104 protein-coding genes (2 of these 104 cut by a window edge) are annotated in these 114319 nt (G+C 64.2%); 59 read left to right on the plus strand and 45 right to left on the minus strand.

Features of this window, described 5'->3' with window-relative positions:
* The 3 genes in view from gyrB to EGD98_RS04900 are tightly spaced (at most 4 nt apart) and all read left to right on the plus strand, a layout consistent with a single transcriptional unit that may run on beyond the window.
* On the plus strand, positions 1-1611 hold the 3' portion of the coding sequence (gene gyrB / locus EGD98_RS04890) for a DNA topoisomerase (ATP-hydrolyzing) subunit B (RefSeq protein ID WP_220587227.1). 318 nt of this gene lie to the left of the window's left edge; only the last 1611 of its 1929 coding nucleotides appear in the window; its start codon lies beyond the left edge, outside the window; the stop codon is at positions 1609-1611.
* Positions 1608-4094, plus strand: a complete 2487-nt coding sequence (gene gyrA, locus EGD98_RS04895) for a DNA gyrase subunit A (RefSeq protein ID WP_220587228.1) — start codon at positions 1608-1610, stop codon at positions 4092-4094. Before gyrB ends, gyrA begins: the two co-directional genes overlap by 4 nt.
* 4 nt (positions 4095-4098) lie before the next feature.
* Positions 4099-4881 carry a glycerophosphodiester phosphodiesterase gene (locus EGD98_RS04900; RefSeq protein WP_328762047.1) on the plus strand — a complete coding sequence of 261 codons (783 nt, stop codon included), beginning with the start codon at positions 4099-4101 and terminating at the stop codon, positions 4879-4881.
* Here EGD98_RS04900 and rocF read toward each other — a convergent pair.
* Together rocF and EGD98_RS04910 are read right to left on the minus strand one after the other, a co-directional pair.
* Entirely contained in the window at positions 4878-5786 is a 909-nt protein-coding gene (gene rocF, locus EGD98_RS04905) for an arginase (protein WP_220587229.1), read from the minus strand. The two genes, EGD98_RS04900 and rocF, sit on opposite strands and share 4 nt — an antisense overlap.
* 39 nt (positions 5787-5825) lie before the next feature.
* Entirely contained in the window at positions 5826-6746 is a 921-nt protein-coding gene (locus tag EGD98_RS04910) for an NAD-dependent epimerase/dehydratase family protein (RefSeq protein ID WP_220587230.1), read from the minus strand.
* Positions 6747-6871: 125 nt separating this feature from the next.
* Here EGD98_RS04910 and EGD98_RS04915 point away from each other — a divergent pair, with 125 nt between their 5' ends.
* The 3 genes from EGD98_RS04915 to EGD98_RS04925 all read left to right on the plus strand — a co-directional run bounded on the left by EGD98_RS04915 (position 6872) and on the right by EGD98_RS04925 (position 9576).
* A complete protein-coding gene (locus EGD98_RS04915; RefSeq protein ID WP_220587231.1) occupies positions 6872-7405 on the plus strand; it encodes an HTH domain-containing protein in 534 nt (177 codons plus the stop codon).
* A 107-nt stretch (positions 7406-7512) separates the two neighbouring features.
* Complete coding sequence (locus EGD98_RS04920) at positions 7513-8676, plus strand: NAD(P)/FAD-dependent oxidoreductase (RefSeq protein ID WP_220587232.1); 1164 nt, start codon at positions 7513-7515, stop codon at positions 8674-8676.
* A 375-nt stretch (positions 8677-9051) separates the two neighbouring features.
* Complete coding sequence (locus EGD98_RS04925; protein ID WP_220587233.1) at positions 9052-9576, plus strand: GNAT family N-acetyltransferase; 525 nt, start codon at positions 9052-9054, stop codon at positions 9574-9576.
* Between the two features lie 22 nt (positions 9577-9598).
* On the opposite strand, the gene EGD98_RS04930 is transcribed toward EGD98_RS04925, so the two are convergent.
* The 5 genes from EGD98_RS04930 to EGD98_RS04950 form a co-directional block, all read right to left on the minus strand.
* Positions 9599-10423 carry a nucleoside phosphorylase gene (locus EGD98_RS04930; protein WP_220587234.1) on the minus strand — a complete coding sequence of 275 codons (825 nt, stop codon included), beginning with the start codon at positions 10421-10423 and terminating at the stop codon, positions 9599-9601.
* On the minus strand, positions 10420-10815 hold the full coding sequence (cdd, locus tag EGD98_RS04935; protein ID WP_220587235.1) for a cytidine deaminase: 396 nt from the start codon (positions 10813-10815) through the stop codon (positions 10420-10422). The genes EGD98_RS04930 and cdd overlap by 4 nt, the downstream gene beginning before the upstream one ends.
* Before the next feature lie 59 nt (positions 10816-10874).
* Complete coding sequence (locus EGD98_RS04940) at positions 10875-12233, minus strand: phosphohexomutase domain-containing protein (protein WP_220587236.1); 1359 nt, start codon at positions 12231-12233, stop codon at positions 10875-10877.
* A gap of 361 nt (positions 12234-12594) precedes the next feature.
* Positions 12595-13311: an archaeal proteasome endopeptidase complex subunit beta gene (gene psmB, locus EGD98_RS04945; RefSeq protein ID WP_220587237.1), complete on the minus strand. Its 717-nt coding sequence runs from the start codon at positions 13309-13311 to the stop codon at positions 12595-12597.
* Between the two features lie 132 nt (positions 13312-13443).
* Positions 13444-13614: a hypothetical protein gene (locus EGD98_RS04950; RefSeq protein WP_220587238.1), complete on the minus strand. Its 171-nt coding sequence runs from the start codon at positions 13612-13614 to the stop codon at positions 13444-13446.
* 275 nt (positions 13615-13889) lie between these two features.
* On the opposite strand from EGD98_RS04950, the gene EGD98_RS04955 reads away from it, so the two are divergent.
* Complete coding sequence (locus tag EGD98_RS04955) at positions 13890-14258, plus strand: DUF555 domain-containing protein (protein ID WP_220587239.1); 369 nt, start codon at positions 13890-13892, stop codon at positions 14256-14258.
* 125 nt (positions 14259-14383) lie between these two features.
* A complete protein-coding gene (locus EGD98_RS04960) occupies positions 14384-14926 on the plus strand; it encodes a CBS domain-containing protein (RefSeq protein WP_220587240.1) in 543 nt (180 codons plus the stop codon).
* 320 nt (positions 14927-15246) lie between these two features.
* Here EGD98_RS04960 and purM read toward each other — a convergent pair whose 3' ends face one another.
* Genes purM through EGD98_RS04975 form a run of 3 tightly spaced genes read right to left on the minus strand, consistent with a single transcriptional unit; the run spans position 15247 to position 18476 of the window.
* The gene (gene purM, locus EGD98_RS04965; RefSeq protein WP_220587241.1) at positions 15247-16257 is read right to left on the minus strand and encodes a phosphoribosylformylglycinamidine cyclo-ligase; all 1011 of its coding nucleotides are present in this window, start codon (positions 16255-16257) and stop codon (positions 15247-15249) included.
* A 57-nt stretch (positions 16258-16314) separates the two neighbouring features.
* Positions 16315-16953 (minus strand): zinc metalloprotease, encoded by a 639-nt coding sequence (locus tag EGD98_RS04970; protein WP_220587242.1) that lies wholly within the window; start codon positions 16951-16953, stop codon positions 16315-16317.
* Positions 16953-18476, minus strand: coding sequence for a TraB/GumN family protein (locus EGD98_RS04975; RefSeq protein ID WP_220587243.1), 1524 nt, complete (start codon positions 18474-18476; stop codon positions 16953-16955). Before EGD98_RS04975 ends, EGD98_RS04970 begins: the two co-directional genes overlap by 1 nt.
* Positions 18477-18723: 247 nt before the next feature.
* Here EGD98_RS04975 and EGD98_RS04980 point away from each other — a divergent pair, with 247 nt between their 5' ends.
* The 3 genes from EGD98_RS04980 (at position 18724) to EGD98_RS04990 (ending at position 19799) form a co-directional block, all read left to right on the plus strand.
* The gene (locus tag EGD98_RS04980) at positions 18724-18999 is read left to right on the plus strand and encodes a PadR family transcriptional regulator (RefSeq protein WP_220587244.1); all 276 of its coding nucleotides are present in this window, start codon (positions 18724-18726) and stop codon (positions 18997-18999) included.
* 85 nt (positions 19000-19084) lie between these two features.
* Positions 19085-19540, plus strand: coding sequence for a DUF7992 family protein (locus EGD98_RS04985; RefSeq protein ID WP_220587245.1), 456 nt, complete (start codon positions 19085-19087; stop codon positions 19538-19540).
* 79 nt (positions 19541-19619) lie between these two features.
* A complete protein-coding gene (locus tag EGD98_RS04990; protein WP_220587246.1) occupies positions 19620-19799 on the plus strand; it encodes an HEWD family protein in 180 nt (59 codons plus the stop codon).
* A gap of 86 nt (positions 19800-19885) precedes the next feature.
* On the opposite strand, the gene EGD98_RS04995 is transcribed toward EGD98_RS04990, so the two are convergent.
* The gene (locus tag EGD98_RS04995; protein WP_220587247.1) at positions 19886-22948 is read right to left on the minus strand and encodes an oligosaccharyl transferase, archaeosortase A system-associated; all 3063 of its coding nucleotides are present in this window, start codon (positions 22946-22948) and stop codon (positions 19886-19888) included.
* A 107-nt stretch (positions 22949-23055) separates the two neighbouring features.
* Between EGD98_RS04995 and aglG the strand changes: the two genes are divergently transcribed.
* From aglG to EGD98_RS05015, 4 genes are all read left to right on the plus strand, one after another.
* Positions 23056-23991, plus strand: a complete 936-nt coding sequence (gene aglG, locus EGD98_RS05000) for a glucosyl-dolichyl phosphate glucuronosyltransferase (protein WP_220587248.1) — start codon at positions 23056-23058, stop codon at positions 23989-23991.
* 303 nt (positions 23992-24294) lie between these two features.
* Positions 24295-25413, plus strand: coding sequence for a glycosyltransferase family 4 protein (locus tag EGD98_RS05005; protein WP_220587249.1), 1119 nt, complete (start codon positions 24295-24297; stop codon positions 25411-25413).
* On the plus strand, positions 25410-26942 hold the full coding sequence (locus EGD98_RS05010) for a flippase (protein ID WP_220587250.1): 1533 nt from the start codon (positions 25410-25412) through the stop codon (positions 26940-26942). Before EGD98_RS05005 ends, EGD98_RS05010 begins: the two co-directional genes overlap by 4 nt.
* Before the next feature lie 47 nt (positions 26943-26989).
* A complete protein-coding gene (locus EGD98_RS05015) occupies positions 26990-27844 on the plus strand; it encodes an alkaline phosphatase family protein (protein WP_220587251.1) in 855 nt (284 codons plus the stop codon).
* Here EGD98_RS05015 and EGD98_RS05020 read toward each other — a convergent pair.
* On the minus strand, positions 27822-28562 hold the full coding sequence (locus tag EGD98_RS05020; RefSeq protein WP_220587252.1) for a class I SAM-dependent methyltransferase: 741 nt from the start codon (positions 28560-28562) through the stop codon (positions 27822-27824). The two genes, EGD98_RS05015 and EGD98_RS05020, sit on opposite strands and share 23 nt — an antisense overlap.
* A 57-nt stretch (positions 28563-28619) precedes the next feature.
* On the opposite strand from EGD98_RS05020, the gene EGD98_RS05025 reads away from it, so the two are divergent.
* Positions 28620-29486, plus strand: coding sequence for a hypothetical protein (locus EGD98_RS05025; RefSeq protein ID WP_220587253.1), 867 nt, complete (start codon positions 28620-28622; stop codon positions 29484-29486).
* A gap of 3 nt (positions 29487-29489) precedes the next feature.
* On the opposite strand, the gene EGD98_RS05030 is transcribed toward EGD98_RS05025, so the two are convergent.
* Entirely contained in the window at positions 29490-30875 is a 1386-nt protein-coding gene (locus tag EGD98_RS05030; protein ID WP_220587254.1) for a sulfatase family protein, read from the minus strand.
* Positions 30876-30975: 100 nt separating this feature from the next.
* Here EGD98_RS05030 and EGD98_RS05035 point away from each other — a divergent pair, with 100 nt between their 5' ends.
* Positions 30976-32439, plus strand: coding sequence for a sulfatase family protein (locus tag EGD98_RS05035; RefSeq protein ID WP_220587255.1), 1464 nt, complete (start codon positions 30976-30978; stop codon positions 32437-32439).
* Here the strand turns inward: EGD98_RS05035 and EGD98_RS05040 are convergent, their stop codons facing one another.
* The 10 genes from EGD98_RS05040 to EGD98_RS05085 form a co-directional block, all read right to left on the minus strand.
* Positions 32440-33174, minus strand: a complete 735-nt coding sequence (locus EGD98_RS05040; RefSeq protein ID WP_220587256.1) for an NTP transferase domain-containing protein — start codon at positions 33172-33174, stop codon at positions 32440-32442.
* Positions 33171-34838, minus strand: coding sequence for an aminoglycoside phosphotransferase family protein (locus tag EGD98_RS05045; RefSeq protein WP_220587257.1), 1668 nt, complete (start codon positions 34836-34838; stop codon positions 33171-33173). Before EGD98_RS05045 ends, EGD98_RS05040 begins: the two co-directional genes overlap by 4 nt.
* A complete protein-coding gene (locus tag EGD98_RS05050) occupies positions 34825-36012 on the minus strand; it encodes a hypothetical protein (protein WP_220587258.1) in 1188 nt (395 codons plus the stop codon). The genes EGD98_RS05045 and EGD98_RS05050 overlap by 14 nt, the downstream gene beginning before the upstream one ends.
* Positions 36009-36413 (minus strand): HAD family hydrolase, encoded by a 405-nt coding sequence (locus tag EGD98_RS05055; RefSeq protein ID WP_220587259.1) that lies wholly within the window; start codon positions 36411-36413, stop codon positions 36009-36011. The genes EGD98_RS05050 and EGD98_RS05055 overlap by 4 nt, the downstream gene beginning before the upstream one ends.
* 148 nt (positions 36414-36561) lie before the next feature.
* Positions 36562-37353: a polysaccharide deacetylase family protein gene (locus EGD98_RS05060; protein ID WP_220587260.1), complete on the minus strand. Its 792-nt coding sequence runs from the start codon at positions 37351-37353 to the stop codon at positions 36562-36564.
* Between the two features lie 52 nt (positions 37354-37405).
* Entirely contained in the window at positions 37406-38494 is a 1089-nt protein-coding gene (locus tag EGD98_RS05065) for a glycosyltransferase family 4 protein (protein ID WP_220587261.1), read from the minus strand.
* Positions 38487-39299: a polysaccharide deacetylase family protein gene (locus EGD98_RS05070; protein ID WP_220587262.1), complete on the minus strand. Its 813-nt coding sequence runs from the start codon at positions 39297-39299 to the stop codon at positions 38487-38489. The genes EGD98_RS05065 and EGD98_RS05070 overlap by 8 nt, the downstream gene beginning before the upstream one ends.
* Positions 39296-40810: an alkaline phosphatase family protein gene (locus tag EGD98_RS05075; RefSeq protein WP_220587263.1), complete on the minus strand. Its 1515-nt coding sequence runs from the start codon at positions 40808-40810 to the stop codon at positions 39296-39298. Before EGD98_RS05075 ends, EGD98_RS05070 begins: the two co-directional genes overlap by 4 nt.
* Entirely contained in the window at positions 40807-42000 is a 1194-nt protein-coding gene (locus EGD98_RS05080) for a glycosyltransferase (RefSeq protein ID WP_220587264.1), read from the minus strand. Before EGD98_RS05080 ends, EGD98_RS05075 begins: the two co-directional genes overlap by 4 nt.
* A gap of 239 nt (positions 42001-42239) precedes the next feature.
* Positions 42240-43085, minus strand: a complete 846-nt coding sequence (locus tag EGD98_RS05085) for a TrmB family transcriptional regulator (RefSeq protein ID WP_220587265.1) — start codon at positions 43083-43085, stop codon at positions 42240-42242.
* Positions 43086-44028: 943 nt separating this feature from the next.
* Between EGD98_RS05085 and aglJ the strand changes: the two genes are divergently transcribed.
* The gene (aglJ, locus tag EGD98_RS05090) at positions 44029-45033 is read left to right on the plus strand and encodes an S-layer glycoprotein N-glycosyltransferase AglJ (protein WP_220587266.1); all 1005 of its coding nucleotides are present in this window, start codon (positions 44029-44031) and stop codon (positions 45031-45033) included.
* 43 nt (positions 45034-45076) lie between these two features.
* Here aglJ and EGD98_RS05095 read toward each other — a convergent pair whose 3' ends face one another.
* The gene (locus EGD98_RS05095) at positions 45077-45403 is read right to left on the minus strand and encodes a DUF5789 family protein (RefSeq protein ID WP_220587267.1); all 327 of its coding nucleotides are present in this window, start codon (positions 45401-45403) and stop codon (positions 45077-45079) included.
* A 79-nt stretch (positions 45404-45482) separates the two neighbouring features.
* Positions 45483-45857: a winged helix-turn-helix transcriptional regulator gene (locus tag EGD98_RS05100; protein WP_220587268.1), complete on the minus strand. Its 375-nt coding sequence runs from the start codon at positions 45855-45857 to the stop codon at positions 45483-45485.
* A gap of 136 nt (positions 45858-45993) precedes the next feature.
* Here EGD98_RS05100 and EGD98_RS05105 point away from each other — a divergent pair, with 136 nt between their 5' ends.
* Together EGD98_RS05105 and EGD98_RS05110 are read left to right on the plus strand one after the other, a co-directional pair.
* On the plus strand, positions 45994-46413 hold the full coding sequence (locus EGD98_RS05105) for a DoxX family protein (protein WP_220587269.1): 420 nt from the start codon (positions 45994-45996) through the stop codon (positions 46411-46413).
* Between the two features lie 47 nt (positions 46414-46460).
* Complete coding sequence (locus EGD98_RS05110; protein WP_220587270.1) at positions 46461-48095, plus strand: rhomboid family intramembrane serine protease; 1635 nt, start codon at positions 46461-46463, stop codon at positions 48093-48095.
* Between the two features lie 7 nt (positions 48096-48102).
* Here the strand turns inward: EGD98_RS05110 and EGD98_RS05115 are convergent, their stop codons facing one another.
* The 3 genes from EGD98_RS05115 to dph2 all read right to left on the minus strand — a co-directional run bounded on the left by EGD98_RS05115 (position 48103) and on the right by dph2 (position 51841).
* The gene (locus tag EGD98_RS05115; RefSeq protein ID WP_220587271.1) at positions 48103-48729 is read right to left on the minus strand and encodes an METTL5 family protein; all 627 of its coding nucleotides are present in this window, start codon (positions 48727-48729) and stop codon (positions 48103-48105) included.
* Positions 48730-48783: 54 nt separating this feature from the next.
* The gene (locus tag EGD98_RS05120) at positions 48784-50718 is read right to left on the minus strand and encodes a PAS domain-containing sensor histidine kinase (RefSeq protein ID WP_220587272.1); all 1935 of its coding nucleotides are present in this window, start codon (positions 50716-50718) and stop codon (positions 48784-48786) included.
* A 76-nt stretch (positions 50719-50794) separates the two neighbouring features.
* Complete coding sequence (gene dph2, locus EGD98_RS05125; protein WP_220587273.1) at positions 50795-51841, minus strand: diphthamide biosynthesis enzyme Dph2; 1047 nt, start codon at positions 51839-51841, stop codon at positions 50795-50797.
* Positions 51842-51947: 106 nt separating this feature from the next.
* Here dph2 and EGD98_RS05130 point away from each other — a divergent pair, with 106 nt between their 5' ends.
* Entirely contained in the window at positions 51948-52346 is a 399-nt protein-coding gene (locus EGD98_RS05130) for a YlbF/YmcA family competence regulator (protein WP_220587274.1), read from the plus strand.
* A 213-nt stretch (positions 52347-52559) separates the two neighbouring features.
* The gene (locus EGD98_RS05135) at positions 52560-52979 is read left to right on the plus strand and encodes a hypothetical protein (protein WP_220587275.1); all 420 of its coding nucleotides are present in this window, start codon (positions 52560-52562) and stop codon (positions 52977-52979) included.
* 199 nt (positions 52980-53178) lie between these two features.
* On the opposite strand, the gene EGD98_RS05140 is transcribed toward EGD98_RS05135, so the two are convergent.
* Positions 53179-53481: a hypothetical protein gene (locus EGD98_RS05140; RefSeq protein WP_220587276.1), complete on the minus strand. Its 303-nt coding sequence runs from the start codon at positions 53479-53481 to the stop codon at positions 53179-53181.
* A gap of 170 nt (positions 53482-53651) precedes the next feature.
* Here EGD98_RS05140 and EGD98_RS05145 point away from each other — a divergent pair, with 170 nt between their 5' ends.
* The 6 genes from EGD98_RS05145 (at position 53652) to EGD98_RS05170 (ending at position 58849) form a co-directional block, all read left to right on the plus strand.
* Positions 53652-54482 carry an MBL fold metallo-hydrolase gene (locus tag EGD98_RS05145; RefSeq protein ID WP_220587277.1) on the plus strand — a complete coding sequence of 277 codons (831 nt, stop codon included), beginning with the start codon at positions 53652-53654 and terminating at the stop codon, positions 54480-54482.
* Positions 54483-54563: 81 nt separating this feature from the next.
* Positions 54564-55730: a coiled-coil domain-containing protein gene (locus EGD98_RS05150; protein ID WP_220587278.1), complete on the plus strand. Its 1167-nt coding sequence runs from the start codon at positions 54564-54566 to the stop codon at positions 55728-55730.
* A gap of 112 nt (positions 55731-55842) precedes the next feature.
* Complete coding sequence (locus tag EGD98_RS05155; RefSeq protein ID WP_220587279.1) at positions 55843-56739, plus strand: phosphoribosyltransferase HisG-related protein; 897 nt, start codon at positions 55843-55845, stop codon at positions 56737-56739.
* 278 nt (positions 56740-57017) lie between these two features.
* On the plus strand, positions 57018-57542 hold the full coding sequence (locus EGD98_RS05160; RefSeq protein WP_220587280.1) for a DUF7344 domain-containing protein: 525 nt from the start codon (positions 57018-57020) through the stop codon (positions 57540-57542).
* Positions 57543-58047: 505 nt separating this feature from the next.
* Positions 58048-58386 carry a HalOD1 output domain-containing protein gene (locus EGD98_RS05165; protein WP_220587281.1) on the plus strand — a complete coding sequence of 113 codons (339 nt, stop codon included), beginning with the start codon at positions 58048-58050 and terminating at the stop codon, positions 58384-58386.
* 106 nt (positions 58387-58492) lie between these two features.
* Entirely contained in the window at positions 58493-58849 is a 357-nt protein-coding gene (locus EGD98_RS05170; protein ID WP_220587282.1) for a DUF5658 family protein, read from the plus strand.
* Between the two features lie 64 nt (positions 58850-58913).
* Here the strand turns inward: EGD98_RS05170 and EGD98_RS05175 are convergent, their stop codons facing one another.
* The gene (locus tag EGD98_RS05175) at positions 58914-59444 is read right to left on the minus strand and encodes an HTH domain-containing protein (RefSeq protein WP_220587283.1); all 531 of its coding nucleotides are present in this window, start codon (positions 59442-59444) and stop codon (positions 58914-58916) included.
* A 386-nt stretch (positions 59445-59830) separates the two neighbouring features.
* On the opposite strand from EGD98_RS05175, the gene EGD98_RS05180 reads away from it, so the two are divergent.
* Entirely contained in the window at positions 59831-60175 is a 345-nt protein-coding gene (locus tag EGD98_RS05180; RefSeq protein ID WP_220587284.1) for a DUF7344 domain-containing protein, read from the plus strand.
* A gap of 70 nt (positions 60176-60245) precedes the next feature.
* Here the strand turns inward: EGD98_RS05180 and EGD98_RS05185 are convergent, their stop codons facing one another.
* Positions 60246-61247, minus strand: coding sequence for a GNAT family N-acetyltransferase (locus EGD98_RS05185; protein WP_220587285.1), 1002 nt, complete (start codon positions 61245-61247; stop codon positions 60246-60248).
* 238 nt (positions 61248-61485) lie between these two features.
* Here EGD98_RS05185 and EGD98_RS05190 point away from each other — a divergent pair, with 238 nt between their 5' ends.
* Entirely contained in the window at positions 61486-62535 is a 1050-nt protein-coding gene (locus EGD98_RS05190; protein ID WP_220587286.1) for a DUF1616 domain-containing protein, read from the plus strand.
* A 148-nt stretch (positions 62536-62683) separates the two neighbouring features.
* On the opposite strand, the gene EGD98_RS05195 is transcribed toward EGD98_RS05190, so the two are convergent.
* Positions 62684-63793, minus strand: coding sequence for a Gfo/Idh/MocA family protein (locus EGD98_RS05195; protein ID WP_220587287.1), 1110 nt, complete (start codon positions 63791-63793; stop codon positions 62684-62686).
* Positions 63794-64085: 292 nt separating this feature from the next.
* On the opposite strand from EGD98_RS05195, the gene EGD98_RS05200 reads away from it, so the two are divergent.
* Both EGD98_RS05200 and EGD98_RS05205 read left to right on the plus strand, forming a co-directional pair.
* Positions 64086-65114 (plus strand): glycosyltransferase family 2 protein, encoded by a 1029-nt coding sequence (locus EGD98_RS05200; protein WP_413229574.1) that lies wholly within the window; start codon positions 64086-64088, stop codon positions 65112-65114.
* A gap of 108 nt (positions 65115-65222) precedes the next feature.
* Positions 65223-66611, plus strand: coding sequence for a hypothetical protein (locus tag EGD98_RS05205; protein ID WP_220587289.1), 1389 nt, complete (start codon positions 65223-65225; stop codon positions 66609-66611).
* On the opposite strand, the gene EGD98_RS05210 is transcribed toward EGD98_RS05205, so the two are convergent.
* Positions 66608-68218: an alkaline phosphatase family protein gene (locus tag EGD98_RS05210; protein WP_220587290.1), complete on the minus strand. Its 1611-nt coding sequence runs from the start codon at positions 68216-68218 to the stop codon at positions 66608-66610. The two genes, EGD98_RS05205 and EGD98_RS05210, sit on opposite strands and share 4 nt — an antisense overlap.
* Before the next feature lie 264 nt (positions 68219-68482).
* Between EGD98_RS05210 and EGD98_RS05215 the strand changes: the two genes are divergently transcribed.
* From EGD98_RS05215 to aglF, 4 genes are all read left to right on the plus strand, one after another.
* Complete coding sequence (locus EGD98_RS05215; protein WP_220587291.1) at positions 68483-70231, plus strand: hypothetical protein; 1749 nt, start codon at positions 68483-68485, stop codon at positions 70229-70231.
* Positions 70232-70233: 2 nt separating this feature from the next.
* Positions 70234-70434, plus strand: coding sequence for a hypothetical protein (locus EGD98_RS05220; protein ID WP_220587292.1), 201 nt, complete (start codon positions 70234-70236; stop codon positions 70432-70434).
* Positions 70435-70500: 66 nt separating this feature from the next.
* On the plus strand, positions 70501-71373 hold the full coding sequence (locus EGD98_RS05225; RefSeq protein WP_220587293.1) for a 3-keto-5-aminohexanoate cleavage protein: 873 nt from the start codon (positions 70501-70503) through the stop codon (positions 71371-71373).
* 92 nt (positions 71374-71465) lie between these two features.
* The gene (gene aglF, locus EGD98_RS05230; protein WP_220587294.1) at positions 71466-72257 is read left to right on the plus strand and encodes a UTP--glucose-1-phosphate uridylyltransferase AglF; all 792 of its coding nucleotides are present in this window, start codon (positions 71466-71468) and stop codon (positions 72255-72257) included.
* A gap of 55 nt (positions 72258-72312) precedes the next feature.
* On the opposite strand, the gene EGD98_RS05235 is transcribed toward aglF, so the two are convergent.
* Positions 72313-73254, minus strand: a complete 942-nt coding sequence (locus EGD98_RS05235) for a polysaccharide deacetylase family protein (protein WP_220587295.1) — start codon at positions 73252-73254, stop codon at positions 72313-72315.
* A gap of 225 nt (positions 73255-73479) precedes the next feature.
* On the opposite strand from EGD98_RS05235, the gene EGD98_RS05240 reads away from it, so the two are divergent.
* The 8 genes from EGD98_RS05240 to EGD98_RS05275 all read left to right on the plus strand — a co-directional run bounded on the left by EGD98_RS05240 (position 73480) and on the right by EGD98_RS05275 (position 82413).
* Positions 73480-74061 (plus strand): acyltransferase, encoded by a 582-nt coding sequence (locus EGD98_RS05240; protein ID WP_220587296.1) that lies wholly within the window; start codon positions 73480-73482, stop codon positions 74059-74061.
* Between the two features lie 55 nt (positions 74062-74116).
* Complete coding sequence (locus tag EGD98_RS05245) at positions 74117-75154, plus strand: DUF354 domain-containing protein (protein WP_220587297.1); 1038 nt, start codon at positions 74117-74119, stop codon at positions 75152-75154.
* A complete protein-coding gene (locus EGD98_RS05250; RefSeq protein WP_220587298.1) occupies positions 75151-76044 on the plus strand; it encodes a polysaccharide deacetylase family protein in 894 nt (297 codons plus the stop codon). Before EGD98_RS05245 ends, EGD98_RS05250 begins: the two co-directional genes overlap by 4 nt.
* 76 nt (positions 76045-76120) lie before the next feature.
* Entirely contained in the window at positions 76121-77122 is a 1002-nt protein-coding gene (locus EGD98_RS05255; RefSeq protein WP_220587299.1) for a GNAT family N-acetyltransferase, read from the plus strand.
* A gap of 5 nt (positions 77123-77127) precedes the next feature.
* The gene (locus EGD98_RS05260) at positions 77128-78072 is read left to right on the plus strand and encodes a glycosyltransferase (RefSeq protein ID WP_425433348.1); all 945 of its coding nucleotides are present in this window, start codon (positions 77128-77130) and stop codon (positions 78070-78072) included.
* Positions 78073-78177: 105 nt separating this feature from the next.
* Complete coding sequence (locus EGD98_RS05265) at positions 78178-80016, plus strand: hypothetical protein (protein WP_220587301.1); 1839 nt, start codon at positions 78178-78180, stop codon at positions 80014-80016.
* A complete protein-coding gene (locus EGD98_RS05270; RefSeq protein WP_220587302.1) occupies positions 80013-81482 on the plus strand; it encodes a flippase in 1470 nt (489 codons plus the stop codon). Before EGD98_RS05265 ends, EGD98_RS05270 begins: the two co-directional genes overlap by 4 nt.
* 79 nt (positions 81483-81561) lie before the next feature.
* Positions 81562-82413 carry a methionyl-tRNA formyltransferase gene (locus EGD98_RS05275; protein ID WP_220587303.1) on the plus strand — a complete coding sequence of 284 codons (852 nt, stop codon included), beginning with the start codon at positions 81562-81564 and terminating at the stop codon, positions 82411-82413.
* Here EGD98_RS05275 and EGD98_RS05280 read toward each other — a convergent pair.
* Both EGD98_RS05280 and EGD98_RS05285 read right to left on the minus strand, forming a co-directional pair.
* The gene (locus EGD98_RS05280) at positions 82410-83414 is read right to left on the minus strand and encodes a Gfo/Idh/MocA family protein (RefSeq protein WP_220587304.1); all 1005 of its coding nucleotides are present in this window, start codon (positions 83412-83414) and stop codon (positions 82410-82412) included. The genes EGD98_RS05275 and EGD98_RS05280 overlap by 4 nt on opposite strands.
* Complete coding sequence (locus tag EGD98_RS05285; protein ID WP_220587305.1) at positions 83411-84511, minus strand: DegT/DnrJ/EryC1/StrS family aminotransferase; 1101 nt, start codon at positions 84509-84511, stop codon at positions 83411-83413. The genes EGD98_RS05280 and EGD98_RS05285 overlap by 4 nt, the downstream gene beginning before the upstream one ends.
* Positions 84512-84813: 302 nt before the next feature.
* Between EGD98_RS05285 and EGD98_RS05290 the strand changes: the two genes are divergently transcribed.
* Together EGD98_RS05290 and EGD98_RS20995 are read left to right on the plus strand one after the other, a co-directional pair.
* Positions 84814-86007: a carboxylate--amine ligase gene (locus EGD98_RS05290; RefSeq protein ID WP_220587306.1), complete on the plus strand. Its 1194-nt coding sequence runs from the start codon at positions 84814-84816 to the stop codon at positions 86005-86007.
* A 104-nt stretch (positions 86008-86111) separates the two neighbouring features.
* On the plus strand, positions 86112-86243 hold the full coding sequence (locus tag EGD98_RS20995; RefSeq protein WP_268899129.1) for a hypothetical protein: 132 nt from the start codon (positions 86112-86114) through the stop codon (positions 86241-86243).
* On the opposite strand, the gene EGD98_RS05295 is transcribed toward EGD98_RS20995, so the two are convergent.
* Positions 86244-86525, minus strand: coding sequence for an ArsR/SmtB family transcription factor (locus EGD98_RS05295; protein ID WP_220587307.1), 282 nt, complete (start codon positions 86523-86525; stop codon positions 86244-86246).
* A 795-nt stretch (positions 86526-87320) separates the two neighbouring features.
* Between EGD98_RS05295 and EGD98_RS05300 the strand changes: the two genes are divergently transcribed.
* The 5 genes from EGD98_RS05300 to EGD98_RS05320 all read left to right on the plus strand — a co-directional run bounded on the left by EGD98_RS05300 (position 87321) and on the right by EGD98_RS05320 (position 92988).
* Positions 87321-88421: a DegT/DnrJ/EryC1/StrS family aminotransferase gene (locus tag EGD98_RS05300; RefSeq protein WP_328762102.1), complete on the plus strand. Its 1101-nt coding sequence runs from the start codon at positions 87321-87323 to the stop codon at positions 88419-88421.
* Positions 88418-89413 carry a Gfo/Idh/MocA family protein gene (locus EGD98_RS05305; RefSeq protein WP_220587308.1) on the plus strand — a complete coding sequence of 332 codons (996 nt, stop codon included), beginning with the start codon at positions 88418-88420 and terminating at the stop codon, positions 89411-89413. Before EGD98_RS05300 ends, EGD98_RS05305 begins: the two co-directional genes overlap by 4 nt.
* Positions 89394-90761 (plus strand): nucleotide sugar dehydrogenase, encoded by a 1368-nt coding sequence (locus EGD98_RS05310; RefSeq protein ID WP_328762105.1) that lies wholly within the window; start codon positions 89394-89396, stop codon positions 90759-90761. The genes EGD98_RS05305 and EGD98_RS05310 overlap by 20 nt, the downstream gene beginning before the upstream one ends.
* Positions 90762-90986: 225 nt before the next feature.
* Positions 90987-91619 (plus strand): DUF7344 domain-containing protein, encoded by a 633-nt coding sequence (locus EGD98_RS05315; RefSeq protein WP_220587309.1) that lies wholly within the window; start codon positions 90987-90989, stop codon positions 91617-91619.
* Between the two features lie 847 nt (positions 91620-92466).
* On the plus strand, positions 92467-92988 hold the full coding sequence (locus tag EGD98_RS05320) for a phosphopantetheine adenylyltransferase (protein WP_220587310.1): 522 nt from the start codon (positions 92467-92469) through the stop codon (positions 92986-92988).
* A 5-nt stretch (positions 92989-92993) separates the two neighbouring features.
* Here EGD98_RS05320 and EGD98_RS05325 read toward each other — a convergent pair whose 3' ends face one another.
* The 3 genes from EGD98_RS05325 to EGD98_RS05335 all read right to left on the minus strand — a co-directional run bounded on the left by EGD98_RS05325 (position 92994) and on the right by EGD98_RS05335 (position 95075).
* Positions 92994-93224, minus strand: coding sequence for a hypothetical protein (locus EGD98_RS05325; protein ID WP_220587311.1), 231 nt, complete (start codon positions 93222-93224; stop codon positions 92994-92996).
* Positions 93225-93627: 403 nt separating this feature from the next.
* Positions 93628-94665 (minus strand): tyrosine-type recombinase/integrase, encoded by a 1038-nt coding sequence (locus tag EGD98_RS05330; protein ID WP_220587312.1) that lies wholly within the window; start codon positions 94663-94665, stop codon positions 93628-93630.
* Positions 94662-95075: a DUF5805 domain-containing protein gene (locus tag EGD98_RS05335; RefSeq protein WP_220587313.1), complete on the minus strand. Its 414-nt coding sequence runs from the start codon at positions 95073-95075 to the stop codon at positions 94662-94664. Before EGD98_RS05335 ends, EGD98_RS05330 begins: the two co-directional genes overlap by 4 nt.
* Positions 95076-96426: 1351 nt before the next feature.
* Between EGD98_RS05335 and kdgK1 the strand changes: the two genes are divergently transcribed.
* The 3 genes from kdgK1 to EGD98_RS05350 all read left to right on the plus strand — a co-directional run bounded on the left by kdgK1 (position 96427) and on the right by EGD98_RS05350 (position 100289).
* Positions 96427-97386, plus strand: coding sequence for a bifunctional 2-dehydro-3-deoxygluconokinase/2-dehydro-3-deoxygalactonokinase (gene kdgK1, locus EGD98_RS05340; protein ID WP_220587314.1), 960 nt, complete (start codon positions 96427-96429; stop codon positions 97384-97386).
* Between the two features lie 121 nt (positions 97387-97507).
* Positions 97508-99265: a pyruvate kinase gene (gene pyk, locus EGD98_RS05345; protein WP_220587315.1), complete on the plus strand. Its 1758-nt coding sequence runs from the start codon at positions 97508-97510 to the stop codon at positions 99263-99265.
* A gap of 52 nt (positions 99266-99317) precedes the next feature.
* Positions 99318-100289: an ROK family protein gene (locus EGD98_RS05350; RefSeq protein ID WP_220587316.1), complete on the plus strand. Its 972-nt coding sequence runs from the start codon at positions 99318-99320 to the stop codon at positions 100287-100289.
* Here EGD98_RS05350 and EGD98_RS05355 read toward each other — a convergent pair.
* From EGD98_RS05355 to glpK, 3 genes are all read right to left on the minus strand, one after another.
* Positions 100286-101458 carry a Cdc6/Cdc18 family protein gene (locus EGD98_RS05355; protein WP_220587317.1) on the minus strand — a complete coding sequence of 391 codons (1173 nt, stop codon included), beginning with the start codon at positions 101456-101458 and terminating at the stop codon, positions 100286-100288. The genes EGD98_RS05350 and EGD98_RS05355 overlap by 4 nt on opposite strands.
* A gap of 66 nt (positions 101459-101524) precedes the next feature.
* Positions 101525-102616 carry a DUF7973 family transport facilitator gene (locus tag EGD98_RS05360; protein ID WP_220587318.1) on the minus strand — a complete coding sequence of 364 codons (1092 nt, stop codon included), beginning with the start codon at positions 102614-102616 and terminating at the stop codon, positions 101525-101527.
* Between the two features lie 3 nt (positions 102617-102619).
* The gene (glpK, locus tag EGD98_RS05365; RefSeq protein ID WP_220587319.1) at positions 102620-104152 is read right to left on the minus strand and encodes a glycerol kinase GlpK; all 1533 of its coding nucleotides are present in this window, start codon (positions 104150-104152) and stop codon (positions 102620-102622) included.
* A gap of 1088 nt (positions 104153-105240) precedes the next feature.
* On the opposite strand from glpK, the gene glpA reads away from it, so the two are divergent.
* From glpA to EGD98_RS05380, 3 genes are read left to right on the plus strand one after another with little or no spacing between them, the layout of a single operon-like run.
* Positions 105241-106971 carry an anaerobic glycerol-3-phosphate dehydrogenase subunit GlpA gene (glpA, locus tag EGD98_RS05370; protein ID WP_220587320.1) on the plus strand — a complete coding sequence of 577 codons (1731 nt, stop codon included), beginning with the start codon at positions 105241-105243 and terminating at the stop codon, positions 106969-106971.
* Entirely contained in the window at positions 106961-108235 is a 1275-nt protein-coding gene (glpB, locus tag EGD98_RS05375) for a glycerol-3-phosphate dehydrogenase subunit GlpB (RefSeq protein ID WP_220587321.1), read from the plus strand. The genes glpA and glpB overlap by 11 nt, the downstream gene beginning before the upstream one ends.
* Positions 108232-109602 carry an anaerobic glycerol-3-phosphate dehydrogenase subunit C gene (locus EGD98_RS05380; RefSeq protein WP_220587322.1) on the plus strand — a complete coding sequence of 457 codons (1371 nt, stop codon included), beginning with the start codon at positions 108232-108234 and terminating at the stop codon, positions 109600-109602. The genes glpB and EGD98_RS05380 overlap by 4 nt, the downstream gene beginning before the upstream one ends.
* Positions 109603-109791: 189 nt before the next feature.
* Here the strand turns inward: EGD98_RS05380 and EGD98_RS05385 are convergent, their stop codons facing one another.
* Both EGD98_RS05385 and ppc read right to left on the minus strand, forming a co-directional pair.
* Positions 109792-110244, minus strand: coding sequence for a universal stress protein (locus tag EGD98_RS05385; protein ID WP_220587323.1), 453 nt, complete (start codon positions 110242-110244; stop codon positions 109792-109794).
* A gap of 74 nt (positions 110245-110318) precedes the next feature.
* Positions 110319-113015, minus strand: a complete 2697-nt coding sequence (ppc, locus tag EGD98_RS05390; RefSeq protein WP_220587324.1) for a phosphoenolpyruvate carboxylase — start codon at positions 113013-113015, stop codon at positions 110319-110321.
* 211 nt (positions 113016-113226) lie between these two features.
* Here ppc and EGD98_RS05395 point away from each other — a divergent pair, with 211 nt between their 5' ends.
* Positions 113227-114027 carry an alpha/beta fold hydrolase gene (locus EGD98_RS05395; protein WP_220587325.1) on the plus strand — a complete coding sequence of 267 codons (801 nt, stop codon included), beginning with the start codon at positions 113227-113229 and terminating at the stop codon, positions 114025-114027.
* Positions 114020-114319 carry the 5' portion of an AMP-binding protein gene (locus tag EGD98_RS05400; protein WP_220587326.1) on the plus strand. The gene runs 1254 nt beyond the window's last position, so the window shows 300 of its 1554 coding nt (coding positions 1-300); the start codon lies at positions 114020-114022; its stop codon lies beyond the right edge, outside the window. The genes EGD98_RS05395 and EGD98_RS05400 overlap by 8 nt, the downstream gene beginning before the upstream one ends.

Consider the following 114319-nt stretch of genomic DNA (forward strand, 5'->3'; position numbering starts at 1 on the left):
GACAACAAGTCCTACCAGGTCTCGGGCGGGCTGCACGGCGTCGGGGTCAGCGTCGTCAACGCCCTCTCGAAGTGGCTCGAAGTCGAGGTCAAACGCGACGGCGCGCTGTGGAAGATGCGCTTCGACCACGGCGAGCCCGAGTACGACCTCAAGAAGGTTCGTGACCTCGAACCGGACGAGGAGACCGGGACGACAGTGCGGTTCTGGCCCGACGACGAGATATTCGAGACCGGCGATTTCACGTTCTCGACGCTCGAATCGCGACTGCGTGAACTCGCCTTCCTCAACTCCGGGGTCGCAATCGGCATCGAGGACGAACGCGACGGCAATAGCGAGCGATTCGAGTACGAGGGTGGTATCAGGGAGTTCGTCGAGTATCTCAACGAGACGAAAGAGCCGCTCCACCGCGACGTCATCTACTTCGAGGACGAGGCAGAGATTCCGGAGGGGGTCGTCCAGGTCGAAATCGCCATGCAGGGAACCGACGACCTGCAGGGCTCCATCCACGCCTTCGCCAACAACATCAACACACGCGAGGGTGGGGACCACCTCACCGGGTTCAAGACCTCGCTTACACGCGTGGTCAACGACTACGCGACCGACAACGGACTGCTGAAAGACTTAGACGACACCCTCAAGGGCGACGACATCCGCGAGGGGTTGACCGCAGTTATCTCCGTGAAACACCCCGACCCACAGTTCGAGGGCCAGACCAAGACCAAGCTGGGCAACAGCGAGGTCCGGGGCATCGTCGAGTCCGCGATGCACGATGGACTCTCGACGTTCTTCGAGGAGAACCCCGACACCGCCGAAGCAATCGTCGGCAAGGCCGTCGAGGCCGCCAAAGCCCGCAAGGCCGCGAAGAAAGCCGAGGAGCTCACCCGTCGGAAGTCGGCACTCGACTCGACGGCGCTGCCCGGCAAACTGGCCGACTGCCAGACACGCGACCCCGAAGACGCCGAGCTGTTCGTCGTGGAGGGCGACTCCGCGGGCGGGAGCGCCAAACAGGGCCGTAACCCCGAGTTCCAGGCTATCCTCCCCATCAAGGGGAAGATTCTGAACGTCGAGAAACACCGACTGGACCGGATTCTGGAGAACAACGAGATTCGCAATCTGATTACGGCCCTCGGTACTGGAATCGGCGACGAGTTCGACATCGAGGACCTGCGCTACGAGAAGATAATCATGATGACGGACGCCGACGTCGACGGCGCCCACATCCGCACGCTGTTGCTTACGCTGCTCTACCGCCACATGAAACCGCTCATCGAAGCGGGCTACGTCTACGCCTCCCAGCCCCCGCTCTACCGCGTTCGCTATCGGGGCAACACCTACGACGCGATGACCGAGGAAGAACGGGACCGAATCGTCGCCGAAAAATGTGACGGCAATCCGACCCAGGTCCAGCGGTTCAAAGGGCTCGGGGAGATGAACCCCGAACAGCTCTGGGAGACCACGATGGACCCGGACAACCGGATTCTCAAACAGATTACCATCGAGGACGCCGCCGCCGCGGACAAGATGTTCAACGTCCTGATGGGCGACGCCGTCGAGCCCCGCAAGGAGTTCATCAAGGAACATTCGCCGGAAGCTGAGTGGGTGGATATATGAGCTCGGACGTACCGGACCCCGACGCACCCGCAGACCGGGTCAAGCACGTCCGTATCGAGGACGAGATGGAGCAGTCCTACATCGACTACGCGATGTCGGTCATCGCGGGTCGGGCCCTGCCCGACGTGCGGGACGGGCTGAAACCCGTCCACCGGCGCATCCTCTATGCGATGCACGAGATGGGCGTCTCCTCGAACACCGCTCACCGGAAGTCCTCCTCCATCGTCGGCGAGACGATGGGTGACTACCACCCCCACGGGGACAGCGCCATCTACGACACGCTCGTCCGGATGGCCCAGGACTTCTCGATGCGCTATCCGCTGGTCGACGGCCAGGGGAACTTCGGCTCGATGGACGGCGACCCGGCTGCCGCCATGCGGTATACGGAGGCCCGGATGGCCCCCATCGCCGAGGAGCTACTCGCGGACATCGAGAAGGATACCGTCAACTTCTCCAGTAACTACGACGACCGCCTGCAAGAGCCCGACGTCCTCCCGGCGAAGGTTCCGAGTCTGCTGCTGAACGGCTCGTCGGGTATCGCCGTCGGGATGTCGACGAACATCCCACCACACAACCTCGGCGAACTCGTCGACGCGACGACCCATCTCATCCAGAATCCCGACGCGACCGTCGAGGACCTGATGGAACACGTCAAGGGCCCGGACTTCCCGACCGGCGGGAACATCGTCGGCCGCGACGCCATCTATTCGGCCTACGCGACGGGCCGTGGCCGCCTCAGAGTCCGCGCCGAGTACGAGGTCGACCGCGAGGAAGGCCGTATCGTCATCTCCGAGCTGCCCTACCAGGAGAACAAGGCCCGCGTCGTAGAGCGCATCGCCGACGACGTCAACGAGGGCAAGATAGAGGGCATCTCGGACCTGCGCGACGAGTCCGACCGCAACGGTGTCCGTGTCGTCGTCGAACTCAAGCGCGGCGCCAACGTCGACGTGGTCGAGAACCGGCTGCTGGACCACCACTTAGAGTCCACCTTCGGCGTCATCAACCTCTCGCTGGTCGACGGCCAGCCGAAGGTGCTCTCGCTGAAGGAGACGCTACAACACTACGTCGACCACCGCCGCGAGGTCGTCCGTCGGCGCTCCGAGCACGACCTTCAGGAGGCCGAGGACCGCGCACACATCCTCGAAGGCCGGCTGAAAGCCCTCGAAAACGTCGAGGACGTGGTCGAACTCATCCGCAACAGCGAGGACCGCGACGCCGCCCGCGCTGGACTGCACGACCACTTTGACTTCTCTGAGGAGCAGGCGGCCCACATCGTCCGGATGCAGCTGGGCTCGCTCACCTCGATGGAAGCGGCCGAAATCGAGGAGGAGTACGAGGACGTCCAGGACACCATCGACTACCTCGAATCCGTCCTCGCCAGCGCCGAGAAACTCGACTCGGTCATCGTCGACGAACTCCAGGAGATGAAAGACGAGTACGACGACGACCGCCGGACCTCCATCATCGAGGACGAGGGCCAGGTCACTCACGAGGACCTCATCCCCGAAGAAGACTGTGTCGTCGTCATCACCGAGGACGACTACATAAAGCGGATGACCGTCGGTGACTTCGAGCCCCAGAACCGCGGCGGGAAGGGCATCATCGGCGCCGACCCCAAGGAGGGCGACCGCGTCTCGAAGGTCTTCCGCGCGAACAGCCACGACTACCTGCTCTGTTTCACCAACCAGGGCCAGGTCTACCGGCTGAAGACCTACGAAATCCCCGAGATGTCCCGGACCGCCCGCGGGAAGTCCGCTATCAACCTCATCGACCTGGACGCCGAGGAGGAACTTACCGCCGTCGTCTCGACGGACGACTTCGACGACGACGAGTGTATCACGATGGTCACCCACCAGGGCTACGTCAAGCGGACCTGCTGTGACCAGTTCGAGAACATCCTCTCGACCGGCATCCGAGCCGCGAAACTCGAGGACGGCGACGAACTCGTCGACGTGGACGTCACCGACGGCACCGGCGACCTCGTCATCGCGACCGAACAGGGGATGACCATCCGCTTCGACGAGAGCGAGGTCAGCGAGATGGGCCGCTCCGCGCGCGGCGTCCACGGCATCAAACTCCAGGACGACGACCGCGTGGCCGCGATGGTCGCGACAACCGATGCGGACCCGCGGTCGCTGCTGACGGTCACGAAGAACGGCTACGGAAAGCGAACCCGGCTCTCGGAGTACCGCCCACAGTCCCGCTACGGCCAGGGGCTCATCGACATCAAGACCGACGAGCGCAACGGCCGCGCCTGCACGGCCAAGGCCGTCACCGAGGACGACGACCTCGTCATCATGTCCGAACGCGGCCAGATTATGCGCATCCGGTCGGGCGATATCTCACAGGTCGGTCGGAACACGATGGGCGTCACCATCATGGAACTGGAGGATGGCGACGCGGTGGCGAGTGTGACGGTGGTACCGGCCGACGGCGGCGACGCCGCGGAGGCCACCGACGCTGCTGACACCGACGAACAGTAACACCGTGACCATCCCGACGGTTTTCGCGCATCGCGGCTTTGCCGGAAAATATCCCGAGAACACCGTCCCAGCCATGCGCGGTGCGGTCGCCGACGGTGCCGACGCCGTCGAGATAGACGTCCAGCCGACCGCTGACGGCGACGTCGTCGTCTTCCACGACCGGCGGCTGGACGGGAGCGACGGCGACTCGGCCCGCGGACTCACCGACGCCGCTGGCGTGGTCTGGGAACAGCCGACCGAGAAAGTGACCGCGGCGCGGGTACTCGGCACCGGAGATCCCATCCCGCTGCTCTCCGACGTGCTGTCGGCGGTTCCCGAGACCGTCACTGTCAACGTCGAACTGAAGAATCCGGGGAGCGACGACGTTCGGCCCGGAGAGGCCCTCGGCGGTGCCCCGAGACGCCAGGCCCGCCGTCGCTGGGAGCCGTTCGTCGAGTCCGTGCTTTCCGTCACCGACCGCTTCGACCACGACGTGCTGTTCTCGTCGTTCTGCGAAGGGGCGCTGGCCGCGCTCGACGACTCGGCGTCGACCGACCGGGCCGCTGTTCTGGTCGCGCCGAACTGCGCCGAGGCAGGCGAGACCCTCGCCCGGCGCTACGACGTAGACGCGATTCACCCGCCGGTCGAGATGCTCCAGGGCGACCCCGGGCTGGCTGCCACCGCTGACGATCTCGGCACAGCCTGTAACGCCTGGACGGTCCGGACGTGGCTGGACGCCAGAGACGCGATAGAGGCCGGCGCCGACGGCATCATCGCCGACTACCCCGGCCTGCTCGAGGAACTCTAGAGCACCCGCTTCCCGAAGGCGCTGGCGGCTAGCTCGCAGGCGAGTTCGGCGGTCTGGTTGTGGTCGTCGAGGATTGGGTTCACCTCGACGAGGTCGAGCGAACAGAGCCGGTCGCGATGGTCGGCGACGGCTTCCATCGCGCTGTGGGCCTCCCGGTAGGAGACGCCGCCCCGGACGGGCGTGCCGACGCCCGGTGCCTCCGTGGGGTCGAGCCAGTCGAGGTCGAGCGAGACGTGCAGCCCGTCGGTCCCCTCGGTCGCTCGCCCCAGCGCCTCCTCTGTGACCGCCGGCACGCCGCGGGCGTCGATATCCGACATGGTGTAGACGGCGACGTCGCTCTCCCGAAGCAACTCTCGTTCCTTGTCGTCGACGTCCCGCAGACCCACCAGCGCGACGTTCTCTTCGCGGACGGCCGGTACGTGACCCCACCCCTCGCCACCGAAGGCGGCGTGGCCGAGGACGGCCGAGAGCGCCATTCCATGGATGTTCCCGCTCGGTGTCGTCGCCGGCGTGTTGAAATCGCCGTGGGCGTCGAACCAGACGACGCCGAGTGACTCCTCTGACGCCGCTGCGCCCGCGACGGAGCCGATGGCGATGGAGTGGTCGCCGCCCAGCACCAGCGGTGTCTCGCCGCTGTCGACGGCCCGACTGACAGCATCTCTAACGTCGGTACAGACCTCTCTCGTCTCACGGTGAAACTTCGCGCGACCGCCGTCGAACCCGGCGGCGTCCGGGTCGCGTTCTTCGGGTCTAGGCACCGAGATATCACCGCCGTCGGTACAGCTGGTCCCGATAGCTTCCAGCTGGTCCGCGAGGCCAGCGTATCTGATGGCCGACGGTCCCATATCGACACCGCGGCGGTCCGCTCCCAAATCCATCGGTACGCCGAGCACGCGGACGTCCATACTCCTACCTACGCACCGAACCGATAAAATCCTCCCCCGCTACTCGTACTGCGAACAGACCATCTCGACGCCGTCGTCGAAGGATATCTCGGGCGCCCAGCCGGTCGCTTCGCGAATCTTCGTCGAGTCGGCCATCGTGTCGTGGACGTAGACGTCTTCGGGGATAGGGTTGTCTTCATAGACCGGCTCGACGTCCGTTCCGAGGGCCTCGTTGATGCGGTCGACGAGCGTGTTGAGGCTATACTGCTCGCCGGTCCCCAGATTGTAGATGCCGGTCAGTTCGTGGTCGGCGGCCAGTTCGAGGCCGCGGACGATATCGTCGACGTGTGTGAAATCACGTGTCTGGGTCCCGTCGCCCCATATCTCCGGGCGGCGACCGTTGGCGACGTCGTCGGCGAACTGGGCGATGAGGTTCGCGTAGTCGCCCTTGTGTGACTCGGCGCCCTCTTCCATACCCTGATACACCGAGAAGAATCGCATCCCGGCCATCGAGAGTCCGTAGTGGTTGTGGAAGTACTCGGCGTAGCGCTCACGGGCGAGCTTCGAGGCCTCGTAGCCGGTGTTGACCGACACCGGCATATCCTCGGGCGACGGCTCAGTTCGGTCACCGTAGATAGACGACGTGGAGGCGTAGACGACGGTGTCACAGCCGTCCTCACGGGCCTGTTCGACCACGTTGACGAACCCTTCGACGTTGACCCGGGCCCCTTTGGTCGGGTTCTCCTCGTGCATCGCGTAGGAAGACAGCGCTGCCAGGTGAAAGACGACGTCCACGTCCGTCGGCAGGTCATCGTCCAGGACACTCCCCTCGACATACTCCACGTCCGCGTTTACGTTCTCCGGCGTCCCGAGATAGCCGTCGTCCAGCGCGATAACGTCGTTATCGGCAGCGAGATGGTTCGCCAGGTTGGACCCGATGAACCCGCCGCCACCGGTGACTAGCACGCGTGCTCCATTCATACTGGTGGACTCTCGGGGGGCCAGTGAAAATGATGTCGTTCTCTATCTGGCCATCGCTGAGGACCAGTCGTTCCCCGGTTGGGACCACCGTCGCTTTTAAGGGCGGCTGTACCGAACGAAGGATTATGTCTTCAATCGAGCTGACACCCAGCCAAAAAAACATTCTGCAGGAGCTGGTAAACCTGTACCGCGAGAGCGAGAGCGCCGTCAAAGGCGAGGATATCGCCGAGAAAGTAGACCGCAACCCAGGAACCATCCGAAACCAGATGCAGAGCCTGAAAGCGCTCCAGCTGGTCGAGGGCGTCCCCGGCCCGAAGGGCGGCTACAAGCCGACCGCGACTGCCTACGACACGCTCCAGATTCAGGAGATGGACCAGGCTGCCGAGGTCCCGCTGCGCCACAACGGTGAACTGGTCGAACACGCCAACGTCGAGGAGATAGACCTGACCAGTGTCCACCACCCCGAGCAGTGCCGCGCCGAGATCCAGCTGCAGGGTTCTATCACGGGCTTTCACGAGGGTGACGACGTCACTGTCGGGCCGACACCCCTCTCGAAACTCCAGATTATCGGGACGCTGCAGGGCAAAGACGACACGAGCAACAAGCTCATTCTCAAGATAGACGATATGCGAGCGCCGGCCGGCGAGCCCGAACACTAGTCTCCGCTCTCGAGGCCGACTCACTGTCGCTCCCATCTTCCACGATTTTTCACCGCTCTAACGGCGAATCCGTAGCCTTTGTATCATCCCCGTCCGGACGTCCCCCTATGACCGACAAGGTCGTCGTACTCGGCGCTGGGTATGCCGGTGCAGGCGCCATCAAGAGCCTCGAAGACGAACTGAACGGTGACGCCGACGTCACCTGGATTGCCGACGTGGATTATCACCTCGTCCTCCACGAGTCCCACCGCTGTATTCGGGACCCGTCCATCCAGGACAAGGTTTCCATTCCTGTCCACGAGATCAAACAGCCGACGACCGAGTTCATCCAGGACACCGTCACCGGCATCGACACCGACGACCGCGTCGTCGAACTCGACAACCGCGACGGCGTCGACTACGACTACCTGCTCGTCGGTCTGGGCTCGAAGACCGCCTTCTTCGGCATCGAAGGCCTCAAAGAGTACGCCCACACGCTCAAGAGTCTCGACGACGCGCTGGGCATCCACGACGCCGTTCAGGAGGCTGCCCGCGAGGCCTCCCAGAGCGACCCCGCGCAGGTCGTCGTCGGCGGTGCCGGCCTCTCCGGTATCCAGACCTGCGGTGAGATTGCCGAGTTCCGCGACGACCACCGCGCGCCCATCGATATCCACCTCGTGGAGGGACTCGACGAGATATTCCCCGGCAACGACCCCGAACTCCAGGGCGCGCTGCGCAAGCGCCTCGAGGAGCGTGATGTCAACATCGAGACGGGCGAGTTCATCGGTGAGGTCGACGAAGAGACCGTCTACATCGGCGACGAGGACGAACTCGACTACGACGTCCTCATCTGGACCGGCGGTATCACCGGCCGTGATTGTGTTCGAGACGTCGACCTCGAGAAAGACGAGCGCAACCACCGCATCCACTCCGAGGGCGACTTCCAGACGACGAACGAGCGCGTCTTCGCCATCGGTGACTGCGCGCTCATCGACCAGCCCGGCGAGAACCCGGCCCCGCCCACGGCCCAGGCCGCCTGGCAGGCCGCCGAGGTCGCCGGCGAGAACCTCGCCCGCGCGGTCCGTGACCAGCCCCTGAAGACCTGGACCCACAAGGACAAGGGGACGGTCATCTCCGTCGGCGAGAAAGCGGTCGCTCACGACGTGATGGGGATGCCCATCGACACCTTCGGCGGCCTCCCGGCGAAGGTGCTCAAGAAGGGCATCGCCACGCGCTGGATCAACGACGTCACCGGTCTCGGTCGCGCCGTGAAGGCGTGGCCGGATATGTAGGACCCCACTTTTTGCACCGTCGCGAGCGTCGCGTTGCGACGCTCGCTCGGGCAAAAACTTGGGGAAAAACGCGGCGTGCTCCTGTCGTGCGCCTTCGGGGAACGGTAGTTCGCGCGCCGCGGTAGGACCGGCGCCGAAGCGCCGGTTTCGAACTGCCTTTCAGATATCTCAATTCGGTAGCGGACAGCCTGCCCTTCCCCGTCTTCGTGAGCAACGAGGTCGCACAGCGACCTCGAAGCGAACGAAGGCTCGACAGAGCTTGCTCTGTCGGTTGGTCGTGGCACGGAGGCCACTCCCGGCCGACAGCGTTACGTTGGGGCCCAATACCAGCTCGGCACCGCCACAATTTTTCCATTGGCAGCAGTCGCCGAAGACATGACGAACGAGCGACAGCAAGCGTTCGATATCCGTCGCTTCCAGCCCGGTGACGGCGAGCGAGTTCGGGAGGTCCACGACCGGGCGATGAGAGGAACGCCCGAGTACCTGCCCGACCTCCCTGACGAGGACCTCGAGGCTATCGAAGACCACTATCTCGATGCGGCCGGGGAGTTTCTTGTCGGTCACGACGGGGAGACCATCGTCGCGATGGGGGCGTACACGACGCCAGACGAGTGGAAGGATGCGTATCTCGACATCGACGGGACCACTGCAGAACTCACGCGGATGCGTGTCGACCCCGACTGGCAGGGCCGTGGCTACGGCACTGCGATGTATCGTACGCTCGTGGAACGGGCCCGCGACGACGGGTACCGGCGCTTCGTCTTGGACACGGGGGCTGAGAACGACCGTGCCCGTGGGTTCTACGAGCGGCTCGGGTTCGAGTGTCAGTCGCGGATATCCGTCGGAAGCGAGGAGGAGACACTGGAGATGGTGCTGTATCAGCAGTCTATCGAACGCTAACACTGGCGACCGCGATGGCTCATTACCGCTCGATGCTCAGCCCGGCGTGCCAGTGGTCGCTATTAGACGCTTCCACCGCCTCGTCCATCTTTTCCAGATAGGTGACCGCGAGGCTGGCACATTTGGCGGCTTTCGATTCTCCCTCCGTCCGAAATTCGCCCGTCTCGCGGTTGGCATAGACCGTACAGACCGCCCCGGCTCGCAGCCCGTAGATGCCCGCGAGCGTGAGGATGCTGGCGGCCTCCATCTCGAAGTTGACGACGCCGGCCTCGCGGAGTTCGTCGATGTTCGCCTCGCTGTCCCGGGCTTCGAAGCCGTCGAAGCCCGGGCGGGACTGGCCGGCATAGAAGCTGTCGGTCGAGCAGGTGGTGCCCAGATGGTAGTCGTAGCCCAGTTCCTCGGCGGCGGCGACCAGCGCAGAGACCACTCTGTGGTCCGCGCTCGCCGGGTAGTCCTCACGGACGTACTCCTTGCTGGTGCCCTCCTGTCGCACCGCGCCCGTGGTGATGACGAGGTCGCCGACGGCGGCCTCGGGAACGATGCTCCCACAGGAGCCCACCCGGAGGAGGGTGTCAGCGCCGACGCGGGCCAACTCCTCGACGGCGATAGCGGCTGAGGGAGAGCCGATACCCGTCGACGTGACCGAGATTGGCGTCCCCTCGTGGCTTCCGGTCGCGGTGCGGTACTCCCGATGGTCGCCCCGAATCTCGTGGGCTTCCCAGTCGTCGACGATGGTCTCGACCCGCTCGGGGTCACCGGGGAGCAAGACGCTGGGTGCCACGTCCCCGGGCCCGACCTCGAGGTGGTACTGCACCTCGTCGTTGGGGTCCTCGCTGTCGCCGGTCATGGGTCGACGTGTTCCTTCGTGATGGTGGTTGGCAACAGTTCGCCCAGCGTGTATTCGGTCGGTTCCTCGCCTCCGTCACCCTCGGTGAGGATGCGAAAGTCTTCGTCGCAAAACTCCGAGAGCGTCTGTCGACACATCCCACAGGGCGTGACACCGTCCCGTTTCGCCGAGCTCACCGCCAGCCGGGCGAACGAGTGGTGGCCCTCGCTGACCGCAGTCCCGACGGCGACCTCCTCGGCGTGGAGGCTGTTCGAGTAGTTCGCGTTCTCGACGTTACAGCCCGTGTAGACGGTTCCGTCGGCAGTCTCGATAGCGGCGCCGACGCGATACTCGGAGTAGGGCGCGTAGGCCGCCTCGGCGGCATCGCGGGCCGCCTCCAGCAGGTCGTCCATACCCCGGCCTCGCGCGGCGGGGGGAAATACCCACCGCCGTCGGACTATCGGGCCGACTGCTACGACCCCGCGGACTCGACCGCCGATTCGACGACCGCTCGCACGTCCGTGACGAGCGTCTCGACCTCGTCGCTCTCGGCGTAGATGCGAACGTAGGGCTCGGTGCCGCTCGGTCGGACGAGCGCCCACGAATCGTCGGGATAGGTGAGGCGCACGCCGTGGTCGGTGGCGACGTCGCTCTCCGGAAACGCGCCGGGGAGTTCGGTCTCTAGGGCCGCCATCACCGCGGGCTTGCGGGCGTCGGGACAGTCGACACTCACCTTCCGGTAGGGCCGTTCCGTTATCGCGGCGCGGCGCGTTGCCAGCCCCTCGGCTGCGATCAGCCGCGTGAGGACGGCCGCGCTCGCGACGCCGTCTATCCACCCGCCGAACGCGGGGTGGATGTGCTTCCAGGGCTCGGCAGCGAAGACGACCTCGGTGCCGCTCATCGCCGCCGCTCGCACCCGAGCGATGCCCTCGTGCAACGCGCCCAGGCGGACCCGCTCGATGCGCCCACCAGCGGCTTCGACGCGCTCGTCGATGCGGCCGGAGGCGTTTGGCGTCGTCACGACCACGGGGTCGTCGACGGTCGTCGCGGCGGTGTACTGTTCGGCCAGCATCGCCAGTACGGTGTCCTCGTGGACGATAGCGCCGTCACTGTCGAGAACGACGATGCGGTCGGCGTCGCCGTCGTGTGCGAACCCCAGGTCGGCGGTCGTGTCGGCCACGAACCCGCTGAACTGCTCCAGCGTCTCCGGCGTGGGTTTGCTCTCTCTGGCCGGGAAGTGACCGTCGACGTTGGCCTCGGTCGAGACGACGTCCGCGCCGAGGGCTCGCAGGACTCGTGGCGTCCCGACACTGGCCATCCCGTTGCCACAGTCCACAGCGACGGTCAGGCGGTCGGGGTCGGCCCCGAACCCGCGGGCGTACTCGACAACAGCACCCCGGTACGCCGGCAGCACAGCTTCGGTGAGGGAGTCGCCCCACGCGTCCCACGGCGACGGTGCGACTCCGTCCTCGACCCGACGTTCGATAGCCGCCTCGGCCTCGTCGTCGTACTCCTGGCCGTCGACGAACAGTTTCAGCCCGTTGTCCGTCGGCGGATTGTGACTCGCGGTCACCATCACGCCCCGGCGGCCCCGCGAGGCGTACGCCAGCGCGGGCGTCGGGACCTGCCCGACCCGGCTCACTTGCACACCGGTACTTTCCAGTCCCGAGGCCACGGCGTCGGCGAGCGCCGGCGACGTGACCCGCCCGTCGTAGCCCACGACGAACTCCTCGCCGTCCTGCCCCGCCGCTCGTCCGACCGACAGCGCCAGTTCGGGTGTGACCCGCTCGTCGACCCCGCCGCGAATTCCGGCCGTTCCGAACAGTTCCATACCTCTATTGCGATTTCTCGCTGTTTAGTTCTCCCGGCTCAGGTAGCCCGGCGCGCGCTGTCGCGCCCCCGTGGCGCGACGATACTGTGCGAGGGATGAGTAGCGCAGGCGAGTATTACGAGCCGAGCAACGGAGTCGGCTGGGGAGGGTGTGGCTGTCTGCTGTGGTGAGCATACGGCGCGAGCGATAGCGAGCGCCGTTTCACCGGACTCGCGTAGCGAGTCCGGCGGTTTTTCCCCAAGTTTTTGCGAGGAGCGGGTTGCGGGCCTGTGGCCCGCAACCGTATGACGTGGCGGCGAAGCCGCCACGCTGTTCCCGCAGGGCCGGAGGCCCGAGGAAACCCGACGAAGTAAAAAGTGGTCTAGATGAGCTCGTCGAAGTCGTAGCCGTTGATATCCACGCCCTCGCTCGTCACGTCGGCCAGGTAGATACCGTTGCCCGAGCCGGTGTCACGTTCGGCGGCGGCGTTGATGGCGGCGGCGGCGACTTCTTTGGCTTCCTCGTTGGTCATGTCGTCCTCGTAGCGGTCCTCCAGGGTCCCGTAGGCGACGGTGAGGCCCGAGCCCGTCACCGTGTAATCGTCCTGCATGACGCCGCCGGCGGGATCGATGGAGTAGACGTGGTGGCCGTCCTCGTCGACACCGCCGAGGATTGGGTTGATAGCGAAGAAGGGACCACCGCGGGCGAAGTTCCCGGCCAGCGTCGAGAGGGCCTGCATGCTCATGTCCTCGCCGCGACGGGCCTCGTAGAGGTTGACCTCGGCGCGCAGCGAGCGGATAAAGGACTGGGCGCCGCCGACGCTACCGACGAGAGTCAGCGCGGCGTTCGGGTGGATCTGCTCTACCTTCTGGACGTTCTTGTTGGAGACGAACCGACCGCCCAGCGAGGCTCGCATATCGGTAGCGATGACGACGCCCTCGCTGGTCGTGATGCCGATGGTGGTCGTCCCGGTCTTGTTAACTTTCTCGGTCTCCTGGCCTGAGCGGTCGGGCAAGGACCCGACCTCCGGCTCGTAGGGGTCCGTCTGGAACCGGTCGGCTGTCGGTGGCTGGGAGAGCGGTGAGTTCGGCTCGTTCATTACCGCCCGGTAGCAGTCGGGCGCTGATAAAACTGTGGTGACGTGGCTGCATATACGGATTGTTGTAGCTGTGTCACGGTGATTGGCCGACCGTGGGTCGGCAATACCGGGACGAGACTACAACAATCTGTATCACTTCCGGGACTGGTCGTAGGCCTGGTTGAGCCCGTCGACGGCGCGGTCGATGGGGAGGCGAAGGCCGAGTCGCTCGGTGACCATCGCCACCGGCAGCAGGACGATGCCGGCGAGCAGGGTGAGCTGGTACAGTGCGAATATCGTTGCGGTGTGCAGTCGGGCAGCCATTATCGCTTCACTCCTCCCTGGGCCAACCCAGTATATAACTATTCGGGCCCATACTGGCGTGTGTCCGATAGTTCGTGAGGGATGAAGGCGCCGCAGTCTTGCGATTCAGTCTGAGTTGTAGCTGGGGCAACTGAAACAGGCCTTCGTCGGGGTCGGGGCGTAACTCGGCGACAAGGTTGGTCCCTACTTCTCATAAGTTATAGATATAGTAACCGTGACGTGCGCGGCGTCCGCGAACCGCAACTAACGAGTAGCCAGCCTTCCTGAACTGAACTATGAACTATCTCGTGGCGATGGAAGCCGCCTGGTTGGTCCGTGACGTAGAGGATATCGACGATGCTATCGGCGTCGCCGTCAGCGAAGCGGGCAAGCGCCTCAACGAGTCCGACATGGACTACGTCGAGGTCGAAGTCGGCGCGACGGGCTGTCCGGCCTGTGGTGAGCCGTTCGACTCGGCGTTTATCGCTGCTGACACCGCCCTCGTAGGCCTGGTCCTGGAGATAGATATCTTCAACGCTGAATCCGTCGAGCACGCCCAGCGCATCGCGAAAAGCGAGGTCGGTGGCGCTCTGCGAGACGTCCCACTGAAAGTCATCGAAGTGTTCGAGACCGAGGAAGACGACGACGCCGAAGCCGAAGCCTGAGACGGATTGGCGTAGTGGTTACCGAGACGCCGACCCGGCGGGCAGCCTATCCGAGATGGCTTTCCACCAGTTCGGCTGACTGTGGTTACCCGGGGTTTTTTAATTACCCAGAGTTATGGCGTACTATGGACTTGCCGACGCCCGAGGACCTGCGGGAGCGCCGAAACGAACTGGAGCTCACTCAGAGCGAGCTGGCCGAACACGCCGACGTCTCACAGCCGCTCATCGCCCGCATAGAAGGCGGTGACGTGGACCCGCGCCTCTCGACTCTGCGCCGCATCGTCAACGCACTGGAGGAAGCCGAGGGCGGCATCATCCGTGCCCGTGACGTGATGAACTCTCCTGTAGTGAGCGTGGCGCCTGACGATTCGGTCCATCAGAGCAAGGAACTGATGGACGAGAAAGGGTACTCTCAGGTGCCCGTCATCCGCGACGGCTCACCGCAAGGGCTCATCGGCAACTCCGACATCCGCCAGCGCCCGGAGGAGAACGTCGGCGAACTCCCCGTCGCCGAGGTGATGCACGAATCCATCGCCACCGTCGAACCCGACGCCACCATCGACGAGGTCGACGCCTATCTCAACCATAACGCGGCGGTGATGGTCGTCGAGGACGGCCGGACCGTCGGCGTCATCACCGAGGCCGATATCGCTCGAACCGTCAGTTGAGCGAACCACCCGGCGTATGGGTGTGGTTCTCTCATTCGGACAGTAGGCGGCTACTCCCCCGAAAACCCGTGTCGCAACTATAATACGGGGATACGCGAATGATATTATCTGTGACTATATCAGAGAGTCCACTGGATACTCATCTGAAGGCCGCTCTCCGGGAGGCGGAGGACGACACTGCGCGGTACCATATCCGTGAGGCCCTCCAGCTGCGAATCGTCGAAGAGACGGCCCCTGACGGCTGCTGAGGTCGACCGACGTCCACTGAACGACGCCGTCACCACGTCCGCCCCCTCCGCGAGTCCCCACTGAGATGCTGGTCAGTCCCGCAGCGTCAGCCCACGAATCGAGACCGCTTCTTCGCCGTCCTCGACGTGTCCGATAACACGAGCGTCCTCGCTCGCCTCGACGACCGCCTCGGCGTCCGCTTCCGGAAGCGCCGCGACGAACCCGGTCCCCATGTTGAACGTTCGGTGCATCTCCTCGTCGGAGACGGTGCCCTCCTCCTGGACGAACTCGAAGACGGGCTGGGGGTCGAACGCGTCCGTAATCTCGTAGTGGTACGCGCCCATCCGCGTGAGGTTCGTCCACCCGCCGCCGGTGACGTGGGCGGCGGCGTGGGTCTCGGCGTCACGCAGCGGCACCAGCACCTCGCTGTAGATACGCGTCGGCGTCAGCAGCGTATCGGCGATGGACTGCTCGGGTTCGGGCGGGAACGGGTCGGTGTAGTCGTGGTTTCTGGTCACGGCCTCGCGGGCCAGCGTCAGCCCGTTCGAGTGGATGCCCGAAGATGGCCAGCCGACGATGGCGTCGCCGGGCTCGGCCTCGCCCGGGAAGACGGCGTCTTTGGGCGCCAGTCCGGCACAGGTACCGGCGATGTCCAGCCCCTTGATGACGTCGGGCATCACGGCCGTCTCCCCGCCGACGAGTGCGACGCCCGCGCGCTTGGCGCCCTCGCGCAGACCCGCACCGATCTCTTCGCTCGTTTCCTCGTCCGGTGTCTCGACGGCGAGATAGTCGACGAACGCGACGGGTTCGACACCAGCGGCCAGCAGGTCGTTGGCGTTCATCGCCATGCAGTCGATGCCGATGGTGGAGTAGTCGTCGATGGCCTCCGCCACCAGGAGTTTGGTCCCGACGCCGTCGGTGGCCAGCGCCAGATACTGGTCGCCGATGTCCACGAGGCCGGCGTAGTCGCCCTCGAACTCGCCTGCGGCGCCGATGAGCGCCTTCGTCGCCGCCTCGCTCGCGTCGATGTCGACACCCGTCTCGGCGTAGGTCAGCCCCTCCGCCTCGTCCGCTTCGTCCTCGCTCACGTTGTCCTCGGTCATACCGAAGACGGTGCGTGGGGCGGGCAAAAGAGCATCGTTCCCCGCTGTAGCACTTAGTCAGAGCACGAACAGCGCACCCACCGCGAGGACGAGCGACGGAATCGCGACGACGGCCCAGACGAGCGTGCTCCAGGCGCGAATCTTGCGACCGTCCAGCGGGCCAAAGGGAAGCATGTTGAACCCCGCCAACAGGAGGTTTATCTGGAGGCCGCGAGTTGTCAGATCAGCCAGGAAGCCACTCGTCCCAGTGGTCAGAACGAGGAAAAACGGGACCAGGAAGACGACCGAGAGCAAGAGGTTCGTCACTGGTCCCGCGAGCGCGATAAGGCCGTTCTGTTTCGCGGTGAGGCGGCCCCGGTGGACGACGGCCCCCGGCGCCGCAAAGAGGAAGCCGACCATCGCACCGACGATGGCGACGCCGAGCATCCGGTAGTCGGCACGGAACGCCGCGACCTGACCGAACCGGACCGCGACGACCTTGTGGGCGAGTTCGTGCAAGAGGAACCCGACGCCGACTGTCAGCAGGCTTATGACGAGGGTCTCGGCGACGACGACGGCGCTCAGCCCCGCGATGGCGCCGCCGGAGTCGAGTGCGGCGATGAGTTCGCGCTCCAGGAGGAGCGTGAACGCGACTCCGAGTGCGAGCCACGCGACGGCGAGGTCCCGTAGCTCCCGCTGACTGAACTGGAGTTCCATCACAACACCCCGACGAGTATCTGTGCTCCCTGCTCGATGCCGGCCCAGAGAAGGCGCGTCACACCGTCGATACCGCCGATGTCGGCCGCCAGATAGGGCAACAGGAGCGGAAAGACCACGTAGGAGGCGACGGCGCTGCCGACGTTGGCCAGCGCGACGATGAGGATGAGCCGGAAGAGCGGGACGGCCCGCATCCGCGCCATCAGGTCGGCGATGGGGGCCTCCTCGTCGCTCAGTATCTCGTTGAGTTTCCCGATGTCACCGACGTTGACGGAGATGTACCGCAGTTCGACGTAGCCGGCGAACCAGCCGGCCGCAAGCAGCGGGAAGAGGCTCGTCAGCCAGCCAAAGAGGCCCGCCGCGGCGGCGGAAGACCAGTGTGCGCCCGCCAGCTTCGCTAACCCGCCCGCACAGACGGCGTTGACGACGACGAGCGCGACGAACAGCTCCAGAAGGACGGCCTGGCTCGCACCACCGAGGATGAGCAGGCCAAAGAAGACGAGGAAGGCCAGTCCAATGGCGTAGCCCACGAGTTTGTACAGTGAAAATCGGCCGCCGCTCTCGGTGCCGACCAGCGATTCCATCGGCGGGAGTTCCTCGGGGTGGTCGAGGTAGCGCTCGATGCCCTCCCGGTGGCCCGCTCCGACGATGGCGACGACGTGATAGCCCGCCTCGCGGAGTTCGACCAGCCGGTGGGCGATGAAGGCGTCGCGCTCGTCGATGAGCGCCTCGGCGCCGCCGGGGGAGAACTGCCGGAACTCCTCCATCATCGCGCTCACGACGTCGGTGTCGGTCATCTGCTCGATGTCGAACGCCTCGACGCTATCCGGGTCGCCCCGCAGGCGTCCCAGCAGATAGGCAAGGGGGAGTCCCACGAGGAGACTCGCAGTGACGATGACGAGCAGTGTATCGAGCAATCCGACGAGCGCGCCCGGTATCGTTCCGCCGAAGCCGCCCGCCGGAAGCAGGACGGTCCCGAGGAAGGCGCTGGCCACCACGGCGAACCCACCGCCGAAGACGGCACCGACGGTCAGCCCGACGGTGAGTGGTGGGCCCAGCTCGCCCAGCAGGCTCCCCAGCAACGTCAGCTTCTCACGGGCCGTCAATCGGGCCCAGAACCGCTGGACGGTGGTCTGGATGTCCCGGTCGACCAGGGCGAGGCCCAGTCCGAGTTCCTCGGCGGTGTCGATGGCGGCTTTCATGTCGGCGCCCGGCTCGACATCGAAGCGGTCGCCGAGGCGAGCCTGGACGTAGGATAGCATCCAGTAGGCCAGGAACTGAAAGACCGTGTTCCCCCGGAGGAGGTCGCTCGCTTCGAGGTCCTCGGGCGTCTCCCCCTGCATCTGACGGTACCGGCCCTCGTCGAGCTCGACGGCCACGATGTCGGGCCGGCGCTCCTCGAGTGTCGATTCCACTTCCTCGACGCTCTGCTCGGAAACGTGGGCGGTCCCCACGACTTCGACGGACCCCTCGCCTCTCGGCTCGGGAAACTCGTCGTCCGCCGATGCCGCGTGTTCGGTCATCACGCCCGGCTACACAGTCACTTCCTTTACCGTTGTCGGGTCTGCCCACGCAGTTCGGTCGGCCCAGACAATGACAAACTGTAAAGAGGTGTCAGGTAACCACGTCTCGTTGCCAGAAAATTACTACTAAATTACAGGAGAGTCTAGAAGTAAACACCATACAGCGGTAGATAACCAGTTAGTAAGTGCCTTACCACTGTTTTAGCAACTATGATATGTGTGGACACCAACTGATAAACTGAGACACATGCACGACCTGACTGGGTTTCAGCGTGACCTGTTGTACGTAATCGCCGGACTGGACGAACCGCACGGACTCGCAATCAAGGAGGAGCTGGAAGGGTACTACGAGAGCGAGGTCAACCACGGACGGCTCTACCCCAACCTCGACACACTCGTCGAGAAAGGGCTCGTCGAGAAGGGCCAGCGGGACCGGCGGACCAACTTCTACACGCTGACCCGACGCGGTGAGCGCGAGCTCGACGCGAGACAGGACTGGGAGTCACAGTACGTCGCGGCCTGACGCCAGCGAGCTGGTCACCCGCCGGGCCGGCCAGCGTATGGCGCGGTCGATGACGTTTATCTTTCTCGCTGTCGAAGGGGGGCCTATGACACTTGATGTCGCTGTCCCCGACCGACCGACGCTCTCGGCTGCTGTCGAGGCGACGGAGTACGACGACGTGGACGTACAGGGCGACGAGTACCGACGCGAAGAGCTCGCCGAGGCCCTGGCCGACGGCGCCTGGTCGGACGCATTCAGCGAGTGGGCCACCGACACCGGCCTCGACGAGGAGACCTGGGCAATCGTCACCGACCTCGATCTGATTGCCGAGTTCGATTTCTTCTGGGACTCCTTTGCGGGGCGGGTCGGCTACCACGCTCCCGGCTTGCCGGAGAACTGGCGTGAGCGGGAGATTCACCCCGACATCGAGTCCTGGGAGACCGTCTCGTCGATAAACGCCGGGCTGACCGAACTCGGCCAGGTCGTCTGTGACGTGCTGGCCGACGACTACCTCGACTGGGAGGCCCAGGAGGTCGACGCCGGCGACCTCCCCGACTTCTAGAGCGACCTCCGGCTCCATCTATGGATAAAACGCTGCGTGGACCGGCACGCTGATAACTGTTCACGGGCATGGCTCAAATATGACAGCGATTACCTCACCACGCGAACGGGAGTGCGAGCGCTGTGGGCGACGTGACGTGTGGGACGACGAGGAAATCACCTGGCGAATCGCCGTCGTCGACGACGAGAAACAGTCCGGCAATCCACATTGTCTCCACGAGTGGGATATCAACGGGACGTTCAAACCGGTCGACTCCTGACGAGTTGCGGTACCGTCGGTCCTCGCGGGTAGTTCTGCGTCTCTGTTCTTTCGAGGGGGAGCGCAGCGAAAACGAGTCGGCAGTGCCTACGGCGCCGGCTCGGCTGCCGGTCGCGCGAGGCTACCTGCGGTATCGTTCGTGGTGGTCTCGTTCGTGGACGTATCGTCGGTCGACGAGCCGTCGGTCGAGCCGTCCGTTGTCGTGTTCGTGCTGGTGTCGTTGGTCTCGACCGTCTGGTTGCCTTCCGGGACTGTCAGTTCGACCGTCGTAGCCGACTCGTTCTCGCCGATGACCTGGCCTTCGGTGACCGTAGCGGTTCCGTTGAGCGGGTACGACGCCGTCGGTCCGACGGGGATACTGAACTCGTAGGGGCCCTGGGCTCGGACGCCCACGTCCGTGTACCCCTCGTCGGTGCCCCAGGCCTCGTAGCCGGTCGTCGAGTACGGGACGGTCATCTCGAAGCGGCCGTCCGCACCGACATCAACCCGCTGGGTGTAGGTGAAGCTCTCCCCGGTGACGTTGTTGCGCATCGGGACAGACGCCTCGACGGTGGTGTTTGCCGGGGCAGTGCCCTCGATGGTCCCTCCCTCCACGCGTTCGAATATCTTGGTCCACGCGGGGTTGGTGTGGTCCATGATGCCGGCGGCCTGGTCGGGCTGGCAGTACGTCTGGTTGCCGATGGGCATGGTGGTCTGGTTCGCCGTACAGTCACCGGTCGTGGACCGCTGGTTCGGAAGCTGCCCGAAGGCGGACTCGATGAGCTGGAACTGGTTGTGCGCCCCGGAGCTGTAGGCGCTTCGCTCGCTGGAGCCGACGTAGCGGTAGTGTTCCAGGGCCGAAACCCGCTCACCGGGCTGGGCACCGAACCCACCGATCTGTGAGGTCGCGTCCGACTCGGTGTAGTTCCGGGCCGCCTCCATCGTCCTGAACCGCTTTACAGCGGGGCTCCCATCGGCGGGTGTCGCACGGACGGTCTGTCCGCTCCGGGTGGCCGCGGTGTCCCAGTCGACGACGTAGACGAACGGCTGGCTCGCGCTCTGTGGCTCCTTTGCGCTCCCGTGGTACTCGTAGAGCCGGACGACCATACTCTCGTAGTAGTCCTGCGTCCGATAGTTGAAGTACTGCTGACTCTGTCGGCTCCGAATCGTCCCGAAATAGTCGCTCCTGGAGACGTTCGATTTGTCGTAGAACCGGGGCGGTGCGAAGAACTTCCCCTGGCCGGGCCCGCCGTAGGTGTTTGCCATCTTCCAGTCGACGGCCACGTACCTGGTCTTCGCGTCGTCCTCGTCGGTCTCGTTGAGCACCGAGTTGGCCTCTGTCTCGGTGGGCGAGAGCAGGAAGTTCGCGGCCGTGGTCGCTCCCTGCTGGAACGGGTTCGCGTTCGGAATCCGCTCGCCCTGAACCGTAATGATGTGGCCGTAGTCCCACCACGACATCACGCCGTACTCGCCTTCGCCGTAGTCGTAGTCGCTGCGGTCGGCATAGGTGCCGTAGTACTCAAGCGTCCCGTTGCCACCGGTCCCGTAGGCACCTTCCTGTGGCGAGTTCGCCTGGAGCCAGTCCATGCTCTCTGTCCAGGCGGCCGGTTCCTGACCGGGACCCGCCTGCTCGCCGACTTCCACCGCCGTCGGCGAGAAGAAGTACGCCGCACCCGGCGCGAACAGGAGCGGCCCGGTCAGAATCAACACGAGCGCGACGATAGTGATAACCTCGTAGGCCGCGACACCGTCGTCGAACGAGAAGTCGGTCCAGCGGACCACGTAATCGACGGCGACTGCGGAAAGTGCGGCCACGGGGAAGACGAGATAGACACCGAATCGGATCTGCGTGAACGATGCGGCCAGGATGAACGCGAACCAGACGACCATGAGGAACCGATCTGCGCTCGCGTCCCGGTCGAATATCTGGTTGAACAACACGAGCAGAGCGCCGATAATAGCAGCGAACAGCGCGAGTCCATGGTACTGGTAGAGGCGATCCGGATCATCGAGTGGCGTCGCCTCACCGACAGATGTCACGGTGGCAGCCGGGCTTTCGGTGAAGCCGATGACCCGCAGCACCTGGTTGACGAAGTAGCTGAACAGGTCCGGCGTCAGCACTGCAGTCAGTATCGTAATCGTTGCCAGAATGCCACCGACAGCGACCGGGTAGAGATTTCGGTCGTAATCGTTGGCCTCCACGAACCGAGCGAGCCAGGCCATAAACACACAGCCACCGGCGATAGCGGCCGCCAGCAGCACCTGCAAGAGCGTGTGGTCCACTGCCGATATGCTCAGCGACTGGAGGACCGCCAGCTGCAACACGGCAACCGTTCCCAGACTCACAGTGCCGACGATGGCTGCGTGTTCCGGGCTCTTTCCGCGGACGAATTCGATGGTCAGCCAGAGCAGGAAGAAGGTTCCGAGGATGCCCAGCAGGAGGACGGCCGGCGGCCACGTCCAGAGGTACAGCGAGATAGCGACGCCGGCGAGTATCGAGTAGCCGACCGTCGCCCTGAGCGCCGGGACGTCGCGGTCGAGGAACTGCTCGTACACTGGCTTGTCTCGTTCGCCGACCGATAGTGCGACCATCACGGCGAGTATAGAGGTCACCTGCAACAGTCCTTCGGCGACCTGGTGGTCGTAGAACCCGACGATACTCCGCTGGAGGAAGAGCCCGGCCGAGAGGGCGAGTATACCGGCTGCGGTCACACCGCCGATGCGACCGGCCAGCCGGCGACCCATGTAATAGGTGGGAATCGCGGCAAGGGTCCCCATCACAGCCGGCGCGAAGAGGGCGACCATCGCAACCGTATGGGCGCTTGGGTCGCCCAGTCCGATGATGAGCGCAATGGTACCGAACACCTGGTCCATCAGCGTGCCGAACTGTCCCGACCGCGTGCCATACGGGAAGTACGTCCACGGGTCGAACGGCATCGTGGCTGGCCAGTTCTCGACGACGTACATCGTCGAGCGGTAGTGATACCACGGGTCAGTCCCAGAAAAGAGGACCTCACCGTCGACGATATACTCCGAGTAGTTCTGGGCTCGATTCCACAACATGAACCCGAGTACGAGGAGGAGGGCTGGTACGTGATACCATGTTTTGACCCTGTCCAACGTGGACTCAGGTTCGGGGTTTTCGGCGGAAGTCCCCCGTGAGTGACTCATTGGTCTGAGACAGTCCCAAGGCCCGCATAAGCCTTTTGACCTCGCCTCGTTGCGGAGTCCAGTTCGGATAGAAACGCCTAACCGAGCCGGTGGTACATTCTCACATCATGCGCGTATCGGTCGTCCTATGTACGCATACCCTGGAGCGGTACGATGACTGTTGCGAGGCGGCCGAGAGCGTTCTCGGGCAGTCCCACGAGGACGTCGAACTGGTGCTAGTCTCGGACGGGAACGACGAACTGTACGAACAGTTCCAGGCCGATTTCGGGGACAATGACGACGTGCTGTGTACACGGACCGAGGAGAACGTCGGCCTCGCAGCAGCCCGGAACGCTGGGACGGCCATCGCCACGGGCGACATCTTCGCCTTCTTCGACGACGACGCTATCGCCGACAGGGACTGGCTCGCGGAACTGGTCTCGGTCTACGAGCAGCGGGACGTCCCCGCTGCCGGCGGCCGGATGGTGCCCTACTGGGTGGCCGGCAAGCCCAAATTTCTTCCCGAGGAGTTCTACTGGCTCGTCGGCGTCACCCACCAGGGTTTCGGACCGAACGGCGACCCCGATGAGGCCGGGGAGGTTCGGAACACGTTCGGCTCGAACATCTCCTTTCGTCGCGAGGTGTACGAGACGCTGGGTGGGTTCGAGCCCGAAATCGGAGGCCGGACCGGCGAGAAGAACCTCCAGGCCGAGGAGCCAGAACTGTGTGCCCGGATGCAAAGCGAGTTCGGACACGGGGTCTACTACACGCCCGAGGCAAAGGTGGCCCACAAGGTGTTCGACTACCGGACTGACCCTGGCTGGCTCCTCGACCGGGCGTTCTGGCAGGGCTACTCCAAACGAGGGATGGAGGTGCTCGTTCCAGAGTCAACCGGTGATGAGTCGGACTTCCTTCGGCAGCTCCTGTTTGACTCGGTACCGGATAGGGTCGGTGACCTGGTCAAGTCGCCGTCCGTGGCGGCTGCCCTGCAGTTGTTCACGCTATTCGTCCTGACCGGGTGTGTCGGTGCGGGCTATCTCTACGGCGTCTCGGTGTGGGGGTAACATAAGTCGGTTCGATACCCCGTTCCGTCTTCGGTTCAAAGCGGAGGACGGCAACAGCAGGCGAACAACGAGGAATTGACCCCACCGCGCTGTGAATCAAATATTGGTTCCCGATGAGAGCGTTCTTTTCCCAAAAGGGACAGTCGTGAAACCGGCCCAGCGGCGTGCATGGCCGTATTAATCGAAGCTACGTCCAGTGGAATACGATTTCAGATTGCATGGGGAACAGAACAATCACTGCGTATCAGACTCCTGGGCGAGGACCGAGGAATATATTACCAGCCCATTCGCCATTTCTGGTAGATGCGTGTCCTCTATTTGACCGAGGAGGCGATTTCCTTTTCCGATGCGATGGTTAGAGGGGGTGCCATCCACGTCCGAAACGTCGTCACTGGCCTCCGCGATCGTGGTCACGACGTGACGCTGCTTGACTGGAACTTGGCCCCTGAACGCGGGTTCCAGCGCTCTATCTCTCCCCGAACTCGATTTGTATGGGGTCCACTCCTGACATTAGACCGTGCCGTCGACATCGGCAGACAGCAGGATATCGACGTAGTCGTTTCGAAGACCCGTAAAACGTATTTACCAGGTTTGGTAGCTGCCCGACGGCTGGGTGTTCCCCACGTCGTCCACGTCGGCTCTAGCTTGAACCCGCCCGTTGACGGGCTAGGGGAACAGCTTGACAATGCGTCGTTTTCAGCGCGCCTTCGCGCTCCCCACGACGGATACCTCGTTGTCTGTGACTACATTGGCAGACAACTCCGCAATCGAGGTGTTTCCAACGACCGAATCTTCGACGTTCGCAACGCTGTCGATGTGGATAAATTTCACCCAGAATCGGTCCCGACCCCGCTGGCCGAACATTTCCGGGAGCAAATCGACGCTAGCGGGGCTAATCAGGGCACTCACAACCTGGGATTCGTCGGTGGGCTACAGCCCTACAAGGGCCTCGACGACCTTGCGGGCGCGCTTGACCAAACGGAGCGCGACTGGCACGTGCTGGTGGCGGGTGACGGCCCGGAGCGCGACCGCCTTGCGGCCCGCTTTGGCGAGCGCGCTACCTTTCTCGGCTCGGTTCCCTACGAGCAGGTGCCCGCGCTCTTCCACGAGTTCGACGCGTTTTGTCTCCCCTCACATACCGAGGGGCTGCCACGAGTCGTTCTCGAAGCGCAGGCGACGGCCACACCCGTGATTGCTACCCGCGTGGGCGGCGTTCCGGAAGTAATCGATGACGGCGAGACAGGGCTATTGTGTCCGCCCCAGCGACCGGCGGCACTGGCCGCGGCGCTGGAGAGGCTGGCGAGCGACGAGTCGGAGTGTGAGCGACTCGGCAACCGGGGCCGCGCCGCCGTCGAAACCGAGTTCTCGTGGCCGGCGTTGTACGAGCGCTACGAGCGGGCGCTCCGACAGGTGATCGAATGAGTGACCTCGACCAAGCGGTTCGGGACGTGGTGAAGGGTGCAAGTATCGTCTACGTCGGCCTTTTTTTGGAATTGCTGATCGCGTTCGTCGCACAGGTCGTTGCTGCGCGGTACCTCTCGGTCGGCGACTTCGGAGGGTTGACCGCCGGAACCGCACTGCTTGACGTCGGCTCGATCGTCGCTGGACTCGGGTTGGCCTCGGGATTGACACGATATCTCCCCCGTGTCGAAGCCGCCCAGAAGCGGCTGCTCGGGCTGTTTACTGTGGGGGTGACGGGGCTGACTTCGACGATTCTCGGGACCGGCGTTGCGCTCAACGCTTCGTTCATCGCGACACGGATATTCGGTGACCCGTCGGTCACGGTCAGCATCCGGATCTTTGGGATGGCGATCCCGTTCGCGGCACTGCTGAACGTCGCGGTCGGTGGCATCCGCGGCCAGGAGCGATCGACCGACCGCGTCCTCGTGAAGAACATCGTCCAGCCGCTGGCCCGCATGACGCTCGTCGCCGCGGCCGTCTGGTACGGGCTGGGACAGGCCGGCCTGGCAGGGGCCTACGCCGTTCCCTACGCGGTCAGTGCGATCATCGGGCTGGCCCTGTTTTACCGATCACTGCCCGACGTGTCGACGGTCGTCGAAACCAACTTGGTGAGCGAAGTCACCCGGTACTCGCTCCCGTTTACGATCAGTGACGTCTCGTCGTTCGTCTACCGGAGCAGCGATATCTTCCTCGTGCTCTACTTTCTGGGCGGCGCGGCCACCGGAATCTACGGCGTCGCCTACGCGGCAGTCAGTTTCATGGGGATGTTCTCGACGGCGTTCAACTTCCTGGGTACGCCCATCGCCAGCAGACTCGAAAACGAGGGTGATATCGAGGAAGTGATGGAGCTGTTTCGATCCGTCGTCCGGTGGTTGATCGTCGCCAGCGTCTGTGCACTGGTGCCACTAGCTGTGTTCGCCACTGACTTCATCTCGATCATCTATCAGTCGAAATACGCAAGTGGTGGCCCAGTCCTGGCGGTACTGGCGCTTGGGTTTGCTGCGAAGAACGTCCTCAGTATTCATAATTCCATCCTGCAAGCGGTCGCCAGATCCAAGACGCTTTCGGCCAATACCGTTATAGCGGCCGTCAGTAACCTCCTACTCAACGTTCTGCTCATCCCACGGTTCGGGCTCGTCGGTGCGGCCATCGCGACACTGCTCTCTTTCCTGATTCGGGACGGACTGGCAGCAGTCCAGGTGTACTTGACGCTGGGGAGCTCGCCGCTCACACCGAGTGCGCTTCGCCCCCTGGTGCCCGCAGTCCCTTTTCTCTTGATCGTCTGGACCGTCGTCGCGCCCGCCACGCCGGGAACTTTCCTGTGGTTGCTGGCCGTGACTGGACTCACCGCGACCGTCTACACCGTGGTCGTGCTGGTCGCGTTCGGCCTCTCCGAAACGGAATTGATGATCATCCGGTCGGCCGAAGAGCAGTACGGCCTCGACTTCTCCCGGATAGACTGGCTGATTACCAGACTGGCTAAACGATAAGCTCGAAAATCAATACTCATAACCCACCGGTTCGCCAGTGTATGCATATGAGTATCGACCCGCAACACGCCCTCTCCGAGGTCCGCAAGAACTACGGTTCGTTCAACTGGTGGCGCAATCGGGTGGTCGTGCCCTTCGTCTTCGGGACCGCAACGCGGCTCCACCCGGGCTATCCCGGGTACGGTGAGGCAGTCCATGTCATGGAGGAAGACTGGGACACGCTGATTGTGCTCGACGCCTGTCGGGCCGACTACTTCGAACAGGTTGCCGAGATGGACCGGTACGACGAGTACAGCAGCCGAATCAGCCTCGGCAGTCACTCCAGTGAGTGGACACGCCGCAACTTCCAGGGGAAACGGTTCGGCGACACCGTCTACGTCTCGGCGAACCCCCACACCTCGCTGGAAGCCGGCGACAGCTTCCATCATATCTACGAGCTCTGGGAGACCGACTTTGACGACGAGGCCGGTGTGGTCCCTCCCGACGCGGTCCGGGACGCCGCCATCGAGGCCCACGAACAGTACCCCGACAAGCGACTGATCGTCCACTTCATGCAACCCCACGGCCCATTTCTCGGGAGCGATGTCCAGGTCACCGACGAATCCTCCTACTGGCAGGCCTACGCAGAGAACCTCGACTACGTACTCCCGTTCGTCCACGAAATCATCGATGCCGTCCACGAAAAGACAGTGGTCACCGCCGACCACGGGCAGGCTTACACTGGGGGCATCAAAGATTATCTGGGGATCGGCGGACACAAACCCCGGCTCCGGTTCCCCTCGTTGGTAGAGGTCCCATGGGCCGTCGTCGAGGGCGACCGGCGCGAAATCGTGGCCGGCGAGATCAACCGAGCGGAGGGCGAACAGGTTCAGGACCGACTCAAGGATCTGGGCTACCTGTAGCCGACTCGTCCAACTCGAACCCTGTGGTATCGATGATAAAAACCGGGTCACCCCTCTCGTTTTTGAACTCCTTCGTATGCTCGAACATCTGGGCCCGACGGATGTCGATGGCGTCACCGTACAGCGCCTCCAGACGACCTGTATAATACTCCATACTATCGGCTGGGTCGAGCAGTCCGTTTTCGTTTTTGAGTAGCGGTCGATCTCCTGGCGGCTCGTATACCAGAACGTCACACCGGTCCATGACGACCTGGAACATCCACTCGGCAGTGTCTAGTCCGGACGCTTTCTCCCAGTGGTGATGAACCGTCATGAACAGGATCACGTCCACCTCCGGAAGCTTGGTGACGTTCGCTGAATTGATGTCCCATTTGACGAACCCGCACCCGTCGATGTTATCTGCCCGCTCTCTCGCACGTTGAACTCTCGATTCCTTGTAATCGATACCAAGTGAGAAGGCTCCGGTAGCCGCCGCCCGTCTCGTAAAAAAACCTTCTGCACAGCCGATATCGATGACCGACCCGGCGTCCGAAACCTCCGGCTCTATATACTCCCACCGCTCGTGATTGTCGACACGCTCGCCGTGGTAGTCGACATCTGTCCGGTTGAAAAACCTATAGTAAATGAAATCTTTGATACCACGACCAACCTCTGATGCACCGCCCGTCGTATATAACTCTTTGACCCTCTGTAATTTTGCTCTCATGAAAATTGCCACTCAGGATTAGCCTGGGTAATCGAAGTAATTAAAACTATACTTTTTCTCCTTTAGGTAATGAACCTCCGGTCCGTCAGTCGCCAGGCGTGGCTGAGACTCCGGGATACGGGGATTCGGTCACTGGTACGTGCAGGAATATCGTTCGTATTCGTGGCACTCGGTCGACTGTACAATCGTGGTCTGGTACGCGCCCGACATTATCGACACAGACGACGGTACGGCGGGAGTGCTCCTGAGCCGTACGGAGTCATTTTTATCGACCCCACCGAGGTCGAACGGCGGATCTACCCGTACGTTGGGAACGAACTGTCGGAATACGGCACATACATTCGCGACGGGAACTGGGACCGGAGCTATACGGAGCGTACGATCCAGTATCTTCCTGACATTCCACAGCACACTCAGCTCGTGTTTCCACTGGAGGAATCGCTATTCTTCACGACGATCAGAGCCTGGATCGAGGACGACGACGAGTGGAAAGAGACCGACTGGTACGCGTTGGACACCCAGTACAAATCGGTTGCGAAGGCGGAGCAACGGCTGGACCAGATCGAGACGCTGTACGAGGAGATCGTTTCCGGCAACTATCTGAGCCAAGCGACGTTGTCGAACCGGAACCCACACTCGCGGTCGGTACTCAGATACGCGTTGTTACCGCCTGCACATTTCGAGGTCGAAGTGGCGATCGGCCGTGATGGGGAGATATTCTTCGTCGATGGAAAACATCGGTTTTCGATAGCAAAATACACTGAAGCCGAACGGATCCCTGTCCGGGTGGTGGTCCGCCACGAGGCGTGGCAGGAGTTGCGTCAGGAGATACACGACACGAAAGCGGTCTCGGAGCTGAGTTCACGGGCGCGATCCCACCTGTCGCACCCGGATATGGCCGATCTCACGGACGACGGCCTCACCGAATCGGAGTAGCGGTCACTGTTTGTATCCCAGGTCTTCGAGTCGCTGTTTCACGGCCTCGCTTTCGTCGACCTCCGGAAGCGTGATATCGGTCGCATCGGCTTCGTCGAGATACGTCTGCATTTGCGTTTTGTGCTCGTCGACGACGGCCGGATGGTGGTCGCTTACGTCCTCCAGCTCGTCGGGATCGTTCATCAGGTCATACAGCTCGATGACACCATCGGCGGTTCGCCAGAAGCACTTCCACCGGTCGGTTCGGCTGGCGAGAGTTTTCCCCCCTCGGCCCGTACAGAGCGCCATCTCCTCACCCCCGACAGGAGCGTCGAGATCGGTCCCCATAGTGGTAGAACTGATACATGGAGCCCGGCTCACCCCCTGCATGCGCTCGGGCGTCTCGATGTCGACCAGATCGAACATCGTCGGTCCGAGATCTATCAGTGACACCTGCTCGTCGACACGTTCGTTTGTCAGCCCTGGCGCACGGATGATGAGGGGCACTCGAAGGAGTTCGTCGTAGAGATACGGGTGATGGCCAAAGCGGTCGTGTTCGCCGAAGGCTTCGCCGTGGTCGGCGGTGACGACGATTGCCGTGTCGTCGAGGATGCCACGCGTTTCGAGGTCGTCGAGCAGTCGTTCGATGGTCTCGTCGACCAGGCGAATCTCGCCGTCGTACAATGAGAGCAGATCCGCGACATCGTCGTCGGTCAGCTCCTCGGGATTTTCCTGCATCATACCGTTGAGGTTGGCTTTGCGACGGGTCGACAGCGTCTCCAGGCCCTGCTTTTCGAGATGTTCGTCCGGCGGGGTGAAGGGGTAGTGAACGTCCATGTAGTGGAGCCACATGAAAAACGGCTGGTCGCCGTCCCACTCCTCGTCGAGCCAGCGGGTCGCCCGGTCGGTGATCTCCGGGGCACGGACGTACGCGGAGGTATCGGCCGTCATCTGGAACATGTGGTACCCTCGCCGGAGCAGTTTGTAGAGCAGGCCGTCGGGATCGAGACGTTCGTCGACGAAGTTCTTGAGCGTCCAGGCGTCGTCGTCGTCCTCGCCGCCGTCGTTGAACGTATCGAAGCCGTGGTTGTAGTTTTTTTCGGGACCGAGATGCGGGTTCGAGTGGTACCCGACGGTGGTCCAGCCGGCGTCACGGAACGTCTCCGAGAGGAAGGGGCGCTGTTCGTCGAGATATCGGTAGCCACCGTACATGAGCGGGTGCGTTCCGGTGAGGATCGTGGGGAAACTCGATGGCGTGTTGGGACCGTTCGCGACCGCTTGATCGAACGAAACGAACTCCTCGGCCAGTCGGTTGAGCGTCGGTGCCCGGGTGGCACTGTCCGGCATCCCGAGTGTGCGGTCGTACCGGAGACTGTCCACAGTAATCAGAATGACGTTACGAACTCCCATTGGTCACTTCTTTTCTGAGGTGACTCATCAGTGTTTTCGTTGGGCAGACTCCCGGGGGCGAACCCGAAAGAATACAACGGATATCTGCGAACGAGGACCTATGTCTCGACCGCACGTCTTTCTGATTACTGCGGACGGTCTCCGGTACGACAGACTTTCTCACTCCGGCAACGACGTAGAGACCACCCCGACACTCGATAAATTGGCCAACTCGGGTGCCGTCTGTCACAACACCATCGCCACCGGGACCGGTACCCGGACGAGTTTTCCGGGCATCCTCACCTCGTCGTACCCGCTGATGTACGGCGGGTTCTCCCAGATGACACGCCACCGTCTCCCGATCAGTGAGCTGTTCCAGGAACGGGGCTACGTCACACTCGGTGTCAACACGAACGCACAGTTGCACACGCGGTTCGGCTGGGACCGCGGGTACGATGTCTACTACGACAGCGAGCAAACGACGGTCAACAATCCCGTCGGCGCGTTCACGCAACCGGACGACGACACTGACGACGAGCAGTCGTTCATCGATGCAAACCTGGAGGAGCTGAAATCCGAGGTGTACGAGCGCCTCGACCACGACGGGGCGCTGTTCCGGACGTTAGAAACTGCCTACCGGCAGATAGAGGGTCGAACACCGCCATACGACCGGGCTGTCGAAACGGTCGACCGCACGCTCTCGTTCATCGATCAGGCACCCGACGACGAACCGCTGTTCGTCTGGATTCACTTCATGGAGACACACTCGCCGTACTTCCCGCCCGGTGACTACCGGACGAAGTATCTCAGCGAGCGGGTCTCGGACGGGCGGATCTGGCGGCTCAACGACCGGCTCCACACCGAACCCGACAGCCTGACCGAGGCGGAGGTCTCCATCATCTCACAGCTGTACAACGGTTCGCTCCGGTATCTCGACGACCAGATTGGCCGGCTGTTCGACGGCCTGCGAGAGCGAGACCTGTGGGACGACAGCGCCGTCGCCTTCAGTGCCGACCACGGCGAGCAGTTCCGCGAACACGGGGAGCTGACCCACTGTGCCAAGCCCTATGAGGAGGGCGTCCATGTTCCCCTGTTGTTCAGGATTCCCGACGAGCACCTGACCGACATCGACGGTGTGACCTCGACCATCGACATCGCCCCGACACTGCTCGATATCGCCTTCGACGACCCCCGCCCGTCCGAAAAGTACCACGGCCAGTCGCTAGTGCCGGTGCTCGGGGGCGAGGCCGAGATCGACGGCGACCGTGCGGTGTTCAGCCAGGACGCCTCCGAGGCGGGGCGCGAGACGAACCTCGCCCACCGGATCACGGGCTGTCGAACCGCCGACTGGAAGTACATAACGTCCGTCCAGGACGACTTCGAGACGTTACTCTTTGCCCTCCAGTCTGACCCCGGTGAACAGGAGAACGTGGTTGCGGACCACCCGGACGTTCGAGACGCGTTCGCCGACCGGGTCGAACGCCACTACCAGCAGTCGGCCTACACCGACTACGAGATCGCCGACGCGGTCGACACCGGCCACGTCAGCGAGCGCCTGCAGGCGCTGGGCTATCTCGACGAGTGATCAGAGGTCGTGTTCGTCCGCGAAGGCAGGATAGAACGCACGGACGTCGTCGGGCGTGCCGAGGACGTGGACGCGGTCAGTCGGCACCGAGACGAGATCGATATCGTCACCCTGGTCGACTAGCCAGTTGTACAGCGGTGCGATGTACGTCTCGCCGTACTCGGCTTTCACGTCCCCGGCGGCAGCCTCGTAAGCCGCCCTGAACCGACCCCAGGATTCGAACTGGTAGAAGCCGATGGTCGCGGCGTCGGAGACGCGCTCTTTCTCGGTGACACGGGTGACGGAGCCGTCGGCGTCGGTCTCGACGAAACTCCAGCGCTCGCCCTCGGGTGAAAAGACGGGAATCGAGTGACCCAGTCCTACGTCGTCGGCCCGGAGTTCACCCGGCTCGATGTAGGTGTCGATGTTGAAGATGGCCATCGTCTCCTCGTCGGGAACTAGGTCGTCGGCGTACATCGCCGTCGAGGCCTGGCCGTCTGTTACCTCCGGGACCGACACCGTCTCGTACTCCTCTATCCCGACACGTTCACAGTGGGTGGCGATAACGTCGTCGACGTCGTGGTCGGCGCGGGTGACGAACACGAACGAGTCGTCCGTGAAATCCGACAGTCCGTCGAGTGCGTACTCGAACATCGTCCGTCCGTCGATCTCGATGAGGAACTTCGGCCCCTCGATGCCTGCCTCTTTGAACCGGCTGCCACGTCCCGCCATCGTGATGACGACCGTTCTGCTCATAGGTCCCCTCGCGCGGCGGCGAACTTTTCGATTCCGGTTGCGAGCATACACTGCTGGCGCTGGGTACTGTCGCTGTGGAGCGGCACCATACTCAGATACAGGAGCGATTCGAGCAGTTTCACGTCCTGCACATCCTCGGGATACTCCTGTGCGAGCTGGTCGTCGAACAGTTCCTCCCGGCGGTCGTGAACTGGGTCCGTGTGCGTCTCGAAGGAGACCTGCTCCTCGGAGACGGACACGTCGAACAGGTCGTTGATGATGAACTCGTAGTGGCCCGAGACACTGTGGCGAAGCTTCGCCAGATCGTACCGGTAGTCCCCGTAGATCGTGTGGGGACCGAACGCCCCGCGAGGGTCGATCAGTTTCGGGATGTTGTTTCGCACGTCGAAGAGCACGTTCGGGAAACAGAGATCTCCGTGGATCACGCTCAGTCTATCCCGTTCGAGGAGGCAACTCTCCGTGAGTGTGTCCCGGAGTATGTCGAGGATTGCCGGCACCGTCGGGTAGGTCTCGCCGTTGACGGTGATCTCGCCTGGCTCGAAGAAGGGGTCCAGACCGGCCATCCCCTCGGCCCGGCGGAGTCGGTTGACGGTCTTCTCGTAGTACATCTCTTCGAGCGTTTCGGTTATCTCGGCGGGGTCGGTCTCCAGCTGGAACTCCTGGAACCGCTCCAGCAGGGTAAACAGTGAACTGTAGATGTTGCTCCAGAGGTGGAGGCCGTGTGAGCCGTAGATGTAGATGTCGCTCAGCGTCGGGTATCCGATGTACTCCATGGTAATCGACGGGTCGACGTAGGAGTCCGAGTAGTCGTAGATCTGCGGGATGTACGGGCGGAGCTGTTTGGGGAGTTTCTTGAACCAGGAGATCTCGTTACGGAGGGTATCGCTGTCTTCGCTGGATTTCGTTATCGTGTTCGTGGCGACGTCGATGCTGTTGAACTCTCGAACGTTCAGCGAGTCACGCTTGTTCTGGTAGTAGGTATCGAGGTGGCCGATGTCGACCCAGCGGTCGGCTTCGAGCAACTGGGACGGCTGATTCGACAGGTACGACTGGAGCGCGACGTAGAAGGGGTCCAGCTTGCCGTCGTCCCCGCCACAGGCTGCCTTCAGCAGCGTCCAGTAATCCGCCGGGGCAGTCAGCTTGAACTGTCCGGTGAACACGTTCCGTGGGCTGTCGAACACCCGGCTGAACTTCTCGGTGATCGAGTCGATTTCGCCATCGTCCGTCTTCGAGAAGGAAGTCCACCGGTAGGCATGCGAGACCTCCGAGCAAGAGACCGTGCTCGCGTCGACCCCGTAGCCGACCGGCGAGACGATGGTGTCCGCGAAATTAATGTACAGATCTGCGTCATCGAGCGACCGCCTGTCGGCGATCTGGCTGAGCGAGTCTGCCACCGTCTCGCCGAGAGAGGTTGTCCCCGAGACGTCGAGCAGCGTCCACTCCCGGTCCAGCCGGTCCAGCATCGACGCGAGCTTCTCGATTTGCTCGTCACCGGCCACGTACAGATCCATGTCGTGTTCCTCGTACTCCGCGGCGATATGTTCGATTGCCGGCTTCCCGTCGAAGGGAATCATCGCGGTCGCGATCGGCCCGAGATCGAACTTCAGCTCGTCGGGGACCAGCACGGCCGAGGGCACCAGTAGGATATCCTCATTCGTCGCCATACTCGTACCACCCTGGACCGAAATCCGCCGGGAAATCCGCCGGTTCTACCGTGTCACGAAAGAGGTCGCCCATACTCTCCTCTGGCCACGCCGCATCACGATAGAGGTTTCGACTGCGGTGGTCACCCGTGAACCGCTCGTCCGTGAACGGTACCACGGCGAACAGGAGCCGGTGACCCTGGTGGTAGATCTCCTCCCCGACGTTTTTCGCCAGTTGCGTGAGTTTCTCCTCGAATGGCTTGTCGAGAAAGTCGGCTTTGACCGGATAGCGACGGCCAAAGGTTACAGGCCGGTAGCCGTAACACCGAACCCGAAGGTTCTGTTTCAACTCTTTCCATCGCAGCCGGCGGAACAGTTTCGATTCCTGCATCTCGTGGTTCTCGCGCAATCTGGTGACGTACTCCCCCCCGGTGATGTCGAACCGACGGAGGTAGTTCGCCTGGACACTCCTGCCGTAGTCCTCGGGGAAGTCTTCGGCCGCCACGTGGACGAATCCGTACTCCGGGACGAACGTACTCGGTCGCACGCCCGCGTACGGCTGGGTCTTCTCCCTGTCGTCCCACCAGAGATCGGTCGTCTTGTCCGAATAGTAGAAGAAGTTCGACCGGCCGACGTTCCCCAGCAGGAGCAACATCAGCATATTGTGGATCGCGGTATGGGGAAGCAGATCCCGGGGGTCGAACTCGAAGAAGGAACGCTCCGCAAAACCGTCCGACTCGAACAAGAAAAACTGGTCCATGACGCTCCCGAGCCAGAACTTGGGTCGCCGGTAGGACGATCCCATCCCCCGGACAGCGGCGTGTTTCTCCGAGTCGTCGAGCCGGTCAACCAGACCGAGCAGCTTCGACTCATCAAGTGGCCAGGCGTCGGCGTGGAGATGCATCACGTACTCACAGCCAGCGTCCATCGCGCCGCGACAGCTCCGTTGCATCGAGTCCAGGATGCGGCTGTTGAGGTTGATATCGGCCCGCAATCCTGACATCTCGGGTGTGTACTCGATCTCTGCGCCCTGAACAAAATGATCCACGTCGATGGGTTCGATCCGACTCGCCGCGTCCGGATGGTTGCTACAGACGGAGATGTAGTACTCCTCTTCGAAGTTGTGGCGCAGAATATCGACGAGTACCCCGAGGTCGTCGAACTTGTCGTACAGCGAGACGGCGATTCCGATCATGAGTCGAGGGCCCTGGCGTCGGTTTCCAGCAGTGCCAGGATCTCCTCCCGGGAGTTGTTCATGAACTCACCGGGACGAATCGCCTTGTCGTCGACGTAGAACCCGTCGTGGCCACACCACGGCTTACCGTAGTGGATCTCGTCGTACGGAACGTCGTGTTCCTCAAGCCAGTCGAGCAAAATCGGGGCGGTCTCGGCGTTTATCTTTCCGGTGCGACCCTCGTGGGTGTTCATGTTCCGCGCCGTGTAGAGAACGATATAAAAACCCTCCTCATGGTATGAGCGCAGGCGCGAGAGCACCGCCTCCTTGGGTTCGCGCTCGGAGTAGGGGGTGTCGTCGTCCTTCTCGACCAGCACCCCGTCGATATCGAAAACGACTCTATCGTGTTTCTCGACGGTCATCGTCTGGACCGAGAAGAGGATTATAAATAAAATCTACGTATGCGTCCCCCCCAGCAGGCCGTGTCTGGAGTTCTCCGTCGGGGCGTGTCGGAGACTCTCCCGGTGGCCGGGAAGGCGTCTCCCAGGAGCGAAGAAGGCAGCGGTCCCGTCAGCAGAGCTCACTCGCCGTCACGAACGCCGCGGGGGCGACCGGGTCAAGCAGTCGTTCGACACGATTGCGGAACTCACTGCCGGCGTTTTCCAGATCGGCGTGATGGGTGGTCGCGTCGTAAGGATGCATGTACATGGAGAACCCGTTCGACTCGGCACGGAGCCACGAGAGAGCACGCAAGCCTGAGCAACCGCGCCTGTCACTCCGTAACGCGTTCGCGGTCGCAGTGAGTTCGCGGTTCGGGAACAATCGTAGACCCACCAGTGAGAGCAGGGGTGGACGCGCATACGTCGTCGGAAGTTCGAACAGACCAGAGTCGAGGGTGAACGGATTCTGTCTGGCCGTCAGCGACTCCGGAAGGTAATTCGTGTATCTGACGTTGATTGACGCGTCTACCTCGAATCCAAGTTCCTGGAGCACCTCGAACGTCGTCTCGCTGGCGCTATGTCGACCGGCACGGAACGCCGTCACCTCACGTTTGTCCACGCTGGCCACCTCGGCGAGTGTCGAACGGGTCCTTCTGATCAATTCACGTTGACGGTCCGCGTCGAGTTCCGCGAGCTGGTCGTGTTCGTGGCCGAATTCGCGGGGATGAACGTGGACACCAATCTCGTGGTCAGCGGCGAGGTCAGCGACGACCTCTGGCAGTTCGGTAGCGATTCGATGAGTCGCGTAGACGGTCCCACGAGGGACGACGTCGTCGAACCAGTCCATTGCTTCGGCGACTCCGTCGAGTGTGTCATCCTTGTTGGGTTCGAGGTCAACGGAAAAAGCAACCCACTCAGTCATCCCTTCGACGTTGCCGGCCCTCCGATATTTATATTATCATTGCTGGTCGCGCTCACTTCTTGCCGGCTGTCTCGACAAGCGCGTCCGCGTACGCCTCGCGCAGCCGGTCGGGATTAAACCTCTCACCAAGTGTCGCTGGGTCGTGCTCGCCAGTGAGCAGGTCCGCCAGTTCGGCGTCGTCCTCGAAACTTGCACTGGCTGCCGTTGCGCTGTCGCCTACATTACGGGCGACCGTGGGTGTGCCACAGGCCGCTGCCTCCAACAGCACGTTCGGTAGCCCCTCGATGAGAGACGGGTGGACGACGAGATCAGCCGCCCTGTAGTAATCAGGCATGGCAACGAAGTCGACGCGGCCCAGCGGTTCGACACCGTGAGTGGCCGCCAGCTCCGGCCGCATCGGCCCGTCACCGATAACGTACCACCGGAACGGTTCACCACAACCGTACAGCTCCTCGGCCGTCTCGACGAGTGTCCGCATCCCTTTCCGCTCGGTGAGCCGGCCCACGGTCAGGAAGATTCGTTCCTCATCAGGGAACCCGAGTTCACGAGCGAGTTCTCGCTCACGCTCGGCCGGGACGGGCGAGAACTTTTCGCGGTCGACAGGCTGTGGAATCTCTGTGACTGGTATATCGTCGTTTCGGCGCTTTATTTCGGAGCGACCGTGGGGGCCTAGCACTATAACGCGTTCACTCCCGTGAACCGGGACGCGACCAAAGAGGTTGTTCAGCGCGAACGCCTTCACTGCACTCACGCCCTCGGAGAAGCGGAACTCGTTGAAGTTGTCGCCCGCGAACCGTGTGAGAACGGGCGTCCCCGTCCGACGGCCGGCAATGGTAGTCGCACAGCCATGCAACGGGAACTTCGTAACTTGCCAGAGGAGGTCCGGCTCCTGTTCGTTCGCGTAGGTCGTCACCACCTGTGTGAGCGTCCGTAACGTCCCGATAGCCCTCTCAGTTTCCGACAGCCCCGGGTCGACCGGGGTGTACCCATCTACGTCCTCTCCACATCCCTCCCGAATGAGTAGGTCACAGTTCAGGTCGTGTCCTGCGTCGGTCAGCAATCGCCGGACATTTTCGAGGAAAGTCCGGACGTTGCCGGGTAGTCGCGTCCCGCCGACGACGCCTACACGTAGCTCAGTCATTCGTCGTTACGTCAGACAGCGTAATTGGTTCGTCCTCTTCGGCGAGCGTTGCACAGAGGTCACGGAACGCGTCGAATCCGTCTGCGAGGCGCATACAGGCCGGATGAGCCAACACAGTTGCAGTCTCACCGGTCGCCCGGTGCTCCGAGACGTAGTCTACTACCCACTCACACCAGTCCTCGGGCTGGTGGCTCTCAGTTCCGAACGGTCCGGAAAAGTCTTCGACCGCGGTCGTTCCGGGTTTCCGGAACGCGTGGTAGACGTGTTCGTGGTCCGGTGGCGTGTTTATCGGCACGACCGTCAGGTCGTCCTCCCGTCGGACCGTTCCGTCGGGTTCGACTGCATCCGAGAAGTGCGTGAATCCGTGCGCGGCGAGTAGGCCAGCCGTATGCTCGTCGTGGCGGTACGCATGGTCTCGCCACGACGTTATCCGCGCGCCGACCGCTTCGAAGGCGGCAACGGTCTTCCGTATTTCGTAGGACTGGAACGGTCGCGGCCCGTTCCACGAGCCCACCCGTCCACCAGAGGCCTTGCCAAGTGCGCGCCACACGCTGTGTACCGGTGTGGTGAACGCCCAGTAGTTGTGGCCACCGAGTTCGACGTTAGCCATCGATACCAGCCGCTCCACCAGCGCCGGTTCCTCGGCGATACACCTGCCAGTACAGAACAGCGTCACCGGCACGCCGTACTCGGCGGCGATTTCGGCGTATTCCACGGCCGCCTCGACTTCTGTCCCGTCCAGGTACGGCTGGTCACGGGTCTCCATCGACATGTGGTGGACGTCGCCGGTAATCGCGACTGTCATTCGAGGTAGCCGAGGTCTTCGAGTCGGTCCTGGACGTCCTCGCGCGCTGCGTCGGTTGCGGCCTCGAAGGGGAGCGGGTCACAGGTCGCCACATCCCTATCGTCGAATAGCGGGAGTGGCTCGCCGTCCATATCCGTGGGGACGGAACAATCGACGCTGTGTAGCACGGTCGGTGCCACGTCGGTAATCGAAATCGGGCCGTCGAGGTCGGTCGCGTCGACGTCCGGCCCGTCGGCGAGGAAGAGTCCAGTCCGGACGTTCTCGGCTTCCCAGTGACCCACATCGCTGAAGATGGGGTTCGAGCCGATTGCACCGCTGGCGTGGACGCCCGGCCGCTGGTCGAACACTATCTCCGGCGCATCCTCGACGTACGGGCCCTCGTAGGCCTCCTCACGGCGCATCACCTGCCGGGCGATAGGCTCACCAGCATCGTTTTCCAGTGCTGCGAGGTCGTCTATCAATCGCTTTACTGTGTCGGGGTCGTCGTCGATGACGTAGACGAGCCCCTGACCGCTCGCAACGGCCGACGATTGCTCCCAGTCGACCTTCTCCAGTTTCTGCTCGCGTTTGAATCCCTCCTCGTCTTCGGGAATCTGTTCTGTGAGACGGTCTGGTGCTAGCCTGGTTACGAGGCTATGGATGCCGAGGTTGTGAGCGAGCTTCGAGAGGCGCTTCTTGTTGACTCCGTACCTGTCGAAAACGTCCGCTGTCTCAGTCTTCGTAACGAGATACCCCTCTGACTCGAGCCAGGAGTTGACGTAGAACACTGTGTCCACGTCTTTGCATCCGTGGTCCGACATCAACAACAGGGTGGCGTCAGGGTGGTCGTCCCGAATCGCTCCAATCTGCTCGTCAATGACCTCCCAGGCACGGCGGGTCGGCTCGCCGCGCCAGAAGAAGTGCTGGAGGACGTTGATATAGAAGACGGTGCAGTGGGCTACGTCGACGTCTTCCGCTTCGAGTTGCTCTCGGAACGTCTCCAGCCGCTGCTCGATCAGTTCGACCAGTCCGTCAGCCTCTTCGCGATCTTCCTTCCCAGTGACTGGCGATTCTGGGTGCAGACGGTACCCGTCTGTGTCGAGCCGCTCGCCCAGTTCTGGCGGGTGGGTGTACGCATCCTGCTCACTCCCGGGACCACCGGCAATCATGTACTCGTCAACCTCGAACGGCGGGTACGTCATCGGGAGGTTCATGATACCGGCCGTCTGACCGTTCTCGTTCAGGTAGTCCCAGTAGTTCGCGCTCTTGAACGAACGCGAATCTGGTGTCGTGAGCGTCCGTCGGTCGGTGTCGATAGTTTCCCACCAGAATACGCCGAGTTTTCCCGGATTCTTCCCAGTCGAGTAACACCGCCAGTTCGGACAGGTAACCGGCGGGAAACAGCTGTGCATGTCGGTCCATACCCCCTCTTCTTTGAGGGCCTGGATGTTCGGAAGTCTCCCGTCGTCCAACCACGGTTCGAGCAACGCCCAGTTGGCCCCGTCAAGTCCAAGTACGATTGTCTCAGTCATTGGTAACAGTCACCCGCCGTCCGGAACTGGTTGTACCGCCGGACGACGCTGGATTTGAGTTGCTGTTGAAAGGCCTGTGTTGAGAAGATTTCGACTCCTTTGCGCAGGTCACCCCCGACTCCGTCGTCTTCGAACCGGTCGATAGCACTTCGTATCCCCGCCGGCGACCCATCGTGACACAACCCGTTCTCGCCATCCTCGAAGAACAACCCGGGGAATCCCTCGTCACGTGTCAAGACGGCCTTTCCGCTCGCGTTTGCCTCGATGGGAACAATCCCGAAGTCTTCCTCGTGGCCGTTGAATACCAGCGCACGACAGGTGGCCAGAAGGTCTCGCTTCTCACTCTCGCTCACGAACCCGCGGTAGTCGATCTCGTCAGCTCCACGGATCGTTTCCATCACGCTCTCGTCGACATCACCACGACCGCCGGCCACCACGAGCTTGTTGTCGCTCCCGGCGAAGGCCTCAACGACTTCGGGGACGCCTTTTTCATTGTCCAAACGGCCGAGGTGGAGGTAAAATCCCTCCTCGTCGTGGTTCTCGTACTCGTCGATATCGACAGGAGGGTAGAGTACTTCAGCATCTCGCTGGTAATACTTCCGGATGCGACGGGCGATAATAGGGCTGTTTGCAAAGTAGCCATCGACCCGGAGATCCACCGTGGCATCCCGGATTCGCAGATACCGAATCAGTGGTCGTGCGAGTTGCCCCACTACTGAATCTTTCCTGTCGTGGTAGAGATCGTAGAGCCATCGCGGCGGGGAGTGACAGTAGTTCAGGTGGAGGGCGTCGTCAGGTGTAATGACTGCACGCGCCGTAGCGCCGGACGTGATTATCACGTCCGGATCACCGTACTCGCGCCAGTCGACGTCTTCCCAGAGAGCATACTCGAAGAGTCGCCCGACTTGAGCCTGAAGTCTCCGGAGTGGGGCTAGACGGAGATTTCGGGTCACGTCGACGAACCTGACATCTCCGTACGGGTTGGAGGAGTCCGGGTCGGGCTCTCCGATCGTGTATATCCGCTCGCAATTCAAGGCCTCAGCGAGTCTTGTGGCCAGATATTCCGAGCCGCCCCACGCATTGACGTGCCAGTGGGAGATTGCGATATCGAGATCAGAGAGCGTCCGACCGTCGGACGCCCCGTCCCAGGTGTCGACATTTTGCTCATCAGCGCTCGCCTGGGATTCCATATCTTCCCGAAGATAGGGGCCAGTGATAACTCTTGTCGAACACGCTGGCTGCCGCTTCCGTCCACATTTCGCCAGACCGCCTGATTAGGGCGAGTACGGTCGTCCAATGACCGACTCGGCGACTCGGCTGGTGTCCTTTCCGAGGGAAGCACGGTACAGACTGTTCTCTGTGGCCTGTTGGTGCCGCGGGAGAGACTATTGGTAGGCAATCTCGTGGGTGACATAGTTCCTGGAAAGACCTATCTAGCGGGGCCAGCCACACTCTCGTACTCCCACACGAGGTCGAAGTACCGCTTCATACCCGCGACGAAGGAGCCGTTCTCGGTGAGCGCGGCCTGACGCATGTGGTTCGGGACGTCAGGTTCCTCCACCAGCAGGATGGCCTCGCCGCTGTCGTAGTCCATGCTCGGGTCGACGAGTGTGCCGCGCCACGGAAGTTTCTCCGTGCTGAATCGGACCCCGACCTCGGGGAGGTCGGTTTCCAGCTGCTCGACCATCTCAGCCTGCACCGCGGCTTTCTCGGGCGGGAGCTGGTCCGGATGCAGGAACAGCACCGACACGTCGACGCCGCGCTCGACAGCGCCGGCGAGGGCGCTCTCGACGCTGTCGAGGTAGGCGAAGCTGTTTGTGATGATGCCGAGTGTCTCCTCGGCATCGGCATAGAGGCGGCGGGTCTCGCGCTCGCTGGGTTCGCCGACGTCGACAACGTGGAACAGCTCGGCAGTCGGGGAGATGTCCTCGCTGGCGCGCTCGAACTGCGGGCCGTACTCCGCCAGGAACGACTCGCGGTTTTCCTCGATGTCGGCCGCGAACGCCTCGTAGGACTGGCGGCTGTTCTCGATGGCCCGGTCGAGTATTTCTTCGGGCGCCTTGGGCTGGTACTCCTTGGGTCGGCCGGGCACCACCTTGATGAACCCGCGGTCGGCCAGAGACTCCAGCACGCCGTAGATACGGGCTTTCGGGATACCGGTCGCCTCCGCGAGGTTCGGTGCGGTAGTTCGTCCGAGCGTCAGCAACTGCTCGATGGCCGTCGTCTCGTACTCGGTCAGCCCAACGCGGTCGAACACGTCGGACGTTTCGGTCATACTCCCTCTTCATCACCCGGAAGGTAAAACGCGCGGGAAACGCCCGAAAGTATTTATTGGGTGCTCAAGATAGTTACTCGCAACGTGAGTAACCAGCAATCCGAAACCCGCGAACGTGACGATGCACACCTCCAGGACGTCGAGGACGGCTGTGGCTGTGTCGAGGTGTGGGAACACATGAGCGAAGACCGCGAGGAGTGACTCTCAGACAGTCGCATATTATCGCAGTTTCTCTGCCACGTGAACGCCGCCCTCCGACTGCTCGCTAGCAATCAATTTGCCTGCTACGACAGCGACTCACTCCTCGAAAGCCCTCGACTGCTCGCTAGCAATCGATTTGCCTGCTACGCCCACTGCTCACTTCCCGAAAGCCCTCGACTGCTCGCGGGCGCTGTGACGGATACCTCGCTTCGCTCGGTAGTGCCGCCACAGCGCTCCACGGCTCACTCCGTTCGCCGTTTCGCCACGAGGAATCTCCCTGCGGTCGATTCCTCGCGCCCGCGACCCGTCTCGCCCTTTCAGTCCACCAGGGATTGCCTGCCCTCCCCCGGGTCGCGCGACGGAGCGCACTCCCGGCCGCGAAGCCGTTTCATCGGCTGAGTCGGGGAAGGGCAGGCTGACGGCGGAGAACCTGGCGGACTGGAAGGGCGAGCTCGGTCGGCGCGGGTGCGCGGGCCCTATCCGAGCGAAGCGAGGATATCCCGCACAGCCGGGTCGAGCGGGCGAGGGCTTCCGAGTGCTACAAACCAGTACAGTCGCTGTCGACAACGAATACTAGCCGGGTCGAGCGGGCGAGGGCTTCCGAGTGCGACAAACCAGTACAGTCGCTGTCGACAACGATTACTAGCCGGGTCGAGCGGGTGAGACCACTGTCCTGTCCAGGGACAAGAATTGCTAGCCGGGGACCCGTATTTATTTGAGTGCGCGTGGCAGATGGTCGACAATGGCCGACCGTGACGACGTCTGTGTGCTGCTCCCTGCCTACAACGAGGCCGAGACTATCGAGTCCGTCATCGAGGGATTTCACGAGCAGGGATTCGACAACGTCCTCGTCGTCGACGGCGGGAGCACGGACGATACGTACGAACTTGCCGAAGCCGCCGGTGCCCGCGTCGTCGAGCAGTCGGGCGACGGCAAAGGGCAGGCCATCCGTGAAGCCGTCCGCATATATATCGAGGTGCCATACGTGTTGATGGCCGACGCCGACGAGACGTATCTGGCAGGCGATGCGGACCGGATGCTCGAACCGCTCTTCGAGGGACGGGCCGAGCACGTCATCGGCGACCGCTTTGCCGACATGAAACCCGACGCGATGACGCGGCTCAACCAGGTCGGTAATCGTCTCATCAACGGGGCGTTCTCGCTCATCCACGGCCACGACTACGCCGACATCCTCAGTGGGTATCGCGCCTTCACTCGCGAGTCGTTCCTGCGGCTCTCACTGTCCGCGGAGGGGTTTGGCATCGAGACCGAGATGGCCGTCGAGTGCGTGAAACACGGAGTCCGAACCGTCGTCGTCCCGATAACCTACCTGCCACGCCCCGACGAGTCCGAGACGAACCTCCGACCGGTTCGGGACGGTGGGCTGATAATCGTGACGCTCTACCAGATGGCCAAGACCAACAACCCCCTCTTTTACTTCGGCAGCGTCGGCGTCTCTACCATCGGGATAGGTGGACTGCTCGGCATCTACGTCCTCTATGACTGGTTCGTCAACGGCATCTCACACAACGTGATTGCTACTGTGGGTGGTATCGCCGTGGTGCTTGGTATTCAGCTGCTGATGTTCGGCGTTCTCTCGGACATGATCGTGACCGTAAACCGGGAACAGACACAGCAACTCGAGGAAATCGCGAATCGACTGAGCAACGAGCGCCAGCCAACCCAGCAGTCCGAGATCGACGGCGAGACGGATACACCGGCATCGCCCAACAACCGCCAGAATTGAGCGGAGCGAGACGCGGTCAGTGGCCCGATGCCACTGGGAGAGTTCAGAACGGAACCAGCGCCCGCAGCTGTGTCAGCAGGCTGTTTGACGCCGACGCTCGCTTGCGCTCGAACGTGGGATGCAGGGCGTTGAACAGCTCCTGTTCCGAGTCGAACTCTGTCGCCGTCGCCATTTCGAGGGCGTCCCCGACAGTCATGCTGTGGCCGGCGGAGTCGATGGGCACAGTGATATCGCCCGCCTGCTCGCGCACCTCGCGGGCGGTCGCGGGGTAGTCGATGGTCTCCTCGCCGAGTTTGGCGTCCAGCGCGGCGATACCGAACTCGATAGCGGTCGGCTCCTCGGTGTCGTCGGCCGGTGGCTGTACACCCATTGTCAGTACCGTGGGGCTTCAGCGTGGAAAAGGCTGTGTTCGCCAGGCCATAGCATCGCTCACGTGACCGTACGGCGGTTCAGTCGGCCGTCTCGGTCTCGCCCGCCGCCCCATCGCAGGAGACGAGCCACTCCTCGGCCCAGGCCGTTATCTCGTCGAACACCGGACACAGGGACTCGCCTTTCGGGGTGAGTCGGTAGTACGTCGCGACCGGTGCGTCCTCCTCCAGACGGCGTTCGACGAACCCGGTCTCCTGGAGGTCGTCGAGGACTCGGGAGAGTGTGCGGGAACTGGCATCGGTGGCCCGCTTGAGCTCGTTGAACCGGCGCTCGCCGTTCTGGAGTTCGTGGAGGACGACGAGGCGCCACTTCGATCCGACCTGTTCGATAGACTCGATGACGGGGCAGGCGTCGTCGCTTGCCGCTTGCTCGTCTGCGAAGATTTCTGATGACATCGGTGTGACCTGGTATCTCCTATGTCCGGGAAGCGATATATAGGTTCGCATCCGAACCAAGTAACGTAATGAAACCACACGTCCGTCCGTTGATGAATCGCCACACGACAGCCCGCCGTCCGGGGGTATCGGCCTGATGGCCTTCGAGACCGCCGGTGCGGCCGAACTCTTCCTGGTCGCGCGGCTCCTCTTCGGCGGGGTGCTTGCCTTTACTGGCCTGAACCACTTCATGAACGCCGAGGGGATGATACCGTACGCCGAGGCGAAGGGACTGCCCGCGCCGGCGGGGGCCGTCTACGGGAGCGGTGGCCTGCTCGTGTTCAGTGGCCTGCTCCTCATCGTCGGCGCCTATCCCGTCGTCGCGGCGGGGGCGCTCGCGGCCTTCCTGCTTGCCTCGGCCGTCACGATGCACGACTTCTGGGCGGTCCCCGAGGACCAACAGCAAGACGAGATGACGCAGTTCCTGAAGAACGTCGCGCTGGCGGGCGGCGCCATCGCCCTGCTGGCTGTCGCCGGGACGGCCTGGCCGTACAGCCTGGCGCTGGGCGTCTTCTAACCCGCTGTCGCCAATTTCAAACCCCCCCGGTGCCGATGTGTTCCTGAATGCTCCAGTCCTCGCTCGTCGAGTCGCTGGCCCTCGTGCCCGTTCGGCCGCTGGTCGTCGTCGTCTCGGTTCTCGCGACCGCCGTCGCCGTCCAGCGGCTAGTCGGCGAACGGCTCACTGCCGGGCTGCGCCGACGCCTGTTGCTCGGTGTGCCGTGGGGGACGCTGCTGACGATAACCGGCGTCCTCGCGGTCTACCTCTTCGTCCAGGGGGCGTACTGGCACTCGGACCTCCTCGTGACGCCGTTCCGGACGTGGTCGTACTATTACCCGCTGGGGCTGCTCATGGGGCCGTTCACACACGCGAGCGTCGGCCACATCACCGGGAATCTGCTCGGGACGCTCGTCTACGGCACGGTCGTCGAGTACGCCTGGGGGCACTACCCCCAGGGACGCGGTGAGGCGTCGTTCAGTTCGGTGTGGACGAACCCCTTCGCCAGAATACTGGCTGTCCCGGTCGTCATGTTTCTCGTGGGCGTGTTCACGGGGGTTTTCGCGCTCGGTCCGGTCGTCGGCTTCTCCGGCGTGGTGTTCGCACTCGCTGGCTTCGCGCTGGTGACGCGACCGTACCTGTTCCTCGGGGCGTTCCTGGGGAGCCGTATCATAGACCTCGTCTACACCGCGCTCCTGTCGCCGGAGCCGACCATCGGCGGGAGCGTCCAGTACGTCACGCCGTGGTGGGCCAACATCGCCATCCAGGGCCACGCTATCGGGCTGCTGGCCGGCGTGTTCCTCGGGACGGCGTTGCTCCGAGCGCGCTCGGAGCGGCCGGATCCCGGCGCGGTGTTTTTCGCCACACTGGTCTTCGCCGTGGTTCAGGGCCTCTGGGCGGTGTACATCCCGGTCGGCAACGGGCGATACACCCTGTTTCGCTGGCTCGGGACCGCCCTCGTACTCCTGCTCTCGGTGCTGGTCTCCGCCGCGACGCTGTACACCGACCGGCGGGCGCTCCCGGACTTCGATGGCGGGTGGCCGTCGGTCGCGGGCTTTGCGCTCATGGTCGCCCTCGCGGCGCTCTGTCTCGCGTCGGTGCCGGCAAACGGGGCCTCGCTGGGCGACGGGGACCTCCCCGAGGACGGACTGCAGGTCCGCGATTACGTCGTCACCTACCAGGAAGACGTTCGAAACGCCTACGTCGACAGTATGCCCCTGCCGCCGACGGCCCAGCAGAACATCACCGAGAGCGGCGTCATCGTCGCCAGCGCCGACCGCGAGATATGGACGGTCGCGGTCTCCCGGTCGCGACTGGCGCTCCAGGGGGACGCGACCGTCACCGTCGGCGGCGCCGACTGGCGCGAGACGGTCCAGGTCGAGCGGGAAAGCTGGTCGGTGGCAGGCAACGACAGCGTCTACAGCGTGGCCCTGGCACGCCAGAACGGCCCGTCTCGGACCGTCTACACCTCCGACCCATCGACCCTCGACGGGCGTATTGACGGGCAAAACCTCTCGCTCCGGCCGGTCGGGAGCGGCTTCGAGATCTCGGTCCGCCAGAACGGTACCACAGTCGACCGCGGCCCGGTGCCGGCGAATATGTCGAGCCGGAGTATCGGCGGCCTCACGTTCGAGCGCAACCGGTCGCGGCTGTACGCCGCCGGCAACGGGACGCGAGTCATCGTCGCCCGGGAAGGGGACTAGCGACGAATCAGCGCCACTCGATACGGAAGAGCTCGGCGTCGATGCTCCGGCGGTCGTCCTCGTGGAAGTCGAACTGGTGGGGGATATCGAACTCGGCGGCGAAGGCGTGGGTCACCTCGCCACCGTTGTCGACCGCGAACGACTCGACGAACTCACTGCTGCCGGCGTTGTGCAGCGAGTAGGAGACGCTCGCTATCTCGGCGGCGGTCGCGAGAAACGCGCGGTCGGCGTGCTCGTTGCCCGACTGGGCGCCGAAGGGCGGGTTCATCACGACCGTCGTCTCGGCGGCCGGCGGACAGAGCGGGACCGCCGTCGCGTCGGCACGGACCCACGACACCGACGTCGTCGACCCGACTTTCCGTTCGTTTGTCCGAGCTGTCGACAGCGGGCCGGGGTCGATATCCACGCCCACGACGGTCTCGGGACCGCGCAGGGCCGCGGCGAGCGCGAGCATCCCGGTCCCACAGCCCAGGTCCACCACCGTCCGGTCCTGCACGTCGCCCTCCAGGTCGGCCCGATGGACCAGGTGCGCAGCCAGGTCCGGCGGGGTCCGGTACTGTTCGAGGTCGGCTCTCGGGTCCGTGAAGCCGGCGACGACGCCGAGTTGCTGTGCGAGCGCGCTTTTGGTCGCCATCAGGCGCAATACACCTGAGTCATGTAAAAACCTTTTTAAAATGCACACCAGTTATCATGCTTTCGGGAGTTCGACGACGAAGACTGCACCGCCTTTGTCGCTCTCCTCGACCCGTATCTGCCCGCCGTAGCTCGCTATCATCGCGTCGACGAAGTAGAGGCCAAAGCCGGTCCCACCGGAGTCGGTACTCTTGCCGCCACGCTCGAAGATTCGATCCCTGACGTCCGGGGCGATGCCCGGTCCGTCGTCCGCGATTCTGACGGTGACCGTCTCCTCGTCCACCGAAGTCGTCACCTCGACGGCGACGCCGGGCTCCTCGTCTTGGCCGTGGCTGTCCGTCGAACCGTGCTCTACTGCATTGGTGAGGATGTTGCCGAAGACGTCGTGCAGGAGGTCGTCGGCGGTCACCGCGACGTCGCTGTGGACCGAGACGTCGACCGTCGCGCCGGGTGTCATCGAGGCGGCCCTGCGTGCGGCCGATTCGACAACCGGGGCTAGCTCGACCGGTTTGGTCTCGGCAGACGCCTCGTCCGAGAGCGTCTGCAACACCGACCGGACCTTCCGCGTGAGGTCGACGATATCGTCGCTCCACTCGACGATGGTCTCGGCGTACGCCCCGTGGTCGCCATCCAGCTCCGAGGCGAGCATATCGCCCCTGGCGCGGATGACGTTCATGCCGTTGAGGATGTCGTGGCGCAGGATGCTGTTGAAAAACTCCATCTGGTCGCGACGGCGTTGCAACGCCTCGTTCGAGGCCGCGAGTTCCGCCCGCTGGTCGTTTAGTTCCGTCTCGCGAGCGACCCGGTCGAGCGCTGCGGTCGCCGTACTCGAGAGGATATCCAGAAGGTGGCGCTCGGACTCGTCGAACGGCTCGACGGTCGTCGAGCCGACACACAACAACCCGTGGTCGTCGAGGGGCAGACACAGCAACGTTCCGAGGGGGACGCCGGGCGCCGACGGGGCATCGAGTTCCGTGTAGTCCTCGATGACGGCGGGCTCGCCCGCGTCGAAGATAGCCATCTCGTCGGAGCCGGGTTCCATGTCCGGGAGGTCTTTCGGGATGTCGACGCCGGCGAACTCGATCGCCGTCTCCGTGGCGCCGACGGGGTAGAGAACGGTATCGTCGCCGTCGTACGCCCACATCGCCGCGATGGGCCGGTCGATGACTCGCTCGGCTATCTCCGTGACCCGCTCGGCGACGGCCGCTTCGGTGTGGGTGTACAGCAGATCGTTGGTGGCCTCGCTGAGTGCGTCGACGCGCTCTTCGCGGCGCTTCAGCTCCGTGATGTTGCGGGCGACGCCGACGACCTGGGCGACCTCGCCGGCCTCGAAGACGGGCTGGTACCACGTCTCGAACACCAGGTCCTCGACCGACTGTGTCACCCGAACCTCGTCGCCCGCCAGCGCCTCCTCTGCGGCGTCGATAATCTCCGGGTAGTCGGCGTAGACGTCGAAGATGGAGGCGCCGGTCAACTCCCCTTGCTCCAGCCCCAGCGCACTGAGACCCTTCCCGGCCGAGTGGGTGAAGGTACCGTCAGCGTCGAGGGCGAAGACGACGACTGGGAGGTTGTTCACCATCGTCCGGACCTGCTCGCTCCACTGGATACGGTCCCGGTCGCGTTCCCGACCCTCGGTTGGCTCCCGAACGAAGGCGACGACCCGAACCGTTCCGTCGACGTCGAGGCGCTCTAACGTGACCTCGACGGAGCGTTGTTGGCCCTCGGGCCCGACGACCTCCCACGCCACATGGTGGTCGCCGTCGTCGGCCGCTCGCCTGATAGCGGCGACCGCCTCCTCGGTCGTGAACCCCGCCGTGCTTATCTCGCCGACCGTCGCTCCCACAAGTTGCTCGCAGTCGCGCCCGACGAGCTCACAGGCCGCCTGATTGGCGTCGAGGATACGGCCGGTCTCGGGGTGGTGTACCATGACCGGTTCCGGCGTCGCATCGAAAATATTCGCATAGATACTATCGTCCATGTCCGCGGGCATACACAAGAAACAACGACGGATAACAAGACAGTATCCCCGCAGTTCTTACGAACTGAAATAGGGGGTCGATGTCGGGCTACCAGGTACCGTGGAACGTGTCGAACTCCAGCTCTTCCAGCTCCTTCTCGCCGATGGCGATCTCGTACTCGCCGGGGGTGAGCATCGGCTTCTTGAACTGCGGGCCGTCGTCGGTCGTGATGCGGGGACAGCCGGTGTTGACGTAGGCGTCCATGCCGAAGTTCGTGAGCCGGTCGGGAGTGACCTCGTCCATCGTGATGAGGTAGGCGTCGTCGTTGTTCTCGACGATTTCCTGGGCCTGGTCCCAGCGGCCCTGGCCGATCTTCGTACAGAAGATGACGCCCCAGCTCTCGGCGTCCATCGCGCGGTGGACCGCGCCGTAGCGCTGCTTCATGAACTTCTCCGTGTCCGCGATGGTGACGGCGTTGTTGACGGGGTCGGCGATGATGACCTTCTTGTCGGGGTGTTCCATCGCGAGCCCGAGCGGGTGGAACTTCCCGCCGCCGACATACAAAATCTGGTCGGCGTCGACGTCGGCGCTGGCGTAGTTGCAGCCAAGCACCTGCCCTTCGTGGGTGAGCCGTTCGTCACCACGCTGGGTGTGGACGGTGTAACCTCGCTCTTCGAGCCACTCGCGCATCTCGCCGAACTTGTTCATGTGCTGGGCCGTCGTCACGAGCCCCACGTCGGGGTCCTCGTCGGGGTCGGTGAGCTCCTCCTCGAAGGCCTGCTCCATGATGGGTGTGACTTCGACGTTGGAAAATAGTGGGACGTAGATTATCTTGTCAGACTCCTTCATGGGGGAGTGGCCGAAGTGGACGAAGACGTCCGTGCGTCGCATCATGTAGGTGTCCAGGTCACAGGCGCCGTAACATGGCTGGCCCGACATCATCACCTGGACGTCGTCTGGGAGCTCCTGGCGCAGGTCGTCAGTGACTGCCGGGCCGCGGCGTTTCAGTCCCTCGGGGAACTGCAGCCCGACGGTCTCGGCGTCGCGCTCCTCGACCTCCTCGACGATGCGGTCTATCTCGTAGTCCCACTCACGGTCGTGCTTCAGCGAGAGGCCCGTATTGCGAAGGTCCCCCTCGGTTCGCTCTTGGCTCATTGCACTGCTATATCCGTTCGAGTGGGATAACCTCGGCGTTTCCGACCGCGTCAGTCCCCTTCCCCCTTCGGCACATCTATACCGCACGAGTCCCAACGCGGTGGTAATGAGCGTCGAAACCGAGAACGTCACCGAAATCGACGACGACCACGTCGATAAGCTCGCGGCCGAACTCGGCGAGAGCATCGCCCAGCTCCCGGTCTACCAGGAGTTCCTGCAGGCGAAGGCGAAAGTCGAGAACGACGCCGACGCCCAGCGAGCCATCGAGGAGTTCGAGCAGCTTCGCGAGGAGTTCCAGATGGCCCGCCAGACCGGCCAGGCAACCCAGGAGGACCTCCGGAAGGTCCAGGAGGCCCAGGAGGAGCTCCACGACATCGCTTCGATGAGTGAGTACCTCGAACTCCAGAACGAGCTCGAGGCCCGTCTCGCGGAGATAAACGACCTCGTCTCCGAGCAGCTCGAGGTCGACTTCGGCGAGAAGGCCGGCGGCTGCTGTCAGGACTGAAGGGTCCGTTCTTGCGGTCTGCTTTTTCCGGCCGATAGCTCCGCTGACGCCCCCACGAAGCCGCTGGTGCGGCGGTGGTCGTGTCACTGCATCGCGAATCGAGCACGGCGGGTGTCCCGTAACACTGACTACTGGGGAGCTAGCTGTCTGCACTGCTGGCAGGCGAGAAGGCATATACGCATAGAGAACACAGCTACCTAACGATTCGAGAGTATGGTGGGGGCGAGGCCGGTCAGGGATATCACGACCTTCGTGAGTTGCTACCTCCTCCTATCCCTGCCCCCGTTTCTCTACCTGAATCGGGGCCTGTCCACGCTGGTCACGGACATCGCCCTGCTGGCGACTGTCGGCATGGTAGCGTTGGTCCTCGTCACGTCGCTGTTTTTCATCAGCGAAGGGGTCGAGCGCTACACCAACTTCTTTTTCGACGTTACCGACGTCTACTCCGTCTTCGTCGACCTGGCGTTCGTCCTCGCAGCTGTCTCGTGGTGGGCCGTTCCGGAACTCGCGACCCGATTCGAGTGGGGGGCCCAGCTTCGGTACGTCCTCACGGCCATTATCGTCTGTCACGTCCCGATGGTCCTGCTTCTCTCCCTGCTGACTATCATTGGTCGCGCCCAGACGGCCTCGTGAAGCGGTCCCAGTATCGCCACACAGGGTTGGCTCGTGGCAACTCCCAGTACCGTGTCCGACACCGCCGACGACAGAGACTGGGTCCACGTCGAACAGTTCGCGGGCGACCTCGCCGAGAAGGCCGGCGGCTGCTGTCAGTACTGACTCTGTCTTCTCCGTTCGATACCCAGCGAACTGCCGTCGCTCAGCGCCGCGACCGCTACCGACTCTCGAACTGCGTCATGAACACGCCCAGCGCAACGAGGGCGGCAAAGGCGCTGATACCGCGCTGGATCAGAAACACCAAATCGACGTACGTCCGGGCGAATCCCTCGCCGACGGTGTACATCAGAACGCGAAACACCAGCAACAGTTCACCGACTACGGTGGCGACGACGAGACCGCCGGCGACGACGACGAGGGCGTAGCAGGCGTAACGCGCGATTCGTCTGATCGGGACTTCCTCGTCGGGACCGAACTGGCGGGCTTGTTTCGCGAGCACGGGGAGGAACGTGCGGAGCATGCACGACATACCTGTGGGGTTAGTCAAAGTGGTGTCGACTCGACGACAGAATCTCCCGGCCGGTTCACGGACCAGCGGCTCGTGTTTCACGCCGACGAGCGGACCCACGGCGTCGGGGGACGGCCTCGTCGGTCGTAAGGCCTTAGCCGCCACCCTGCGCAGAGTTCGCCATGACAGTCGAATCCGACTGGGGCGATTGGCTCCTGCGCGCGGTCGAAGACGCCGACCCCGACGGACTGGCGATCTGGTATCTGGGCTGTAACGGCTTCATCGTCAAGTCCAGCGGCGGTACGACGGTCTTTATCGACCCGTATCTGGGCATCGGCGACCCGCCCCGGACGGTGCGGATGGTGCCGGTGCCGTTCGAGCCCTCCGACGTCACGGAGGCCGACGCCGTCCTGGGGACTCACGAGCACACCGACCACGTCCACGGCCCCTCGCAGGCGCCCATCCTCGCGGCGACGGGCGCCACCTACTACACGACCGACAGCGGTCACGAGGTCATCAACGAGGAGGACTGGAAAGGGAACTGGTCGGTCACCGACGACCAGCTCGAAGAGATCGAGGAGGGCGACCGACTCGAACTCGGCGACCTGACCGTCCACGTCGAGCCGGCCAACGACCCCGACGCCGACCACCCCGTCTCCTTCGTCTTCGAGCACGAGTCGGGCACGTTCTTCCACGGCGGCGACGCACGGCCCGGCGCGTTCGAGCCGGTGGGTGAGCGATACGACATCGACCTCGGCGTACTGGCGTTTGGCACGGTGGGGATGATTCCGGACTCGGAGACCCGTGAGCCAAAACGGACCAAGTGGTACAACGACGAGAACATGATAATCGAGGCGGCCAACGAACTGGAGCTCGACACCCTGTTGCCGACCCACTGGGACATGTGGAAGGGGATGACTACGGAGCCGACGGTGCTGCACAACCACGCAGCGAGCTTCGACTATCCGGAGACGCTACAGATCGTCGAGATCGGCGACCGCGTCGACCTCTAATCGGTCGCCGATTCGAGTGTCCACTCACAATCTGACGGCGTCGGAGTACCTTTATTACTCGAGGGGTATGGAATAGCATACATGAGTGATTCGCAAGCGTATGAGGCGATTACTGTCGCCTCGGATGGGGTCAGTGTCACCAAGCGATTCGAGGCCGACGAGTTCCCCGTTCCCGCTATCGCGTTCAACGTCGTGTCGAAACGCTCCGAAACCGTCAATCTCCGGCTAGTCGATACGGTCCCGGACGACGTGGCCGTCGAGGACCTGGGCTTTCACCCCGAGTACGGCTCCGAGTTCTGGGATATCAACGACGACCAGATAACCTTCGAGAAGGAGATCGAGGCCGACAGCGACTACACCACGGTGTACGGCATCCGGGCCACCGGTACCGACGACGTCGAGAAGTTCCTCACGGAACCGACAATCGAGAGCGTCGACCCGCCGCTGGACGAGTCCGAAGAAGACCTCGTGGGCGGTGACAACGACGCTGTCAAAGATGTCATCGCGGGCGAATCCGACAGCGTGCCCGGGCTCGAGGACGAGGAGGACGAGGACATCGAGACGCTGAATCTGAAAGACCCCAACAACGAGGGGGAACCGGCCGCCGACGGCGAAGCCAGTGCCGACGGCGAGGACACAGAGGACGGCGGGGCGGCTGCCGACGGCGAGGCGCCAGCGACGGGCAACGTCGTCGCGGCGATGGCCAACGAGATTCGGCAGAACAACGTCTCGGCACAGGACGTCAAACTCCTCAAGCGAGCCCTCGACGCGGTCTCCCAGGACAGCGACCCGGAGGGCGGCGTCAACACGGCCCGAATCAACCGCATCCAGAACGACATCGCGGACCTGCGCGCGTACACGGACGCGCTCGAGGAGTTCCTCGCCGAGAACGGCACCGGTGACGAGATAATCGAGGAGTACGGCGAACGGCTCGACAGCTTCGAGAGCCAGCTCGACTCCTTCGAATCGGAGATAGAGAGCGCCAAATCGGCTGCCGAGGCCGCCACTGACGAGATAGACGAGCTCGGTGGGAGCGTCGACTCGCTCGAGGATGGCCTCGAAGACGTCGAGGGCTCCGTCGACGCCGTCGAGGGCGAGCTGGACGACCTCGAAGCGGAAATCGAGGACGTCCGGGAGGAAATCGGCGACGGGGAGCTGGACGACCGGCTCTCGACGGTCGAGGACGACATCGTGCAGCTCAAGGAGTGGCGCGAGCAGCTCTCCTCGGTCATCGGCGGCGGCGAGTAATACTGCCAGCTGTAACAAACTGAAGTAATTCGCGGTGGCGAATATCTTTACGAACTTACAGCCGGCAGTGTAACCGAACTCGTTTTATCCGCGCCGACGATTGAGTGGGGTAATGACGACGACCAGAGTGGCCGTCCCCCGCAAAGGTCGGCCTCTCGAAGCCGTGCTGGAGCGTCTCGCAGCCCGGACCGGGACCACCGAGCTGGCCGACGAGATCATCTCGACGCTTCGCTACGAGAAGGACCTGACGAAGGGGAACCAGTCCGCCGACGAGGATATCTACGGTCGTATCGCCGACTACTCCGACATCGAGGACCCGACTCGACCCGAGTTCACGCTGTTGCGGGACGACCGCGACGGGATGCCTCGACGGGTCGTCTTCGACAGCGTCACCGTCCCGACCGACCGCGGCGACGTGCAACTCGTCGGTCGGGAAGAGCCGTTCCGGGCCCTGCGGACCCACGAGTTCGCGCTGGGCTTTGACAGCGCGGACCTCGTGTTGGAGGAGGTCGTCGAACTGCAGGACGACCCCCTGCGGACTATCGACGAGATAAACGACCGCATCGACCCGCTGGACACCGACGTCCGGGTGGCGACCGGGCTCGGTGATACGGTCTACCACACGCTGCTGGCGACGCCGACCGTCGTCGATAGCCAGGACCGGCCCCTCGACCGGGAGTTCGTTCGGAACTACGCGGGCGAACTCTGTATCTCCCCGCGGTACGAACGGCTCATCGAAGCCGTCATCGGGACGGCCGCGCTGGACGATATCACCTTCACCTACCCCGAGAACGGGCAGGAAGAAGAAGCGGCTATCGCCGACACCGGATTCGGCGTCTACCTCACGGTTACCGGGTCGACCGCCCGGGACCACGACCTCGAACTGGGCGACCGACTCTTCCCCAGCGAGACCGTCCTGCTGGAGAACCGTTCCGAGCGAACCCCGGTGACCGAACAGGTCGCGGAGCTGTTCACCGAACCCGAAGCGACCGCACTCCAGTCGCTCTGAGAGTAGGCCGCCCCTGTCGGCCGGCCGCGACGCGACCGTGGACCGTCGTCCCCGGCAAACCGGTGTCGAACTATTTTGGCTGTCGCTATCTATCAGTTCGCTCGCGCCGTCGCCACGCAGTCGAGGACTCCGTTATTGGGACCTACGACGCCGGTAACTCCCGCCGTCTGTCGGGTAACGACGCTGTAACAAATGGGTACCCGGCGCTCGGTTTGCTCGTAACGTGGCTGTCAATCGGCTGATGAACCGCTCCACCAGCAACCACGGCGACGTATGCGATGGATCAAAACAACACCGAACTCACACGCGATCGCATCTTCGACATACTCAGTAGTCCCCGGAGACGGTACGTGCTCTATTTCCTGCGGACGGAGCCGAACCCGATTCAGCTGACCGACCTGGCCGAGCACGTCGCTGCCTGGGAGAACGATACGACCGTCGAAGAGCTATCGACCCAGCAGCGAAAGCGCGTCTACGTCTCGCTGTACCAGACGCATCTCCCGAAACTGGCCGAGTCCGGACTCGTCAACTACGACGAGGAGTCCGGTGACGTCTCTATCGCCGCGAAAGCCAGCGAAATAGACCCACTACTGGGCGAACAGCGCCAGGAACCGGCCTGGTACATCTACTACTTCGGGCTGGCGGTGTTGAGTACGCTCCTGGTCGTGGTGTCGGTGGCCGGGCTGGCTATCCCACAGGTCGCCCTCGCCGTGGGAATCATCGCCGCGTTCGTACTCCTGACTACCGTCCACGTGGTGTACGAGTGGCGCCAGCAGTCGCCCCCTGCGGAGTTTCGCGAGTGAGAGTATACGGACTGCTGAAGCGTCTGTTCGATTGGTGCGACCGGACCGACCCAGACCACAACAGTCCGTCTCAGTCTGCGTCTTCGGGCAACAGTTGCTCGGGCGTTCGCAGATACGTCGGCGTGTTCGCAAATTCCGTCATCCGCTCGAGCTCGCTCTCAGTGATGTGTTCTGGCATCATAGGTGTGCTCTGCAGGGGAGCGGTTAGTAATTGAGTTCATAGCAACCGGAATGAAGGCTATACTACGGTCGCAAACGACAGGGTCCCGAGAGCGCTGCAGTCACCCGCTTGCGGGCCCCAAACCCGGTTAGCGGCCAGGTATACGGTGGATAACCGCCGGCCGGAGTGTGTCGTTCCGATGGGGTTACAGCGTAGCGACCGTCGGCGGCGCCGGTCTCGACCACGTGACCGTCCCCAGCTGTCGGGACCGTGCTGAACCGACCGGAGCGGCAGAAACTACCGGAAATTTTAACAGTGGCTGAATTTATCATTCCGATAGTACAAATGAGTGGTCCGGACCCGTGGCACGCACTCGGTGGGAGACCCAGCTTAGAGGGGGCCGAGCGCGTGACAGAAGACGGTCCGACGTACGACCCGAAGACAGACACGTACGTCGGGATGTTCGATACGGAGCCGGCGAGCCTCGCGGTTATGGAGGCGCTCGCCACCGTTCGTCACTGCGAACCGACGGAGCTCGACCCGCTATACTGCTCGGTCGACCCCGACGCGCTGGACCGTCTCGTCGCATCCGGTTCGGACCAGCTCTGTGTGACGATGCATATCGACGGGTTCGAAGTCGTCGTCACCGGGACCCGTCGCATCGAAATCACGCCGCCCGAATGACTCCAGGGCCGTCACCGACCCACCGGTCCCAGGTCAGTGCTGTTCTCCGCTGAATCTCCCGGTTACGCACTCGGTTACGATTATCGTCCCCGGCGTCTGCGTCGGCGTGTACCAGTTGCTCAGCGAGGATGCGGTGTACGTCGCAGACACCAGGCTCCGGTGTGACTATCTGCTGTGGGTGCTGGTCCTCGCGGCCGCGGCCGGCGACGTGGTGCTGACGTTCGCAGGACTGTCGCTGTGTTTCACCGAGGCGAATCCAATCGCGCGAGCGTTCATCGATGTCGCCGGGCACGCCGGACTAATCGGACTGAAACTGGCCGCCCTGGCCGTGCTGTTTGCTGTCTATCGGACGGTGCGTCCGCTGTTCCGTCGCGCGGCGCTGGTCGCCTTTTTTGCACCACAGCTGTTCGCCGTCTCGCACAACGGATTGCTCCTCGCGCAACACGCAGCCGACTGCCCGTGAGACGGCCGGCGACATCGCAGGTCGACGGGACGTTTCGAGCGGTCTACGGGGAACGACCTGCCGGTCAGACCGACTCGTCGAGGACGACCGCTCCGGTCTCCCCCGTCCGCTCCCGTGCCAGATGCGAGACGAGGTTCTCGGGCGTGTAGGCGGTTCCATCGAGGAGACACGGGAAGACGGCTGCCAGCTCACCCGCTTCGTAGATAGCGACCGCCCGTGACGGTGGGACGATGCGACTGAACGCGTCGGGGTTGTACTCCGTCGTCACCGTCGAGACGTTGAAAAACGGGGCGATGGAGAGCTCGCTGTTCGCTGCCAGGTCGTAGAACTCACCGATGGCGTCGAGGATTCGCTGGCCGTTCCCGACTTCGGTGAGCGGGCTGGCCGTACAGATGCTGTTGCCCCAGACGACCAGGTCGAGATCGTCGAGGACGCTTCGCTCGGTGAGACTCGCTAACTCCGTCACCAGCTGGTCCTGGTCTGACTTGCACTCGGCCGGGCCCAGAGAGTGAACGAAGACAGTCGCCGTGAGGTCGCTGTCTGTCGGTGGCAACAGTGCATCGAGCGTCGGGTCGGTGGCGTCGTCTGCTCTCATCTGTGTAGCGATGGCTCTACAGTGGTGATAAACGGACAGGTCGCTTTCGACGGATAGAAGCATCTTACCGGCTGTCTACGGAAATTGGGGGAGAGCAACAACGCAGACCGGACGACGACGGCCGCCGTCGTGTATGGCCTAGGTGGGGGTGGGGTGGGTGAGTTGGCAAGGGATGGACCGGTGGCCAGTACGTGCGGATGGGTGCTCTCCCCGCGATAAGACCCACAGACTCCTGTATAATTGTTACTCCGTGGTTAGTCTCGGTAAGCTCTTCCACACGACAGGCCGGTAATTCGACGGGGCGGTTTCACAGGCCGAAAGCGCACCATAACTAATCACACGTCTCCGGTTGTGGTGACCGAACGCGCCTCTCTGGATTCCAAACCATGGTGACAGACGACCCCGACGGTGTGGCCGAGACGACAGCGCAATCCCAGGCCGAACAACTGGAGTTGCTGGCCTCGAAGCGTCGTCAGACGCTGCTCGAACTGCTGGCGACATCCGCTGACGACGTGCATACGCTCGAATCCCTGGCGACAGCGATAACACAGACCGAACAGGGAGCAGACCTCGGTGCGCGCCCGGCCCACCGGGTGTGTCTGTTCCTCCGCCACGTCCACCTGCCGAAACTCGACGCCGCCGATATCGTCGAATACGATCCACAGCAAAACGTCGTCGAGTGTACCGGCGATGGCCGGCTCGACCGGCTCCTCGATGCGACGGGCCGGTAACGACCGGCGACTGGCTGCCCTCTGTCGGCCCGGCTCGCTGTCCCGAGCGTTCTGTCGTCCCGACTGGCTATCACGAGAGCTGTCGGTAGAGCCGTGCCGCGGTACCCAGACCTGTCGAACTCCGTTCGAGCGAGTGATACGTCCGGAGGGTGGGAGCGAACTTCGACTTGTACCGGGAGAGCCGCGGGTCGTTCGCGCCGACCAGGTCGTAGGCGCTGTGGCCCCGCTCGGCCGCCGCCCGCAGCACCTCCCAGTGTAGCAGGTCGTTCACGTCGTAGTCGAGGTCCTGTTTGACCGTCCCCTGCCAGTTGTACACCCGCTCGCCGTCGTCCAGTATCAGCGAGCCCCCGACGAACTCACCCGCCACGCGACAGGCGTATGGGCGGAGGTAGCCCTCGGGGAGCGCCCCGTAGAGGTCCCCGACGAAGTCGGCGGAAAGCGGGAAGTCGAGGTCCTGTTCCTCGTGCCGGTTCTGGACCTGCGTGATGACCCGGCGCGCCGTCTCGGCGCCGGATTCCTCGACCGTACAGGCCTCCGCCGCGTCGCGGACGTTCGAGCGCGCGTCGCGACTGAACCGGTCACGCAGGCTGTCGGGCTCGGCGTCGAGGTCGACGACGTACGTAAATCGGGGGGTCTCATCGAACGTCGCCCAGCCGAACGGGCGGACGTCGGGCGAACTCATCGCGGTGCGGACGTGGACGTACTCCGGGTCGTACTCGGTGTCCAGCCAGTCGAGACAGCCGTCGACGAGTCGCCGCCGACGCTTCTCCGTGCTGTGTGGTTTCATGCCCGGCTGTGCGATGACGACCGGACCGAGATAGCTCACCTTCAGCTCCGGTGGCGGCGAAAAGGCCGCCGTTATCGGTCCCTTCTGGAGCGTGAAGAACGGAAAGAGCCCGACCGGCTCGTTCCCCTTGTAGGCCAGTAGCGGGTGGAGCTCGGCACCGGCGTAGTCGGCGAACACCTCCAGGGCCTCGAATCGGTGGAACGGCGTCCGCTCTCGCGTTCGTCCCAGTGCGTCGTTCCATGTGGCCGCCTCGTTGCGGGCGAGCTCGGTTATCTCCAGGGCCATCTACGGCCACCGCGCTGTCGGAATCCGGCGCTCGTGTACTAGCATCTGTCGGGTGAACCCTGGCTGTGGCCGGCGGTAAGTATAGTCGTCTTACCGTCTACACCTGCCCAACAGGTCCATATCCCCTGTCCGACACCGGTTCCCGGTACGATAGCCATAACAAAACGACGCCTCCCGATACCCCAACTCGTACTATGTCTGTGGTCAGCGCTGGGCCTGGAACCCAGGTGACACTGCAGTGACCGTGTCCGAGACGGCCCGTCGCGTGGTCAGGTCGACACTGTCGCTCGTCCCCATCGACCTCGTGCTCGTCCTCGCGTACGTGACCTTCGCAACCGCGGCCGTCGAGACTGGGGAGGGGTCGACCGTCCAGTTTCTCATCGGCGTCGGGCTGGTCCTGTTCGCACCCGGATACACCGTCGTCGCGGCGCTGTTCCCGGCTCGGGCCCGACAGCGCGAGGAGCGCCAGCCGACCAGCGTGCTCGCGCTGACGCGGCCACACGATGGCGTGTTGGTCCGTGAACGGCTGGCACTTGCCTTCGGCGTGAGCGTGCTCTTGCTTCCTATCGTGGCCGTCGCCTACGGCGCCGTCGGCATCTCGCTGACGACGTCGTCGATACTTGCGGCGGTCTGGGCTATCGTCGGTGTCGGGGCCGTCGTCGGGACGGCCCGGCGGCTAGCGCTGCCCGAGCGGGAACAGTTCGACCTGTTGCGGGTCGCTCAGGGCGTCGGTACCGGTCGCCCACTCGCCGACGATTCGACGACGACGCTGCTCACTGTCGCGCTCTGTTGCATGGTCGTCGTCTCCCTGGGAGCGTTCTCGGCCGCTATCGCCGGTCCGTCCCAGTCGATGTCCTACACGAGCGCCTCGCTGCTGACCACTGGCCAGAACGGGGAGCCGGTGGCGAGTGGCTACCCGGCCAACGTCTCTCAGGATGAGTCGGTCCCGCTGGTCGTTCGTGTGACCAACCACCACGACACGGCGGCAAACTACACCGTCGTGACCAGACTCCAGCGGGTCGAGGGCGGGACCGTCCAGTCCGGCCAGCGGGTCTGGCAGGGGCGCCAGCGCCTCGGCGTCAACGAGACCTGGACGCAGAACCACACCGTTGTGCCGCCTTTTGCCGGCCAGGACCTCAGACTGACGTACTTCGTCTACCGCGGCTCGGTGCCCGAGACCGTCTCCCAGTCGACGGCAGACGACGTGCTGTATCTGCGCCTGGACGTCTTTCCGAACGGGGCGAGGAACCCACAGACGCCCACTGGCAACAGTACTGGCCAGGGGTGAGTAACTGACTCGGTCAGCACGGGCCGGTTGTGAGAATCAGCAGAGCGGTCGGTGCGGACAGACGGTATCTGTGATCCGGACAGGTCTCAGACGCGTCCCGGCCGGGTACAGCGGTCGCGTCGACGCGCAATCGCTCGGCCGGCAGTACTCACGTGCTATCGGTACTCAGCGGGACAGTCTGTTCTTCGTCGGCCTCCGTCGCTGCCGCGCGAACGGCCTCGATGATACGGAGCGTCCACGTCCCCTCGGTGACCGGGACTGCCGTCGGCTCGTCGCGCTGAATCGCCCTGACTTCCTCGCCGAACTGATAGCTGTGTGAGTCCAGGTTCCGGACCGAGTCCCAGTCGTCGTCGACGGTGCGGCGAGCGACGGCGACGAGGTTCTCGACTGTCCCCTGGACACGGCCGAGGATGTGGTCGACGTTGGCCAGCGCGCGGGCCTTCGGCGATGCCTGGTAGTCGCGGTCCAGCACCGTCACCGACTGGGAGACGACGTCTATCTCGATGCTCCCGCGGTCGCCGTGGACCTGGATGACCTTGTGGGGGACGTCGCTGGCCAGCACTGTCCCGCTGCAGAGGACGCCGTCGTCGGTGGTGTACTGGAACTGGACGCTGTCGTAGTCGAACTCCTGGGTGTACTCGTTGGCGAGCGAGGTGCTCGCCTGAATCGAGTCGGTGCTTTCGGGGTAGCCGCCGAGGTTCAACACCATGTATATCGGGTGGGGTAACCCCTCCTCGAACTCGCCGCCAGGGAGCTCGAACGCCCACGCGCCCCGACGGACGTCGTCGGGGAACGTCTCGCCGGCGTACAGCAGGTCGACGGAACGCAGCCGTCCGATGGTGCCGTCCTCGATGAGCTGGCGGGCCTTTCGCATGGCCGGCGAGAAGTTGTGGTTGTGGACCACCGAGACGGTGGCGTCGTGTTCCTCGACGAGCCGTTCCAGTTCCTCGGCCTCCGCGACGGACTCGGTGACTGGTTTCTCTATCAGGACGGGGATGCCGTCCTCCATGGCCATCCGGGCCAGTTCGAGGTGTGTTCCGACCGGTGTACAGAGATGTATCCAGTCGAGCGACTCCCGGGCCAACATCCCCTCGAAATCGGCGTAGGCGTTGATGTCGTACTCTGTGGCTTTCTCCCTGGCTCGTGACTCGTCCAGGTCGCAGATGGCGACAAGTTCGGTGTCGGGACACTGCTGTAGCCCCGAGAGGTGGTAATCGGACACCACGCCGCCGCCGACGACCGCGGTTTCCAGTGTCATCGTCCCATCTCCCCGCGTGTGAATATATTGTTATACCCGAGATGTCCGGGGGTAGCTGATTGCTACCGAGACGCCGTCGGAATTCGTCGCTGCAAGAATATTGGAATAATGATAATTCTGCCCTGTCAAACTGCTACTGACACGAAAGATGGATATAACAATACTCGAATAGGTTCACGAATTGTCCGAGCATGGCCGCCAACTGCGTTCGTACGGATTGCTGGAGTCTCGTGGTACCGGAACAGCGGTTGCCGGAACACGGCTACACCAATCCGTATCACGAGGTGTGGGCGTGACCTACGACGGTGCGACGGTCGCGGTCGTCGTTCCGGCGTACAACGAATCCGGCCTGGTCGGGGGCGTCATCGAGACGGTCCCCGACTACGTCGACCGCGTGTACGTGGTCGAGGACGGCTCGACCGACGACACGTGGGCCGAGATACGTACGACAGCCAAACGAATCAACGCCGAGAGCCCGTCTGGCGGCGAGTTCGACCGTCGCGTCGTCCCGATCCGCCACGAGGAAAACCGGGGCGTCGGCGGCGCCATCAAGACCGGCTATCTCGCCGCCCGCGACGACCGAATCGACGTCACGGCGGTGATGGGCGGTGACGCACAGATGCGGCCGGAGTTACTCGCGGGCGTCATCGACCCTATCGTGGCCGACGAGGCCGACTACGTCAAGGGCAACCGGTTACTGAACGCCGACCACCGGGAGGGGATGCCCCGCTTTCGCTACGTCGGCAACCGCATCCTGACGTGGCTCACCAGAATCGCCAGCGGCTACTGGACCATCGGCGACCCACAGAACGGCTACACCGCTATCTCCCTGCACGCGCTGGAGACGGCGGGTATCGAGGAGATGTACGAGTACTACGGTTACTGTAACGATCTGCTCGTCAGATGTAACGTCGCGGGCCTGCGCGTGATGGACGTCCCTCGCCCGGCCAATTACGGCGAGGAGGAGAGCCACATCGACTACCGCTCCTACGTCCCGAAGGTCTCGGTGATGCTGTTCAGGGGGTTCCTCAGGCGACTCTGGCGCAAACACGTCCGGGCGGACCCCCACCCGATGGTCGGGCTCTATGGGGCCAGCGCTGCGGGTGCGCTGTACGCCGCCCACCGAGCGGTTCGCAGCGAGGGGACGAGCGGACTGGGGCGGGCTGCGGTGGTGCTGCTCACTGCCGGGCTGTGTCTCGTCGCCGCCCTGACGCTCGACCGGAACCACGACGCCGCGCTCGGCCGCCGCCGTGAGACGCTGCAGCGACCAGAGCCGACCGAGTCGGCGTCGACGCCCGCCACACCGGTCGAACAGGACTAGAGAGACGACCGGGGACTCCCCCTCGTCTGGGACCACAGGAGCATCTTATCCGTGCCGTCGGATGCACACGCTGGCTATAACAATAGCTGCGACGCCGTTTGTCCGGATGTGACCCCTGATTGGACACGGCGACAGTATCTCTCGCGACTCGGTGGGGTAGCCCTCCTCGGTGCTCTCGCCGGGTGTCCCGGGACGGACGGTCCCGACGTCGATACGCCCTCCCCTGTCGGCACCCCCGAGACCGACGGCACCGAGCCCGACCGGGACCGCCCCCAGACCGACGCGTACGACTCTGTCGTCGATATCACCGAGGCCGGCGCTGACGCCGACGGTGAGGAGTCCATCGTCTCGACGCTCGAGGATATCGACACCTCGAACACGCTCGTCCGGTTCCCGAAGGGGACCTACTTCATGGACGACACCTGGGGCCCAGAGGGGGCCGAGCGCCTCGGCCTGTACGGGCCCGAGGCGACAATCACGACCGTCGAGGAGTTCACGGGACCGCTGTTCGGGCTGGGCACCGACGGGGCGGTCGCCGACCTCTTCGTCGGCGGGTTCACCTTCGACCTGACGCCCGACGATACCGGCCCGCGCCCCATCAACGGCCGCGTCACCGACCGGATGCGTATCGATAACGTCACCGTCCGCGGGGAGATGGACCTAGACCAGGACGGGATGCGGTTCGACGTCGCCGAGAAAGACGGCCACGGCGTCGTCTGGAACCTCCGGATGCCCGACGGCGGCGACCCGGAGTACAAGAACACCGGCTGTTACGTCGGCGAGAGCCACGTCGGTGAGCTCCGCTTCCAGAACTGCCGCTTCGATGGCTTCCCCGACAACGGCCTCTATGCCTCCCCCGCGAAGGGCCGGGTCAACGTCGTCGGTGGCCAGTATCGCAACAACGGCGTCGCCAACATCCGGGTCAGCGGGCCCTCGACCGTTCGCGGGGTGGTCGTCCGCTGTGACGAAGCCCGAGATGGTGTCGAGAACATGCGTGGTATCCGGCTCAGAGGCGGCAGCGACGTCGTCGTCGAGAACAGCCGACTCGTCTTCGATACCGTGACCTCGAGCGACGGGGCGATAACCTGCGCCGAGTGGCTCGACGCCGCGACCATCCGGAACACCCATATCACTGTCAACGCCGACGACGTCCCCGCGATCTGGGCAAAACCGCCCAATGGCAACCGGTCGAACGTACGTGACCATCCCATTCAGATCAAGTCGGTTCGCATCGACGGGTCGGCCAGCAGCGGCGCGGCCGTCCGCATCTCCGAGCGCAGCGACACCTTGCTCTCGGACCTCTGTATCTGCCAGCACGGAGACGAGCGTGACGGCATCGCCGTCTCCGGTGGCGACGGAACCACCGTCCGGGGCTCCGCTATTTCTGTCTCGGGCCAGCCGCTGGCCACCGGCGGGCTCTCGGTCAGACGAGACAATCTCTCGCTTGAGTCCACGGCGACCAGTTCGTCCTCGTGTTCCTGCCCGAAGAACCGCTAGCGGTCCTCGGAGATGTAGCCCAGGTGAGCGAGCCGGTCGGCGACGTCTTCGCCCGCGCCAGCGGCGCCGTCCATCTCCTCGTAGGGCGGATACGTCTCGACTGGTGACGGCGAGACGACCGGGAGCGGCTGTCCGTCTAGCCGCTCCGGACGGGCGACCCCCAGCGTCGAGAGCACCGTGGGTGCGACGTCGAACAGATGCGCATCAGACAGGGACCCACCTGTGTCGACGTCCGGGCCGGTGATAGCTACCAGCCCGTCGCGCTTGTGGTTCCAGGGTTCCCGCGGTGTCCCGAAATGGTCGCCAAGCAGGGAGCCGTTGAGGAAGTTCTCGAAGCCCCGCGGGACGACTACGACATCTGGTGCTGCCTCCGTGTACGGGCCATCGAAGACGGCTTCCCGGGGTGCGACGCGCTCGAACACCGGGCGGCCGTCCGGGTCGGTGAGTTCGCGGAGCCGCGCTACGAGCTGGTCGCGAACGGCATCGTACTCGGCGGCCGGCACCACGCCCGCTGGCTCCCGACCCGCGAGATTGAGGCGGACGCCCAGCTCGATGCGGTCGCGCATATAGGCCGTCGAGGCGGGGAAATCGACCTGTTCGGTCCCGGCGCGAACGGCGTCGGTGGGCGCCAGCTTCGCCACCGGCTCGGCCAGTCCCAGCGGTTCGAGCACGCGTTCGATGCGCTGGCTGGTCAGGCCCAGTCGGGCAAGCATCGCCACGGCGCGCTCGGCCACTCCGGGGTCGGGCGTCCCGCCGCGTTCGCCCTGCTGGAGACGCTTTCTGGCGATGGCGTCCCAGGACGGCATCCCCTCGCCCTCGGCGGTCGCGCTGACGTTGCCCCACTCGCGCAGTATCTCGTTGAGCCGCACCTCGTAGCCGTCGTACTCCCCGATGCCGTGGTCGCTGACGACGACGACGGTGTCGGGGTCGGCCGCCGACAGCGCCGTCTCGACGGCGTCGTCGACCGCACCGAACACGCACTCGATGGCCTCCCGGTCCTCTGGGCGTCGGTGGAAGACGGTGTCAGTCTGCTGGAACTCCAGGAAGCCAAAGTCGGGGTCGAATCGGTCGACCAGGTGGGCGAAGGCGTCCCCGCGTGAGCGGGCGTGGGACCGAATCGCCGGTAACGCCGCCTTTCCGGGCGTGTCCATCGGGCCGTAGACGCTGTACTCGCCCGTCGCGTCGCGAACGTCGCCCAGTATCCCCTCCGGATGGCCCGGCGGGTCTTCCGGCGAGATGTAACCCGGGATTACCGCCCCGTCGATGGCTCGTGCCGGCGCTGTGACGGGGACGTTCACGACGACACTCCCGTAGCCGCGCTGGTCCAGCAGCTCCCAGAGCGCGTGTGCGTGGACGTCCGTCGCGTCGACGACGTCGTGGTCGTAGCCGTCGAACTTGAGAAAGCCGTACACTCCATGTTTCCCCGGATTGACACCGGTGTACAGCGACGGCCAGGCGCTCGGCGTCCACGGCGGGAGCTGTGAGGTGAGCGGTCCCGTCGCGCTCCGACCGACCAGGGACTCGATGGTCGGCGCGACACCGCTCTCGATGACCGAATCGAGTACCGGTAACGACACACCGTCGAGTCCGAGTAACAGAGTCCGCATCGGTTCGACCGCCGAGGCGATACTGTTTTGTAATTTTACACTTACCGCGACGAAGATAGAGAAACACCAATCAGAGAGACAGTATAGTATATTAACACTTTATTCGCGTTCCGGCGGCACCGTTAAATTTTCACACCTCGCTACTAGAAAAAGTTGGAGTGGTACGTACCCCGTGTACAGTTGGATAGCAGCTTCTCACAACTAGGCATACCTTACTGACAAGGTGGCCAGAACCTCTTTTCTGGTAGGATTATCCTGACCGGTATGGCAGGCAACCCTAAAGACGAGACGAACGGGAAAGCACAGTCTACCAGTCGACGAACGTTCATGCGCCTCGTCGGCGTCGGCGCGGCGGCCACAGCGGTCGGCACAGCCTCGACTGGCGGTGCCGTCGGGGCCGAAGACACCGTCGACCTCGGGGCGGAAGGGCTCCGTAACGGCGACCTAATCGACCCCTACCTCGAGGAATACTTCACCGACGGCAACGAGGTACAGATTCCGGCCGGGGAGTACGACTACACCGGCGATGGGCTGGGCGGGGACAAGGCCGACTGCGCGCTCGTCGGGTCGGCCGACGGCGTCACGTTCAACCGCCCGGAGGACCCGGAAGTCGAGGTCCGGCCGACTATCATGGCCACCGATGGGACGGTCCGCATCGAGAACATCACTATCCGCGGCAAACGCGGTGAGGCCCAGTCTCGCTGGCGTGTCGGTGCCGAGGAGGGCGCGACGATGGAAGTCGTCAACGTGAACGTCCCCGACGGCACCATCGACGGGTCGGACTCGACGGGGCTGTACGCGGGGACGGACCACGCCGGGACCCTCCACTGCAAGGCCTGTTACTTCGAACAGATGGGGAACGTCGCGATGTACGTCTCGGACGCCTACACCGGCGGGGACGGTCAAGTCGTGGTCGAGGACTGTGTCTTCCGCAACATCAACTCCTCGATGCTGCGCTTCGCGCCGACCGATAGCGTCGTCCGGGGCTGTTACTTCGAGGGGACAGAGGAACCGCCGTCGGACCACACCGGCGGCACGACGCTCCGAGGTATCAAGGTCGACGACGCCGGCACCGGCGCGCTCATCGAAGACTGTGACTTCTACTTCACGCGCGGGAGCAACCCCATCCGACTCCACTACCGCGGCGAGGACGGGTCGGGCACCATCCGTAACGTTCGCATCTACAACGACGGCGACAGCGATGCAATCCAGCAAGACTGGGACACGGAGGGGAGCTGGGCCGGCGAGGCAATCCACCTCACCGGTAGCGGGAACCTCGACGTCCCCGAGCACTTCGAGACGGTCACCGGCGACGGTGCAGAGGCGCCAAACACCGATTACAGTGTCTGGACCCCGGTCGATGGCGAGTCCAGCGGCGGCAGTGAAACCGACGCGGCGCCGGTCGACGGGTCAGCACCCCAGGCAAGCGACCTCGTCATCCGGGCGAGTCCGGACAATCCCGACACCAACTGTGACGTGACCTTCACCGCGACAGAGGAGATACAGTTCGGCGACGAGGCCGAGCCCGGCACCGACCGTATCACCGAGAACGACGACGGGAGCTACACGGCGACAAGCGTCGAGATGAACCCCGACGCGGTCGACTCGTATCTGGTCTCGGGGACCATCACGGCCTTCACGGTCACCGAGGGGTACGAGGTCAGCGTGACCCGCGACGGCGAGTCGGTGACCCTCGATGACCTGGTCGACGACCAGGACCGGGGGAACGGCGAGGACACCGGTCCCGCGTCGCTCCCGAATCGCATCGAAATCGACGGCACCGGCGACGCCGAGGAGAGCGCCTACTACGACTTCGCTGTCACTGGGAATCTCACGCTCGACGAGGGGCGGACTGTCGTCGGGAGCGGCGAGACGCTGTGGTTGACCGGCGATATCAGCGACGGGAAGGTAAGCGGCCACGTCCGCAACGGCGTGGACGCGTTCTTCTACAGTGGCACCCTGAAACGCATCGAAATCGACGGCGACGCCGACGTCAACGTCTTCCACGGGTGACTATGTTCTCGAATTCAGAGTGGGACCTGGTTCCCGAAGACCCCGACCCACACGAGAACCTCGGCTACGAACTCGAGGAGCTGACGGTCATCCGTTCCGAGACGAACGACCAGTACGTCTTCCTGCCGGCGGAGGAGTCACACCTGCTGGAGGAGGCGTTCATCGTCGCTACGGAGGACGCGCTCGTCGAACTGAAACAGTAGGAAACTGATAACTAACCCTGCGACCCGTCTCCTGTCAGGCACTCCGCCCCAGCGTCGGGCACTCCGATGACCTACCGTGAGTACATGCGCGGCGACGAGGTGACTCTCGGCGTCGCTCCGACCGGCTATCGCTACTCGACTGACGTGAACGACGCTCTCCCGGTCGAGCCCGAATCAGTCGCGACACAGGTGTACGAGTCGATGGCGCTCGGGGCCACTGTCACAGTCCTCCACGGTCGTGACGCCGACGGGAACCCCGACCCGACCCGTCTGCCCGCCTTCGGTCGGGCGGTCCGGGAGCTGTGTGGGGACGACGTCTTGCTCGAGTACGCCGCCGAACCGGACGCACCCCTCGGGGATTTCCTCGACGCGCTCGACGGGGAGCCGGCCCCCGACCTCGCCACCGTCCGGCTGGGTCCCACCCAGACGGGCTACCGGCGGGTTTCGGAGACGAGCCGCCGCGACACGGAGCAGTTGGTCGACGCGCTGACCGACCGGGGCATCACCCCGAACGTGCTCGTGACCGGCGGCGCCGACTGCCACGAACTCGCCCGGCTGCGCGAGCAGGCAGTCCTCCCCGACCCGCCCGTGGTGACGGTTCTGCTGGGTGCGCCCAGTGGCGCTGTCGGGACGCCGCTGTCCCTGCTTTCGGTCCTCGACGCGGTTCCCGACGGCGCACACGTCTTCGTCCGCGCGACCGGCCCCAACCAGTACCCGCTGACGACGCTCGCCTTCTTCATGGGTGCGCACCCGATGGTCGGCATGGCGGACAACCTCTTTTTCGACCCCGACACGCCGGTCGAGCGCAACGCCCAGCTCGTGCGGACGGTCGCCCAGCTGGCACAGCGTTCGCTGCGTTCGCTCGCCGATATCGGGGCTGCCAGCCGTCGCCTGACACTCCCCCCGGCCGTCGCCGAGGGGAACGACGTCGAAGCGTAAGGGCGACCAAGCCGTCAAAAGTGGTGTTAACGGCCACGAAACCGTCGAAGGCGGTGTATACCTTTCCTTGCGGGCATCGCGCTCCGGATACGATGGACGCAGTGATACTCGCGGCCGGACAGGGGACTCGACTCCGCCCACTCACCGACGACAAGCCAAAAGGGATGGTCGAAGTGGACGGCAAACCGATACTCACGCACTGTTTCGACCAGCTCATCGAGCTGGGCGCCGACGAGCTGTACGTCGTCGTGGGCTACAAGAAACAGAACATCATCAACTACTACGAGGACGAGTACCAGGGCGTCCCGATAACGTACACGCACCAGCGCGAACAGAACGGGCTGGCCCACGCCCTGCTGACGGTCGAGGAACACATCGACGACGACTTCATGCTGATGCTGGGGGACAACATCTTCCAGGCGAACCTCAGCGACGTGGTCAACCGCCAGCAGGAGCAGCGGGCCGACGCCGCCTTCCTCGTCGAGGAGGTCCCCTGGGACGAAGCCAGCCGCTACGGCGTCTGTGACACGAACAAGTACGGCGAGATAACGGAGGTCATCGAGAAGCCCGAGGAGCCGCCGTCGAACCTCGTGATGACCGGATTCTACACGTTCACGCCCGCTATCTTCCACGCCTGCCAGCTCGTCCAGCCCTCGAACCGGGGCGAGTACGAGATAAGCGACGCCATCGACCTGCTCTTGCACTCCGGGCGAACCATCGACGCCATCCGGATGAACGGCTGGCGAAACGACATCGGCTATCCCGAGGACCGCGACGAGGCCGAACGTCGGCTCCAGGATGAGACCGAGAAAGCCCAGACCGAGGAAGCCCAGACCGAGGAGGCTGCGGTCGAGGACGCCGCGTCCGTTCCGTCCTCGGAGTAACGGCGTCGCTTTTTTCGCTGTCGCGTTCGCGAGCGAGAGCCAACGCCGCGCCAGCCTACGCCGCAGTGACGTCTTCCGTGACCACGCGGTCCGCGACCGTCCGCATCGTCTCGACTGTGAGGTCGGTGTCGGCCCGCACATCGTCGATGTGGGCACAGATGGCCCGGAACCGCGCCAGGTCGGCCTCCGTCGTGAGGTTGTTCGGGTGGAGCCAGAGGTGACAGATACCCTCGCCCGCGGCTGCCGCGTCGACGCCGAGGCGGGCCTGTCTGACGACCGGGTCCCCGACCGTCGCCGAGAGCACCCGCCGGGCCGGGCCTTCGAATCCGAACAGGTACAGCGACGCGGGGATGTTCACCAGCCCGAACTCGTCGACGGTCGGTTCGACCAGCGGCGGCGGGTCCCGTACGACCGTCGCCTGGGCGAGCTTGCGAAGCGGCGCCGAGTAGGGGCCGTCGGCGGTTGTCTCCGGCTCCGTCCCGCGGTAACAGCGAAAGCCCGACTCGGCCAGTATCTCCCGGTGGCCGATACGGTTGCGGGGGAAGACAAACGAGTCCATCGTGATGCCCGCGGCCTCGGCAGCCTCGACGGCGCGGTCACACTCCGCGCGCGCGAGGTCCTCGGTGGCGTAGTCGGCGTCGAATTCGACGTGCGAGTAGGTGTGAGAGCCGATGTCGTGGCCGACGTCACTCTCGGCGAGATCGGCGAGTAAGTCCGGGGCGAAGCGGTACTGGTCGTCCATCGGGTCGTCGCCGCGCTCGTGGGCGAACCAGCCCGACGGCGAGGGATGGCCGACGTGGGCGCCGGCACAGTCGTCCTCGAAGAGATGCCCCACCACTGCCCAGGTGGCCGGGATATCGTGCTCCGCGAGCGTCTCGGCCAGTTGCTCCCACCCCCACCGCGAGCGCGCGATGCGGTCGGTCGGCCGTTCGTCGGCCGGGTAGTCGTGGAACCCCCAGCCAAGCTCTGCGTCGATAGAGATGACGACTGCTCCCATTTGTTCCCGAGTGACCCCGCCCCGTCTAAGTTATACCGCGCGATGATGGCGGCCCCCAACGGGTAGCACATTGCTACGCATATGCGCTCCAGCCGCGCTCGTCACAGGAACAGTATAACAAAGCAGTGAACTGTCGGAAATCCCGGACTGAGTTCAGATGACCGGTACGAATCATAGCCAGAACGGGCCAGTGACGGAGAACGCGCCACGCCGGGGGACCTACCAATGAGTAAGTGCCAGCTCGGTGATGGCTGTCGTATCGCGGAGTCGGCGGATATACTCCCGCCGGAGGGGGGCCAGTCGCCAGCGAGAATCGGGTCGGACTCCATCGTCCGCGCGGGGTCGGTCCTCTACCCGGACGTCGTCACCGGCAACCGGTTCCAGACCGGTCACCACGCCGTCGTCAGGGAGGAGACCACCGTCGGTCACGACTGTGTCGTCGGCTCACAGGTCGTCGTCGACGGCCAGAGCGACCTCGGTGACGGGGTGAGTCTCCAGACCGGCGCCTACGTGCCCGCCGAGACGACTATCGGTGACAGGGTGTTCCTCGGGCCGCGGGCCGTCCTGACGAACGACCCCTACCCGCTCCGACAGGGGGTCGACCTCGCGGGACCGACCCTCGAAGCCGACGTCACCGTCGGCGCGAACGCCACCGTGTTGCCGGGCGTGACCATCGGCGAACGCTCCTTCGTCGCCGCGGGAGCCGTCGTCACCGAGGACGTCCCGCCGTCGACGCTCGCGGTCGGCACGCCGGCGAAACACCGGCCCCTCCCGGAACCGCTCGCGGCCGGCAACGTGCATCGATGAGCGAACTCTCGTCGTACGCACCGCTCCCCAGTCCGGGGCCCACGACCCGGTAACGATGCGGGCCCACTTCGAGGTCGGCCATCCGGCCCACGTCCACCTGTTCAAGCACGCTATCCGCGAGCTGGAGGGGGCGGGCCACCGAACCCTCGTCACCGCCCGTGAGAAGGAGGTGACGACGGCGCTGCTGGACGCCTACGACATCGACTACGAGGTGCTCTCGACGCAGGGCGAGACGACCCCGGAGCTCCTGCTGGAGTGGGCGCTCCGGGAACTGCGGCTCATCCGGTCCATCCGACGGTTCGACTCGGACGTGGTCGTGAGTCACCTCAACCCGGTCGCGGCCCAGGCCGCCAGGGTCACACGCACGCCGAACGTGACCTTCACCGACGACGAGGTGGCGACCCGGTCGCTCTCGAAGGTCACCATCCCCTTTACCTCGCGGGTCTGCACGCCGGCGTGTTTCGAGATGGACTTCGGGACGAAACACCGCCGCTACGACGGCTATCACGAACTCGCGTACCTTCACCCCGACCGGTTCGAGCCCGACCCCGAACCGCTCCGTGCCCACGGCGTCGCCGTCGACGAGCCCTACTACGTGCTCCGCTTTGTCTCGTGGGCGGCCCACCACGACGTCGGCGAAACCGGCATCTCCAGGGCTGGCAAGCGCGAACTCGTCGACTACCTCGCAGAGCGGGGCCAGGTGTACATCACCAGCGAGTCCCCGCTGCCACGGGGCTTCGAGGCCCATCGGCTCCCGGTGCCACCCGAGCGCATCCACGACCTGCTGTACTACGCCGACGGCTACATCGGCGACTCACAGACGATGGCCATCGAGGCGGGTGTGCTGGGGACGCCCGCTATCCGGACGAACTCCTTCGTCGGGAACAAGGACCTCTCGACGTTCCGGGAGCTGGAATCCCACGGGCTCGTCTACAACCTCAACGAGGAGCGGGCGGCCATCGAGAAGCTGAAGGAGTTCGTCGAGGACCCCGACACCGCCGCCACGTGGAACCGCCGCCGGTCCCAGCTGCTGGCCGAGCGCGAGGACGTGACCGACGTGGTCGTCGAGGAGACGCTCGGAGCAGCTTCATGAGTGGGGAGTGGGTGCCGGAGGGTCACGAGTTTGCCCTCTGTCTCACCCACGACGTCGACCGGCCATACAAGACCTACCAGTCGCTGTTCTACGCGCTGACCCGCCGTGACCCGAGTCAGTTGCTCGACCTCACGCCGGGCCGGCGGCCCTACTGGACCTTCCCCGAACTGCTGGCCTTCGAGCGCGAACACGGCGTCAGGTCGGCCTTCTACGTCCTTGACGAGCAGTCGCTGTTCCGCGACCGCCCGCCCCGTGAGTGGCTGACGGCCGAGGGCTGGCAGCTGTACGCCGGCCGCTACGACATCGAGGACGCCCCGATTCGTGGCCTGCTCGGGACGCTGCGGCGGGGTGGCTGGGAGGTCGGTCTGCACGGCTCCTACGAGGCTGTCGACGACCGAGCGATGTTGCGCGAGGAGAAACGCCGGCTGGAAGCGGTGCTGGGCGAGTCGGTCCGGGGCGGGCGCCAGCACTACCTCCGGCTGGAACGGCCCGCGACCTGGGAGCACTACCGGGCTATCGGGCTCGACTACGACACGACCCTCGGGAGTCCCGACGAGTACGGCTTCGCCCACGGCTACCAGCCACTCCGGCCGTTCGACGACGAGTTCGTCGTCTTCCCCCTGACGGTGATGGAGGGCGCGCTGCCGGACCCTGGCGAGGATTTCGACCGCGCCTGGGCCGCAGTCGAGTCGCTGCTCGCGGAGGCCGCCGCGAACGACGCCGTGATGACGGTCCTCTGGCACCCGCGTCACTTCAGCCCCGACCACCCCGGCTACGGTCGTCTCTACCGCCGGCTCGTCACGACTGCGCTGGAGGCAGACGCCTGGGTCGGTCCCCCCGGCGAGCTGTACTCGCTGTGTGCGTCGACGGCGGTCGCCGCGGACGACTGAGCGACCTACTGGGACCCCACGCAGCATAAGCTCCCGATACTCAAGCCGGTACCGGCGGGAGGGTCGTCTGAGCTATATGCGCGTCGAAAGACTGTCACTTTCGGAGTGGGCCGAGACCCTTCCGGACTCGGGGTACGAGGTGTTTCACACACCGCCGGCGCTGTCGGCGATTGACCGCCACGCCAGCGGCGAGTTGCAGCTCTACGGCGGCTTCAAGGGTGAGCAGCCGGTGGGATTGTTGCCGGTCGTCGAGGGGAACCGGCCCGTCGGTCGCACCATCATGTCGCCACCGCCGGCGATGAACATCCCGCGGTTGGGGCCAATCGTGATGCCGACCAGCCCGAAACAGCGCAAGCGCGAAGGGGTCAACAAGACGTTCGTCGAGGAGGTCCTGGCGGAGCTTGGGACCGACGGCCCGCTGTCACTGGTGCGGCTGATAACCGGGCTGGGATACGACGACCCGCGACCGTTCCACTGGGCCGACTTCGACCTCACGACGCGATACACCTACGTCGTAGACCTCGAAGACACCGACCCCGACAGCGTCCTCAAATCCTTCAGCAAGAGCCTCCGCCGGGACGTCACGAACGCCCGCGAGAGCGACGTGACCGTCGCGGTCGAGGGTCACGACGCGACCCGGACGGTGTTCGAACGCACCAGGGACCGCTACGCCGAGCAGGACCGCGGGTTCCCGCTGTCCTGGCGGTACGTCAGCGACCTCGTCGCGGGACTGGACGACCGGGCCCGGACCTACGTGGCCCGCGACGCCGACGGCGAACTCCTCTCGGGCGTGACGGCGCTGTTCGGGCCCGACACGGCGTACTTCTGGCAGGGCGGGACGCGGGCTGAGTGCGACGTGGCCGTCAACAGCCTGCTCCACTGGCGAATCATCGAGGACGTACTCTCCGACCCCGAACTCGACTCGGTCACCGGCTACGACCTGATGGGCGCAAACACCGAGCGCCTCTGTGACTACAAGGGCAAGTTCGCGGGCGACCTGGTGCCCTACTACGAGGTCGAGACCGACAGCCCGGCGATGAACCTGGCCAAGACCGCTTTCAGCGCGGTGAAGCGATGACTGGCCTGCGCGTCCTCAACCTCGTCACCAACGCCCAGTCCCAGTTCTTCCGGGCCCAGGTCGCCGAACTGGAGCGGCGCGGGGTCGAGATGACGACGCTGTCGGTGCCCGGTGAGAACCACTCCCAGTCGGTCGACGCGGGGACCGAGGGGAGTCGCTCGGTCTGGGACTACGCCCGGTTCTACCCCTCGGTTCTTTCCCAGTCGCTGGGCGGCTACGACCTCGTCCACGCGAACTACGGCCTCACCGCACCGATGGCTATCGCCCAGCCGCGCCTGCCGGTGGTGCTCTCGCTGTGGGGGTCGGACCTCATGGGTCGATACGGACCGGTGACGAAACGACTCGCACCGCTGTGTGACGCAGTCGTCGTCATGTCCCAGGGGATGGCCGACGTCTACGGCGGCGACTGCCGCGTCATCCCTCACGGCGTCGATCTGGACATGTTCGAGCCGATGGACCGTGACGGCGCCCGCGAGGAAGTCGGCTGGCCGACCGACGAGCGCATCGTCCTCTTTCCGTACCCGCCCAAACGCGAGGTGAAGAACCACCCTCGCGCTCGGGCCATCGTCGACCGCGTCGCCGCCCGACTCGACCTGCCGGTGTCGATGCGGACCGCGACGGATATCCCACACGAACGGATGTCCTACTACCTCAACGCCGCCGACGCCCTGCTGTTGACCTCCCATCGCGAGGGGTCGCCCAACACGGTCAAGGAGGCACTCGCCTGCAACCTCCCCGTGGTCGCGACCGACGTCGGCGACGTCGCCCGGCGCCTCGACGGGGTCGAGCCCAGCACTGTCAGCGACGACGACGACGAACTCGTCACGGGGCTGGCCGAGATACTCCGGAGCGGCGACCGCTCCAACGGCCGCGAGCACGCCACCGAAATCGGCGTCGAACGGATGGGGGCGCGGCTCCTCTCGGTCTACGAGTCGGTGGCCACCTCCTGAGACCGTGACGGAGATGTCCGCTAGAAACCCCCGGACGACGAAACAGTCCCATACCGCCCACAACCCGCCAATAACAATGCCCGACGACCGACCAGCAAGGCGCAGATGGCCGTAACATCTCAGCGTCGACGGCGCCAGGTCGCCGCCCTCCTCGTCGGCTATGTCACGTACACGGTCGGTCTCGTCGTCGCCGCCGGCTCCCAGCCCACGGGCTACGAGATATCTATCTACCGGGCCACGCCGGTCCTGTTCTGGCTCGGCAGCGCTATTGCGCTTCTGGCGGCTATCGCCGTCGGATTACGCGCGTCCGCGACGACGCTCCGGAGCCGCCTCGCCATGCTGCTCGGTTCCCTCGTGGGAATCAGCGTCGCGATACTGCCGATTATCCGGGATTACTACTACAACGGCTCCGGTGACGCCCTCTCCTATCTCGGCTGGACGCGGCTGATTGCCGAGGGGTCGCTGAACCCGGCGAACTTCCTCTATCCCGGTATCAACACCATCGCGGTCGTGCTGACACGCGTCACAGGCCTCCCCCCGCGGCGGACCCTCCAGTTGGTCGTCCCCATCTTCATGACGATGTACATCCTCTTTACCGCCCTCTGTGTGACACGGATCGCGGCTCGTTCGAAGGGCGCCGCCGTCGGGACGTTCTTCGCGCTTCTGTTCTTGCCAATCAACAACATCCACACCTACATCTTCCCGTATCCCACCACCGCCGCCATCTACTTCACCCCCTTCGCGGTGTATCTGCTCTTGCGCTACGTCGGCGAGCGGGAGACGCTGGCCACGGTCCGGGGCTACGACGTCGCCACGCCGCTTGGCGTCCTGTTGACCCTCGCCGGCATCGCGGCGATTCTCGTCCACCCACAGTCCGGCTCGAACGTCCTGCTACTCATCGGCGCCGGCTTCGGCCTGCAACTGCTCGCGCGGCTCTACAGCCGGTACCGGGAGACGGACCGGCTGACCGACCACCGGTCGCTGGCGCCACAGACAGCGCTCGTCGGACTCTTTTTCGCCCTCTGGATTCCCCGCTTTGGCCGGGCCACCGGGACCGTAAGCGCCGTGGTCAACGGGCTGCTGTACGGCGCCAACCCCGGCGACGAGATATCCACGGTCAGCACCTCGCTGTCGACGCTTGGCAGCGGTATCGGCGAGCTGTTTGCCAAGATATTCCTCGTCAGTGCCGCCCTGAGCGCGGTCGCCGGCGTCGTGATGCTCCTGGCCGTCACCGGCAAGCTAGACGACCGCTTCCCCGACCGCAACACATTGTTGCGGTACGTCACCTTCGGCTTCGTCCCCGTCTTCGTCCTGTTCGGGCTGTTCTACATCACGAGCGTCACCCGCCAGCCGTTCCGCTACCTCGGCTTCATGATGGTGTTCGTGACCGTGCTGGTCGCTGTCGCCGTTACCGACGGCATCCCGTTTTCCCCCTCCCTGTCGGCGAAACACTGGCAGGCAGCCGTCGCAGTCGCTCTCGTCTTCCTGCTGGTTCCCCAGGCCATGATACTCCACCAGTCGCCGTATATGTACAAGGACTCCGACCACGTCCCCGAGACGTACTACGAGGGGTACACCACCTCCTTCGACCAGCGCGACCCCGAGGTGTACTTCGCCGGCCCGCGCGGGGGACCGCGCCGCTACGTCGACGCCTACTACGGGACGACCGGGACCGACGTGACGCCCGGGGGGAAAGAGTTCCCCGGCAAGGAGGCGATGATACCCTTCTCGGTCTTCGGCAACAACACGACACAGTACTACTCCCGGTGTCGGTACGTGCCGCTGACGTCGAGCGACTATCAGCGCGAAGTCGGGCTCTACGACGGGTTCAGATACTCGGCGGCGGCGTTCCGCTCGTTCCGGCAGAACCCCGACGTCTCGCGGGTCCAGACCAACGGTGACTACCGGCTCTACTACGTCCGCGGGGACGAGTGTAGCCGATGAATCTGACCGACCGCATCGCGGCCGGATTCAAGGTGACGATGGCCGCGCGGGTGATCCACGCGGCGACCAACGGCCTGTTGCTCCTCGTACTGACGCGGTACCTGCTCGAACCCGACCAGTACGGCCTGCTGTACTTCGCCATCTCGGTCGTCGGTATCGCCGAACTGTTCGGCACGCTCGGCGTCCCGAACGCCACGGCCCGCTACGTCAACGAGTACGCCGAGCGTGACGAGACGCAGGTCCGATACATCATCCGGTGGTCACTCGCCATCATCCTGACCGTCGCCGTCACCGTCTCCGTGGTCGTCTCGCTGGCCGGCGCCGAACTGGCGCGGCTCCTGGGTCGCCCGGCGGTCGCGCCGGTCTTGACCGTCGGCGGGCTCTACATCGGCGGCCGGTCGCTGTTTGGCTACCTGAAATCCGTCTTCCAGGCGTTCAACCGCGTCGACTACAGCGCCGCCGTGACCGTCATCAACAGCACCACGAGGCTTATCATCACGACGGGGCTGGTCGTGGCCGGCTACGGCGTCACCGGGGCGATGGGTGGCTACGTCGTGGGCTTTCTCGCTTCGGTCGCCTTCGGGCTGGTGGCGCTGTACACGCAGTTTTACCGCTCGCTCCCGCCGACCGACCAGCCCGAGAGCGACCTGCGGGGCCGTATCGCGCGCTACAGCGTCCCCACCGCCGCGACGCGGGCCAGCGTCGTCGTCGACAGCAAGTTAGACACCGTCCTCGTCGGCGTGCTGGCGACGCCGGTCGCCGTCGGCTTCTACACCCTGGCCCGCCAGATAGCCGACCTCTGTATCGCGCCGGCCTCGTCGCTTGGCTTCACCATCACGCCCACCCTGGGCGAGCAGTCCGCCGCCGAGAACCCCGGTGTCGCGGGCCGCATCTACCTCGAGTCGCTGCGGAACGTCCTCCTGCTGTACGTGCCGGCGGCTGCCGGGCTCGTCATCGTGGCCGAACCGGCCGTCACGTACGTCGTCGGTGAGGAGTATCTCGGGGCTGTCGTGCTGATACAGCTCTATGCCTTCTTCGTCATCGTCAGAGCCATCCACAAGATAACCGGGTCGGCACTGGACTACCTCGGGCTGGCCCGCGTGCGGGCCATCGCCCGCGCCACGAGCGCGGCGGGCAACGTCCTGTTGAATCTGTTGTTGATTCCACCGCTGGGCGCGCTGGGGGCCGGCATCGCCACGGTCATCACCTACAGCGCCTACACCGGCGTCAACGTCTACTACATCCACCGCGAACTGGAGTTCGACCTCGGTGAACTCGCCAGCGACCTGGCCAGAGTCGCCGTCGTCGCGCTGGTCATGGCTGGTGTCGTGCTCTCGGTGTTGCCCTACGTCACCGGGCCGTTCTCGCTGGCCGCCGTCGTCGCCACCGGTGGGGCGGTCTGGGCGACCCTCTCCGTGGCCAGCGGGCTGGTCGAACCCAGCACGGTCATCTCGTTTATTACCTGACCGTCCCGGCCGTATTCTCAGGGGCCGCGGCCCGGTCAAGCGCTGCATAACTACAGTGGCTGTTCCGGAAGGAGTCGGTATGCCATCGGTCGCATTCTTCGGGAGCCATCCGCTCGGTGAGCGCTGCCTGGACGAACTGACCGGCCACGACGCCTTCGACGTCGAGCTGGTCGTCACCTACGGGCCCGACGAGGACACCTGGTGGGACGGCTGTCTGTACGACCGCGCCCAGCAGCTGGGCCATCGGGTCCGAACCCGAGCCGACGAACGGGAGGTGCTCGACTACGACGTGGACTACCTCGTCAGCGTCTACTACCCCAACATACTCGGCGAGGAACTGCTCGACCACCCGACCGTCGCGCCGCTGAACCTCCATCAGGCCGAACTGCCCCGCTATCGCGGGAGCAACGTCTTCTCCCATGCCATCATGAACGCCCGCGACGACGACCACTGGCGCTACGGGACCACGCTGCACGTGATGGCGCCGGAGGTCGACGCCGGTGACATCGTCGCCCGCCGGTTCGTCCCCATCGAGGAGACCGACACCGCCCGGACCCTGTACGACCGCGTCACCGAGGCCTCCGTCGACCTGTTCCGCGAACAGCTCACGACGCTCCGGGACGGGGCCGTCCACCGGGTCGCGACGCCACAGTCGGCGTACAACGGCGAGCGGTACTTCTACACCAAGGAGAGTCTCGACGGCGAGAAGGCGATCCCGGTCGAGCGGCTGGCCGACGACGACGAGGCCACCCAGCTGGCGGTGTACGACAAGATTCGAGCACTGGATTTCCCGCCGTTCGAGCCGGCCTACACGGAGCTTTCCGGGCGGCGACTCTACCTGACGGCGACGAACTACGACGACCTCTTCGGGGGTGCGACGGTACCGAACTTCGGCGTCGAAGACGACCCCGTCGCGGCCACGCAGGACTAGAACTGCGTCACGGTGTCGGGCTGCTTGACGGGCACGACGCTCTTCTTGCGGGCGGACTCCTCGGCGTACTCCAGGGTCTCGACGGCGCGGGCACCGACGGCGCCGTCGGCGCGTGGCTGTTCGCCCGCTCGGCTGGCTTCGACGAAGGACTGGACCTCGACTTTCAGCGGTTCGCGGTCGTCTGTGCTGTGTGAGATTGCGCCGTCGTTTCTCGACTTGAGCCCGTCGTCCGGGTCGGAGAACACCTCGGCGTCGAACAGTTCGAGCTTCGTGTTCTCCAGATAGTCGACGTACGCCGACCGGTTGGAGCCGACGACGACGAGGTCACGTTTCTTGTCGAAGACGGGCACCTGCCAGGAGGAGTTGATGACGCCGCTGGTGTCGCCGTACTGCAGCGTGATAGTCGCCGTCTCGACGATGTTCTCCCGGACGAACGAGTCGAGCTGCCCGTGGACGGTGTCGGGTCGTCGGCCCAGCAGGTAGTCGTAGATGTCCACGTCGTGGACCGCAAGCGAGTAGAGCACGCCCGTCGTCGTCCGGGGCACCCGAAACGAGAAGCGACGGGTCTGGAGGTACTTGATTCGCCCCAGCTCCCCGCGGTCGATGCGCCGTTTCAGCGCGACCAGCGCCGGGTGGTAGCGGAAGATATGCCCCACGCCGAGCGTACAATCGTTGTCGTCGGCGGCCTCGACGATGTCCCAGGCGTCGGCCGAGGTCAGCGCCAGCGGTTTCTCGACGAGCAGGTCGATGTCCCGCTCCAGCAGCGACAGCGCGACCGTCCGGTGGGTCGTCGACGGGGTGGCGACGGTCGCCGCGTCGACGTCGAGATTCCCGACGTCCGTCTCGTAGGGCAGACCGTACGTCTCTGCGAGTTTCGAGGCGCGGCTCTCGTCCGTATCACACAGCACCACCTCGTCGAGTTCCCCGTCGTCCATGAGCTCCTTCGCGACCCGGACGTGGTTTTTCCCCCAGTAGCCGGTGCCGACGACGCCGTATCTCATCGGTAGAACCTCCGGACTTCGTCCGCGACGCGGTCGATTTCGTCGTCGGTGATGCGCGGGTGCATCGGCAGGGAGACGATGCGGTCACAGAGTCGCTCGGTCTCCGGCAGCGAGGGAACCTCCGCCAGGTACTCGCCCATTGCCGGGGTGAGATGGACGGGCGGGTCGTAGTGGATGCCCGTGTCGATACCCTGCTCGTCGAGGTGTGTACGGAGGGCCTCGCGCTCGGGGACCTGGACGACGAAGAGGTGGTAGACGTGGGTCGCGTTGTCGCGCTCCGTCGGCAACACCACTTCATCGAGGTCGGCCAGCCGCTCGTGATAGCGGTCGGCGGCCGCGGCGCGGTCGGCGTTCCAGTCGGCCAGATGTGAGAGCTGTTCGAGCCCGACGGCCGCGCTCACCTCGTCCATCCGGTGGTTCAAGCCGAGTCGCACGTGGTTCCCGTCCTCGTCACGGCCGTGGTTGCGGAGTTCTCTCGCCGTGCTCGCGAGGTCGGCGTCGTCGGTGACGAGCATCCCCCCGTCGCCGGCGACGGTCATGTTCTTCGACGGGTAGAAGCTGAAACAGCCGGCGGTGCCGAGCCCGCCGACCGGGTCGCCCCGGTAGGTGGCGCCGTGGGCCTGACAGCTGTCCTCGAACACGTCGAGGTCGTACTGGTCGGCGATGGTCGTAATCGGCCCCATCGCTGCAGGTTGGCCATAGAGGTGGACCGGCGCGACGGCGGCCGCGTCGTCGTGGGCCGCGGCCTTCTTCGCGAGGTCCGTCTCGTCGATGGTGTACGTCTCCGGGTCGACGTCGACGAACACCGGCTCCGCTCCGAGTTCGACGACCGGGCTGACCGTCGCAAAGAACGTGTGTCCGGGGACGAGTACCGTATCGCCCTCCCCGATACCTGCCGCCTTCATTGCGAGGTACAGCGCCGCTGTGCCGCTGCTGACGCCGACGGCGTGGTCGGTGTCGCAGGTGTCGGCGAACTGTGCTTCCAGCGCTTCGACGCGGGGCCCTTTGACGTATCGCCGCGTCTCCAGCACCTCCGTCGCCCGGTCGACGATGTCGTCGTCGACGTAGACGTCTGTAAACGGGACCTGTTCGGTCATCAGCGTCGGCTAGCGTTGACCGACCTATTGTTATACTGACCGTTCGTACTGAGGGAGAAAATTGCGGAACACTTCGGTTCAGAAAGGTGTTTGAAACCGGCCGCAATAGTTCGCGAGCTCGTCGGGTAATAGTCGGGGAAGCCGCGCTTATGATGTGGCAGCGAGAGGCTATGTTGTCCCCTTATTTCACAAAATAACACGTATCTGAATATTTTCTGAACCCACTCCAACAACCCCGAATAGTTGGCTTTCCAAGTACTATTTTCCTGGTAACTTTCCAGCTGTTCCCCGAGCCAGACGGCATGGCCGCACAATCTACTTCGGATGACGCCATCGTCGTCGTCTCCAACCAGGCGCCGGCGTCGCTGAATATCGTTCGGTCGCTGGGCCGTCGCGGCGTCCGGACTATCGCCGCTGCCAACCGCGAGGGGACGCCCGCAATCGCCTCGCGGTACTGCGACGAGTCGGTTCGGTTACCGGACCCGTTCGAGGACATCGTCGCCTATCGGGACGCACTGCTGGAGCTGGCCGAGCGGCCCGCCGTCAGGACTATCGCGCCCGTCCGCGAACCCGACGTCTACGTCCTCTCGAAGTACCGCGACGAGTTCGCCGAGCACGTCTCGACGCTGTGGCCCGACGCGGAGACGCTGGCACAGGCCCACGACCGGGTCGCACTCGTCGACGCGGCCGAGACGGCCGGCGTCGCCGCTCCGGATACCGAGCTCCTGACCGACGTCGAGGACTGGAGCGGCCGCCGCATCGTGAAGGCCCGGTACGGCTTCCTGGCCGACCGGTACGTCGAGGACCTCGGCCCCGAGAACGCCATCGAAGCGGGCACGACCGAGTATATCGAACCCGACGAGAGACCGGACGTCGACGCGCTCGTCGACCAGATGGGCCACGTCCCAATCGTCCAGGAGTACGTCGATGGGACGGAGTACACTATCCGCGCGCTGTACGACGAGGGCGAGCCGGTGGTCTCGACACAGAAGGCCCTGCGGCGCGGGATGAAATACCCGCGGGGCCCCAGCGTCTACCACGAGGCCGTCGACATCCCGGAACTGGAGCGGGCCGGGCTCGCCATCCTCGACGAACTCGACTGGCACGGTCCCGCCTCCGTCGGGTTCATCCGGGACAGCGAGACGGGGACGTTCAAACTGCTGGAGATAAACCCCCGCTTCTGGGCGTCGCTGCCCTGTGATATCCACGCCGGGGTCGACTACCCGCACTACTACTGGCAGCTCGCCAACGGGGCGACGGGACCGTTCGACCCCGCCTATCGCCCGGGGACAGCGTCGCATTTCCTTCGTGGTGAACTGGTCCACCTCCACAGCGTGCTCACAGAGGAGTACGCCTTCGTCCCCCGCCCGTCGGTCGGCGAGACCGTCAGCGGGATGGCGGGGTCCTTGCTCGAACAGCCCAACTTCGACGTCTTCAGTCTGGACGACCCGCGCCCGTTCCTCCGGGACACACTGAACACCGTCCTCGGGCTGTAACGACCGCCGTGTTTCCGAGGCCGCTGTCGCTGTCCACTACAAGCCTCACCTATGTCCGATAGCCGCTAAATTACCAAGTCGCTTGCCGCAATCACTGTGGCTGTATGAGTGGTCATCTGACGGCTGACGAGTGGCGACGCATCAACGAGTTCGCGGACACGCCGAAACACCGTCGTCGCCCGGAACAGTTGTTGCCCGAAGGAACTCTGCCGGACGGGGAATCGACCGAGCAGTAATTACAGCATATTCTCGGCCTCGATGGTCTCCCATACCTCGAGGCCCTCGTCAGTGATACCGTAGACCCGTCCTTTGCGCCGGTTCTCGGAGACGAGCAGGGTCACGAGGTCGGCGTCGCGAAGCTCCTGGAGGGCCCGCGAGACGTGGGCGATACTGAGGTCGGTCTCGTCCGCGATGAGCGACGGCGTCGCCGGCCCGTCTGAGAGCCGACGCAGCGTCGCGATGCGATAGCGGGAGCTGATGACGTAACTGATGTCGTCCCACGGGTCGGGCTCGCTCATCTGTGTCTCCTCCCGGCGGACGAGTCGTAGTCACTGTCAGATTCGGTTCGGTCGCTCGGTCGGTCGGGTGTGTTTGTAGCCATGAGGGTTCGGGTACGCCTGCTGGCGCTGCTCGGTCGGTCGAACCGACGTCGGCGCGTGTCTGTCGTCGGTTGCTGGTCCGGCGGTCGTGTCCCCCGGCGATATCGTTCGTCTGTGAGCTGTACGACTGACAGCGAGGCAGGGACGACGTGGACGCACAGTGGCAGCTGCCTGGTCGGCAGTCCCGGACCGTCGGCGACGACTCCCCGTGGGTCGGCCGCGCCATCGCGCCGGTAGCGCGACGCACCGACACCACCCGTCTGCAGGGTCGGACTCGCTGTCCGGGCCTGGGATATAATTTCGGTACAGTGACATATAAACCCATCCTCGGCCGGCCGGCGCTGGGTGGCCACCGATCTCCGGGTCGGGCAACTGGTGTCGACTGAAGCCTGTATCATTCTTTCTCCACGTGGATGCGGATGTCCCCGCCTCGAAGCCACTGTTGAGAGATACACACGTGGACCCGCCTTTGTTACGTATCACATATACCGGATACAGATGGGGTATCTCCGGCAAAACGAACCGGAACTCACGTGGACCGGAACTGGTCCGCTCTCACCCCCTACAGACACCCTGTCGGGCGAAACTCGACGTTTCTCAGTGCAAGCTACACATAACAATGCCGATACTTTGCTTGCCGAAAACCGTGATCGCTGTCCAATCGACACCGACCGGACGAGTCGGTATATTCCCACCGTATGGCGGTGACGCGCCGTGACTGAGACGCAGTTACACGAGCCGACCATATCGATAGCCTCGCCGGCTGTCGGCCGGGAGGAACTCCACAGGGTAGCCGAGGTGCTCGGTTCCGGTCGGCTCAGCGGCGGCGAGGCGGTCGAGGCATTCGGCTCTGAGTTTGCCACCTACTGTGACGTCTCCCACGGCGTCCCGACGACGAACGGGACGACCGCCCTGCACGCGGCGCTGGCCGCGCTCGACATCGGGCCCGGAGACACCGTGGTAACGACGCCTTTTTCGTTTATCGCGACGGCGAACGCGATCAGACACGTCGGCGCACGACCGGTGTTTGCGGACATCAACCCCGAGACGTACAATCTCGACCCCGACCGCGTCGCCGCCGTCGCGGACGCCGAGGGCATCGACGCGGTACTGGCCGTCCACCTCTATGGTTGTCCCGCGCCAATCGACGAGTTACAGGCAATCGCGGACCGACACGACGCCGTCCTCGTCGAAGATTGCGCACAGGCTCACGGCGCGACCTACCGGGGCGACCCGGTCGGCAGCTTCGGCGACGCCGGCTGTTTCAGCTTCTACCCCACGAAGAACATGACCACCGGCGAGGGCGGCATGGTCGTCACCGACGACGACGACGTGGCCGAACGCTGTCGCAGCTTCATCGACCACGGCCGGGGGCCGGACGGGAGCCACGAGCGCGTCGGACACAACTTCCGTATGCCGGACCTCTGTGCGGCCATCGGGCGCGTCCAGCTCTCGAAGCTCGACGACTTCGTGGCGGCCCGCCGGGAGCACGCCGCCCAGTTCGACGACGCCATCGCGGACGCACCGATACAGCGGCCAGTCGAACCCGACGGCTGTCGCCACGCGTACCACCAGTACACGGTCCGCTGTGACGACCGGACGGCGCTTTCCGCTCATCTGGAGGAGTACGGCGTCGGTTCGGCGGTGTACTATCCACGGGCGATTCACGAGGAGCCGGCCTACGACGGCGTCACGGTCGAGTTACCGGTCGCCGAACGGGCCGCCGAGGAGGTCCTCTCGATTCCGGTCCACCCCGAGCTGTCCACCGAGGACGTCCGGCAGATAACGCACGCGCTCACGGAGTTTTCGACATGACCGAACAACTGGCTGCTGGGGTCGTCGGCGTCGGCAGCATGGGCCGACACCACGCTCGCGTCTACAACGAGATACAGGGGGTCGAACTCGTGGGTATCGCCGACGCAGACGAGGAGGCCGCCGCGCAGGTCGCCTCGACCTACGGTAGCACGGTCTACGACCTGGAAACCCTCCTGGGAACGGTCGACCTCGTCTCTATCGCCGTCCCAACTCGATACCACTACGAGGTGGCCTCGAGAGCCATCGACGCCGGCGTCTCAGTACTGGTGGAGAAACCGTTCGTGACCGACGCCGCGAAGGGCCGCGAACTCATCGACCGGGCCGAGGCCGCCGGCGTGACCCTGCAGGTGGGTCACATCGAGCGGTTCAACCCAGTCGTCGACGTGCTTGAGGACGTTCTCGCGAACGTCGAACCCATCGCGGCGTCGGCCCGCCGACTCGGGCCGCCAGTCTCGCGGGACGTGAAAGACGACGTCGTGATGGACCTGATGATACACGATATCGATATCGCCTGTTCGCTGTTCGGCGACGAGGTGGCCGGCGTCACCGCCATCGGCGCCTGCGACGGCGACTACACCGACGCCCAGATAGAGTTCGACGGCGGGACCCTTTGCTCGCTGACGGCCAGCCGCGTCACACAGGAACGCATCAGGGACCTCTCCGTGACCGCCCGCGAGTGCCACGTCAACGTCGATTTCATGGACCAGTCTGTGCGAATCTATCGCCACTCGGACCCGTCCTATCACACGGAGAACGGCGACGTGCGCTACAGCCAGGAGAGCATCATCGAGCGTCCCGCCGTGGACAGTGACGAACCGCTCAAGCGGGAACTGCGTTCCTTCGTCGACTGTGTGCGCAACGGTTCGACCCCGCGGACCACCGGGAGCGACGGGCTCTACGCCATGTTGCTCGCCGACGAAATTAGTTCGATAGCGGACTCGCGGACTCTCGCCCTGGAGGAGGTGAGCGTCGGTGACCGCAGCACAATCTGAGGCGGCGGTGTACGCCGGTGACCGCGCCGGCACGGCGCTCCAGTCGGCCTTCGCCACCGGGGAGATTCCGGTCGCCGTCTACGGCCTGGGGAAGATGGGGTTGCCCCTGGCCGCGGTTCTGGCCGACGTCACCGGCAACGTCGTCGGCGTCGACATCGACGAGTCGGTGGTCGAGGCCGTCGCAGCCGGCGAGAGTCCGGTCGACGGCGAGCCGGGGCTGTCGGAACTGGTCGCTGAGACGAGTGCCGACGGCTCCCTGTCGGCGACGACGGCGTCTGGACAGGCGGCCGCGGATGCGAGAGTCCACGTCGTCATCGTCCCGACGCTCATCGAGGGGACGGAGCCGGACCTCTCGATGCTGCTGGCTGCCGTCGACGCCATCGGTTCGGGGCTCGACGCGGGCGACCTGGTGATAATCGAATCGACGGTCCCGCCCGGCACGACCCGGGACGTCGTCACGCCCCGACTGGTCGAGCGAAGCGGGCTCGACCCCGCCGAGTTCGGCGTCGCGTTCTGTCCCGAGCGGACCGCGAGCGGCCGGGCAATCCAGGACATACGGGGCGCTTACCCGAAGGTGGTCGGCGGTGTGGACGACGAGAGCGAGCGTGTCGCCGGCCTGCTGTACGACGAGCTGACGACCAACGAGGTCATCCCTGCGGGGGACGCCACAACCGCGGAGTGTGTGAAGGTTTTCGAGGGCATCTACCGCGACGTCAACATCGCGCTGGCGAACGAGCTCGCGAAGGTCGCCGAACCACTCGACGTCGACGTGACCCGGGCCATCGAAGTCGCCAACACCCAGCCGTTCTGTGAGATTCACGACCCCGGACCCGGCGTCGGGGGCCACTGTATCCCGCTGTATCCACATTTCCTCACGGCCACGGTCGAGATGGACCTCCCGCTCGTCGAGACGAGCCGCGGCGTCAACGACGAGATGCCGTCGTTCGTCACCGACGCCACCGTCGACCTGCTCGAAGACAACGGTGTCGCTATCGAGGACGCCAGGGTGCTGGTGCTGGGCGTCGCCTACCGCGCCGGTGTCGACGAGACACGCAAATCGCCCACGCGGCCCGTCGTCGCCGAACTCGACGAACGCGGAGCGGACGTCTGGGCAGCCGACCCAGCCGTCGACGTGCCGGCCGTCCCCGACTTGCCGGCCAGCGCTTGCTCGATGGCCGACCTGGAAGCGACTGCCGACCGGTACGACGCCGTGGTCGTGATGACCGACCACGACGCGTACGCCGACCTCGATTTCGCCGCCTTCGGCGATGCAGTCGTGGTGGATGCACGGGACACACTCGGGGCGCTCCCGCTAACGACCTACACCGTCGGTGCCGGCCGGTCGTAAGCACCGTTGCCCTGCTGGTATCCAGCAGTGTAACCGGAGCTACCTGAACAGTACGTATAACATATCTGTCAAAACAAAGTATTAAGTGTGGGACGAATGACTGTTTTGACAGGCGCTTGGGGTTCGGACAACCCACAGGTCTTGCAGGATATCGGGGGGTGCAAGGAGCCAATCCCGTTCCGAGGACTGCGTACAGTCCGGATTCCGGGCCACGGAGGACCATACATGAGTACCCAGGACCAAACCGCACGTACCACTACTGACCAACCGACGGGAACCGATAACCAAGATGAAGTGCCAGACAGCACGGCACCCCAGGAGGATGGGGTCACCGAGGCGGAGCAAGAGCCGGAGCCGCTCTCGCTCGACCTCGTGTTCGAGATACTGAAAAACAGTCGCCGGCGCGAGGTCATCCACTATCTCAGAGAGCACGAGTCCGACGAGCGTGTCTCGCTCGGCGAGCTGGCCGAACACGTCGCTGCCATCGAGAACGACACGACGACGGACCAGCTCACGTCCAGTCAACGAAAACGGGTCTACGTCGGGCTCTACCAGTGTCACCTCCCGAAGATGGACGACATGGGCGTCGTCGACTTCAACCAGGACCGCGGACACGTCGCCCTGGCTCCGCAAGCGGACTCTCTGACCGAGTATCTCGACCGACCAGCCGAAGACGATAGCGTCCAGTGGCACCAGTACTACGGCGCTATCTCAGGAGTCGGCGTCGCCATCGTCGCGCTCTCGCTCGGTGTCGGCCTCGGTTCGGGCCTCATGATGGGACTGCTCGGACTCGTCGTCGCGACGTTCGCGTTCTGCTCGGCGTGTCACTGGGTCACAGAAGCACGCGACGACGACTGACGGCAGACGGGGTCACACGGAACTATCTTTTCGGCGTCGTCTTCGCGAGTACCGGCAGGACTGATACTGAAGGGGGTGGGTCCGGAGCGGTGGCCGGCCGCCGGCCTGCACGCGAGTCGGATGGGGTACACGTAACGGCCAGCCAGCTGCGCCCCGTGATGTCGGACACAAGTGGATGGTGAACCGTTCCGGGTTAGGGTGGCCGACTGCTCATACGGTCGGTTGTACCGGGCCCCGCTCCGATGCACACGCGAGCGTGTGGTGGAGACGAACGCACGGACGACCGACAGTATCACGCCGTCACCGGCGCGCGTCGGCAATTGAACGAACAGCCGACAGCAGTATTGTAACCCTGTTCCTACGTACTAAACGGCGTAGACTGACGAATATGGGCCCCACCCGTCAGTATCCGGTAAGTTTCGTATACAGTATCCCGGCAGTGAGCGTCCCGTACGTCCCGATACAGCTGGCCCAGACGCCATCGAACGGTGGGTCGGTCACTCCCGGTGTCGGCTGACGGACGTGTGTCGCTCCCTCGGGGCGTGGGCGGCAGCTGACGACCCAGTCGAGTGCGAGGCCGTGGGCCGGTCTCAGGACGACTTGACCACTACACAGGCGACGTTGAAACGGGAAAAACAAACTCCGGCTGTCGCGACTGCGGCCGAGGGACAGGACCAGTTGGAGGCCTCGCCGGGTCGCGACGGTAAAACATTACACACCACCGTGCATGATTATATATGACCTATAACTCCGTGGGAGACTATCACTATCGCTACTGTCCGCGCCCGGGATCGCCTGTCTACCCCGGCCCCACACCTATACCATTGTGCCCCACCTACCGGGAGGTATGTCAGCACGTATCGCTATCCTTGGCGGCACGTTCACCCCGGTGCACAATGGACACCGCGCGCTTCTCCATAGTGCGTTTCAGACCGCGAGTCACGACGGTGAGGGGGACGGGCACGTCATCGTCGGTCTCACGGCCGAGTCGCTGGCACGGGAGACGCGCAGTGACCCCTCACACGCCGAGCTCCTCGGGTCGTTCCCCGAGCGCCGGGAGGCGCTTTCGGACGCGTTAGAACGTATCAGCGGCGCCTACCCGGCGACGTGGGACATAGTGAAGATAACGGACACGTTCGGCCCCGCCGCGACTCGCGAGGACGCCGACGCGCTCGTCGTCGCGCCGGAAGGCAAGGCCCAACAGCGGGCCCGCGAACTCAACGACGAGCGACTGCAGCGGGGCTATCACCCGCTCGAAATACACACCTCCCCGTTCGTCGTCGCCGAAGACGGGCTGCGGATAAGCAGCACGCGCATCCGGAACGGCGAGATCGACGCCCAGGGACGGTTGCTCGGCGACGGCGACTGAGCCGTCTACTCCCGCTGGCTCTCGGCGTTCGGTTCGGCCAGCGTCTCGGAGAGGCCGTCGTCTTGCACCATCGACGAGACGTACTCGGCCGTGGTGTCGCCCTCAGGGGCGACGTCACGACCGGGTTCGGTGTCCTGTTCCTGTGTCTCGACGCAGACGTCGGTCCCGGTCACCTCGACGAAAATGTCCTGCAGGTGCTCGTGCGACGGTTTATCGCCCTCAGCGTCGCTGCTCATCGGTTACCCCACCTACACGCCGTAGCTTTCCACACCCCATGGGTGTGTGCACATTCGTCAACCATGACATGACGCCCTGGAACGGTGCGGATATAAATATACAGTGACAAATTCGGTTAATCGCTGACTATCGTCGCTGGAGTTGTGTTTTACAGCACCTACTTTCCCCTGAATTCTCGTGGACTGGCTGAACGACGGCCCGCCATGCTCACCGCAGTCGTGTCGAGACGGTCGAGTCAGAGATAATAACAACTGTACGTTTGTTATTTTCTGGGTAGTAGCTGGTAGCCAGTCATACTGGAACCGGATGCAATTGTGTTCACGAGGCTCCCATCTTTTGTATAGCGACATGTAGTTTATCTGGCCGCGACCAGACGGGAGAACTTTCCAATATGTTTTCCGTTTACACCAGCGAGTAGATGTTTGCCTCGTAACTCTCCCGAACGCGGCTCCCCCACTCGTGGGTGTAAGTGTCGATGACGTCCTGGGCCACGTCGCCCCGCAGGTACTTGACGACCCCGCGATCTCCGGTTCTGTCCCGGAGATGGGTCGTGAAGAAGTGCCGGAAATAGTGCGGTGTAACGTTCTCTTCGGTTCCGCCGCCGTCGCGGTACCAGCCGTGGTCGCGGGCGTGTCGTTCGACGAGGTGGTGCACCATGTCGGGTGTGAGCCGCTGGCCCCAGTCACCGCTCGTCGAGACGAACAGGGCCTCGGCGTCTGAGCGAACGTCCGGCCGAATCGCTAGCCAGCGCCGCAGTGTGCGGGCGAGCTCGTCGTCGATAGGCACCGTCGTGTCGCGTTTGCGCTTGTTCGACGCCGACCGCTCCTCGCCGTTGGTCACCGCACCGCGACTCGGCTCGCTCGCGACGTACAGGGAGTCTTCGCGCCCGTCGAGGGCGGCGCGCACGGGCACCTCGGGACGGGGTCCCGGTTCGGACAGATTGCAGTCTCGGAGGTCGAGATTACACAGCTCACCGGCGCGAATCCCGGTTTTCAACAGCGTGAGGACGACGGCTCGCTCCAGGGGATGACCGATAGTCCCGACGAACGCACGCATCTCCGCGACACTGATCTCGCGTCGGGTCGGGTCGGTGTTGATGGACTCGTCCATCTCCTCCATCACCAGCGCCATCGGGTTCGATTCGAAGGTGCCCACTTGCGTCATGTAGGCGAAAAACCGGTGGAGATAGGAGGCGTACGTCGCGACGGTGCTCTCGCTGTGGTCGCCTCTGAGCCCGTGGACGTATGCCATGCAGTCCCTGTGGGAGGCAGCAGCGACCGCCGTGGGATGGCTGCCCTCGCTCAGATACGTCTGGAATTCCCGGAGCACGCGCTCGTAGAAGGCCCGAGTGCGCTCGCTTTTCCCGTGGTAGGTCACGTCGTCGAGGAAGTAGCCGATGGGGTCCTCGTCTGGTTCGGGTGTCGCGGTGTCTGAGCTCATTCGTCCAGCACGTACCCCCCGTGGCGGCCGCTGTATCTGACCCGGCCTTCCGACTGGAGCTCCTGCAATGTCTCGTCGAGTCGCTGTTCGATGTCGTCGGTCAGCGCTGCGACCAGGTCGTCCCAGTCGCAGTGGTCGCCGTCAGCGAGGGCCTCGACGACCCGGTCTTTCAGGCCGTTACCCCTGGGGTTGGCGCCCGGAGAACGGGGTTCCGTTTCTTCGGCGCTCGCCGAACTCTCGCCGGTGTCGGACTCCGGCAGTTCGAATCCGCTTCGACCTGCCTGCACCATCGTCCGGACGAACTCGCTCTGGCTCATGTCGAGCTCGTCGGCGTGGGACTGCCAGTTCTCCTTCTGGTATTCCGGAACGTAGGTCCTCACTGAGGTGCGCTCCTCGCCATCGGCTGCCATATCTGGGGGTCGACCCCCGGCTACTTCAAGCTAGTGCCACATACCCGGATAAAGACACTTATTTGTGCAGATGAGGCCGTAATTTCGGCCAAATCACGCCGCTACTGAAGGATTGCTGATACTTTTGCCAAGGTATAGTGCCACACTCACAAATCTAATTTCGGCAGTTTGTCGGGTGTCTGCTCCACGAACTCGAACTGTAGTCGGGGGTGGCGCCGTTCGTCACCAGGTCGCGCCACTCGGTCGGTGGGTCACCCTCCAGACCGGCGGTATGCCTGTACCCGGTTACACTCTCCAGGGGCTCCTCAGACTATGTGGTCGCTACGAGCTGTACGTCTCTCGAGTCCGGTAGTGCTCCATCGAACGATGATCTGTGACCACCAGCAGGCCGTCACGGTTGGTCTAACTCTTCCCGCAGCCTTCTGGAGCCCTCGCTATCAGAGTGGCACTCAGAGCCCGTGAGAGGCGCTTGCGCTGTCTCCCGGGAGCCCTTCGGGTCACTACTCTCACGTAGGTCCTTACCACTCACAGCCGGGTCCGTCGACTCGTCTGATCGACCCCAGGCTCGTCGATAGCGTAGTGCGGACTGGGAGGTGGTATCGAACGAGGTCCCGTTTCTGGTGCTCCACCCCAGGGGTAGCGCCCGTCAAAGCGGGTCTCTGGTCGGTGGCGACAGTGGTCCACGACAGCTCGGCCCCAGTAATCGCTGCCGGCGGCTCACTTCCCATACTGACAGCTGGAGTTCGTTCAGCTATCGGTACCAAGTGCGTACTTTCGTTCGTATTGTGACGGACGACAGTCTGGCTTCTCCGCGTGGCGGGGAACCACCATCCGCGCTACGATATGGAACATCCCGGTTGGGGCCGCGGGAGCTGGGTCGCTGCAACGGTGGTCCTCTGTCGGACAATGTGGATTGGCCGCTCTCGGGGGCGCCCCCACCGGCGACTGGTCCTGACCGGGGCCTTTCAGTGGATGTCATCTGGTGGCAGATGCCTCTGAAGGCCGACTACAGATTCGTTTCACTTGGTGGGGTGGCTCCTCTCCCTGCCCTCCGTGGCGAACCACCTGTTTCCGGCTGCAACCGACTGAACGCTGATACGAGCTCCGACACACTCCTCGAACTGGTGGGTTCTCGTCCGAAATGCCAGTTGCCAGCAACAAAAATGTCAAATAACGCCAATATCATACTGGCTGGCTACCGACTCGTAAACTGTATGCCGCTATATCCAATCTCCTTCCGGCATCCCACCGAATTCCCCGTCTATTCGGCGAATCGAATCCAGAGTGCTCGCTGTGCGCTGTGGGCCCCGGTTTGGCGGGATTTATGTCTGCCCGGCGACGACGACTGGATATGGCTGACCTGGTTACGTTCGGCGAGACGATGCTCCGGTTCTCACCGCCTGACGAGGAGCGTCTCGAAATCGCCGACCAGTACGACGTCGACGTGGCGGGTGCCGAGTCCAACGTGGCTGTCGCAGCCCAGCGCCTCGGGCTCGAGGCGACCTGGCTCTCGAAACTCCCGGACTCACCTATCGGCCGGAAGGTCGCCGGCGAACTCCGGAGCCACGGCGTCTCTGTCGACGTCGTCTGGGACGACTCGCCCGAGCGTCGACAGGGGACGTACTACCTGGAGCAGGGGCGACCGCCCCGTGGGAGCGAAGTAATATATGACCGCGCGCACGCGAGCGTCACCACTGCGACGGCCGACGACCTCCCGACGGAGGCACTGGAGGGAGCGGACTGTTTCCACACGACGGGTATCACCCCCGCGCTGTCGGCGACGCTGGCGACGACGACCGCCGAGTTACTCGAACGGGCGGGGTCGTCCGGGGCGCTGACGAGCTTCGACGTCAACTTCCGCTCGAACCTCTGGACGCCAACCGAGGCGAAGGAAGTGCTTACCGAACTGTTCCCGGCTATCGATATCCTGGTGGTCGCCGAGCGCGACGCCCGCGTCGTCCTCGACGCGGACGGCGACGCGGAGGCTATCGCCAGAAAGCTCGACGACGAGTACGGGTTCGAAGTCGTCCTCGTCACCCGTGGCAGCGATGGCGCCCTCGCGCTCTCGGAGGGGGAGGCGTTCACGCAGCCGACCTACGAGGCGCCGGACGCCTATCCTGTCGGGACCGGCGATTCCTTCGTCGGGGGCTTTCTCTCGCAGTATCTTCAGGGCGAGCCGGTCCAGAAGGCGCTTTCCTGGGGTGCCGCGACCGCTGCGTTGAAACGGTCCATCCCCGGTGATATGGCGACCATCGCTGTGCAGGAGGTCCGCGAGGTCATCGGTGGGACGACGGAGTCGCTGTCCCGGTAGTCCCGCGCAGGCCCGCGAAAACTGCAGTGTCTGATAAGCTTCTTATCCCCTGGCTCGGTACGGGGGAGTATGATTCAACTACCGACGTCGCCGACACTCCGTCTCACAGGGGGAGCCGCCGATGCGTAGCGCGAAAATCGTCTGCACACTCGGCCCGGCCAGCGAATCGGTCGAACAGATCGAGTCACTGGCGGAGGCCGGGATGTCCGTCGCGCGGCTGAACGCGAGCCACGGGTCGCCCGAACACCGCCGGACGATGATCGACCGCATCAAGGAGGTCGACGAGAAGGTCGACACGCCGGTGGCCTCGATGCTGGACATGCCTGGTCCGGAGGTCCGGACCGCGCCTATCGAGGCGCCAATCGAGCTCGACCAGGGGACGACCGTGCGCTTCGTCGTCGGCAACGACGCCACACCCCAAGAGGTCGGGCTCTCACAGTCTATCGCCAGCGCGAGCCCGGGCGACCGGGTGTTGCTCGACGACGGCCGCATCGAGACCACCGTCGAGAGCGTCGACGGCGACACCGTCACTGCCCACGTAGAAAACGGCGGCACGCTGGGCGCCCGGAAAGGCGTCAACGTCCCTGGTGTCGACCTCGACCTCGCGACGATAACGGAGAACGACCGGCGCGAAATCGAGGTCGCCGCGGAGAAGGAACCCGACTTCGTCGCCGCCTCGTTCGTCCGTGACGGCGACGCCATCTACGAGATAAACGAGGCTCTAGAGGAGAAGGGCGTCGACATCCCCATCATCGCGAAGATAGAGCGAGCGGGCGCCGTCGAGAACATCGATAGCATCATCGAGGCCGCCTACGGTATCATGGTCGCCCGTGGCGACCTCGGCGTCGAGACGCCACTCGAAGACGTCCCCATCATCCAGAAACGCATCATCCGGAAGTGCCACCAGGCCGGTGTCCCCGTCATCACGGCGACGGAGATGCTCGACTCGATGATTCACTCCCGTCGGCCGACCCGTGCGGAGGCTTCCGACGTGGCCAACGCAGTGCTCGACGGCACGGACGCCGTGATGCTCTCGGGCGAGACGGCCATCGGTGACCACCCGACCCGCGTCGTCGAGACGATGGACCGCATCGTCCGGGACGTCGAGGGCAGCGAGGAGTACGCCGAGTCCCGCGAACAGCGCATCCCCAACGCCGGTGGCACCCGGACCGACGCGCTGGCCCGGTCGGCTCGCTTCCTCGCACGCGACATCGACGCCGACGCCGTCGTCGCCGCCTCCGAATCGGGCTACACCGCGCTCAAGGCCGCAAAGTACCGTCCCTCGATTCCCATCGTCGCCTCGACGCCCAGCGACAGGGTCCGTCGCAAGCTCGCCCTCTCCTGGGGTATCATCCCCGTGACGACAGAGTACACCAACGACGGTGCCGATGCCGTCATCCAGAGCGCCGTCCAGGCCGCCCTCGACACTGAGGCCGCCGACGGTGGTGACACCGTCGTGGTCCTCTCGGGGATGATGACCGAACTGGAGGGGATGAACACCGCGAACATGCTGAAGGTCCACGTCGCCGCCGAGACGGTCGTCAGCGGCCGGTCGGTCGTCGACGGACTCGCGACCGGACCGGTCTATCACGTCGGCGACGGCGATATCTCCGACGCCCCGGAGGGCGCGATTCTCGTCGTCCCGGCGGGCTTCGACGGGGAGTTCACCGGCGAGACCGAGCATATCGGCGGTATCGTCGACGCACACGAGGGCGTCACGAGCTACGCCGCCATCGTCGCCCGCGAACTGTCGGTTCCGATGGTCTCCGACGCGACGTTGCCCGACCGCATCGAGAACGACGACATCCTCACGCTCGACGCCGAACGCGGTGTGGTCTACGAGGAAGCCGCCGGCCGGGAACAGCTCCCCGAACGGTAAGGCTACGGTGAATCTGTGCAATTAAGTACTCAAGGAGCCACCGTCTGACCAAATGGGCGCATACGCTGGGGTCGACCTCGGTGCGACGCATATCAGGGCTGTCATCGGTGACGCTGACGGGGCGGTCATCGCCTCCCACAAGCGAGATACCCCACGCGGGCCGACTGGTATCGACGTGACCGAGGCCGTCCTCGATGCCCTTCGGGGCGCGTGCGAGGCAGCCGACGTCGCACCGTCGGAGGTCGTCGCGGCCGGTATCGGCTCGTTTGGCCCGCTGGACCTGGCCGGCGGCGCGGTGGAGAACCCCGCAAACCTCCCGGACTCCATCGACCGCATCCCGCTCGTCGGGCCTGTACAGAACCTCTTCGAGACCGACCGGGTGTACCTTCACAACGACGCCAACGCGGGGCTGATCGGCGAGCGCTACTACGCCGACCGGAATCCCGACGACATGGTGTATCTCACCATCTCCTCGGGCATCGGGGCCGGTGTCTCGGTCGACGGGAACGTCCTGCGGGGGTGGGACGGCAACGCCGGCGAGGTCGGTCACATGACCATCGACCCACACGGCTTCATGACCTGTGGCTGTGGGCACGACGGCCACTGGGAAGCGTACTGCTCGGGCGAGAACATCCCCCGCTATGCCACCCGCCTCCACCGGGAGGACCCCGTCGAGACCGCCCTCCCTATCGACACGGAGGGCTTTACCGCGGCCGACGTCTTCGAGTACGCCGGCGAGGACGACTTTGCGACCCACGTCCTCGACCAGATCTCACACTGGAACGCTATTGGCGTCGCCAACATGGTCCACGCCTTCGCGCCACTGGTCGTCTCCATCGGCGGGGCCGTCGCTATCAACAATCCGGACCAGATTATGGACCCCATCAGGGACCGGCTCGACGATATGGTGATGGCCAACATCCCAGACCTCCAGCTGACGACACACGGTGACGATGTCGTGGTTCGCGGGGCGCTCGCCTCGGCACTGACCGGCGGTACCGGCGACTCGACGGCAGTGCGTTAACCGAGGTCGTAGAGCCGACGGAACACCGTCGGTGGGAACCGCGGTTCGACCCGGCTGGGCGGTCTGCCCTGTCCGCCCTGTGTCGCAGCCTGGACGCGTTCGACGACCCCGGCTTCTGCCATCTCGTAGAGAAATCGCTTGACGGTGCCCGGCGAGAGGTCGACGCGCTCGGACCCGCCGATGGCCGCGGTGGTCGCCGTCACCGAGGAGCGCTCCTCCTCGTCCAGATCGACCAGCTCTCGCAACACGGCCTGCCTGTTGTCCGGCAGGGCCAGAACGATACCCAGTGAGACACAGGGTATCGGTATCTCCTCGAATGCCGCCTCCACGTCGGCCCGGCTCAACTCCGACCGACCGGCCTGCTCGGCGTGGTGGGTCGCGATGAACAGCGCGGCCAGGGCGTCGTGTGCGTTCCCGTTCGCCCACTCGGCGATCTCGTCGGCGAGGTCGTGTTCGATCGCCTGCTGGGAGAGTCCGATCGACGCCCGCGTCATCAACACGTCGACGAGCATCTGTTGCTGGTACGGGTCGACGCGGATGCACTCGGCGGTGTACTCCGCGAGTTCGGTCTCGGCCGGTCGTTTCCGGCCCATCGCCAGCCAGCTCACGTTACTGGGCAATCCCGCGAACAGGTCGACCAAGTCGCTCTCGGAAGTGCTCCGTGGTTCCCCGACGTGGTCGACGGCGACGACGACGCCGATGCGTGATCCGGCCAGCTCCTCGTGCAAGCGGGCCCGCAACGTCTCCGTTCCGATACCGTGTTCCGGAACCGACTCCTCGACCAGGGAGTCCAGTACCGCGTGGAAGAAGGCGAATTCGCTCGTCGTCTGTCTGGTGTCCAGATAGACAAAGGAGGGCGAGGTCAGCGACTGTGCCCGCGTGGTCGTATGAATAACCGTCCGTGTCTCGGTCGGCAGCCGGTTCAGTTGACTGAAAAGCGCCGTAACCACGGCGCTCTTACCGACACCGTTTGGACCGTAAAGGTACGCGTTGGCGGGAAGATTCCCATCGAAAACCGGGTCCAGGTGGTCGAGCAACCGCTCGAGCAGCGGACCCCTGTCTGCCGGCTCGTCGATGTGGGTCACCGGCGACAGCGTCTCGTAGTCCTGAACCAGGCGCGGCTCGCCGTCGTGTCGCTGCCGTCGCTTGATTCTGGCTTCTATATCCATTGGTGCTAGAGAGCTCTCGGACTACGAGGTTCGTACAAAAATGAAAATCCGACGTTGGCCGGACAGTTAGAAGACGGCGAACAGCCCTCGCGCCGTCACACCAGCCACCGACAGGATGCCGATGAGGAGCGTGCAGACGAAGATACCGAACGCGGGCGGGTCGACGTGCGTGTCGCCGTGTGCGTAGAAGACGCGCTGGCCAGCTTCGCCGACGAGCGCACCGAGGATGCCGAAGGCGCCGCCCAGGAAGAGGGCGACGAGCTGCGACGAGCCGGTCGGGTCAGCGACGAACGCGGCTGCACCGGCGGAGCCGGGCAGCGTCATGTGGTGGGTCACCGGAATCTTCTCGACGCCCAGGTTGAGGAAGGTCAGGGACGCCGCGGAGATACCGAAGCCCAGGAACATGCTGTTCAGCGTGATGACGAGATAGCCACCGAGCAGACCGGCGACGAGGCCGATCATGGCGACGTTGCCCCACTTGTACTGGTGGGGGAGCCACGGCTCGACGGCGGGTCGCATGACTTCGCTGCCACCGTCGGCGGCGACCTCTTCGCCGTTCTCGAACGGGGTCATGTCGAAGTAACCGCTGCCGCCGGGCGAACCGAACAGCGAGTAGCCGAAGACGATGCGGTGCAGCAGGGCAGAGAAGAACACCGTAAAGGCGATGGTGTCAAAGGCCACAGCCGTGGCGACGAGGCTGCCCAGCAGCGTGTTGCTGATGGCACCGAAGATACCGAAGACACCACCGACGGCGAGGACGTCGGGGCGCGTACCGAGCGCGTAGGCGATGTCCTTACCGGGGTGGTAGCCACCGTCTTCCTGGGGTGGCATGGCGCCTTCCTTCTTTGCGGCGTAGGCGGCCGCGGCCGCACCGCCAGCGAAGGCGATGTGCGGACCGAAGACCGGACCGAAGCCGACCAGACCGGTCAGACCGGAGGCACCAAGTTCGAGGGACGAGCCCGAGGGCGCGCCCGTGACACCGAGCAGGTTCGCTGCCTCGCCGGCGATGACCGCGAAGCCGGTGAAACAGAAAGCCGGGAGTGCGCCGATAGCCGCACCGAAACAGCCACCCGCGAAGGCGGCGACGAGCCAGTAGACGAACTCCACGGCGGTTCGACCGCCCAGAGCGTCAATCTGCAGTAGTACTGGGTCCACCATGTTTTATTCCTCCCGTGCCCAGTCAAGGGATTTCTCGACTGCGTCGTCCCATCGGTCGTAGAGCTTGTCGACCTCTTCTGCGTCCTTCTCGGGACTGAACTCGCGGTCGATCTGCCAGTTGTCGCGCAGCTCGTCGACGGTGTCCCAGTAGCCGACGGCGAGGCCGGCGGCGTAGGCGGAACCGAGCGCCGTGGTCTCGTCGACCTCGGGTCGCGCGATGTCCGTCTGGATGATGTCGGACTGGAGCTGACAGAGGAAGTTGTTCTTGACCGCACCACCGTCGACTCGGAGCGTCGTCGTCTCGACGCCGGAGTCGGCCTCCATCGCTTCCGCGACGTCGCGGGTCTGGTACGCGATGGATTCGAGGGTTGCACGCACGATGTGCTCTTTGCGGGTACCACGCGTCATACCGACGATGGTACCGCGAGCGCGGCCGTCCCAGTGCGGGGCACCCAGGCCGGTGAAGGCCGGGACCATGTAGACACCGTCGGTCGAATCGACCGAGCGGGCCAGTTCCGCGGTCTGGGCGGCGTTGTTGATCAGGTCGACGTCCTCGAGCCACTCGATAGCGGCGCCAGTGATGAAGATGGCGCCCTCGAGGGCGTACTGGACCGGCTCACCGGACATCTGGAAGCCGATGGTGGTCAGGAGGCCGTGGTCGGACTCGACGGCGTCGGTGCCGGTGTTCATCAGGTAGAACGAACCGGTCCCGTAGGTGTTCTTCGCGTCACCCTCGTCGAAACAGGTCTGGCCGAACATCGCGGCCTGCTGGTCACCCAGCGCACCTGCGACAGGCACCTCGGCGCCGAGGAAGCCGTCGGCGTCCGTGGAACCGTAGGTGTTCTCGTCCGAGGACGGTCGGACTTCCGGCACCATCGATTTGGGCACGTTGAACTCCTCGAGGAGCTCGTCGTCCCACTCCAGGTCGCGGATGTTGTACAGCATCGTCCGCGACGCGTTGGAGACGTCGGTGATGTGGTTGCCGGTGAGGTTGTAGATGACCCACGTGTCGATGGTCCCCATGAGGAGTTCGCCGTTCTCCGCTCGTGTGCGAACGTCCTCGCCGCGGGAGGCTTCCATCTTCAGCGGCTCTGCGTTGTCGAGAATCCACTCGGTCTTGGTCGCCGAGAAGTACGCGTCACATTCCAGACCCGTCTTCTCGCGGATCCACTCGACCTTGCCCTCTTCCTGAATCTCCTCGACGCGGTCCGTCGTACGACGGTCCTGCCAGACGAGCGCGTTGTGGACAGGCTTGCCGGTCTCCTTGTCCCACACGATCGTGGTCTCACGCTGGTTCGTGATGCCGATAGCCTCGAGCTGCTCGGCGTCGAGGTCAGCTTCGTCGAGACCGGTGGTCACGACGTCTTTGGTGTTTTCCCAGATCTCCATCGGGTCGTGCTCGACCCAGCCGGGCTCCGGGTAAATCTGCTCGTGTTTCTCGTATGCGTTCGCGACGACCTGCCCGCTGTGGTCGAATACCATAAAGCGGGTGCCAGTCGTCCCCTGGTCTATCGCACCGACGTATGTGTCTGCCATTGTGTGTGTTCTCCGTTGGGCGGACCTTGTTTATCCAAGACCCCGCCTTGAGAGTAAACAATATAGTGAATCATTATAAAGATTACTGCTGCTGTCGGAGAGGTAGTAAAAAATAGCAAAAACTGTGTATAAACGACTCTCGTCGCTGGTTTCGGCGGATTTGATACCCTCTAACTGAGATTATTACGAGCTTTTGTCCGCCAATTGAACTATTTCTCTACGCACGGTGGGAGCTCGGACGCGGCCGAGACGGCTGAAACGGCAGGTATTGCTGCTAAAATCGACTCACAACGCTGCGAGTGGCATAGGGCCAGTAAAATATATGATAGACCGTGTTCATCGGGAATTCGTGAACATTCTGTGGATGCTTCCCATCTATATCTCTAGTTTGTACAGTCACTGACGGTGTTTTTGAACACGTCTTCTGGGGTTACTGGCCCCAGCTCCACCAGTCATGGCCGGCCCGCGCGTGAGCGACAGCCCCAGTGACTCCAGCTGGAGGTGGCTATCTGGTCGTTTGCACCGCGAAGGCTCCGAAGCGCCGAGGACGACGGGAGTAACTACGGTCTTTCGTCCGCCATGTCGCGATTCGGCCGTTCGTACTGGGCAGTACGGCAGTCTCGGCGGTCTCGATCGCGGACGAGCCGGTCGATTCTAGCGGTCCCTGAGTGGCAGATGAATTGGTTGTCATATTCACGCGCGTGCGTAATGAAGAACACAGAAGTTCACAGCGGCCAACACACGAATCGGTGCCACGACAGACGAGTAAATCGCTGGCCGACGAGGGGCATTACAGTTCCGGGTAGCGGTGGGTCGTCGATAAACAACTGTTCTATTTACTGGTGGTTGGCCGTATCGAATCAGCCAGTGTGGTTCTTTACTCACAGGGGTAGTGGCTGGTGACCGAACAGGCCCCGTCGTGAGTGGTCCGGCGTACTGTCCCTGTCTGGCCGGACTTCCGGTTCCAGCCCCAGCGCGGCTGTTCCCGTGGGCCGCAGTAACATTCATGATTACCAATAAAATTTACTGGCGGACCCCTGTTTAGCGGTAAAATAAAGTGTATGTGGTCCAAAGCCGAGGTATAACAGATGGGACAGACACCACACATCGCCGTCATCGGCGGCGGTTCGACCGGTATCGGCATCGCCCGTGACCTCGCTATGCGGGGTCTTGATGTCACGCTGGTCGAGCAAGGCAACCTGACACATGGAACGACCGGCCGAATGCACGGACTCCTCCACAGTGGGGGGCGATACGCGGTTGCTGACCAGGCCAGCGCGACCGAATGTATCGAGGAGAACCGCGTCCTCCGGGACATCGCGAGTCACTGCGTCGAGATGACCGGTGGCCTGTTCGTCAAACGACCCGAGGACTCCGAGGAGTACTTCCAGAAGAAACTCGAGGGCTGCAAGGAGTGTGGCATCCCCGCGGAGGTCATCTCCGGTGAGGAGGCCCGTGCTATGGAGCCCCACCTCGCGAAGGACATCGACAAGGCGATTACCGTCCCCGACGGCGCTATCGACCCGTTCCGGCTGGTCGTCGCCAACGCCGCCAGCGCGGAGGAACACGGCGCCCGCATCGAGACCCACTCCAAGGTGACGGACCTCATCATCGAGGACGACGAGGTCGTCGGCCTGGAAGTCGAACACGCTTCCGGCGAGGGCAAGCGCATCCACGGCAAGGAGGGCGGCACCGAGGAGATTCGCGCGGACTACGTCGTCAACGCGACCGGTGCGTGGGCCGGCCGCATCGGCGACATGGCCGGCGTCGACATCGCGGTTCGGCCCTCGAAGGGCGTGATGACCATCATGAACATCCGGCAGGTCGATACGGTGGTCAACCGCTGCAAACCGAAAGGTGACGCCGACATCGTCGTCCCACACGAGACCACCGCCATCCTCGGGACCACCGACGAAGAGGTCGAGGACCCGGAGGACTACCCCGAGGAGGGCTGGGAGGTCGACAAGATGATCGACACCCTCAAAGAGCTCGTCCCGATGCTCGAAGAGGCCCGCACTATCCGTTCGTTCTGGGGCGTTCGCCCGCTGTACGAGCCGCCGGACGTCGGCAGCGACGACCCGACGGACATCACCCGGGACTACTTCCTGCTCGACCACGACGAGCGGGACGACCTGCAGGGGATGACCTCCATCGTCGGCGGGAAGTTCACCACCTACCGGATGATGGGCGAGGAGATCTCCGACCACGTCTGTGCCAAGTTCGGTATCGACGCCGAGTGTCGCACCGCCGACGAGCCACTGCCGGGCAGCGAGGACTTCTCTGTACTGCGCGATTACATGGACGAATTCGGCCTGCGCTCGCCCATCGGGCGCCGGAGCGTCGAACGCCTCGGTTCACGGGCTGACGACGTGCTCAAGACCAGCGACCCGAACCCGACGGTCTGTGGCTGTGAAGGCGTCACCCGTGCGGAGGTCCAGGACGCCATCTCACAGTCCGGCTCGGACCTCAACGCGGTCCGAATCCGGACCCGTGCGTCGATGGGGAACTGCCAGGGCGGATTCTGCTCTAGCCGACTGGCCAGCGAGCTCCACGGCGAGTACGACGAGAGCATCGCCCGGGAGGCGTGGGACGAACTGCTCCAGGAGCGCTGGAAAGGGCAACGCCACGCCCTGTGGGGCGAACAGCTCTCACAGGCCGCGCTGAACTACGCCCTGCACTCGACCACGCAGAACCGCGACAACGACCCGGCCGACGGGGAGCCAGTCGACTTCGCCGCCTTCGACAGCGGCGTGAGTGCGAGCGACGCTTCGGGGACTGCCGACGTAGCTGCCGACGGAGGGACACGGAATGGCGATTAACTCCGACGTACTGGTCATCGGTGGCGGCCTCGCCGGGCTGACGAGCGCGCTCAAGGCCGCGCGCGAGGGCGCGGACGTGCGCCTGGTCTCGTATAAACAGAGCTCGCTTCGACACGCCTCCGGGCTCGTCGACCTGCTCGGATACACACCCGACGGCGAGGGGCCGGTGACCGACCCCTACGCCGCGATGGGTGACCTCCACGACGCTCACCCCTACAAGACGGTCGGCGTCGAGACGGTCCGGGAGGCTATGGGCCTGTTCGACGACGTGACCGACTACCGGGGCGACCACACCGACACCAACGCCCTGGTGCCGACCCACGGCGGCACGGTCAAACCCACGGCTCGCTACCCGACGGGCGCGGCGGCCGGGCTGGCGAGCGACGACCGCGACGTGTTGCTGGTGGGACTGGAATCGATGGTCGACTTCGACGCGCCACACGCCGCCGCCCACCTCGAAGCGGCGGGGGTGCCCTTCGACGTCCGCGGCGAGACGATTCGGTTCCCGGGCGACCTGCAGGCCGACGCGAAGATCACCCGGTACGCCAAGCTGCTCGACACCAACGGTGAGGTCGCGGTGCGAGGCCGCAAGAAAGGCGCCCGCGACGCGCTGGCCGAACGGGTCAACACCGTCAGGGAGAAAGAGGCACGGGTCGGCTTCCCGGCCATCCTCGGTGACGACCACACGGACGCGGTGCGGGCGGCTCTGGAGGAGAAGATCGGTGCCGACGTCTTCGAGGTCCCGATGGGGCCGCCGTCGCTGCCGGGACTCCGGCTGGAGGACCGTCTCTTCGAGGCGCTGGACGAGTCCGGCGCGAGCTTCGAGACCGGCAACCCGGTCGTGGACTTCGACGCCGATGGGGACACAATCGAGACGGTGTACATCGAGAAAAACGGCGCGAAGATCCCCAACAGTGCCGACCAGTACGTTCTCGCGACGGGCGGGCTGGTCGGCAAGGGCATCGAGTCCGACCGCGAGAGCGTCCACGAACCCATCTTCGACTGCCACATCGAGCACGGCGAGGACCGCTACGAGTGGTTCGACGGCGACGCCTTCGGTGACCACCCCTTCGCCAGCTTCGGCGTCGAGACCGACGAGACGCTGCGGCCGCTGACGGCTTCAGATTCGGTCGAGTTCGAGAACCTGCGGGCCGCGGGGTCGGTGCTGGGCGGGTACGACTTCGCCGCAGAGAAATCCGGTAGCGGAGTGTCGATTGCGACAGGCTACGTGGCGGGCGAGAACGCAGCAGCGGAGGCACGATGAGCGACGCACAATCCCCAACAGACTTCGACCCAGTTGAACCGAACACGGGCGAAGACTTCGAGCCCGTCGACGTCTTCCCCGACAGCAACGACTTCGACCTGCGACCCGGCGCCGACTCCTGTTTCAAGTGCTCGGTGTGTGACACCAACTGTCCGGTCGCCGAGGTCGACGACGACTTCCCCGGACCGAAGTTCCAGGGTCCCGAGCAGTGGCGGCTCAAACAGACCGACGACGACTACGAGATAGACGACTCGGTGATGTCGTGTTCGAACTGCATGCGCTGTGACAACGCCTGTCCGTCGGGCGTGCCCCTCAGCCAGATGCACAACACGGCCCGCGGGGAGTACGTCGAGAACCAGATGTCCAAGACGGACCTGGAGTACTGGCGCAACCGAATCCTCTCGAACTACCGGCTGTCGGCCTCCATCGCCAGCAAGGTGCCCCGACTCGCGACCTGGGGCATGAACTTCGGGCCGGCCCGCTGGCTCATGGAGAAGACGATGGGCGTCACGAAAGAGCGTGACTTCCCCGACTTCGCCACCCAGACGTTCCGCGAGTGGTGGGCCGAACGCGGCGGCGCCGACGCCTCCCGGCGGAACGCCCAGCAGCGCCGTGAGGAACTGGGTCTAGACCGCAACGCGGACAAGAAGGTGGCGTACTTCCACGGCTGTTACTCCAACTACAACACCGTCGACGTCGCGAAGGCGATGGTCCGCGTCTACGAGCACTACGGCTACGAGGTCGTCGCCCCCGAGCAGAAGTGCTCCGGGACGCCGATGTTCGCCAACGGGATGCTCGAGGACGCCCGCCGCCACGCCGAGGTCAACGTCTCCTCGATGTCCGACCTCGTCGACCAGGGGTACGACGCCATCGCGTCGTGTACCTCCTGTTCGATGGCGCTGCGCCAGGAGTACCCCGAACTGTTCGACATCGACGGCATCGAGAAGGTGTCCTCGAACACCTTCGAGGCCGTCGAGTACCTGCGCATCCACGAGGACGTCAAAGAGGACGTCCAGGAAGCACAGGTCTCGGGCGAGCTGGCCGAGGAGTTCGCCTACCACGCGCCGTGTCACGCCCGCAACCAGGGGCTGGAGCGCCAGTCCGTCGAGCTGTTCCGTGACCTGGAGGGTGCCGGTATCGAGGACGTCGGTGAGTCCTGTTCCGGTATCTCCGGCACCTACGGCTGGAAAGAGGAGAAGTACGAGAAGTCCATGGAGATCGGCGAGGAGATGTTCGACCACATGGAACACGCCGAGGGCGAGGTCGGCATGACCGAGTGTCCGACCTGTGCGATGCAGATGGAACACGGCACCGGCTACGAGATTCGCCACCCGCTCGAACTGCTCGAAGCCGCTATCGTGGAGTAACCACCCGGCCGTTTTTTCGGTTTACCGCTGGCACAGCGACAGCCTCGGCCACGACGCAGTAGCGGACACCGCGGGGCGCTCACCGGGCTTGCACTCGGTAGCCCGCTGCGGCGCTGTCGGGTCTGTGAAAGGGGAGAACACAGCTTGGTGTCGCGTGGGCGACACCTGGGGTCTTGGTGGCCCGGCGACCTACTCGTCGCCGCGGACGAAGGTCACGGGACAGGGGGCACTCAGCATGACCTCCTGGGCGGTCGAGCCGAAGACGGCCTTGCCGGTCGGCGAGCGCTTGCGGCCGCCGACGACTATGAGGTCGGCCTGTGTCATCCCGGCGAGCGCGACGATTTCGACGCCGTGTTCGCCGACGGCCCCGCGGACGCTCGTCGGGATATCGGCCTCGGTGAGCCGCTGGCGCAGCTCCCGGACCGTCGCGTGACGGTCGGCCACCTCGTCGGGTTCGGCCTGGGCGACCGCCTCGAACTCCAGTCGTTCGACGGCCGTCTCGTACTCGTCGTCGGTGAAGACGTGTGCGACGACGACATCGGCCCCGGCCGGGCCGGCGATGTCGATGACGGTACTCACCAGTTCGTCGATGCGGTTCGCGTCGTTGGGCCCGACCGCGAGAAGGACCGTGTCGAGTGCCATATCAGGTATGCTACCTACCGGAGCCTAAATCCTTCGGTAAAAACAACAGCCGTTGTAAAGAATTCAGGCGGCGACTATCCGGTGTTCTTCATCCCGGCCGCGATACCCTGCACCGTCAGACGCAGCGTCCGCTTCTCGGTCTCCGTGAGGTGTGACTGGGCGAGCAGCCGGACCTGCAGCAGGTTCAGCGGGTCGACGTAGGGGTTTCGGCGTTCGAGGTTCTCCTCTAGCCACTCCCGCGAGAGGAGACCGTCGCGCTGGGTGATATCGAGGACGAGGTCGACTGTCTCGTCGTACTCTGCTTTGAGTCGTGGGAAGATGCGCCCTCGCAGGTCGTCGTCGGCGAGGTCGGCGTACTCCTCGGCGATGTCGAAATCGGTCCGGGCGAGCGCGAGGGAGGCGTTGTCGACTTTCGTCCGGAAGAACGGCCACTCCTCGTACATCTCCTGGAGCGTCTCGATATCGCCGCCGTCCTCCAGATAGGCGTTCAGCCCGGTGGCGATGGAGTACCAGCCGGGGATGATACAGCGGGCCTGGGTCCAGGAGAACACCCACGGGATGGCCCGGAGGTCGTCGACGCTGCGGTCCTCGCTTCGGGAGGCCGGCCGCGAGCCCATGTTGAGGTTCTCGATGACTGTGATGGGCGTGGCCTGCTCGAAGTAGTCCACGAAGCCGTCGGTCTGGAGGAGGTCCTGGTACTCTTCGCGGGCAGCGGGTGCCGACTTCTCCATGGCTTCCCGCCACTCTTCGGGAATCTCTTCGACGGGGTCCTCCATGGCGTTGTGGCGGGCCCGTACCTGGGCGTTGAGCATCTGTTCGAGGTTGCGCTCGGCGATGTCGTGGTTGGCGTACTTCTCGGCGATGGCCTCGCCCTGCTCGGTGAACTTGATCTGGCCGGTGACCGTCTCGTTTGGCAGGGCCAGCATCGCGTCGTTCATCGGGCCGCCGCCACGGGAGATGGAGCCGCCGCGGCCGTGGAACAGGCGCATCTCGACGTCGAAGTCGGAGGTGATGTCGGCCAGGCGCTTCTGGTTGTTGTACAGCGACCAGTTCGCGGCCAGGAACCCGTTCTCCTTGTTGGAGTCCGAGTAGCCGAGCATTATCTCCTGGACGCCGTTGCGGGCCTCCAGGGCCATCTCGTAGGCCTCGTTCTCGAACAGCGTCCCCATGATGCGCCGGGCGCCCGAGAGGGCGTACTCGGATTCCAGCAGCGGGACGATGTCCAGGCCACAGTAGCCCGGCAGGTCGACGATGCCGACCTGGTCGGCGAGGAAGAGTACTTCAAGCACGTGGCTTGGCTCCTCACACCAGGAGATGGCGTAGGTGTCGATGGCGTCGACGCCGAACTCGTTTTGCCAGTCGGCGGTCTTGCGGAACCGACGGAGCACACGTGCCGCGTCGTCGGAGAGCCCAGTCGTGTCCTCCATGTCGATGACCGGACCCTCCTGGGTGATGGCCTCGGTGAGGAACTCGGCGCGTTCGTCCTCGTCCATCCCGGCGTAGTCGATTCCCTGTCGGTCCACCGCCTCGGCGATGGCGTCCGTGTGCATCTTGCGGTGGTCCCGGAGGTCGAGACTCGCCAGCGCGAAGCCGAAGGTGTCGACCTTCCGAATCAGTGGGTCGACGTGGGACTCGGCGACCACTTCGGCGTTGTTGTCCCGGAGACTCTTCGCGATGGAGCGAAGGTCCTTCAGCAGGTCGGCGGGGCTGTCGTAGCCACCCTGGCGAACGTCACTGACTCGCAGAACCGACTCGCGCATCAGCTTGAGCTTCTGTCGGTAGGGCTCGTCGGGGTACCGCTCTTCGGCCTCGCTCGCGACACCGGGGAGGCGCTCCTTGTGCTCGGAGAGGCGCTCGTCGAAGGTGTCGTCGGTCGTGATGTTCGAGGCGTCCTGAGAGAGCACGCCGGAGAGCTCTTTCAGCTTGTTGCGGTACAGCGGCAGGATGGTGTCGCGCTGGCGCTCCAGGGTCTCCTCGGTGACCTCCGGGGTGACGAAGGGGTTGCCGTCGCGGTCCGAGCCGGCCCACGAGCGGAACTCGTAGAGTTTGGGGACGTCGACGTCCTCGTCGTAGCGGTCGTCGATGGCGTTTTGCAGAGCGTCGTAGACCTCGTCGATGACCTCGAAGAGGACGTTCTCGAGGTACCACTGGACGTTCAGCGCCTCGTCGGTCACTTCGGGGCGCCGTTCACGGACCTGCGGGGTCTGCCAGAGACTCGTCACCTCGGAGGCCAGGTCGCGCTCGACGCGGGCCTCCTCGCGGTCGGTGAGGCGCCGTTCGTCGAGCATCTCCAGGTCCTGGGCGACCGACCGGAGCTTCGCCTTGACAGTCTTGCGGCGGGCTTCTGTCGGGTGGGCGGTGAAGGTCGGCTGGATGAGCACGTCGTTGAGGACCGACTCCAGTTCCTCGGCGTCGGCGCCGCGGTCGGCGAGTTCGTGGACTGCTTCCTCGACGCTGTCTGCGAGAATCCCCTCCTGGCTCCCCTCGCGAGTCTCCCGGACTCGCTCGCGCTCCTCGGCGAGGTTGATGAGTTCGAAGTAGGTCGTGAAGGCCCGGGCGACGATGTCCTGCATCTCGGGGTTGAGACGATCGAGGGTGCGACCGACCTCTTCCCGGGTCTCGGCGTCGCCACGCCGGTACTCGATAGAAGACACCCGTGTGCGCTCGACGATTTCGAACGCTTCGGTCGACGATTGCGCTTCGAGAACGTCGCCCAAGAGCTCACCAAGCTCCCGCACGTCTTGGTTTATCTCTCTGGCGTGCAAAGTCATACCAGTCTCTCCAAATCCGATACCTAAAACATTATTGAATCCGGGAGGTTCTGCGTCGCTGTTCCCCGTGTTCGTTCGTGATAGAACCTATTCTGAAACTATGTGCAGAGTTGAATTTTCAGCCGCGGGAGAGTTTGTGACACACTACCCATATCGGCCGGCCAGCGCGCGCCGACACACATTGAAACGGGCCGGTCACGTAGTCGGGCCCATGCCGACTGCGACCAACGACGGCGTCCGCCTGTCGTACGACCGCGACGGGCCGCCCGAGGCCGAGACAGTCGTGTTCGTAGAGGGCCTGGGCTACGGCCGCTGGATGTGGCGCTGGCAACGGCGGGCGCTCTCTGAGTACGACACCATCCGCTGGGACAACCGCGGCACCGGCGACTCCGGGACGCCTGAGGGTCCCTACACCATCGGCCAGATGGCGGAGGACCTCGCAGCCGTCATGGACGACGCCGGCGTCGAATCCGCCCACGTCGTCGGAGCCAGCATGGGCGGGATGATAGCCCAGCAGTTCACAGTAGACTACGGGCGGGCGGACTCACTGACGCTGCTGTGTACGACGCCGGGCGGCCCGGAGGCCGTCCCGACGCCAGCGGAGACACAGGAGCGTATTTTCGACGTCCCCGAGGCGTACGACGAACGCGAGCGGCGGCGCTACAAGATGGCCCCCGCGATGACCGAGTCGTTCATGCGGGACAACGACGACCTCATCGAGCGAATCATCGACTGGCGAATCGAGAGCGACGCGAGCGACCGGGCGCTTTCCTGGCAGGCCAGGGCTGTCGAGAGCTTCGACCTCCACGACCGCCTCGGCGAGATAGGCGTGCCGGCGCTCGTGGTTCACGGGACGGCAGACCGGGTCGTCCCGGTCCAGAACGGCCGCTTGCTCGCCGACGGGCTGGGAGACGTCGAGTACCACGAACTCGACGGCGCGCCCCACCTCTGCTTCATCGAACGCGCAGACGCGGTCAACGATGCGCTCCGGGGGTTCCTCGCCGATGTCTGAGTTTACCGACGGCCCCCAGGCCTGGGTCGGCGCCTGGAGCGAGAAGCGAGCAGCACTGACGCCGGACCGGGTGGGACTGGTCGACGCGACCACCGGCCAGCGGTACACGTACGCGGCGCTGGACCGCCGAGCGAACCGGGCGAGTCGCCTCCTCCGGAGCCACGGTGTGGAGCGCGGCGACCGGGTCGCCGTGGTCTCGCGCAACCGTCCGGAAGTGGTCGACCTGTTCCTGGCGACGGCCAAGACGGGGAGCGTCCTCGCACCGCTCTCGCACCGTCTCGCACCGCCCGAA

The organism is Haloarcula salinisoli, from assembly GCF_019599405.1.
Classification (GTDB): Archaea; Halobacteriota; Halobacteria; order Halobacteriales; family Haloarculaceae; genus Haloarcula; species Haloarcula salinisoli.

Excerpts from the sequence above, each read along its gene's own strand:
- EGD98_RS05210 (WP_220587290.1), bottom strand. The coding sequence starts at position 68,218 with ATGCGGACTCTGTTACTCGGACTCGACGGTGTGTCGTTACCGGTACTC.
- EGD98_RS05155 (WP_220587279.1), top strand. The coding sequence starts at position 55,843 with ATGACGACGACCAGAGTGGCCGTCCCCCGCAAAGGTCGGCCTCTCGAA.
- purM (WP_220587241.1), bottom strand. The coding sequence starts at position 16,257 with ATGACCGAGGACAACGTGAGCGAGGACGAAGCGGACGAGGCGGAGGGG.
- EGD98_RS05130 (WP_220587274.1), top strand. The coding sequence starts at position 51,948 with ATGAGCGTCGAAACCGAGAACGTCACCGAAATCGACGACGACCACGTC.
- EGD98_RS05325 (WP_220587311.1), bottom strand. The coding sequence starts at position 93,224 with ATGAGCAGCGACGCTGAGGGCGATAAACCGTCGCACGAGCACCTGCAG.
- EGD98_RS05100 (WP_220587268.1), bottom strand. The coding sequence starts at position 45,857 with ATGTCATCAGAAATCTTCGCAGACGAGCAAGCGGCAAGCGACGACGCC.
- EGD98_RS05165 (WP_220587281.1), top strand. The coding sequence starts at position 58,048 with ATGAGTGGTCCGGACCCGTGGCACGCACTCGGTGGGAGACCCAGCTTA.
- EGD98_RS20995 (WP_268899129.1), top strand. The coding sequence starts at position 86,112 with ATGAGTGGTCATCTGACGGCTGACGAGTGGCGACGCATCAACGAGTTC.
- EGD98_RS04910 (WP_220587230.1), bottom strand. The coding sequence starts at position 6,746 with ATGAATGGAGCACGCGTGCTAGTCACCGGTGGCGGCGGGTTCATCGGG.
- EGD98_RS05245 (WP_220587297.1), top strand. The coding sequence starts at position 74,117 with ATGCGGGCCCACTTCGAGGTCGGCCATCCGGCCCACGTCCACCTGTTC.
- EGD98_RS05025 (WP_220587253.1), top strand. The coding sequence starts at position 28,620 with ATGAACCTCCGGTCCGTCAGTCGCCAGGCGTGGCTGAGACTCCGGGAT.
- EGD98_RS05195 (WP_220587287.1), bottom strand. The coding sequence starts at position 63,793 with ATGACACTGGAAACCGCGGTCGTCGGCGGCGGCGTGGTGTCCGATTAC.
- EGD98_RS05055 (WP_220587259.1), bottom strand. The coding sequence starts at position 36,413 with ATGACCGTCGAGAAACACGATAGAGTCGTTTTCGATATCGACGGGGTG.
- EGD98_RS05015 (WP_220587251.1), top strand. The coding sequence starts at position 26,990 with ATGAGTATCGACCCGCAACACGCCCTCTCCGAGGTCCGCAAGAACTAC.
- EGD98_RS05075 (WP_220587263.1), bottom strand. The coding sequence starts at position 40,810 with ATGACTGAGACAATCGTACTTGGACTTGACGGGGCCAACTGGGCGTTG.
- EGD98_RS05350 (WP_220587316.1), top strand. The coding sequence starts at position 99,318 with ATGGGCGCATACGCTGGGGTCGACCTCGGTGCGACGCATATCAGGGCT.
- EGD98_RS04995 (WP_220587247.1), bottom strand. The coding sequence starts at position 22,948 with ATGAGTCACTCACGGGGGACTTCCGCCGAAAACCCCGAACCTGAGTCC.
- EGD98_RS05275 (WP_220587303.1), top strand. The coding sequence starts at position 81,562 with ATGCCATCGGTCGCATTCTTCGGGAGCCATCCGCTCGGTGAGCGCTGC.
- EGD98_RS05105 (WP_220587269.1), top strand. The coding sequence starts at position 45,994 with ATGGCCTTCGAGACCGCCGGTGCGGCCGAACTCTTCCTGGTCGCGCGG.
- kdgK1 (WP_220587314.1), top strand. The coding sequence starts at position 96,427 with ATGGCTGACCTGGTTACGTTCGGCGAGACGATGCTCCGGTTCTCACCG.
- EGD98_RS05095 (WP_220587267.1), bottom strand. The coding sequence starts at position 45,403 with ATGGGTGTACAGCCACCGGCCGACGACACCGAGGAGCCGACCGCTATC.
- EGD98_RS04940 (WP_220587236.1), bottom strand. The coding sequence starts at position 12,233 with ATGGAACTGTTCGGAACGGCCGGAATTCGCGGCGGGGTCGACGAGCGG.
- EGD98_RS05255 (WP_220587299.1), top strand. The coding sequence starts at position 76,121 with ATGCGCGTCGAAAGACTGTCACTTTCGGAGTGGGCCGAGACCCTTCCG.
- aglG (WP_220587248.1), top strand. The coding sequence starts at position 23,056 with ATGCGCGTATCGGTCGTCCTATGTACGCATACCCTGGAGCGGTACGAT.
- ppc (WP_220587324.1), bottom strand. The coding sequence starts at position 113,015 with ATGACTTTGCACGCCAGAGAGATAAACCAAGACGTGCGGGAGCTTGGT.
- EGD98_RS05320 (WP_220587310.1), top strand. The coding sequence starts at position 92,467 with ATGTCAGCACGTATCGCTATCCTTGGCGGCACGTTCACCCCGGTGCAC.
- EGD98_RS05140 (WP_220587276.1), bottom strand. The coding sequence starts at position 53,481 with ATGCTCCGCACGTTCCTCCCCGTGCTCGCGAAACAAGCCCGCCAGTTC.
- EGD98_RS05030 (WP_220587254.1), bottom strand. The coding sequence starts at position 30,875 with ATGGGAGTTCGTAACGTCATTCTGATTACTGTGGACAGTCTCCGGTAC.
- EGD98_RS05295 (WP_220587307.1), bottom strand. The coding sequence starts at position 86,525 with ATGAGCGAGCCCGACCCGTGGGACGACATCAGTTACGTCATCAGCTCC.
- EGD98_RS05050 (WP_220587258.1), bottom strand. The coding sequence starts at position 36,012 with ATGATCGGAATCGCCGTCTCGCTGTACGACAAGTTCGACGACCTCGGG.
- EGD98_RS05330 (WP_220587312.1), bottom strand. The coding sequence starts at position 94,665 with ATGAGCTCAGACACCGCGACACCCGAACCAGACGAGGACCCCATCGGC.
- EGD98_RS05110 (WP_220587270.1), top strand. The coding sequence starts at position 46,461 with ATGCTCCAGTCCTCGCTCGTCGAGTCGCTGGCCCTCGTGCCCGTTCGG.
- EGD98_RS05045 (WP_220587257.1), bottom strand. The coding sequence starts at position 34,838 with ATGGCGACGAATGAGGATATCCTACTGGTGCCCTCGGCCGTGCTGGTC.
- EGD98_RS05395 (WP_220587325.1), top strand. The coding sequence starts at position 113,227 with ATGCCGACTGCGACCAACGACGGCGTCCGCCTGTCGTACGACCGCGAC.
- EGD98_RS05120 (WP_220587272.1), bottom strand. The coding sequence starts at position 50,718 with ATGCCCGCGGACATGGACGATAGTATCTATGCGAATATTTTCGATGCG.
- EGD98_RS04970 (WP_220587242.1), bottom strand. The coding sequence starts at position 16,953 with ATGGAACTCCAGTTCAGTCAGCGGGAGCTACGGGACCTCGCCGTCGCG.
- EGD98_RS05070 (WP_220587262.1), bottom strand. The coding sequence starts at position 39,299 with ATGACAGTCGCGATTACCGGCGACGTCCACCACATGTCGATGGAGACC.
- glpB (WP_220587321.1), top strand. The coding sequence starts at position 106,961 with ATGGCGATTAACTCCGACGTACTGGTCATCGGTGGCGGCCTCGCCGGG.
- glpA (WP_220587320.1), top strand. The coding sequence starts at position 105,241 with ATGGGACAGACACCACACATCGCCGTCATCGGCGGCGGTTCGACCGGT.
- EGD98_RS05235 (WP_220587295.1), bottom strand. The coding sequence starts at position 73,254 with ATGGGAGCAGTCGTCATCTCTATCGACGCAGAGCTTGGCTGGGGGTTC.
- EGD98_RS04990 (WP_220587246.1), top strand. The coding sequence starts at position 19,620 with ATGACAGCGATTACCTCACCACGCGAACGGGAGTGCGAGCGCTGTGGG.
- EGD98_RS05180 (WP_220587284.1), top strand. The coding sequence starts at position 59,831 with ATGGTGACAGACGACCCCGACGGTGTGGCCGAGACGACAGCGCAATCC.
- EGD98_RS05080 (WP_220587264.1), bottom strand. The coding sequence starts at position 42,000 with ATGGAATCCCAGGCGAGCGCTGATGAGCAAAATGTCGACACCTGGGAC.
- EGD98_RS05085 (WP_220587265.1), bottom strand. The coding sequence starts at position 43,085 with ATGACCGAAACGTCCGACGTGTTCGACCGCGTTGGGCTGACCGAGTAC.
- EGD98_RS05060 (WP_220587260.1), bottom strand. The coding sequence starts at position 37,353 with ATGACTGAGTGGGTTGCTTTTTCCGTTGACCTCGAACCCAACAAGGAT.
- EGD98_RS05145 (WP_220587277.1), top strand. The coding sequence starts at position 53,652 with ATGACAGTCGAATCCGACTGGGGCGATTGGCTCCTGCGCGCGGTCGAA.
- dph2 (WP_220587273.1), bottom strand. The coding sequence starts at position 51,841 with ATGAGCCAAGAGCGAACCGAGGGGGACCTTCGCAATACGGGCCTCTCG.
- EGD98_RS05185 (WP_220587285.1), bottom strand. The coding sequence starts at position 61,247 with ATGGCCCTGGAGATAACCGAGCTCGCCCGCAACGAGGCGGCCACATGG.
- EGD98_RS04950 (WP_220587238.1), bottom strand. The coding sequence starts at position 13,614 with ATGGCTGCCCGACTGCACACCGCAACGATATTCGCACTGTACCAGCTC.
- EGD98_RS05065 (WP_220587261.1), bottom strand. The coding sequence starts at position 38,494 with ATGACTGAGCTACGTGTAGGCGTCGTCGGCGGGACGCGACTACCCGGC.
- EGD98_RS05315 (WP_220587309.1), top strand. The coding sequence starts at position 90,987 with ATGAGTACCCAGGACCAAACCGCACGTACCACTACTGACCAACCGACG.
- EGD98_RS04985 (WP_220587245.1), top strand. The coding sequence starts at position 19,085 with ATGACACTTGATGTCGCTGTCCCCGACCGACCGACGCTCTCGGCTGCT.
- EGD98_RS05005 (WP_220587249.1), top strand. The coding sequence starts at position 24,295 with ATGCGTGTCCTCTATTTGACCGAGGAGGCGATTTCCTTTTCCGATGCG.
- EGD98_RS05385 (WP_220587323.1), bottom strand. The coding sequence starts at position 110,244 with ATGGCACTCGACACGGTCCTTCTCGCGGTCGGGCCCAACGACGCGAAC.
- EGD98_RS05360 (WP_220587318.1), bottom strand. The coding sequence starts at position 102,616 with ATGGTGGACCCAGTACTACTGCAGATTGACGCTCTGGGCGGTCGAACC.
- EGD98_RS05135 (WP_220587275.1), top strand. The coding sequence starts at position 52,560 with ATGGTGGGGGCGAGGCCGGTCAGGGATATCACGACCTTCGTGAGTTGC.
- EGD98_RS04960 (WP_220587240.1), top strand. The coding sequence starts at position 14,384 with ATGGACTTGCCGACGCCCGAGGACCTGCGGGAGCGCCGAAACGAACTG.
- aglJ (WP_220587266.1), top strand. The coding sequence starts at position 44,029 with ATGGCCGACCGTGACGACGTCTGTGTGCTGCTCCCTGCCTACAACGAG.
- psmB (WP_220587237.1), bottom strand. The coding sequence starts at position 13,311 with ATGAACGAGCCGAACTCACCGCTCTCCCAGCCACCGACAGCCGACCGG.
- EGD98_RS05290 (WP_220587306.1), top strand. The coding sequence starts at position 84,814 with ATGGCCGCACAATCTACTTCGGATGACGCCATCGTCGTCGTCTCCAAC.
- cdd (WP_220587235.1), bottom strand. The coding sequence starts at position 10,815 with ATGGACGACCTGCTGGAGGCGGCCCGCGATGCCGCCGAGGCGGCCTAC.
- EGD98_RS05215 (WP_220587291.1), top strand. The coding sequence starts at position 68,483 with ATGGCAGGCAACCCTAAAGACGAGACGAACGGGAAAGCACAGTCTACC.
- EGD98_RS04955 (WP_220587239.1), top strand. The coding sequence starts at position 13,890 with ATGAACTATCTCGTGGCGATGGAAGCCGCCTGGTTGGTCCGTGACGTA.
- EGD98_RS05265 (WP_220587301.1), top strand. The coding sequence starts at position 78,178 with ATGGCCGTAACATCTCAGCGTCGACGGCGCCAGGTCGCCGCCCTCCTC.
- EGD98_RS05335 (WP_220587313.1), bottom strand. The coding sequence starts at position 95,075 with ATGGCAGCCGATGGCGAGGAGCGCACCTCAGTGAGGACCTACGTTCCG.
- EGD98_RS05280 (WP_220587304.1), bottom strand. The coding sequence starts at position 83,414 with ATGAGATACGGCGTCGTCGGCACCGGCTACTGGGGGAAAAACCACGTC.
- pyk (WP_220587315.1), top strand. The coding sequence starts at position 97,508 with ATGCGTAGCGCGAAAATCGTCTGCACACTCGGCCCGGCCAGCGAATCG.
- EGD98_RS05035 (WP_220587255.1), top strand. The coding sequence starts at position 30,976 with ATGTCTCGACCGCACGTCTTTCTGATTACTGCGGACGGTCTCCGGTAC.
- EGD98_RS04930 (WP_220587234.1), bottom strand. The coding sequence starts at position 10,423 with ATGACCGGCGACAGCGAGGACCCCAACGACGAGGTGCAGTACCACCTC.
- EGD98_RS05010 (WP_220587250.1), top strand. The coding sequence starts at position 25,410 with ATGAGTGACCTCGACCAAGCGGTTCGGGACGTGGTGAAGGGTGCAAGT.
- EGD98_RS04915 (WP_220587231.1), top strand. The coding sequence starts at position 6,872 with ATGTCTTCAATCGAGCTGACACCCAGCCAAAAAAACATTCTGCAGGAG.
- glpK (WP_220587319.1), bottom strand. The coding sequence starts at position 104,152 with ATGGCAGACACATACGTCGGTGCGATAGACCAGGGGACGACTGGCACC.
- EGD98_RS05115 (WP_220587271.1), bottom strand. The coding sequence starts at position 48,729 with ATGGCGACCAAAAGCGCGCTCGCACAGCAACTCGGCGTCGTCGCCGGC.
- EGD98_RS05175 (WP_220587283.1), bottom strand. The coding sequence starts at position 59,444 with ATGAGAGCAGACGACGCCACCGACCCGACGCTCGATGCACTGTTGCCA.
- EGD98_RS04980 (WP_220587244.1), top strand. The coding sequence starts at position 18,724 with ATGCACGACCTGACTGGGTTTCAGCGTGACCTGTTGTACGTAATCGCC.
- EGD98_RS05150 (WP_220587278.1), top strand. The coding sequence starts at position 54,564 with ATGAGTGATTCGCAAGCGTATGAGGCGATTACTGTCGCCTCGGATGGG.
- EGD98_RS05040 (WP_220587256.1), bottom strand. The coding sequence starts at position 33,174 with ATGAGCAGAACGGTCGTCATCACGATGGCGGGACGTGGCAGCCGGTTC.
- EGD98_RS05285 (WP_220587305.1), bottom strand. The coding sequence starts at position 84,511 with ATGACCGAACAGGTCCCGTTTACAGACGTCTACGTCGACGACGACATC.
- EGD98_RS05250 (WP_220587298.1), top strand. The coding sequence starts at position 75,151 with ATGAGTGGGGAGTGGGTGCCGGAGGGTCACGAGTTTGCCCTCTGTCTC.
- EGD98_RS05160 (WP_220587280.1), top strand. The coding sequence starts at position 57,018 with ATGGATCAAAACAACACCGAACTCACACGCGATCGCATCTTCGACATA.
- rocF (WP_220587229.1), bottom strand. The coding sequence starts at position 5,786 with ATGGACGTCCGCGTGCTCGGCGTACCGATGGATTTGGGAGCGGACCGC.
- EGD98_RS05220 (WP_220587292.1), top strand. The coding sequence starts at position 70,234 with ATGTTCTCGAATTCAGAGTGGGACCTGGTTCCCGAAGACCCCGACCCA.
- EGD98_RS05240 (WP_220587296.1), top strand. The coding sequence starts at position 73,480 with ATGAGTAAGTGCCAGCTCGGTGATGGCTGTCGTATCGCGGAGTCGGCG.
- EGD98_RS05305 (WP_220587308.1), top strand. The coding sequence starts at position 88,418 with ATGACCGAACAACTGGCTGCTGGGGTCGTCGGCGTCGGCAGCATGGGC.
- EGD98_RS05270 (WP_220587302.1), top strand. The coding sequence starts at position 80,013 with ATGAATCTGACCGACCGCATCGCGGCCGGATTCAAGGTGACGATGGCC.
- EGD98_RS05225 (WP_220587293.1), top strand. The coding sequence starts at position 70,501 with ATGACCTACCGTGAGTACATGCGCGGCGACGAGGTGACTCTCGGCGTC.
- EGD98_RS05380 (WP_220587322.1), top strand. The coding sequence starts at position 108,232 with ATGAGCGACGCACAATCCCCAACAGACTTCGACCCAGTTGAACCGAAC.
- aglF (WP_220587294.1), top strand. The coding sequence starts at position 71,466 with ATGGACGCAGTGATACTCGCGGCCGGACAGGGGACTCGACTCCGCCCA.
- gyrA (WP_220587228.1), top strand. The coding sequence starts at position 1,608 with ATGAGCTCGGACGTACCGGACCCCGACGCACCCGCAGACCGGGTCAAG.
- EGD98_RS04925 (WP_220587233.1), top strand. The coding sequence starts at position 9,052 with ATGACGAACGAGCGACAGCAAGCGTTCGATATCCGTCGCTTCCAGCCC.
- EGD98_RS04920 (WP_220587232.1), top strand. The coding sequence starts at position 7,513 with ATGACCGACAAGGTCGTCGTACTCGGCGCTGGGTATGCCGGTGCAGGC.
- EGD98_RS04975 (WP_220587243.1), bottom strand. The coding sequence starts at position 18,476 with ATGACCGAACACGCGGCATCGGCGGACGACGAGTTTCCCGAGCCGAGA.
- EGD98_RS05355 (WP_220587317.1), bottom strand. The coding sequence starts at position 101,458 with ATGGATATAGAAGCCAGAATCAAGCGACGGCAGCGACACGACGGCGAG.